An 86,869-nucleotide genomic window follows, 5' to 3' on the forward strand; every position below is an offset into this window, starting at 1 on the left:
TAACTCATTTATGTCACCATATACTTCTGGAAAATCTGTGCTAAAAATTTTAAGCAATTCAATTCCTCGCATATAATACTCAACATAAATATTTACTAATTCTATGTAATGTTTATCTTGTTCACTAATCTCTCCCATTACAGCCTTTACTTTACGCTTAATATTTTCAACCTTGACAGATTCACATTTACTCAAATCAATATCAGCATCTTTAATTGCCATATTCAATTTTACATCCAAACAGGAATTTCTTATAAGCCTGGTCATCTCAATTTTAAAATCATCAGCAACCTTAATCTTTATCGAAAAACCATCGTTAATATAGGAATATAGTTCTGAATCCGTTTTCTTCGTTTCAATTACCACATCACTTTTTATTTTTGCATGTTCTATAATTCTTTTATCCCGGTATGAAGGTATGACCAGATGCCATTCTTTAATATTTTTAACACCTAAACTTTTCAATTTTACAGCATACTCTTGATTTACAAATTTGCCAATATCTTTAGTTAATTTATCTCTCAGTTTTTCGTACCAAAGTTGATCTGAATATTCACCTTCTGGGTAGTAACACTGATATACTAAATCGTTGGTAAAACCTTCAATACCCGCGTCACCATTTGTTGTAGCTGGTACCTTTTGATATCCATCCTCTTGATATCGTATCCGATAACAATCATCACATAACTTTTCCCATGATTCGCCATCCATATTATCCCCGAAGAAACTTAAATTCATTTAAATCCTCCTGCCAACATGCTAATATTTAAGGACTTTTCAATATAAGGCTTATCTGAAATCAATTTGAGCCCAATTACTCTTTCCTTATCTTCTTCGATGAAATATACTTTAGCTAAACCAAAAATCTCGTCAATCCATAAAACATATATTTCATCATTGAGGCAATATTTTACTCTTTGTTTTTTATTCATAATATCACCTTTTCTAAATTATGTATATTATACCATAATCATCCTAAAATAACATCTGTTTTCTTCTATCTATACAGAACATTATACACCAAACATGTGTTCCTGCAAATGTAATTTTTACTACTTCAAATTCAAATTTTTTCAATAACTCACATAGAAAAAGCACAAAAGAAAAACTTTTACATCTCAAGTAACCTTTATTCATTTTAAACTATAGATCAATATAACTGCCTCCCTCAGCCGATTGGCGTAAATACACCTTGTCTCTATCTACACTGAATCTATCATTATTAGCTTATAAATAATTACACTCCTAGAATATAAGAAAGATGCTAATTTTATAAGTAAGATGCAAACTTCACCGAGCTAAAGTTGGTACGGAATTTTACCAACTTCCCCCAAAAACCTGCGATATTTTACGATACCCTAAAACGCAAGAAAACCGCCGAAAACACTAGTTTTTCGGCGGTTTAGCACTATTTAAAATTATGAAATTACTGTCCCATCTGTTTTGCAACTTCTTCTGCAAAGTTCTCGGTTTTTTTCTCGATTCCTTCGCCAGTTTCAAAACGTACGAAGCTCTTGATTGCAACAGGAGCGCCTACTTCTTTTGCTACTGAATCAATATATTTCTGAACTGTTAAATCACCATCTTTAACATAAACCTGATCTACAAGACAGATTTCTTTTAATTCTTTGTTTAAACGGCCTTCAATCATCTTCTCAATGATGTTTTCAGGTTTACCGGTGTTCTCGTTCATAGCCTGAGCTTTTAAGATTTCTCTCTCATGCTCGATGTAATCAGCGGGAATCTCAGTTCTCTGAACATATTTAGGAGCGATAGCTGCAATCTGCATTGCTACATTCTTAGCTGCCTCTCTTGTTACTTCATTGTATACAGAAGTCTCTAATTCAACTAATACACCGATTCTTCCGCCGCCATGGATATAAGACTCAACAAAACCGTTCTCAGCAACAACCTTCTGGAATCTTCTGATATTCATGTTCTCGCCGATAATAGCGATCTGGCTGGATAACTCTTCTTTTACTGTCTTAGAAGAATCAAGTGCCCACTTCTCAGCTAAAAAGCTCTCTGTATCTGTGCTGTCAGATGTAATAACCTGATTAACAACAGCTGTTACAAAGTTTCTGAATGTTTCATTCTTAGCTACGAAGTCTGTCTCACTGTTAACTTCAACGATTGCTGCAACTTTTCCGCCTTCTGCTACTGCTGTTTCGCAAACACCTTCAGCTGCAATTCTGCCGGCTTTTTTCTCTGCTGCTGCAAGTCCTTTTTCTCTTAAGAACTCAACTGCTTTATCCATATCTCCATCGGTTGCGGCAAGAGCTTTCTTACAATCCATCATGCCTGCTCCGGTCATATCTCTTAAATCTTTAACCATTGCTGCTGTAATAGCCATTATTGTATTCCTCCGTTATAATTTATCTTTATGCTTCTACGAACTCTTCAGAACTTTCTTCTGCTGCTTCAACTTCAGCTGCTTCGGAATTGTCTGTCATCTGAACACCCTGGTTAGCTTCGATAACTGCATCTGCCATTTTAGCAACGATTAATTTAACTGCTCTGATCGCATCATCATTTCCGGGAATTACATAATCAAGTTCTTCAGGATCACAGTTGGTATCAGCAATACCGATTAAAGGAATACCTAAAGCGTGAGCTTCCTGTACGCAGATTCTTTCTTTCTTAGGATCTACAACAAAGATAGCATCGGGGATATTCTTCATATTCTTAATGCCGCCAAGGTTCTTCTCTAATTTCTCCCACTCTTTCTTTAACTCGATAACTTCTTTCTTGGGAAGAACTTCGAAAGTACCATCCTGGGACATAGTCTCAATCTGTTTTAATCTTGCAATTCTGCTCTGGATAGTCTTGTAGTTTGTTAACATACCACCTAACCATCTCTCATTTACATAATGCATTCCGCAACGCTCTGCTTCGGACTTAACGGAATCCTGAGCCTGTTTCTTAGTTCCTACAAAAAGAACTTTTCCGCCATCTGCAACGATATCTTTGATTGCATAATAAGCCTCATCTACTTTACCTACGGATTTCTGCAGGTCGATGATGTAGATTCCGTTTCTTTCTGTGTAGATGTACTCAGCCATCTTAGGGTTCCATCTTCTTGTCTGGTGTCCGAAATGCACACCTGCTTCTAATAACTGTTTCATTGATATAACGCTCATAATTTACCTCCAATTGGTTGTCTACTTCCGTATGTATCATTTTTCTGACAGACCTAACAGGCACCGGGCCAGAAATCAACATACGTGCAATTTAGCATATGAATTATAACACACTCCACTAAGAATGGCAAGCATAATTTGCTAATTTTCATTTTTCTCTCATATTATTGCCATTTCGTATCAAAATTTCTTCTTAAATATCTTATTTCATTTCTGCTTTCTTTTTTTATTCTTCTTCTGACTATTCCTTCGGTTCGGTTTCTATTCTTCTTTCGGCTATTCCTTCGGTTCGGTTTCTACTCTTCTTTCGGCTATTCCTTCGGTTCGGTTTCTATTCTTCTTTCGGCTATTCCTTCGGTTCGGTTTCTATTCTTCTTTCGGCTATTCCTTCGGTTCGATTTCTATTCTTCTTTCGGCTATTCCTTCGATTCTTTTTTCGGTTCATCATTTATATCTTCTTTCAATTCTTCTGACTGACTTCTTTTCTTATTACCCAGTCTTTTGCTTTTTTTAAGAAAGATAAAAATCGCTCCACCGACGATAACTCCCCAGAAAAGCAGATAAGGAAGATTAATTACAAACCATATAAAGAATTCAACAAATCCATCACGGATATTAACCAGCGTATTCTTAAAACCTGTTGTCATCCTGTCCCAATCACTTTTGGGTTCCGGCGGTGTAATGCGTATTACTTCATCGATGCTAAGTGTTATGGTTGCATACTCAACCAGATTATCATAGGTTCGTATAATAGAGGCATTCTGCTCCAATTGATAACGCACCGTACCAAGTCTTTCTTCCAGTGCTATGATATCTTCAATCTTATCTGCCTTTTCAAGGAGTGCCAGCAGTCTTTCCTGTTGAATTTCAAGTGCCTTTACTTCGCTTTCGGTATCAACATATTCCAAAGTTACATCTTCCGAGGAATCATTACGGCTTACCTGATTCATGTTTTCCCCAGCCATACTGATAAAGTCATCCGCCTTTTCCACGGGAATTCGCATGACATATTCCGCATATCTGGAACTGCTCTTATCCATTACATTTCCATGTATTCTGGAATTCTCAATATATCCTCCGGCCTTTTTCAGTTCTTCCGTCACCAGCTTGACAGAATCTTCAAACGCAAGGGTTTCATATTCAATCGATATTTTTCTTATGAGCTTTCTTGCAGAATCATTTAATTCACTTTCCCCTTCTGCTTTTGCCTCTTCCGGATTAACAGCTGTCGTTTCTACCCTTGGCTGTTCTCCCTTAACTCCTGCATTTCCCCCACTCTTATCCCCAGCCGGTGCTTCAAGACTATTGGTATCATAGGAATACCCTGTATCACTTTTTGATGCACAACCTGCAAACAGTACCAATACAGCCATAAACATAACTATTATTAACCGGTTTTTTTTCATAAATACTCCTTTTCCAAATATCATTCCTCGCCATGATATTTCAGAAATCGTTGAAAAACAACTTTCAACTACCGTTTAAGAGTTCCTCCTCCTGATTCTTTCTGTCTGCTCATGTTTGTAATATTATTATAAAAAATTAACTATATATTTACAATAATCAACCGGAACTTTAAGGAAAAAGTAAGAAAATATTATCTGGCAGGACGGAATTATTCTATTTCATAAAAAATCACATAAAAAAGAGAGAACAGACAGCTTTTTTACTGCCCTTCTCTCTTAGTTTATTCCGTCCTGATCAATCACCCACGCCCAATAAGTTATAATAATACCCGGTTAGAAGTATTTTTTGTTACCCCACAAATTACTCTTCTTTAAATCCAGGTATTCATTATAAGCACGCTCTAATATCTGTTTCTCATTAGAGAATTTCAACATGTGATACGCCTCATGGAATTTATAATATCCGGAATCCATAAAATATTCTTCTCTTTGCGGTTTGCTGTAATAGCTATCAGACATCATTAAATACCAATGAACATCCTTTATTACTGTATTCTGTGGTGTACTGAATGTATATTGGCTTTTGCCAATATATTTGATTATAGAAGCATCCGTCCCTGTTTCTTCTTTCACTTCACGTATGGCTGTCTCCTTATACTCTTCTCCTTCCTCCACAGTTCCTTTCGGCAGAACCCAACCTTCGTATTTGTTTTTATAGTTCTTATACAGTAGTAAAATCTTTCCTCTGAAAATAACTACACCGCCACAGCTCGTTGCTTCAATCATCGCAATTCCTCCTGTATTATGGTGTGTCAAATATCTGTTTCAAGTATACATCATATTATATAATTGTTCAACAAATATTTATGCAATACTAACAAACATATATAATATTATTATGATATAAACGTGAATCAGCAGGACTCTACTGTAATTATTTCCTATTTGGATTTAAAATACGCTTCAAAAATTTTTTCTGCTATAGGAACAGCATAATCACTTCCGGTTCCTACGCTCTCGACAATGATACTTACTGCAATTTCAGGCTTTTCTGCAGGCGCAAACCCAACGAACCAGGCATGTGCCGGCTTTCCTTCCATATATTCGGCAGAACCGGTTTTGCCAGCCACAGAGTATCTGGAATTTTTAAGGGCTGCAGCTGTTCCGCTTTCTACAGTTGCATTCATAAAAGTGGTAAGTATTTCGGCTTCTTCCGGAGTCATTGCTGTCTTATACATTTCAGGCAGATATTTCTTTACGGTTTCACCACTCTGACTTTCAATGCTGTCTACGACATAAGGCTTCATCATAACGCCCCCATTGGCTATGGCAGATACGATGAGGGCATTGTGAAGAGGCGTGATCTGGGTTTGTCCCTGTCCGATAACAGTCTGAGGAATCTGATCTTTTGCCGTTTTACCGTTCAATACAAAGCTGCTTTTATTATAAACCATGTCAACAGGTATACTCTGATTGAACAAAAAGCTGTCACACAGCTTTCGAAATGCTGTCATATTCAAGGTGGTTCCTATATTGGCAAAGGACGAGTTGCAGGATTTGGCCAGAGAGGTTTTAAGGTCCACATGTCCATGGGCATTGTTGTGATAACAGTTGATGGTTACACTGTTAAATACATCTTTACCGGTACAGTTATATTCATAATTTTCATAATCAGGATTTTCTCTGACATATTCAAGTGCCGTCAGTATTTTAAAGGTAGAACCGGGAGGATAAAGACCTTGTGCCGCACGGTTAACCAGCGAAGAATCCTTATCACCGTCTTTTGAATCCTCCTTGGTAAGCTCCTCCCAGGTATCATTAATGGTATTGGGATCATAATCCGGCTTTGATACCATGGCAATTATTTTACCGGAGGAAGGTTCCATGACCACCACCGCTCCCCGGTTATTGCCAAGGGCATTATATGCTGCTTCCTGTATTCTTGTATCCAGGGTAGTCACAATGCTGTCACCGATATTTTTGCTGCCGGATAGCTCCTTTACAATCTTACTGATGGTATTGGTATGAGAAGTCAGCATGTGAAAATTTTCCGAAGACTCAAGGCCCGTTCTGCCTTTCGAAAATCTTCCCACAACATGGGCGTAGATATTCTTAAAGGGATAATCCCTTGTCTCTACCCCCTCGGAATCTACTAAAGTATGGGCCAGAACCTTGCCGTCCGATGAGAGTATATCTCCTCTGATAATCTGTTCTGCCAACAGATCCTGCCTCTTATTATAAGGATTATTGATAACTTCACTGCTGTCTCTTATCATAAAATTGGCATAATACCCGATAACCAGAAGAAAAAGTCCTGCAAATACATAGGTTATAAAAATGATTTCCCTGTTCTTATTCTCTTTACTCTTTCCTTTTCCCGTAGTATTATCTGCAGCTTCAATGCTTTCATCAGATTTAAGAATATTTTTTTTGTTTTTATTACCCCTTATAAGAAGCCTGTGCTTTTCAGATAACGGACTCTTTTTTGGAGTTTTGTTTTCCTGAGATTTCTTTTTCTTTTTTACCTTTTCTTCTTTTTCCATCTTCATTCCTATCCTGACTCAGTACATAAAGTCCCTGTGTCACACTGAACATAATTACACAACTTAGTACGGAACTGCCTCCGTAGCTAACAAAAGGAAGGGTCACTCCCGTGGAAGGAATCAGTTTCGTAACACCTCCCAGTGAAAGGAATACCTGAAACGCATACATGACACCAAATCCCAGTGCAATAAGTTTATAGAACTGATTTTCAAATTTCATAGCTATGTTAATAGTCAGTATAAAATAATTCAAGCAGATCAGTACCAGGCACAGTGCAAAGAAACCACCCATTTCTTCTGAAATGGCAGAGAAAATAAAGTCACTGTCCGCTACCGGAATACTGGTAGGGAGACCCTTCGTCAAACCCATTCCAAACCAGCCCCCCGTACCTATGGCAAACAGGGATTGTGACACCTGATATCCCTCTCTGTCAATAAGTGCCCAGGGATCCTTCCAGGCCATGACCCTCACCCTGACATGGGAGAAGAACTTATAGGCAAGGACTGCTGCCAGACTTCCTGCCACTAAACCTGCTCCAAGATACAGGGGCTTAGCTGTTGCTGCATACAGCATCATCAGATAGGTGAGGAAGAAGATCAAGGCACCGCCCAAATCTTTTTCTGCTACCAGAATCAACACATGAAGTGCCGCCAGTCCCGTTACAACTACTATATACCGAAAATCCTTCCTCTTTGACAATAGAGAGGCAAAACAGAACACAAACAGAATCTTTACAAATTCTGAAGGCTGGAAGCTTACACCCTTAATTCTTATCCAGTTGGTAGCCCCGTAATTCTCGGTTCCCCAGAATAGTACCACTAATAGAAGGAGGATTCCCAAGGCTCCATAAATCCAGCCCAGACGTTTCAGATAATCTATCTTATCAATCAGAAGCGGGATTACAAGGCATAGCAGCAAAGCACCCGAGGCAATAATCAACTGCTTAAAAGCCTTATCATATTCTGTCTTCGCCGATAATCTGGTTATCATAATATAACCTGTAATCAGCATAAACACCATATTATATAAAAGTGGTTTAGACAGATTTACATATACCCATTGATAGAAGCCAAAAACCATAATCAGAGTAAGGACCTCCAAAGCATAGATTATGATTATCCAGTTGCTCTTTTGGTTTATATAAATGATAGAATAGCTGACAAAATGAAAAAGGAACAGTAAAAATTTCATATTAGTATAAATACTTCCCTGCCTGGCTTTATCGGAAATACCCAGTACTCTGTAGGACAGGAAGGTATACATGGCAACTAATACGATTATCATATATTTGGATATTTCCGAAAGCAGATTGACCATCCTCAAATCACCGTCCTTTCCTTCTTCTTATTTTATGGATATCTTCCTATATTTGGTGTTACACAATAAGGAATTGTTATTTTAGTCAATCCCTCTCTTAAAATGTCCTCTGGTATAATCAGACCCCTTCTCGGTTCTGTGTATCCCCTTTAGATAAGCATCTATATATTGCTCCAGCAAGTCCTCTGCTTCTTTTTCTGATTCCTCTGTAAAATCAAGCCGTACAGCAGAAGGCTTAAGAGTCTTTACTTCCTCTTCGCAGGATAAAAGCGATAAAGGTTTGCTGTTATAGATTACATTATAACAATCCCTGCAATGTCTTGCTATGGGAAAACCATTTCCCAAACGGTCCGTAAGAACAGCCTTCCCCGCATCTCTTAGGGAACATGCTTCACTGCTGCTATTGTCCTTAAGCTTATCCCGGCCTGCCTCTGTAAGGTACAGGCATTGTGCTGAAATCATTACCGGCAGCTTAGAATATACCGTGATATAGTGATAAATATCGGATATTTCTCTGAGCTCCTGGTAATTCAGCTCATAAGGAGCAGTAATAGCTTCAACTCCCAGGGATGCATAATATTCTCCTGCACTACGGTTCATGGCATAAAGACAATAATCACCTATTATTCGTTTCTCAGTCTCTAATTTGCATTTTACCAGTTCATATTCTTCCAGATTCCTTATAAGAAATCCATTTATAGTATTGTCTTCCAATATGGATTTATTCTGTAACAGTAACTCATAGGTTATGCTTCTTAGCACAAAAGGAAGCGCAATAACAGCTTTCTTACCTTTTTGCACTATTTCCCTTGTCAGGTTCAGCAGATCAGGAAGAGGTGTTATGTCACTTTCAAGCATAATTTCTGTTACTTCCTTGGATTTAAGTGCCGCCCTTAATTGCTCCTCTGTCTGAACCAGTACAGATACATACAAGGGTTCCTCTGCCCGTTTCCCGTAATAAGCAGTATATCCATACTCCTTAACTTCATTTCTACGGTAACTTTCCTTTATATTTCTTAGCAGCTCTTCGACTCCAAGCCGCCTTAATTCATTGAGTTTTCCCACGGGTATAAATAGATTTCCCCTTAACTCTACTTTCAGGTCTTCCAGATAAAAGTTGGTATCACCTAATTTATCCAACTGTTTTACCAGCTTGTCCTCTGTTATGGGCTGACTCTGTGCCTCCTGAGGAGTATCTCCATAGACCTGTATCTCATTGTCATAGCAGTTTAAAGAAAGCTTCATGGGACTGCCCACTTGTGCTGTAAACACGCCTCTTACCGGCAGTTTTGTCTGTTTTTCAAGATACTCTTCTCTGATACTTCCAAGGAGAAGATTATTCCTGGTTCGATACACCGGGTATCCCTTCTGGAGTTTTATTCCCCTTTTATAATTAGAGGTAATTTTACCTCCTTTGTTTTCACCGGTTTTTACAGTAAATTCATACAATGCTTCATTCTTATTACGTACTTCCAGTATATCCTGTGCATTGATGTCTTCCTGCAACTCTATAACCATTTGCGAATCTGTTACTTTAATAAGCTTTCCCACCGGCAAACCACTGTGATTCGGGCGGTTGGTGGTAAGCATGGAGATTCCGCCATGCATTTCATAATAACCTTTCGAAAAACCTCCCCTGTTATAAATATCTGACAGATTCCGAATATCACCTGCCAATTCTGCAGTATGGCTTTTCTCATAGCTTTCATAACCTTGAGCTCCCAGGTCATAGTATAAGTCCCTGTACTTGCGGTAGATGGAAGTAACAATGGCTGTATATTCAGGACCTTTCATCCTTCCTTCAATTTTAAAGGAATCGATACCTGCTTGTATCATTTTCGGCAGCAAAGCCAAAGTTTCAATATCCTTTGGACTTAGATAATAGCCGTTTCCTCTATCCTGTCCATCAATTTTTAACTGATAGGGCATTCTGCAGGGCTGTGCACATCTTCCACGGTTACCGCTCCTGCCTCCAATCATACTGCTTAAGAGGCATTTACCGGAATAACAGTAGCATAGAGCTCCATGCACAAAGGATTCCACCTCCAAACCAGTAGAATCTTTTATGGACCTTATCTCCTGCAGATTCAATTCCCGGGCATTTACTACTCTGGTCACTCCTGTTGCTTTTAATATCATAGCCCCCTCTCCCATAGTCAGGGACATTTGAGTACTGGCATGAAGCGGCAGCTCCGGAAAGTGCTCATGGAGAAAATGAAGCACTCCAGAATCCTGAACAATAACCGCATCTATTCCGTGTTCGTAATATGTTTTTATATAATCAAACAGCTCTTTTTCAAGCTCCTTGTTCTTTAGCAAGGTATTCACTGTAAGGTAAATGTTCTTACCATAAAGGTGTACCAGGTCTATTGCCTCCTTCATGGTATCCGTTGTAAAATTGTCTGCATAAGCTCTGGCTCCAAATCTGGTTCCTCCCACATAAACAGCATCACAGCCTGCATTCACCGCTGCCTTCAGGCTGTCCATGGAACCCGCCGGTGCCAATATTTCTACTCTGTTCATAATTTCCTTTCCAAATATCCTTCTCTATTCCCGGGATATCGTAAATCTATCAGCTTCTAACCTGAATAAAACAGGCTGATGCATTGATGGAGCCTTGTCCTCCATTTAGCAGCAGCCTCATAGTTATCCTTTGGTATTTCTGTTTTTATTACCTAATTCTGTTTCCAGTCTTATTATCTTCTTCTGATTCTCATTGAGTTCATCTTTAAGAGACGCTATCAATTTTTCTGCTTCAGCAAGTTTTGTATTCAGAGACACCAGTTCATGTTTTAATTCAAAGATTTCTTTGGCTTTCTCTTCATTTTCCTGCTCGATTTCTTTTGCCTGTTCTCTGACCTTAAAATAATCATCTGCTATATTGATTTCCATAAGGATACTTTTCATCTCAGAGTCCAGTAATTTATAAAAATCCTGCTTTTTGAAATCACTATTTTTGTTATTAATATAAGATGCCACTTTTTGAAGATACTCTTCACTCTCATATCCGCGCAAAGTATACTTTTTGTTGTTTATTATGACTTCGATATTGTTCATCTTATTCATGGAGCAGCCTCTTTTGTCTGAACCTTTCGGGAACAGCATACCTTCCTTGTATTTCCTACTATTTGTTCCATTATAATATAACAAATGGTGTAAGGCAAGTACTTCTTGAGGGAATGCAGGGGTAAGAAATGGCTGGGTGGTGGTCTATGGCGGCGGACGATGAGTTTGGCTTACCTTTATGCATTTCTTGTTCAGGGTCCCAAATTCCACTAAAATGGCAGCAACTGTTCCTGGCAGGCAGAATTATACCAAACTCGCTGTACCGTTATCTCAGCGTAAGGTTTTGAGCTCAAACAGTGGTATAATTATGCCTAGTCACAGTTGCTGCCATTTAAGTGTCATTAGGAACCCTTCAATAGAAAATGCCTAAAGGTAAGCCAAACTCATCTGGTTATTAGCAATATATATACATATTGATTTATATTGATTCATTAATTCTTGATAGCTTTAAGTCTGCCTAATCATATACTTATCGATGTTTAAGCCAATATTCATATGATATTTTTATTTAAATATGATATATTTTTCTAGATATGATACATTTTCCAAATATGATACATTCTTCTATATATGATACTAAAATACTTTATCAAATTTTTAATGATTTACAATTATACTTAAGATTAAAACATCAAAGGCATATTTCCATACGAGCACAGGCAAATTGCACAAAGCAGAAAGAACGAATGCGCCTATGGAAAGGCATTAGAAGTCCTTTTATCTGGAGATTTTGTGCTATAATATAAAGTAGATTGTTTGAGCGAAGCGAGTTATCTACTTTATATTATGTCAAGCACAAAATCTCCAGATAAATTAGGACTTCTTATGCCTTGGAATCGAAGCATGAGTTCTTTCTGCTTTGCGCAATTTGCCGTCCCCTTGCGAAACACCCTCCCCTTTTTATTCCTGCCCCTTTTCAGGCAGTCCAAAATGCCGATAAGCCTCCCCCGAAACCATACGGCCTCTGGGAGTCCTAAGAATCAACCCATTTTGTACAAGGTAAGGTTCATATACTTCTTCAATGGTCCCCGGATCCTCCCCCAGAGTTGCCGCAACCGTTTCTATTCCTACCGGACCGCCGTTGAATTTCTCGATCATTGACAGTATGATTGCCCTATCCATGTTGTCCAGACCAAGTTTGTCTACTTCCAGTAAGTCCAGTGCAAAATCTGCCACTTCTTTGGTTATATGTCCGTCGTATTTCACCTGGGCGAAGTCACGTACCCGCTTTAAGAGTCTGTTGGCCAGTCTTGGGGTACCTCTTGAACGACGGGCCAGTTCGTAGGCTCCTTCATCGTCTATATCTACTTTTAAGACTTTTGCGGAGCGGCAGATAATTTCTTTTAGTTCATCGTTTGTATAGAATTCCAGACGGCTTACTACTCCGAACCGGTCTCTTAAAGGAGGGGTCAGCATTCCGGCTCTGGTGGTAGCTCCTACCAGGGTGAATTTGGGCAGCTCAAGGCGTATTGATTTGGCTGCTGCACCTTTTCCTATTACGATATCGATTGCATAATCCTCCATAGCCGGGTACATCAGCTCTTCTACCTGGCGGTTCAGCCGGTGGATTTCGTCTACAAATAAGACATCGCCTTCTTTTAGATTACTTAAGATTGCTGCCATTTCACCGGGTTTTTCAATAGCCGGACCTGAGGTTACCTTCATATCTACTGACATTTCATTGGCGATAATACCCGCAAGGGTTGTCTTACCGAGTCCTGGAGGTCCATAGAATAGTACATGGTCTAATGATTCACCTCTTTGCCTGGCTGCTTCTATATATACCTTAAGGTTTGCTTTTGCTTTTCCTTGTCCGATATAATCTGTCAGCATCTGAGGTCTCAGGGAATTTTCAATTTTCTTATCTTCATCGGTTAAATCAGTTGTTATAATACGTTTTTCCATTGATATCCCGCCTTAAAAACTTATATTCTTTAAGGACAGCTTAAGCACATCCTCCACTGTCAGGTTCTCTGTTATTTCTACACTTCCCACCGTTTTCGCCGCTTCTGCCGGTGAATATCCAAGTGCTACCAGTGCCTCTATTGCTTCTTTTCTTACTTCGTGAAGTTTATTCTTATCATTGGTAAGTGAATTTCCTTCTCCCAGGTTGTTTAATAACCTTTCTTCAAAGGCCTCGCTTAATTTCAGCTTATCTTTTAACTCCAGTATCAGTTTTCCCGCTGTTTTTGTTCCGATTCCGGGGGCTTTGGCAATGGTCTTGACATCATCTGAGAGTACGGCAAATCTCAGGTCATCGGGTGTAATGGAGGAAAGTATTCCAAGTGCACCTTTGGGTCCTATTCCATTTACTGTTATCAATAATTTAAATATTTTTAAGTCTTCCTGGGTAAGGAATCCGAATAAGCCCACATAATCTTCCCTTACGTGTAAATATGTATATACAGTAACCATACTGCCTAAGCGAGGCAGGTTACTCAAACTGGATATGGGCATCTTAACGTCGTAACCCAATCCACCGGCTTCCACTACAATTCCTTCCTCTGAAACCATTGCAAGCTCACCTTTTATATATGCTATCATACCTATTCTTCCTGCCTTAATCTTAGTTGAATTAAGTTTTTTGATTTTATTTATTGCTCCTGATTCCTTGTTCTTACTATTTGTGCTATTTATCAGATTGACTGATACAGGCACGTTGTATCTGTATCAGCCTTTTTTTCTGTTATATTTTTTCATTTAGATATCCCGGTTCTCTCGAACTGCATCTATTTCTATTCTCCAATATCATATACAGAACGTATCTTCAGTTCTTTTGTACTTCCTGAAAGTACTTCGACCCATACTTCCTCTCCGTTGACATCAAAATAATTATCAGAAAGTTTTAAATCACCTTCTGCATTGGATATTTCAACACTTTTTGCATAGGTTTTTGCATTTACTATCAGACTATTTCCCTGCACCCGGGCTGTAAGACAGGGATTTTCGAATTCAAAGTGCTTTGGTGCCGTAAAGAGACAACTGCCTCTGGAGATAACCTTCTCTTCCATTACAAATTCAAAAGTCAGGTAACTGCTCAGCTCATCATATTTACTAAAATCAAGTTTATCAAGCCATATGCTGGTCAGGGCAGGTACTGTAACTGTTTCCTCTCCCTTTTGCAGGATTTCCGCTTTTGGATTTCTGAGTGCCCAGCTTACCTTTCCTGTAATGTCTGACATGGTTTCGTTGGCTATATTTAATTTAGCTGATTTTTCAATGTCATGAGGTTCCTCAATACAGTGAGGCCTCTGGGTCATCTCCCCTTCTTCTTCACAGGAGATCATTACAGGAGCAAAAAAACGTTTCTCGTAATAATGCAGTGCTTTCCAGCGTCCGTAATAGTCGATACTTGACCAGGAAGCTACAGGCCAGATGTCATTAAGCTGCCACACGATAGCTCCCATACATCTTCCCCTGTGCCTTCTCCAATGTTCTACTCCATAACGGATGGCATCCGCCTGCAGCAACTGGGATGTATAGATTAAATGGTCGAAATCCTTGGGATAGAGGTAATTATCGGAGATATAATTTAATATCTTACCATTGGCAGCCGTATTTCTCTGATGCATCTCCATAACCCTGGAAAAGATATTCCTGTCCTTTTTCTCTGTAAAGCTTTCAATGGTCTGTATACAGGGAAAAGACTGAAAACCGAATTCTGAGGCATAACGGAAATGAAATTTCCTATATTCTGAAAAGGGTTTATTTCCATGCCATACATCCCAGTAATGGGTATCTCCTTTATCCGGATTCCAGGAGTCTATGAAATTACCGCCTGAGGAAGGCGAGGAGGGCCAGTAAAAGGTTACCGGATCATATTCCTTTACTATCTTTGGAATGATATACTCAAAAATCTTAATATAATCCAGTACCTGCTTGGGAGAAGGCTTCCATACCTTGTCCTGCACCTGGGTCTCCATTTCATTATTTCCGCACCAGACTGCAAGACTTGCATGATGTCTGATACGGATAACATTATCTATGGTCTCTTGTGTTATGTTCTCTTCGAATTCATCATTTAACTCATAGCTGGCACAGGCATACATAAAATCCACCCATACCATTAATCCCAGCTCATCACAGAGATCAAAGAAATAATCATCCGGGTAGTATCCGCCGCCCCAGATACGAATGGTATTGTGATTAGCTTCGATGCAATCCTTTAAGAGCCTTTCGGTTCTTGACGGAGTAACCCTTCCAAGAATATTATCCTCCGGAATATAGTCCGCACCCATGGCAAATACAGCTACACCATTAACCACATGGCAGAAACTCTCCCCCCATTGATCCTTTTCATTTTTAACAGTTAAGGTGCGAAGACCGATTCTTTTCTCCCAGATATCAAGTATTTCACCTTTATCATTACTAATCTCGCCCCTTATGGTATATAAAGGCTGCTTGCCGTAACCATTTGGCCACCATAAGCTTGGATTATTAATCTCAATGGTGCCGTCTTCTTTCTGGGGATAGATTTCTCCCTCCATACTAACTGCCTGAAAGGTTACCTTCTGAGCCAGCTCTTTGCCAAACAGTTCAAGACTCCAGTCTATATCAAGAATCACCTTATCCTTTGCATGCTGCTGTTTTACATAAACTTCATCAAAACGGCATTCCTTAATGGACAGGATTTTAACATCCCTGAAAATACCTGCATCAGGAAGTCTTGGACCCCAATCCCAGCCGAACATACAGTGGGCTTTTCTGATATGTGGAAACCCCTCCATACAATCACCGCTGCCGCCGGTGTAACACTTTTCCTGTTCCTCTTTGATATATCTGGTGGGAGAGAATAATTCAATCCTTAACCGATTCGTCCCCTCTTTAGCCAGTTCTTTCATATCAAATTCCCAGATACGGTGCATATTATAACATTTTCCCAGAAAGCTTTCATTAAGATATATTTCACCCAGGGTGTCTATTCCGTCAAAGCGAAGCAGCAAGCCATCACTCTCAAGAATTTCTTTCTCCAGGTTAAATTCAGTCTCATAAGTAAAATCCTTCTCCATAAGTTTAAGGGCATCCAACTCATTATCCCTATAAAAAGGATCCGGCATCTTACCTAAGGAAAGAAGGGTCCCATAAACAGAACCGGGAACTTTAGCAGACATATACTCACTGCCTATCCCATATACATTTTCTCCGTTTATCTTCATCTTCCATGTTCCATTTAAACTAACTGTCTTCATCAGTGCCTCCTGCAATTACATTAAGGTAGAAAATAAATTTAAGAATCTCTGATTAAGTTTTAGTAACCAGGGACGATGTTTCCATTCCTCATAGGTAAATTCATGACTGATTCCCATGGTAGCAATCAGGTCTTCCTTTATGTTGTCTATTATATCTCTGTTGCACATCCATAAACCACATTCATAATGCAGAAAGAAGCTGCGGTAATCCATATTTATGGTACCCACGATACCACAGTCCTCGTTAATGATAGTCTTGGCATGTATAAATCCGGGTGTATACTCATAGATTTTTACTCCACCCTCTAAAAGCTGCCCATAGTTATAATTTGTAAGTTTCTTAACATTCTTTTTATCCGGTATATTCGGTGTAATGATACGTACATCCACACCGCTTTTTGCTGCTTCTATCAGTGCCTGCTTCATATCATCCTCTATTACCAGATAAGGAGTGGTTATATAAACATACTTCTTTGCATAGTGAATAATTTGCTTATAGATACTTTCGATAGGATTGTTGGGTCTGTTGGCAGGTCCGTCAGAAATAACGTGACAATAAACATCATTCTCGGGGAACACCTTTGTAGGGCGATACGGATTATAATCCATCCACTCACCGCTTTTTGAGATTTCCCACATCTGCAGGAAGGTAACAGTAAGGCCCCAAACTGCCTCCCCCTCCACTCTGACAGCATTGTCCTTCCATTTGCCGAAACGCTCTATGAGATTAACATACTCATCTGCCAGATTCATACCCCCGGTATACCCGATATTACCATCAATTACAAGGATCTTTTGATGGCTTCTGTAATTCATATACAGCTTATCGGTATATTTATGAATAGGATTAAATACTGCTGTCTCAATTCCTTCCGCCTCCAGATTTCTACGGAAATTTGGTGAGGTACGGAGGGTTGCGCCAAAGTCATCATACATAAATTTTATCTCTACACCCTGACTCTTTTTCTTAAGCAGCAGAGTATGCATTCTTTCCCAAAGTACCCCTTCCCCTACTATAAAGAAATTAATAAAGATAAACTGGCTGGCTTCTTCGATGTCTTTAAAAATAGCCTCAAAGGTATCCTCTCCCATTGGATAATAGGAAACACTGTTATTCTTAAACAGCGGGAAATTCTGAGATTCCATATATTTTGACATTCTGCTTTTTGTAGGGTATTTCAGGGCATAACTTTTTGCATTTTCCTCATTATAATGCAGGAAGGTATTACCGTGCTGAATACATGCCATGATTTTCTTTTCAATTTTCTGAGTTGATCCTGACTTTCCCCATAAGGCATACATTATATGCCCTGTAACGGGAAGCAGTAAAATAATACATATCCAGGATATCTTATAGGAGGAGTTACGGTTGTCATTAACCAACCCCACTATGATAAAGATACTGGCTACTTCTATAAAAATATAAATGTAAACAGAGCCGCTTACCCAATACCCCAGCATTACTATCAATACCATCTGGATCAATACCAGAATTCCCACCAGGGAAACTCTTAGGATTCCGCTTAAATAGCTCTTTGTTGAACCTATAATGTTGTCATTTGCACTCATGTCTTTCCACCTGTTGTTAACTCCTTCCAGACTTCCGGCAGTCTCTGCTGCTGCAACTTCTCTGGTGTCTGAAGCAAGTTGTTCTCCTTTTCTAATACGGGCAATTACCTTTATATCGGGGAAGGCACGTAAAAGTCGTCTTTGTATCGGATTTCCCGAGCCGATCATCGACTGAATTCTTGAGAGATAATCTTTCGCCTGAACTTCAATATCCTGTCTAAGAGATTTAAAATCAAAATCTTCCAGATAATGATTTCTCTCCAAAAGCTTTTCCTTGTTCTCGTCCATAAATTGTCTGATTTTATCAGCCATTTCGGAGATTCGGTATCCCGAGAGCCTTTTCTTAAGCTCTTCTTTTGTCTCGTAAATTCTGGTTCTTTCAATATAGTCAGTAAATTCTTCTTTTATATGGAGCAATTCTGCAAAAATGCGATCCAGCTTGAGGGTCTGAACTATTGTGATCCACATATCTATTATGAACAATAATAGTGCAATGGATACAACATAAATACCTGTAACACGGGGAATTGCCTCATAAACACGGACAACTCTCGGCTGCAGTACTCCGATTTCTAAAAGAGACATAAATCCCCAGGCAGTTCCTGCAAGCAGGCATACTCTGCCTTTTATATTAAATAATTTATCACTGTAATCCCACCATCTTGCATGAAAAAGAACCTCCATAATCCAGGAAGTAAAATACTCCAGCATACTGGCTAATATCATTCCGCCAAAGAAAATTATTAAGTATTGTGTTCTTATCTGCCAGAAGAATATGTATATGATAGTTGCGCCTACTCCGTAAATTGGAATAACCGGACCATTAACAAATCCACGATTCACAAAAGACTTCTTTCTCACAGATACCAGCGTACTTTCATAAATCCAGCCGATAAAAGAATATGCGAAAAAATTATACAAAATATGCAGTAAATCAACTCCGAATATTTTTAGATCAAACATGGCATCCACCCTTGTACCAAAATGTAATTAAGACCATTGTAACATAACTGGCAAAGAAAACCTAGATAAATTTTGCCCTGAGCCCTGTCATTACCTGTTCTGATATTCTTTCCGGCAGCAGTTTTTGTCGAACTGCCAAAAGATTCCCTGCTTGTAAACCTGACAGGTTATGATACAATATTCTTATTAAAACCAGTATATTTTATTTTAGAATCGAGGTTTATATGCATATACAACACAGTACAATCCAAGCAGCATATACCTATCCGCTGCATGAACCTTATACCTTAGAAGATATCATATTCTTCGACATTGAAACCACAGGGTTTTCACCAAAAACCTCCTATGTTTATCTTATTGGCAGTATTTATTATAAGAAGGGGTCATGGCATTTAATACAGTGGCTTAACGAAGAACCTAACAAGGAATCTCAGCTGATAGCTGAATTTGAGGCGTTTATAAAATCCTTTAAACGGATAATACACTACAATGGCAGCGGCTTTGATATACCCTTTCTGCAGAAAAAGGCAGAATTGTATGGTCTTGCAGATCCATTTTCCCACCTGGAAAGTGTTGACCTGTATAAGCTGATACAACCGCTTAAGAAGTTTCTTTCTCTGGAAAGCTTGAAATTAAAATCCATTGAGGAATATTTAAAGCTCAAAAGGAAAGATACCTACTCCGGTGAAGAATTAATCCCCATCTATTCCAGTTATGTGGGAAGGCTAATTTATGAAAATATGAAAATAAAATCCGGGCAGCTGTCTGCTTCTGCAAATTCAGTCAGTAACCAGGATACTCCCGACTCACAAAGTCTAAGGGATATTCTGCTCCTGCACAATGGAGAGGATGTCATAAATCTGCTTCCTATATCAGATATGCTGTATTACTGCGATACCTTTAAAGCTGATTTTCTGTCAGCAGTTTATACTCCCCTTGCTTATCATCTCTTTATAACAGATACTTTAACAGTTATAGAATTCAAGATGCCCATTACTTATCCTCTTTCTATAACAATAAACTGCTCTGTAAAAGAAAAGGGTTCCCTGAAAAAGGGATTGGAATACCTTGAAGCAATGGAGCTAACAGCAGAGTTCAGCAAAGACACCCTGCGACTTCATCTGCCCATCTATAATGGCACATTAAAATACCACTTATCACCGGCATCGGATTATTTCTACCTTCCATTAGAGGATACAGCAATTCATAAAAGCGTTGCCCAGTATGTAGATAAGGAGTACCGCCAGAAAGCCAAACCTGCTAATTGTTACATTAAGAAACAAAGCCGTTTTATACCAGTGGGCGAAGACCATACCGGGACCTGCTTTAAAAAAAATTATTCTGACAGAATATCTTACATAGAAGCAGAAGACTTAGAGAAGCAATCCCTTGAAGAAGTAATTACTACAGCAAAAGGCCTGATAAATTATATGAAAGACTTTTTTCGAATATAATGTCAAAGCACACATAACTCTCCTGAACTTCGGTTATACTATTTTTGTTCATTAAATCAAACGACGAAATGAACCGTTCAAATATGAATGTAAATAAAGTCTCAGAAGGAGTTTATCTATGGCAAACACGAAAAATAGCGGTTCAAAAAACAGTACTAAAAATAAGGCTGCAAGTATGAATCAAACCAGTACTGTAAGCGAAGTAAACACCAATACGGATTCATCCATGAAGGACACCCACACATTAGACAGGACATCTGTAGTAAATTCAGATGAATCCGAAAGAAGAGACGGTCCGGGAGGAAACTAATCGGACAAAAATAAAAATGAGACCTTTCAGGTTTGCCTGAAGGTCTTATTTTTATTATTTCTTATTGTTTTGATAATTGTCTCCTGAAAGTCCAAACACCGCACGTGCACTCTCGGCCTGCGGATCGTGTTTAATGTGTTTGGAATGAAAGGTTCCGTCTTCTTTTTTATTATTTTTAGTACTTTTCATTTTATTCTCTGCCATATTATGACCTCCTGCTTAATTGTTTTATGTTACAATAAATAGTATAACAGGATCATTATATACTCATTCACAATTATATCAGTTATTTTATCAGAGATAAAAGGAGTTAACCCCTGATTGCTTAAAATCTTCATTGAAGATTTTAATCCACGCTTTAACTTTTGATTTATTATTTAATAATTCAAATTTAATCGTATGTAAGACGCCATTATTAAGATAGCTGATACTAAGATGATCAGCGTATTTTAAATTGTTTCTGATACTCCTGACATGACTTAAAATCTTTATTTCAGTTATTTTATCAAAGGTTAATTTATATTCAACACCACTTCCACTAAAACGAAAACCATCATTCTCAAAACGTATGTAGCAAGCCATATTATTCGGAAGGGAAAGCCCCGAATAATGGAGTGCACTAATAAGAGTTTCTTTGTGCAAACTTAGAATTTCCCGTTCAACATTACTTCTTGGTTTTTTTATAATCAAAACCAGTGCTATAACAGTGAAAAGGATTGCAACAGGCAGACTTTCTACTATATTCCCGCGATTCCCCAGCACTCCCAATATAGATATTAATATCAGAAAACCCCCGATTATTTTCTGCGTCAATTCAGCTTCTCCTTTGTTCATTTGTATTCTTATATCAGTATACTCTACCTGCCTGTCAGCAGCAAGGGTTTATTAGCAATCCCTGACAGGCAGCATTGGTGTAAAATCTGTGTAATCGCAAAAAAAAGGCTCCTGGAAAATCCCAGGGCCTTGATTTTTCACTACTGTTCTACAGGAATGATTTCTTTCTTGTTATAAGAACCACAAGCTTTACATACTCTGTGAGGCATCATTAATTCGCCGCACTTGCTGCACTTAACTAAATTAGGTGCAGACATTTTCCAGTTTGCTCTACGGCTGTCTCTTCTTGCTTTGGAAGATTTATTCTTCGGACAGATAGCTCCCATGATTACACCTCCTTAAAATTATTGAATATATCGCGGATTACTGACATTCTGGGATCCAAATCCTGTTTCTCACAAGTACAAGTCCCTCTGTTCAGATCGGAACCGCATACCTTGCAAAAGCCTTTACAATTCTCGTCACACAGAACCTTCATGGGAAAGTCTATTAGAATTTCGTCATAGACCAGTAAATCTACATCCAGATTATATTCACTAATATAATTTGTTTCGTCCAATTCCTTAATCCGTTCCTCTGAATCCTTCATAAAATCCAATTCCTTGGAAAATGTCAGATTGAAGGGTGTTTCTACGTCTTTAAGGCATCTACTGCACGGAATTAAAAGAGAAATCTTTATGCTGCCTTCCAGCTCAACTTTCCGGTCTCCTAAATGGGTTATGGTTAAGTCCACCGGTTCCTTCTCAGTCAAAGGATAGTTAATACCTTCTATACAGAATTCCTCTGTTTCGATGGGAGCTTGTATAGAAACGATATTGCCCTTGACAGACATAATCTCAGACAAATTAATTAACATAGCAATCTCCTATCTTCGAAAATTCGCACTGTTACCATTATAATCAGTGATATAGCTTTTGTCAACGGATATTTTTATTTTTTCGAATATATTTATGGAATATTATGTCGTTTCGGGTTATGTTTATGCTAAAAGTTCAACAGTCTCTCTTGCAATTGCAAGTTCTTCATTTGTAGGAATGATATATACCTTAACCTTAGATTCAGGAGTTGAAAGTTCAATTTCTTTTCCTCTTGTATTGTTGTTCTCTTCGTTAAGGGTTACTCCTAAATAGCCAAGATAGCTGATTGTTCCTTTTCTTACTGCCTTGTCATTCTCACCAAGTCCCGCTGTAAATACGATTGCATCAACACCATTCATTGCGGCTACATAAGAACCGATTGTTTTAGCAACATGATAATTGAAAACATCTACTGCAAGAATTGCTTTCTCATTACCTAAAGCTGTAGCATCCTCTAAGTCTCTGAAATCGCTGGAGATTCCGGAAAGTCCAAGTACACCGGACTTCTTATTTAACACTTCCATTACCTGCTCAAGTGTCATATTTTCTTTATTCATCAGGTATTCGATGATTGCGGGATCAATACTTCCGCTTCTTGTACCCATAATAAGACCTTCAAGAGGAGTAAGTCCCATGCTGGTATCTACGGATTTACCGTTTAATACAGCTGTAACACTGGATCCGTTACCAAGGTGGCAAACGATTACTTTGGAATTATTCGGATCAAGTCCTAATAACTGAACTGCTCTTTTTGCTACAAAGCTGTGACTGGTTCCGTGGAAACCGTATCTTCTGATTTTGTAGTTTGAATAATATTCATAAGGAAGACCATACAGATACGCTTTCTGAGGCATAGTCTGGTGGAAGGCAGTATCAAATACAGCTACCATAGGAACGCCTGGTATCAGGTTCTGGCAGGCACGAATACCAATAAGATTTGCAGGGTTATGGAGAGGTGCCAGGTCGTTGCACTCTTCTATTCCTGCAATAACTTCTTCTGTAATAACAGTTGAGGATGCAAATTTCTCACCGCCATGAACCACACGGTGTCCGACTGCTCCGATTTCATCAAGAGATTTGATAACACCATACTCACTGTTTGTAAGTGCATCCAGTACATATTTAATAGCAGCTTCATGATCCTTCATGTCAGCGTCCATTTTTATTTTCTCACCGCCGGCAGGTGTGTGAACCAGTCTTCCATCAATTCCGATTCTTTCACAAATACCTACTGCCAGTGCTTTTTCTGTTACAGAGTCAATTAACTGATATTTAAGGGATGAGCTTCCGCAGTTTACAACTAATATTTTCATACTTGTTCTCCTTCTTGTAGTTTCCTATGTTTTATAAGTAGAATTTCGTTTTCCCTGTAAGTACTAAGCCCTAGAACATATGGTACTTCTTATGCTTGGACAGGTATAAAAACTAATTCAGCTGTATTTCCGATTCTTAGTTAGCAGCTGCCTGAACAGCGGTAATAGCAATTACACCTACGATATCTTCAGCACTGCAGCCTCTGGATAAATCGTTGACAGGTTTTGCAATACCCTGTGTAATAGGACCATAAGCTTCTGCTTTTGCAAGTCTTTGTGTAAGCTTGTAGCCGATATTACCTGCATCCAGGTCAGGGAAAATCAAAACATTAGCTTTTCCTGCAATGTCACTTCCGGGTGCTTTCTGTGCTCCAACACTTGGAACTATTGCAGCATCCAGCTGATACTCACCATCAATCTTAATATCAGGATATGCTTCCTTCGCAAGCTTAGTTGCTTCTACTACCTTATCAACATCTGCATGTTTCGCACTGCCTTTTGTTGAATGGGAAAGCATGGCAACAACTGGTTCCTCACCAACCAGAAGCTGAAAGCTTTTTGCGGAGCTTCCTGCAATTGCAGACAGTTCTTCAGCATTGGGATTTTGATTTAATCCAGAATCGGAGAAGATAAACGTACCATTTGCACCATATTCACAATTAGGTACAACCATTACAAAGAATGCAGAAACTAATTTCGTTCCGGGTGCTGTTTTTAATATTTGAAGGGAAGGTCTTAAAACATTAGCGGTTGCGTTAATAGCACCTGCTACCATACCGTCAGCATCTCCTGCCTTAACCATGGTAACGCCGAAAGTAAGATAGTCTGATGTAAGACTTTCCTTTGCGGCTTCCGGTGTCATTCCTTTACTCTTTCTTAGCTCTACAAGAAGATCAATATAACCTGCCAGTTTTTCTGTTGTATGAGGATCTATGATTGCAGCTTTCGACAAATCAAGGCCTTCTGCACCTTTCTTTATCTCCTCTTCATTACCTACCAGAATAATATTAGCAATTTCTTCTTCCAGAATCTTTGCGGCAGCTTCCAGAGTTCTTCTGTCGCTAGTCTCAGGCAAAACTATGGTCTTTTTATTCTGTTTTGCCCTCTCTTTAATAGTTTCAATGAATCCCATTACAAAATTCTCCTTTCGTAATACAAAAACATATGTTTGATACTCTTGTCCAAATAGATATACACCTGCCAGGTATATTATTCCATGGGAATTGAGCATATAATACCTCAGCATACATTATAGTCTAAAACTTTTTTAGTTACAAGTAACAAATTCAATCATTTTTATCGTTTATTTTGAAGTAGTTTTGTAGTATTTATAGTATGCATCCCATTATTCCCAGTTTTCAAAGGTATTATAATAACCATTAAAGTTAATTTTCAGTTCATTATACATCTCTAAAGAATTTCTCGAATTTTGTTCTACATTTTTTATTATTTCATCATAATTAGACACAAGGCAATCTACCGTCTCCCGGCATACTTTACCGCCATCTGCTTCTGTCTTGATTATGCGTATTATTGTTTCTTTGTCATAGGCTTTCTTATAGCTTCTTACACCGTAAAGAGCACTTACAATATCTGCAACTCCAAGAATCCGTTGTGGAAGTGTCAGCTGTTCTCCCTTAAGCTTTCGGAAGTAGCCTGAGCCGTCCAGCTTTTCATGATGTCTTGCTGCTATCTCAACAATTTCTTCCTTAATATAACCGTTTAGTATCTCATAGGTATCCTTTACGTGTCTTCTCATAACGGCCATTTCTTCTCCTGTCAGCCTTCCGGGAGACTCCAGAATATTAAGGGGTGTGGAAATTTTTCCTATATCGTGCAGCAGAGCACCATAATGCAGGTTAATCTGATCCTCTTTCGGTAAACCCATGAGCCTGCCAATCTCGTCTGCAAGGCTGACGGTTGTTATTGTATGCATTACTGTATGTTCACTTCGGAAATCAATGGAATAAGCCAGCATATTGAGGTACTTGTCCTTTTCCCCTGCTGTCATTTTGATGCCTTCCAGAATCCTGTTCAATTCCCCCGTATATGACCTGTCCTTCGTATGTTCTATTACATTATATGTACTGTTTGCTTTTATGAATAATTGAATTGCTTTTTTAGAATATTTTATTTCAGACTTTTCATTAAGAAGCCTGATAATATCCTTCTCATCATAATATGAGAGTATAACATCCACTCTGTCTGCCAGTTTCAGATAATTACCCAGCTCTTTGAGCGGTGTCAGATTTTGTTTAATATTAAAATAATCTGTATGATGATAAAGTACTATTTCAGCAAAATCACTTAAAGGCGACAGATATTTTAAGAACAGATAACCATAAATGGAATGTTCAAAATTCTTATTAGCCTCTAACTGAATCATATCCTTTATATCATCTTCACGAAAGGCTCCGATGTCATGAAGCAGCCCCACAAGTGTATATATCCTAAGTTCATCCTCGCTATACTTATTTTCGCAGGATAACATTTTGTAAAAAATATATCCGACTCTTTCTCCATGATTCATCAATCTGTTGTCCATCAGATTCAGAGTCTTGCGCAATATATTTATCATCTCTTTATTTCCAATAACATCCATACAGTCAGCCCTTTTCCCTTATACGACACATCACGATATAATATACTATATTACTACATTTTCTTAGGTAATAGTAACACAGTCACAGCGGACTGGCAAGGGCACATAAAATATTTCCATGCAAAAAAAGATACTGTTAGGCCTAATGGACTAACAGTATCTTTGTTGCAAAATTAAATTGTAGGAGTGAAATTTGCAGCAATTAGAATCTTCTAAGCTCTTTTACTGATTCTGGAAGTTTAGCCTGGTAGCCGAAAAATACGCAAGCAGAATTAGCTGACTTTTTGGCATTACCAATAGCTATTTTTGAAACTGCGTTTAATACTTTCTTCTCAACCTGGATCTTCATAATAAACCTCCTTATTAATCTTAAAAGCGATTCCTGATTACAAAATTATTATAGTAAATATTTCATATTAATACAATATACCTTGTCTATTCTACATGTTTTATGTCTATTCTACATTTTATAAGTATTAATTGATACTAACATTCTATTCTGATGACTTTTTTTCTATTATAAATATTAATTTACCGGCAAAAGCAGCTATCATTTCAAAGAACAAACTTAAAGCAATAACAAAACTTAAAGCTATCTGATCTGTCATGTATAAAAAAAGTGTTATTGTCAGAAGTAAAACAATAATAAAACCTGCTTTGCTCTTGTAATATATTTTCTCCGAATCATCTATAGGTCTTGAGGCGGTTTCCACCGGAATTAAAAAGAGCAGGATGGCACTGGACAAGGACGCCAGATACACGCTGGATAAATAGAAATTCTCATTACACAGCTTTATCAGCAGAAGCATGGATAACACAGTCAAACAGGACACAATATAACATTTAAGCTTCGTGGAGGCATGATAACCACCTGAATACTCCCTTAATGGTATAAAGACAGCAAGAAATAAGAGAAGCCCGGGAAGTTCCCCAATGAGAACTCCCATAACTATGTATGTAAGTAAATGCAGAACTTTAAGCATAGCTGTTTCTATACCAAAAAGGTACAGTTCAGACTCCTGCTCTTTTATGATACCCTTCTTTATCAGCCGGTCAACCAGACTGACAGCTGCCTTATCCAACACCAGAATCTCCCCTCCGATTCATAAAAACCTGTTTACTTTTATCTTTTATTATAAATTGGCCGTATGTAAAATCAAGTAGCTGTGTCTAATCGACATGTTTTTTGTCTATTCTACTTGTCCTAAAAGCTATACCCTCTTCCCCTTCTTAGATAACACTATACTGCAGGAATACATACCTTCTTCTTTCTGTATATTAAAGTCTCCCTTATACTTCTCTACTACTTTAACAACATTAGGAATTCCTATCCCCGCATGTTCTGCCCTTCGGTAATGCTCTATGATGCTGATATGTGAGTTATTATCCGGATTCTCTATCATTGGATTCTTTATGGTTATTGCAACCAGATTATTAAAGGAGCCAACTTTTAAATTGATGATTCTTCCACTGCTTAACCTGGCGCAGGCTTCAATGGCATTATCAAGCAGATTGGCAAATATGGTCGTAAGATCCATATTATCAATAAAACTCAGATCGATCTCATCTATTTTACATTGGAACTCTATTTTGTTATTTTCCGCCAGCTTTATCTTATCATTAAGGATGATATTCAGCATACGGTTGGTAGTATACTCGTTGAGGCGGAAAGCATCCAGGCGGTTATTTATTGTTATGGCATATTCCCTGGCTGCTCCTGTTTCCTGGTGCATATACAGTTCTTCTATAGAGCGTATATGTCTTTTGACATCATGAATGATACTTAAGGACTCCCTGTATTGCAGTTCCAGTGCATCATAATACTGATACTGCATCTTGGACTGCTGACCGAAGAGTTTGTTCTCATAAATCAAACGGTTATTTTCCGATTCATGTTCCAGGATGTTAAGAAAATAAATATTAATAACCACTATCCCTACACAGGTAATCATTACGCATATGATAGCCGATTGACTTTTAATATCTTTCATTAGTATGGAAAGACTATAGATATTCAGCACACTAAAAAAAGCATAAATAAATGTGAACAGATACTGACGTCTGCTAAGATGGCTGATATCCTTCTTCTTTGCATATCGCAGTAAGACCATGTGGCTGATAAAGATTACAATCAATTGACTGATGGTCATATCATAGAAATTTTTAAGTCTGTCTGATTCAATTACTATATCCGACATATTATAAATACTGTGAAGTATCAGAATACCAATGGATTCACAAGCACTCATGCCTATTAGCAGTATTACTGTAAACAAAAGTGTATGCATTACTTTTCCCTTATACATTCTGACTGCCAGGATAACGGTTAATCCGAATACTGTTATCAGGTTAAGCCATGCGTTGAGAAAGGCATTCACTCCTGCCAGCAAGAGAACAAATAACGTTTCTATCATTATATAAACCCATCTTGCCCTATTCTTCTCAAACAATGTTCCCATAAAGTCCATTATGATATGTACTGAAACGAAACTGGACAAAAATAACCCCACTATATAAATTACCTCATTCATACTAATCCCTATCCGATTACCTATTATAGGTTCCTTTCCATTTGTTTTTGAAGGAAATCCCTCATAACCCGTTTAAATTCAGAGGATCTTTTCTGAGCAACCGGGATAACATCAAAATTTGTCATTATTATTTCGTCTTTAAAATAATCCTGCATGTGATTAATGTTAACCACAAAGCTCTGATGAGGCATCACAAAATCATATTGGCGAAATTTCTCCTCTAAAGAAGATATGGTTTCATTGACTATATAATTACCTTTTGAGGTAACAACCTTTATCTTACGGTCATTCCTTTCAAAATAAAAGATATCCTCCACTGCAAACCGCATGGTACTCTTGCCGGTGTTAATTTCCACCATCTCTTTCTTTCTGGCATAACTTGGCTTGTTTTGTGTAAGCTTCTCAAGCACCTCATTCATCTGCTTATAAATCATTTCCTTGCTGACAGGCTTGTCCAGATATTCAAAGGCATGAACGGATAAAGCTTCTTTCGTAAGACCTATATGGCTGGTTATAAAGATGATTTCCACCTGCTTATCCTTTTTTCGGATACTCTTCGCTGTTTCCATTCCATCAATTCCACCCATATAAATATCCAGAAACACAATGTCAAATTCTTCCCAGGAAGTCAGAAGTTCTTCACCCCTTCGGAATAAAAAGGTTTTAAGCGATAACTCTCTCTCATTACCGTATTGCTTAATGACATTGTCAAGCATAGCAAGCTCGTCTGTTTGATCATCACATAGCGCAATTTTAATCATATTACCCCCCAGTTTACTGTATTCCATCCTTATTATACCAATTACTTCTCAGTTGTGCATCATTTTTTGAAAATTTTGTTAAATTCTGGTTAAACATAAGGCTATATATAAACGAACCTTATAGCTCTTTACATAAAGTCTTTTTTCATCTATAGTAGATATATAAAAGTTGAAAGTATGAGGTCTGCATGAAAGTTGTTGGTTTAATTACCGAATATAATCCCTTCCATAACGGGCATTTTTATCATATAAAAGAAGCCAGGAAAGAAACCGGCGCCGATTACTGTGTCGTGGTCATGAGCGGTAATTATGTACAAAGAGGTGCTCCGGCTTTTCTGGATAAATACACCCGGACACAGATGGCCCTGGCCTGCGGAGCAGATCTGGTACTGGAACTGCCTGTATCCTTTGCCAGCAGCAGTGCAGAATATTTTTCCATGGGGGCTGTATCCCTGCTGAACGGCATAGGAGTTGTAGATTCCTTGTGTTTTGGCAGTGAGTGCGGAAGTATCAGTCTTTTGGAGGAAGCATCTAAAATTCTTGAGACAGAACCTCCATTGTTTAAAACCAAGCTTAACGAAGCCTTAAAAGAAGGCAGGACTTTTCCACAAGCCAGAATGGAAGCACTTCTACCCTTTATGCCTGATAAGGATGCCTCTTTCCTGGTCTCACCAAATAATATATTAGGAATGGAATACATTAAGGCGATTCATACCCTGCAAAGTCCCATTATTCCTTTTACAATTAAACGGGTTTCCGCCGGTTATCACAAGGAAGCTCTAAATGAAGGCAAGGATTCCGTTATCAGCAGTGCTACTGCTATCAGAAAAGCGTTAAAAGAAGGTATTGGACTGTCTGCATTAATGCAGCATGTCCCTTCAGAAGCCTACCCATTTTTAAAAGACTCCTATGAAAAAACCTGGCCAGTTACAGAAGACGATTTTTCCCTTCTGCTCCAATACAAATTAATGACAGAAAACAACAAATCCTTAACGAAGTATCTGGATGTGACCCCTGATCTGGCTAACCGTATTGCCGGTCTGAACAGGCCCGGTATGACTTTCCTGGAAGCTGCCAAGGAGATGAAATCCAGACAGTGGACAATGACCAGAATCAACCGCTCCCTGCTGCATATAGTGCTTAATATCACCGAGGACTCCATGAAACTGTACAAAGCAGAAGGTTACGCCCAATACGCCAGAATTCTTGGTATCAGAAAAAGTTCTTCTCCGCTCCTGCGCGCCATGGCTAAGAAGAGTAAGCTACCGCTTATTACAAAGGTAGGAGGAACTGCAGATAAGCTGGAAGAGACTGCACAGAAAATGCTGAAGGAAGATTTATTTGCCGCAGCATTGTATAATGAAGTAATCTATAATAAATTTGGTATTTTACCAAAGAGTGAATACAAGCAGGGAATCATATTGCAGGAGTAACCTCCTGCAATATGATTCCCTGTATCTGATTAATCCACTAATTTTTCCATTTCATCCAGTAATTCTTCAAATAAATTAAGTGCCTGTATAACCGGCTCTCTGCTGCTCATATCAACACCAGCCTTCTTTAACAGCTCGATTGGATAATCGGAACTTCCTCCCTGAAGGAACTTGCCGATATAGTCCTCAACTGCTTTGTCGCCTTCCTTTAATATCTTTCTGGAAAGAGCTATAGCTGCAGAATAACCTGTTGCATACTGATACACATAAAAAGCGGTATAAAAATGCGGTATTCTTGCCCATTCATAAGCAATTTCGTCATCTACCACGATATCTTTGCCATAATACAGACTTACCAGCTCTTTGTACTGGGCACTTAAATTCTCGGCAGTTAACGCTTCCCCTTTAAAAGCTTTCTCATGCACCAGCATCTCAAACTCCGCAAACATAGTCTGTCGGTACAGCGTTGTACGGAACTGCTCCAGGAAATGATTGATAAGGTATGCCTTCTGTTTCTTATCTTCTGTTTTTGACAGCAGGTATTCCATCAGAAGAGCTTCATTACAGGTAGAGGCAACCTCTGCCACAAAGATCTTATATCCGGCATAAGTTATAGGCTGCGCATTATCAGAGAAGTAGCTGTGAAGCGCATGCCCCATTTCATGAGCTAAGGTAAATACATTGTCAAGGCTTCCGTTATAATTCAGCAGAACATAGGGGTGAGTTCCATAAGCTCCCCAGGAATAAGCGCCGCTTCTTTTGCCTTCGTTCTCATAGATATCGATCCATCTGTCATTAAACCCTTCCAGCAGGACTTTTCTGTAACGCTCGCCTAAAGGTTCAAGACCTTTAACAACAAGCTCTTTTGCTTCCTCAAAGCTGTATTTGGTGTCCACATCTTTAATGATAGGTGTATATAAGTCATACATATGCAATTCCTCAACACCCATTAGCTTCTTCCTTAAAGCTACATAACGGTGCATAAGCGGCATTTTTTCATGTACGGATTCTATCAGATTCTTATACACTTCCGCAGGTATATTGCTTCCATACAGCTTCATAGCCATAGCAGACGGGAATTTTCTGGCTTTTGCAAAGAAAGCATCTTTCTTAACATTAGCACTGTATATTGCTGCAAGGGTATTCTTATTCTTCATATAGGTAGCATAGAGATTTTTAAAAGCATCTCTTCTTACTCTGGGGTCAGCACTCTCCAGAAAAGCAATAAATCTGCCATGGGTAATTTCCACCTGATTTCCTTCCTCATCTTCAATTGATGGGAACTTAATATCAGCATTATTAAACATCGAGAATATGGTCTGAGGTGAAGAAGCCATGTCCCCAGCTTCTGCCAGGAGTTCCTCCATCTCGCCGCTAAGTGTATGAGGTTTATTACGAATTATTTCATTTAATGCAAATCTGTACTGAGATAAATCCGGTGTATTCTTTAGAAAGTTCTCAAGAATCTCCTCAGGTATTGATAAGATTTCTGCATTGGCAAAGGAGGTTGCAGAATCAAAGGCTACAGCCAGATTCCCTGCCTGGTCAGCGAATCCCTGGTATAGAGCATTTCCTGTATCTTCATGGTATTTCTGATTGGCATATACGTAAACCCTCTCCAGGTGATAGGATATCTCATCCTGGAGCTTCAAAAACTCATACAGCTGTTTCCCGGACTGTGACAGTTTTCCCTGATAGCCTTTTATTTTTTCTACTTCTTCTTTTGTTACGTTATATTCCTTTTTCCATAACTCATCTGTTTCAAAAAGATCTTCAATTGCCCATTTATCCCCTTGTTCAATTTCACTTCGTTTCTTGAGTTTAGTCTGTGCCATATTAATAACCATACCTTTCTTTTCCCTGCAAGCTTTGAGCCGCAATCATATATTTTGTGAAACTCACTTTATTTCACTCTAACCATTTAGCGCCTTGTGCGCACCAATCACATTAAAAAATTGCTTTCTGGTTTTTACACTGGCTCCCATTACCGTCCCATCTAACCAAACCACAATCACTTTTAATTCCTATTTTCACTTCTTACTGCATCTGATTGCAGATGCGGTAATTTCAAAAACAATGAGTAAATATATTCTTTAATCAATTACATGAATCTTATTGCTTATCCATGAAAGGATTATGCTTATAAGTACCATGCTTATAAGTATTATGCTTATAAGTTTTATGCTTATAAGTTTTATGCTCATAAGTTTTCCGCCCTCTATTATAACATAGAATCCACGGTAAATAATACCTTTTTTACAGATGAAATTTAATTCATGGCATATACCTACTGCATGTCAAATAGATTATATTAACACTTGAAGGAAAGGCTAGATCTTAAATCTAACATAATCTAAATGAGCTCAAAAAAAAATTATATTAAAAGAAATTTACCGAAAGCCGGAATATTAGTATTTCTTGCTTTCCTCCTTATATTTCCCACTTCCTCCTATCTAGGGGCAAAAAAAGGACTTATGCTCTGGTTCAACACACTGCTTCCAACATTGCTGCCATTTATGATATTATCCAATCTGATTGTCCGAATGAGAATTACTGTGCCCTTAAGCCGTATCTTATATCCTGTATTTCATCGAATCTTTAAGGTTACAAAAAACGGATGTTATCCGGTTCTGATCGGTTTTTTATCCGGAATACCAGTTGGTGCCAAAACCACCGCAGATATGCTTGAGAGAGGTGAACTCAGCGAAAACGAAGGCCAATACCTTTTGGGTTTATGCAACAATGCAAGTCCGATGTTTATAATGAGTTATATTTCCCTGTCACAGCTTAATAAACCGGGAATCCGCTTTATCCTATTGCTGATTCTCTATTCCTCAGCACTGATTGCTACCATGCTATGGCAGCATCTTCCCTTTCTGCACAGGTCCGTATCCGCCTTAAGTATGGATACCGCTGACGTGCCAAAGAGCAGTAATCACTTCGATATGAAAAAACTGGACAATAGTATAATGGATGCCTTTGATATTATAACCCGGGTTGGAGGTTATGTTATTCTCTTTTCCATTGCAGCTCAGATAATTACTGATACCCTTACAGGCAGCAGCCCCTTTAAACTGATTCTATTAGGATTTCTTGAAATCACTACCGGTATAAATAAAATAAGTACTGCCCCACTTTCTATGGACCTAAAGATAGCCCTGATTACAATGATAACTGCTTTTGGCGGTTTGTCCGGTCTGGCACAAACCAACAGTGTTATCAGTAATACAAGGCTATCCATTCGTACATATTTTATTCAAAAGGTGCTGCATATGTTCATCGCTTTATTTATGGTAATCCTTTATGTACAAATCTCGTAAATATGCAGACTACTGACAACAGCTATGATTAAATTATTAGTCAATACCTTTTAGAAAGGTGTTTTCATCAAATTCATAGTCATCATCATAATCATCTTGTTCTGCATTTTCTCTGGTCTGTGCTGCCTCTTGCCTATAGGCTGTCTCCTGAGGGGAAGGCTCACTGACCAGTTCTCTTTTGTTACTGGCAAGAATATCAAGATTTCCTCTTAAAGCATTTAAAAGATTCTCATATTTTGTTTTACTGCTCTCATAAGCATTCTGTATAGCTGCTTCAGCATCTGTAAGCATATCTGCAGTATATGCAAGTGCTCCCTGTCGTATCTGAAGTGCATCTTCATTGGCTTCATTTATTATACGGCTGCCTTCCTCCGATGCATTCTTTACAAGGGAATCTGCCTGATAATAAGCCTGCTGCATTATTTCACTTTCATCCAGCAGTGAATTGGCTCTTTCACCGGCCTCTGCAAGAATAGCAGCTGCCTTTTCTTCTGCATCAGCGATTATAGCATCTCTGTTTGCAATGATTTTCTGATATCGCTTAATTTCATCCGGTGTCCTTAAGCGTAATTCATCTAATAGATCATATAGCTCATCTTTTGGAACTATTACTTTTGTGGATGAAAGCGGCTGCATTCTGCAGCTTTCCACAAATTCATAGATATCTTCAATTAATTGCTCTATTCTGCTGGCACCCATACTAAATTCTCCTTAACTCTTGATATTTATCATTAATTGCCAAAGCAATGGGAGCTGGAACAAACTTCTCGATATTACCGCCGTATCTGGCAATTTCCTTAACCGTACTGGAACTCAGATAGGCATATTCTACACTGGTAGTCAGAAATACCGTATCTACTTTGGGGTTCAATATATGGTTTGTCTGTGCCAGCTGCAGTTCATACTCAAAATCCGTTACTGCTCTTAGACCTCTGAATATTACTTCAGCTTTTTTCTCATTGGCATAATCTACTAACAGTCCCATATATCCTTCAATCTGAACATTGCTGATATCCTTTGTTGTTATTTTAAGGAATTCAATACGTTCCTCAGTTGTAAATAAAGGGGTTTTACTGCTATTTGTTAATACACCGATTATTAAGAGATCCACTAATTTTGATGCGCGTCTAATGATGTCTATGTGTCCAAAGGTAACCGGATCAAAACTTCCCGGATAGATCCCAATTCTCATAATATCCTCTTTTCTTAACAGTACTGCCTGATTTTCTTTTGAATGCCCTACTTTCAGGGTTATTTCATCTCTATAAAAACATGTTTATTCGTCTTATATATTTTCTCTTTTGTTATTTGAAAAGGAGTATCTTCAATATAATCAAAGCTTGTCTCCTTAGAAGCTTCTACGATAATCAGAGTATCACAATAAATAATACCCGAATTCATAAGAGCAGTGAGCACCTGTTTCTCCAGCATATGATCATAAGGCGGATCCATGAAAATTATATCAAATACTTTCCCCTGCACTTCCAACGCTCTGATTGCAGAAACAGCATCCATTAATAGCTGCTGCCCTTTATCCGATAGTTTTGTCGCAATAAGATTACGTTTGATGCAGTCCATAGCATTTTTATTATTTTCAACAAAAACAGCGGATGCTGCGCCCCTGCTTAAAGCTTCGATGCCAATGGCTCCGCTGCCGCTGAATAAATCCAGAAAATCGCAGTCAGCCAACCTGTTGTTCACCATATTAAACAGAGTCTCCTTTATCCGGTCTGTTGTAGGTCTTGTCTCAAGACCTTCAATGGTCTGTAGCATTATTCTCTTGGCTTTGCCTGCTATAACTCTCATATAAATTACTCCTGTAAACATGAATAACGGCGAAATATCGCTGTAATTCATTAAAATATCTAATATTATTGTATATTATTATCTTCTTTTGTCAACCCAATTTTACCCCCTAGTACAAGTTTCCTAGTGAGTATTGATGCTTTTATTATTCTACCTTAAATTCCTGAAATAATCAATAAAAGAAAGAAGGGTTGTAGTTATAATATAACCCTTTGTTATATTATAACTACTGACCCTTCCTTCAATCTTCTATATTACTGCTGGCCAGACATTCTCTTTTCCTGTTCGGCAATCATCTTTTTAACCATCATACCACCAACGCTACCGTTCTGGTAAGAAGTTAAATCTCCGTTGTAACCCTGTTTTAAAGGTACACCGATTTCGTTTGCCACTTCATACTTAAATCTGTCTAAAGCTTCTTTTGCCTGAGGCACTTCTGCTCTGTTTCTTGACATAATAAACTCCTCCATTTTCTCTTATCTGTTCTGCCCTTTGGGGCATCAGATAATTCTTTGTTGTTGTTTGTTACACTAATATTATGTTCCGAAACAATAGAAATACTCAGGTAATTTTTGCTATATTATGATGCGGTAATTTGTTTTATATAAAATATAATTTTAAATATTAATTGATGGCTAAGGGTGAGTTTTTGGCGATGGACGGCTTATTGTACAAAAGAGAAAGAACTCATGCTTCAATTCCAAGGCATAAGAAGTCCTAATTCTCTGAAGTTTTTGTGCTGGTCATAATCTAAAACAGATAACTCGCTTCGCTCAGACAATCTGTTTTAGATTATAGCACAAAACCTTCAGAGAAAAGGACTTCTAATGCCTTTCCATAGGCGCATTCGTTCTTTCTCTTTTGTACAATTAGCCTGAAATCATTTTTAAAATCACACCTTTGCTGACGCTGCATGCCGTATCTGACTGCAGATGTGGCACTGCTGTAAGCAGGGTAAGAATTGTATTTCAATAATTCACACTAACACCATGAATACTGCAAATATTCTTGCAGTACTGCATAGATAAAAAGTTATAGAAAGTCTTTTTTCTCACACTTAACTGTCCTTGAGTCTTGAGCAATTAACCAAGAGTGGAAATTGCTTTCTAATTTCCACTCAACCATTGCATATTATAAGTTTTCTTGTTTAGATCTTTAATCAGATACTTTAACCAAGAAGGATTCATAAAGCTTATCATCTCTTTCCGGCCATTCCATGACCAGTTCGCCTAGATTCTTTACAATCTCAGGGTTCATTTCAGGGAATTTTTCCTTCTCAAGTTCTCCAACATAGATATATTCGATGTTATACTTGTCGATAATCTGCTTTGCCTCATTAATATCTACCGTTGTATATAGGGTTTTTATATCGGCGATTCTCTCTTCCAGGATGGAAGTATCACCTCTCCATAACCATTCGTGGACATACCAGCCTAAAACCGTCGGAAGACCTGTTGCCATGGATATACGTTCATTATCGGAATAGCTGTCACCATTTGCTTCCAGAACCACAGGTGTTCCCGTAACATTTTCATTGAGCCATTTAACAGCCTCGTAGTCGTCCGGCATTGATTCTTCCATAAAGGCAATGGCATCAAGGCCTTTATACTTTTCCTTGTCAAAAACATTGCCATACCAGGCTTTTATGGATACCTCACTATACCATAGGGTACATAGGAACAAGACCAGGGTTACAATTGTAAACTTCTTCTGCCAGGTAAAGATAGGTCTATGCAGAAATTTCGAAAAGATAAAACCGGAACAGGTTCCGAACAGGATAAATGCCTGGTAGGTTAACTTAAACATGGTATTGGCTCTTTTATAATCTCCTGTATAAATATCTCTTACATAGATCAATTCCGGAATCAGAACCAGGCCAATTGCACATAGTCCAAGTGTAATACCAAATAAATCAGAAATCGTAAGGTTCTTTAGAAAGGCTTTTATTCCGGTATAGTGTTCTTTCTGATTACCGGTATAGCTCTCAATAAGCTGCTGCTTTTCCTTTCTGTCATCAGGTACTAAGGTACCATTTGTTTTACAGATTTCCTCCAGTAACAGCTTCTGTCTCCTGTTGTTTGCCATTATTAGTTCGATTAACAAGCCGATTATCAGAGCTGCCGGCAAGCCCCAGAGTATAAGCAGCTGATAAAAGGGGGTATGGGTCTCAGCCAGGCTGATTTCCGTGGAAATCTGGTCGAAATTCAACGTAAAGGGTAAGGCTGTTATTTTAGATAATATTATGATAGCTGCTCCCTGAAGGGCTGTTATCCAAAGTGCTTTTAGTTTAAAGTTATGATAATCCAGATTATAGAATAAGATAACAGCTCCTGCTACTACAAAGTAAATAGGATAGTCCCAGAAATTTGTAGTATGAAATATACCAATAAAGAAACCGATCAAAAGGGTATGAGGGTTAATCACCTCTTTTAAGATTGCCAGGTAGTTCTCTTTGCTGTTTCTGTTGTTATTTCCTGCCTTATCTTCCTGTTTCAAGCTCCTTCTTTTAAGCAGCCAGGCAAATAAAACAGCCGTTACTGTTAATACAAACATTATGTTCAATACATGAGCATGGAGATCTCCAAGTATAAAAGAGTAACTTGGATACTCATGAATGGTCTTATCGTTGGTATCAGGGTTATAACCAATGTATCTGGTGGAGTTCGGAAACCAATAGTCTTTAAAGTCTCCCGTTATTCCAAAAAAAGAACGAATTCCAGGAACAACCCAATAGAATAGTACAAAATGCATATTTCCGGCAAGTGATACACCTGCTCCGGATAGTATACCTGCCAGACGTGCCCTGTTCCTGCCCTTTATCTGCTTGTCCTTAAAATAATGCAGGGTCATATTATATGCAATGGAGAATGGAAGCATAAAACCAAAAGCCGCCAGGGTCATTAGCATAAGATTATAACCTTCATTTGCTCTTACAAAAGATAACTTTGTAAGGAAAGTTGCCAGAAACTGTCCAACATAATAGTAATTAATAGTACCGCCGGCAAACCACATATCACTGGGCGGCATATAATCTGATCTCATCATGGAGGCCATAAAACCGTAGTCCATAAATTTTTCTGTTCCATGAGCTTCCGGTTTAAAACCTCTTATATAGGTCCAGATCAAAAAGAATATTAAAAACAGTAATTCCTCTGAAAGGATGGACTTAACTGTATCCGGCTCAAAGGTAACTTTCCTGTTTTTAGTTCTGACTATTATTACTGCATTAACTGCCAGCAGAATAATAAGTACTATAACACAGGATGCAGAAGTAAATTTCAGTATCCTTAGTGATGACAGCAACCACACAAGATAACCTGTTAAGGCAATTCCTATTGTTTTTGAAAATAAATAGCCATTATCGTGAAATCCTTGAAATACTTTTCCTGACATCGGCAGAAAAACCATACCGATCAGGAAGAGTACAGCCCACCATTTAAAAAAAGAGGTAAAATCTTCGCCTAACAACATGTGTCCCGCTAAAAATGTAATGAACATCAAGGCTATTATAAGTACTGTATAAAGGATATTTCCTATCCCTTTCTTTCTATCCTCCATCTATCGTCTGCTCCTCTAAGAATATTCGTATATCTGAATTATCATTTTATTAATGTGTTTAACTGGTATCTGGTGTCTTTTTTGATGCACAATGTGTAGTAACAGCAATAGAATCTTTAGTGAATATACTTGTTTATGGATGAAAAATCTTTTACTGCCTGTTTGCCGATTCGAAAGATTTTTTTCATATTTATAGAATTTACACCGCCCTGTCTTGGCCGGAAGGTGATAGGTACATATTTGACCTTTTTATGTTTTTTCGCATAGATAACTGAAATGATAACATTGGACAGATTATAGTTTTCCGGGATAAGCTTTATATTTTCCTGTAAGGTTTTACTCTCCATCAAACGAAAAGGTGTGTTGGCATCTTTTATATTTACACGGAATACCAACTGTAGCACTAATTTCAAAGTCTTGGTTACAAAGACCCTGGAGAAGCCATCCTGCCTGCCTTTACGGTAACCGATAATCATGTCATGATTTTTTCTGTCTTCCCAGAACTGCCAGAATTCTTCCGGCAGTGTCTGTCCGTCTGAGTCTGTTTGAAAGATATAGTCAGCACCTTCCTTAATAGCATAATTATACCCATAAAGAATGGTTGCCCCATGTCCTCCGTTTGGTTTTGTTAGTGGCAGGAAAGCCTCTCTTTCTTTTGAGGCTTCCTTCATCATCTCATAGGTTCTGTCTTTGCTGCCGTCATCGATAATAACCAGTCTGCTGCCGTCTCCTGCTCGTTGAACTACCTGATACCATTCATCAATTACATTAACGATATTCGCTTCCTCATTATATGCCGGTATGACTATAAACAGCTTATCCACGGAAACCTCCTCCAAAGGCATTTAATACGCGCCTTACCACTCCATCCATATTATAATAACGATATTCTGCCAGTCTTCCAAGAAATACTACCTTTTCTTCTTTCTTCATCTCTGCCTGATAAAGCCTGAACTGTTCCTGATACTCTTTCGTAGGGAAAGGATAATAGGGCTCACCTTCACTGGTTGGGAATTCTTTTAAGATAGTGGTCTTTTTATGTTCCTGTCCTGTAAGTTTCTTAAATTCAGTTATCCTGGTAAAATCATAGTCATTGGGATAGTTTACTACCGGTGCTTCCTGGTATTCTTCCCTGGAATAGGTTTCAAACTGGAAATCAATGCTTCTGTATGCCATTTTGCCATGTTTATAATCGTAGAAGTAATCCGTAGGTCCGGTGTAAATCAACTTATCATACTCCAGGTCTTTGATAATTTCCTTATAATCTGTATTAAGCATCACTTTGATTTTCTTATTACTGATCATATTCTGGCACATCTTTGCATATCCGTATTTCGGCATCCCCTGATAAGTATCATTGAAATATCTGGTATCACGGTTTGCACGTATGGGAATTCTGGATATAACAGAAGTATCTAATTCTGCCGGGTCAACTCCCCATTGCTTTCTTGTATAATTTTCAAAGATTTTTTTATAAAGATCTTCTCCGACTTTACTGAGCGCCACATCTTTACTGGTAGATACCTCGTCCATGGAAACTGCTTGTTTTTTTAAGAACTCCTCCACATCAAAGCAGCTAAGGTTTAAGTTGTATATCTTATTGATGGTCTCAACTGTTATAGGCATCGGAACCAAATTACCGTCTACATAAGTCAGTACTCTGTGCCAAAAATGATGCCAGGGAGTAAACCGGCTTAAGTATTCGAAAACTTCCTTATCATTTGTATGAAAAATATGCGGTCCGTAGTTATGGATTAATATTCCCTCTTCATCATAGGAATCATACACATTTCCACCAATGTGATTCCTTTTTTCAATAACCAGTACCTCTTCGTCCAGTACTTCGGCTATACGCTCTGCCGCTGTCAATCCAGCCAGCCCTGCACCTACTACAACATACTTATATTTCATACGCTACTCCTTTTATTTTCTCTTATTCTATATTAGTGACATCTGCCAGTGTGATGGTCTCTACCTGCTCTTTTGCAGGTTTTGTACTGGATATCAGGCGGTTTGCCTGATTAACCAGAATTTTCTCAAAGATATTACGTATTCCTCTGGCATTGCCAAATTCTTTCGTATTTAATTTATCTAAAGTGCTTAGATATTTTTTTACGTATGTTACTGCCTCTTCTTCCATGCTTAATCCAGCATTCTTAGCCATTAACGTAAGAATTGCTGTCAATTCATCAGTGGTATAGTCAGGAAAGTCGATAAACCTGTTAAATCTTGATATTAGTCCGGTATTTGATTTAAGGAAGGTTCTCATCTCCTCTGTATAGCCGGCTACAATAACCACCAGATTATCCCTGTTATCCTCCATCAGCTTCACCAATGCATCCACTGCTTCTTTTCCAAAATCCCCGGTAAGTTCATTTCCTGCAAGAGAGTAGGCTTCATCGATAAAAAGTACTCCTCCCAAGGCTTCCTCTACCACTTCCTTAACCTTAAGGGCAGTTTGTCCCACATATCCTGCTACAAGACCGCTTCTGTCAGTCTCAACCAGATTTCCTTTGCTTAGGATACCTAACTCTTTATAAATTTCAGCCATAAGTCTGGCTATGGTGGTCTTACCGGTTCCAGGATTTCCTGTATAGACCATATGATAGGAGAGGTTCATTGCAGGCATTCCATACTCTTCCCTGATACTCTTCATTTTTATGAGATTAATAAGGGAGTTAATTTCCTTTTTAACATTGGACAGGCCAATCAATGCTTCTAATTCTGTTAACAGCTCCGATAACCTGCAATCTTGTGCTTCTTCTGCTTCTGTCTCAGTCTGGGCTAACGGATTGTCTATTAATACCGCTTGCCGGGTATTATCCTTTCGCTTTAAGAAATCTCCTGGGTCTGTACCATGATTTATCTGTTGTATATTTCTTAGTGTATCTCTCTTTCTTTGGTAATCCTCTTCTCCTGCTGCCCGGTTAAAGGTCTTTAGATATAATGGTGTGGCGTTGAATTCTTCACTGTTGATCTTACGAAATACTTCCCGCTCACTCATTCGGTAAATATCATTTCCATTGCTGTAAAATACACTTATCCTTTTGTAATATGCCATTAAAAAAGAGGCAGTATCCCTGTTTCTGGCATGACTTAAATCTGTTAGTGAGAGAAGGATGTTAAACAAGGAATCTGTAAACTGTGCTGCCAGACTATCTTTCTTCTCAATATCATAAAGATTGCATAGCTGAAGCAGGATGGGTGGTGATTTCATAACCCTTTGTGCAGCATCTGTCAATTTCTCTTCTTTATTTCCTTCTGTCTCAAAGCCTAACATATCCTTTTTCGTTACTCTAAGGATATAGCTCGTCTCCTCTTTCGTAAGCAGGTTACAGGTATTGCATAATGAAACGGCCACGGCCTGAATATATAGGTCAAGTACCTCTTCAATGCTCTTATGGATGACGCTTTCCGGCGTCTCCCAATAGCCTTCCCTTAAAAGCAAAGAACAAAGAAGGTTCAGGTTATTGTAATTTTCATTACCAATCCCGTATAAGGTTTCCGTTGAATAACTGCTGCGCATATATGTCTCTCCCTTAGCTGTATCGCCAGTAGTAACTGTCAGGGTGTGTTTGAAACTCATTGCACCGATACTAAAATTAAACTTATATAGAAATATTATACAATATCACTATCAAAATAAAAAGAGGCAAAATTATAAGGTTCCGCCTTTAAATGTCTCCAGCTTTACCTTTAGTTCAAGAGCATCTGTAAGTATGGTTTCCAGTTCTTCTTTTGTCAGCTGTTTTGCAGCTTCATTGGCTTCCATTAACACTTTGGCATCCTGATAGATATCGCCTAATTTAAATTCCATCTCACCGCTTTGCCTGATACCAAACATATCACCAGGGCCACGAAGTTTAAGATCCTCACCGGCTATATAGAAGCCGTCATTGGATTGGTTTAATATCTCAAGCCTTTTTCTGATATCCTTTCCCGCTCTGCCACATACCAGGATACAATAAGATTGGGCATTACCGCGTCCTACTCTTCCTCTTAACTGATGAAGCTGGGCCAAACCGAAACGTTCTGCATTCTCAACCATCATAACCGTAGCATTGGGAACATTTACTCCTACCTCTACTACAGTAGTTGATACCAGCACCTGTATCTCGCCTTTTGTAAAACGCTCCATTATATCATTTTTCTCCTGGGGTTTCATTTTCCCATGAAGATAATCTATATTTGCAAAAGCAATGGCTTCTCTTAGCTTCTCCGTATACTCAATAACATTTTCGGCCTCAATTGCCTCACTTTCCTCCACCATAGGACAGATTACATAAGCCTGATGACCTTCCTTTATCTGATTGCCTATAAGACGGTAAGCAGTACTTCTGTACCCTGTATCAACCACACAATTTTTAATAGGGTTTCTGCCTGCCGGCAGCTCGTCCACCAAGGAAATGTCCAGGTCTCCATAAAGAATAATCGCAAGGGTTCTTGGAATAGGCGTTGCACTCATAACCAGTACGTGAGGATGGTTTCCTTTATCCGATAATGTTTCTCTTTGCCTCACACCAAATCGGTGCTGTTCATCGGTTACCACCAGTGCCAAATTCCTGTATTCCGCCTTTTCCTGTATCAAAGCATGGGTTCCTATTATTATCTGGGCTTCACCGCTTTTGATACTCTCATAAACACCCCTCTTCGTGGCTGCAGTCATGGAGCCGGTTAAGAGAACTGTATTGACCCCATAGTTCCTAAAGGACTCACAGATACTTTCAAAATGCTGTTTCGCAAGAACTTCTGTTGGGACCATAAGGCAGCCCTGGTAACCGTTCAGTGCAGTTAACAGAAGGGACAGAGCCGCAAGAATAGTCTTACCGGAGCCTACATCTCCCTGCACCAGGCGATTCATGGAATGCTTGGATTCCAGATCTTTCTGTATCTCTCCCCACACTCTGTTCTGAGCATTTGTAAGCTTATAGGGGAGCTTATTAAGATAATCTGTAACTCCCTCCCGTTCCGTTAAAACATAATTATTATCCCATCCTGTCTTACTTTCCTTTACATGGGCTAAAGCCAAAGTAAATTGAAAGAATTCGTCAAAAATAAGCCTTCTTCTGGCTTCACCAAGAAGCTCCCTGTCTTTGGGAAAATGCACTTCCATTAATGCATTCTTACCATTCATCAGTTTATATTCTTTTATAATCCTTTTCGGCAGATACTCTCCGGTATCCTCTACGGCAGAAAGAGCATACTTAATAGATTTCGTCAGGAGATTATTGGTGATTCCATCTGTTAAGGGATACACAGGCTGTAAAATATTCATTTTCGTCCGGTACTCATCTCTTGTATAGATCTCAGGCTGCTCAATAACAAGAACACCATTTTTTCTTATGACCTTTCCTCTGAATATGTAATGGTAGCCGGATCTGAGGCGGTTCTTAAGAAAGGGCATATTAAACCAGCTGATGTTGATGGTACCGCTGGCATCCTTTACCCTCACGCCAATTATTTTCAAGTTTCTCACCTGCTTCACCAGCGGTGTAGTGATTACAGACGCCTCAATGGCAGCTTTCTCCCCTTCTTCCAGGGATTCAATAGGTTTTGGCGGCTCGTAAGCATCATAATCTCTGGGATAATGCCTTATGAGATCGGCCACAGTAAAAACAGCTAATTTTGCCAGACCCTGTTCTGTCTTTTCACCAATCCCTTTCACAGAGGAAACAGAATCATTAAGTTTAAGATTATTCATAAAACTCCCATCTGTGTGCTAAAGCACACATTTAAATCAGGATGTGAATTATGCTTTTCAAGAATTCACTTACTCCCGTCCGTGTGCTTTAGCACACATTTAAATCAGGATGTGAATTATGCTTTTCAAGAATTCACTTACTCCCGTCCGTGTGCTTTAGCACACATTTAAATCAGGATGTGAATTATGCTTTTCAAGAATTCACTTACTCCCGTCCGTGTGCTTTAGCACACATTTAAATCAGGATGTGAATTATGCTTTTCAAGAATTCACTTACTCCCGTCTTCTTTCGATTTTATATCTATCTCAAATACTTCCTTTGCATTAGACTTATAATCTTTTCTAAGCCAGAAATACAAAACCCAATTAAGCGTTAATAAAGGCAGGGTGATTCCTATTGCTATTCCAATTTTAATCAGTTCCTTATCATTCTTATTGAGTACAATCAAGAAAAAATTCACATAAGGCCCAAGCAATATAAGGCTCTGTAATATAAAAATAAACAATTTTGGTTTAAACCTTTTTTCTATATCTTTTAAAGCTCTCTCTTTCGTTGGTTTTTCCCTCATATACTATTACATAACCCTTTTCATGCTCTATCATCATCATCATTATTATAGGTTAATATAAACAGACGTAATCATGGAATTATAACCAAAAAAATCGAGCATTAAAAGCCTTGTTTCCATCCAATTTCAGGCGAATTGTTCAATACAAAAAGAAACGAATGTGCCTATGGAAAGGCATTAGAAGTCCTTTTCTCTGGATATTTTATGCTATATTATAAAACAGATTGTCTGAGTACACATAGTGTACTCATGCGTAGCGAGTTATCTGTTTTGTAATATGTCAAGCATAAAATATCCAGAGAATTAGGACTTCTTATGCCTTGGAATCGAAACATGAGTTCTTTTTGTATTGTACAATTTGCCGTCCCCTTTGTAAAAAACTATCCATCTTATGCTCACATCATAATGTGTAAAAAAGGTTCCTGCAGCCAGTAAGTCTAAGCCTGACAGGCTGGCCTTACAAAAGCTTCAAGAACCTTATTATAATATATTATGAACCAGAGGATGAAGCTTACATCTCTTATTCTACTGACAGTACATAGTAATAAATAGGCTGACCACCAAAATGAACTTCTACATCAGCTTGCGGGAAGGCTTCTCGTATACGCTCTGCTAAAGCTTCAGCAGTCTCCTCCGTTATTTCTTCACCATAATAGAGGCTAATCAATTCAGAATCATCATCTGTCAGGCCGCTTACCAGTCCAAAGGTAGTTTCTTCAATATCAGTGCCCACGGCAAGAATCGTCTTCTCATCAAGACCCATGATATTCCCCTGCTTGATTTCTTTTCCGTCCAGATTCGTATCCCTTACCGCATAAGTTACCTGTCCACTCTTTACTTTCTGCATTTCTGCAGTCATACGGGTTTCATTTTCCTCTGCTGTCTTATCATGGACATAATTTATTATTGCTGTAATACCCTGAGGCACTGTTTTTGTAGGAATAACAATAATATTCTTATCCTGAGTAAGCTCTTTTGCCTGCTGTGCTGCCAGGATAATGTTGCTGTTATTGGGAAGGATAAAGATATTCTTAGCATTAACAGCTTCAATTGCATTTAGCATATCTTCAGTACTGGGATTCATTGTCTGTCCGCCGGCTATAATATAGTCAACTCCCAGACCTTTAAAGATTTCATTGATTCCTTCTCCGATGGAAACTGAGATAAAACCAACTTCCTTGGCAGGCTGTTCCTTCACCTGTTCTTTTACTTTCTTTTCCTCAGCCTGCTTCTTAGCAAGATTTTCGGCATCTTTTATCAGTCTTTCATGGTGTTCTTCCCTCATGTTATCGATCTTCATTCGGGAAAGTGACCCAAAGGTTAACGCTTTCTGAATGGCAAGTCCAGGATCATTGGTATGTACATGAACCTTGACAATCTCATCATCTGATACAACTACCAGGGAATCACCAATAGACTCAAGATATGATTTAAATTCCAAGTCGGTTTTCTCATTATATTCTTTTTCAAGCATTATAATAAATTCAGTACAGTAACCGAATTTAATATTGGCAGTATCAATATTTTCTCTGTTAACAGGTGTTTCTGAGCCGCTGGCAGCATTTCCATGCTCACTGCCTGGAGCCTGGTCAAAATCTATCTCCTTACCAAGAAGCGCATCATATGCACCCTTTATTATTTCAAGGAGTCCCTGGCCGCCGGAGTCTACTACTCCTGCTTCTTTTAATACAGGCAGCAGATCAGGTGTATGTGCAAGTACTTCTTCCATATGTTTTATGATCTCACTGCAAAAATATTCAATATCATCAGTTTCTGCCGCAAGAGCTGCAGCTTTCTCAGCACCGCCTCTGGCTACTGTAAGAATAGTTCCTTCCTTAGGCTTCATAACTGCCTTATATGCAGTCTCAACCGCTTTAGAAGCAGCTGTTGCCAGCGTCTGTGTGTTAAGCTCCTGGTAATCTTTGATTTCCTTGCAAAAACCTCTGCATAACTGAGACAGGATAACGCCTGAATTACCTCTGGCACCTCTTAGGGATCCGCTTGAAATAGCTTTGGACAGACCTTCCATTGTAGGGTTCTCCATTTGGCTTACATCACGTGCCGCAGACATAATGGTCAATGTCATGTTGGTACCAGTATCACCATCCGGTACAGGAAATACATTCAGTTCGTTGATATATTCTTTCTTTGCTTCAATGCTTTTTGCTCCCGATAAAAACATCTTCCGGAGCATATTGGCATCTATATTATTAATAACCACAAATTTATTCCTCCTTAACAGTAATTCTCCGCTAGTCTATGACTCTTACGCCTTCGACAAAAATATTTATTTTAATAACTTCCATACCGGTAAATTCTTCTACCTTGTATTTAACATTACTGATTAAGTTCTCAGCTACAGCCGAAATACTTACTCCATAAGATACAATGATATGCAAATCAATAATTATTTTATTATCTTCCAGCAAAATGTTTACACCATGCTTCAAACTTTCCCGCATCAGAAGTTTTACAAGTCCATCCTTCATGTTGACAGATGCCATGCCTACTACACCAAAACACTCAACTGCTGATGAACCCGCATACTTAGCAAGCACATCGTTATCTATTGATACTTCACCGATTTTTGTATTCATATGTCCCTTCATTGGAATCCTCCATTCTATTAATTTTAACCATGGCAAATACTCACAAAGCAAAAGCCAATGGTAAGCTATCTATTCACTCTTCCATTCCTTTCTATTATAACCTTTTTTTAAGTAAAATGGAATACTAATTTTATTCATAAGGCTCTATGTACGCTATTTTTTATATAATGCTCTTTTGCACCAAAAGCCCTCCGAAAGCTCAATCAAAATTCACTTTGTTATTATTAGTTATATTATGCCATAATTTTTTCTAATTATAATATAAAGAAAAAATTATATGCATATATTGGCTAATATAAGCTATAAATTACTATTCACAGTACTTTTCCGTACTTCTTATTTGTTAAATGAGGTTAGCCTATGAAGAGAATGATTGGTTTTATCCTTTTCTGGATAGCTGTAGGTATGACTATTATGTTGTTTATCACAAATGGTGTCATAGCCGTATGCATTATTATCCTGCTTCTTATACTTGGATACAATTTATTTGCCTGTTAAAGAAACGTCAGGTATTAATAAATTCATCTGATATAGACAGAAAATAAGCCTGCTGTTACCAGCAGGCTTATTTTCTTATGCATTTGATACAAAGTGATAAAAATCGGGACCAACGGTTGTCCGGAGGTCCTAATTAATAAGTACTATGCACGTTCCACTTTACCAGATCTCAGACATGAAGTACACACATAAGTTTTCTTTGCTGCACCGTTAACCAGAATCTTAACAGACTTAACATTAGCCTTCCACATCTTATTTGATCTTCTATGAGAATGACTCACAGCATTTCCAAAGTGAGCACTTTTTTCACAAATTGCACATTTAGCCATTAAAAGCACCTCCCTAGGTATATTCTAAGTCTTCAGGCAACGCCTGATGGACCTGCAAACAAAAACTATTTTAACAGATGAAAAGCTATAATGCAAGCAGAATTTTTACTCATTTAAATTTGATTGCTTTTTTAATGCTTCATTTACCTTATCTGTTACATCTTCCACGGGTTTTTCTTTTTTGAACTTATTGAGAACATCCGGTACTAAATCAAGAATTTTGGTTACGCTGTCCTGATTCTTGACATTGACAAGTCTTGTGGAACCGTTTTGGATTACCAATACCGCACTGGGAGTAATCTTACCACCCATACCACCGCCGGCATTGCTTTTGCCGGAATCTTTTGAAAAAGCACCTGCACCTACTCCGAAGCTAACATCTACCAGAGGCAGGATAATCGTGCCGTCGTCAAATTTTACCGCATCACCTACTACGGTCTTCGTTGTTATGAAACTATCCATTCCTTTAAATAGAGATTCAACTGTGTTATTAAAATTGTTATCTGCCATTAAAATTCCTCCTTCAATGTTTGAAAGTTTTTGATCAGTGTTTTGATATTACGATTACGTATAACCTTTATGCCTATTATCAGCAGAATCAAAGACTGTATTCTTCCTCTGCAGTAAAAGTCTCCTTTTATTACTTCATTTTCAAAGTCCGGAATAATCTTTACGGAGTTACCGTATATTCCCATAAATGCAGCTGCTACTCCAAGTATCTGTCCGGTGGAACTTGGGTCTCCTGTACCAAATTCTATATTGGCTATGACCTTTCTGGGTTTGATATGCCTTAATATTCCCTTTAAATTGTTGTATCCATATTTTAATCCAAGCTTATTATTCTCATCCTGGAAGAAAACTTTCACCAGACTGTATTTATCATATAATTGTTTGAATTTATCAGTTATATTATCCGTTTTAAGTTTTATACCGGTAAAAAAGTCTTTGATTTTGATAAATATACTTTTTAACTTATGGAAGAACCTTTTGAAAGCGTTGAAAATCCCTTTTTCTTTCATTTGCTCCCGGGAGTCTTCGATACCGTTTTGCTTTTCTTTTAGTACTGTTTCATTTTGCTCTATACCTATTTGCTGTATATCTATTTTCTTAATATCTTTTTGTCTTGTATCTGTTTGTTTTATATCTAATTGTTTTATCTCTTTATTCTCTATATCTTTTAGCTTTTTTTCATTTTCCTGTATTTCAATTTCAAATATTTTATCTGAATCAGTCTTCAGCCCCTGTTCTTCCTCAGCTGCTGCCTGGTCCATCGGATTATTCTTACTTAACTGGATTGTTTCTGAACTAAGGTTAGTATCTTCCTCCTCAACCGATCCGGTAACCGCCTCGGCTTCAGCGCGGGATATTCTTGTCAATTCGGCTCTGGTAGCTTTATCCGATATATTCCTTGACGCATTATCAGCCATCAAGGATGGCTCGGGCTTCTTTAAGCTGTTGTCATCATTCACTTTTTCATCCTGGGAATGAACTTCTTCTTTTATAGTACGAGTTCTCCTTTTAAAGGAAAAACGCACCTTCTTATCTTTCTCCGGTATGTCTTCTTTCTTACGATTGCTGTCATATATTATTCTTCCAAAAATCCTTAATCTCATTCGCAAATTGATTTCTGCTTCTTCAGTATTTACCAAACTGTCCGTTAATGCAAAGTCTTTTGTATTATATTCAGCTGAAAACGAGATTATCCTTAACAGCCAGGAAACTCTTGCTGCGGCTTTCAGCTGATCATGGTACTCTGCTTTTAATTTATATCGGATAGGTACAAGCAAAACAATCAGGATCAGAGCAATCAGTAAGCCTAAAAGGGAGGCAAGAATTATACCTATTATTTTTAACACCAGTAAAACAATGTGGAGCATATATTCTCGGTTCCTCCTATAATAAAGCTGTTATTGGAAATATTCCCTTACCTTAAAATCTCCGGTATTACGGTATATTTCTTCAATCATGTCCGTTACCAATTCCTTTGCCTCGCTTGCTGAACCGGCCAGGCCGATAACCACACATTCTTTCTTTTGGTAGTAAGGAAAGCTTAGTTCATTGGCATTTATGATATCCAACAGATTATCTCTGTTGGAGGCATGGGTTATCAGATAAACAGCAAAGGTAATCTTGCCGTTTTCCAACGACCTCATAACCTTTTCCTTTCGTGAATGGATACTATCACCAAGATAAAGCTTGTCCGCCCATTTAATCATATATATAACCATGCCTTTCTACTTATGATTCCTGGTTTTTTCTGGAATAATCCCTCTAACGTGTACATTATACCACAGTTATATTGGAAAAATACAGTTTAATTCTCAAAAAATGACTGTATAATACGTATACAGGCTGTTTTCTCAGCCTTATCCTGGCACTGATCCAGGCTGTTTTCGATAAATTCCTTAATCTCTGCCTGATTCTTAAAAAACACCGGAAGTTTAGAAAGAGTATTTGCCATAACAGCCCTAACAACTGAACGTTCACTTCCCGCAAATAAATCACCAAGCTCTTTTAAGACCTCTTCCTGGGTTTTGCTTATAAGCGCATCATCCACTTTATCCTTGCTCTCTGCTTTATTAAGGTCTATAAACAGACTGCTGGAGAGCAGCTTCTCAGACAGCAGTAAACAGGAAAATACTCTGCCCAACATCATACTTTCCAGAAGTTCTCCGTACCTGCTGTTAATTTCCGGAAGATAAGCCTCTAACTGACTTACCTCATCTATTAATATTTCTTGTTTCCCTTCCGTATAAGAGAGCTTCTCCTCCAGTTCTTCGCTCAATGCTGTTAATTTCTCTTCCAGGAACTTGGTATTAATCCCATCTATAATATACCTTAATTTATCTCTGTCCTGGGGCAGAATGAGGTATTTCATCTCACCTTTTAAATTCTCAAGCTTATATCCGCCTTCCATATAAATATAGGGTGAGGACAATAACATAACATACAGATTATTGATACACTCCTGAAGACCAAAGTAATAATCTACTCTTTTGTTGATATATTCTGCTGATTCTTCCAGTAATTTCGTCAGTTCCTCATAACGTTCTTTCGTAATATCCTTGTAATTCTCATCAATAAATTCTTTTCTCAAATTCATGAGATAAGGATATTCCTTCATTTCCTCTGTATTGTACAGCATGGAACAGGTTCTTATCATATACAGAAAGCTCTCCAGAGAACTTATATCACCATCTTTATAAACCGAAATACTGTTCTTTAAAAGTTCAAAGTATTTTTGCCTGGTCATTCTGATAGGAAGCTGCCCAAGGACTTCTTTGATTTTACTATTAACTATAACATTATCCTGGGTATCAAATATATAAGAAATGGCTTTACTTGAGAAATCTTCATCTGAAATATCATCAGTTATCTCCTTAAAGCGGTATTCGATTCGGTTCAGTACATATTCAAATACCTGAAAGATGTCAGTATAAGCAGTCAGCACCTGCATCTTCTTAATGCAGCTGTTTCTGAGGCTGTTCAGCTTCTCAATTCCTTCCTCGGTCTTAAGACCAGCTTCACCTTTTAAGTAATATTCCTTTAACAGATTGTTAAACTCTTTTAACAATCCTTCTTCTTCCCATCCCTCCGGATAACTTTCAGCGTAATATTCATAAAATGTATAGTAATGTATGGTGAATTTCACTTCTGCATACTGATTGTAAATATTAATAAGTTGATTTGTAAATACAGGCAGATTTCTGTCAAGCTCTTTTCCTCTCTCAATATCTTTGCATACTGCCCTTAAATGCTTATTCATTCTCGCTATTTCCTCCTGGTTCTTTCATAAAGCTTTTTGCCTTTCTACATTATACCAATTATTCCGTAATTAAACCAGTCCTCTGCAAATAAATTAGAGGAAAGGGGCTTTAACTGCTTAAGCCCCCGGATGGTTTATTGATTATTTCGTCTGTTCTCCATAAGCCATTTCAAAACATTCTGGATGTTTTCATCCCAGTATTTCCATTGGTGATCTCCAGGTCCTTCTTCATACCTTAAATCATATCCCAATTTCGTAAGATGAGCTTTCATTTTCACATTATGGTCATAAAGAAAATCCTCCGTCCCACACCACATGTAGAGCTTTGGCAGGGGTTTACCGGATTCCTTTAGTCTGACTGCTTCAGCAAACAGGTCATTGGTGCTGTTTTCAATCTGGTCTATGGGACCAAAGATTCCCTGCCAGAAATGCTTTTCTTCTTCTGTTTCTAATTTATTGCATAGCTGCACAACGTCCAATCCACCGGATAAGGAGGCAGCATAACCAAAGCTCTCAGAAGCAGACAAACCAAGCTTTAAGGCTCCGTAGCCGCCCATTGACAATCCTGCCGCATAATTATCTTCTCTTTTCTCCGACAGATTATTAAAAAACGAACGGCAAATTTCAGGTAATTCTTTTGATATGTATGTCTGGTACCTGTTTCCCCAGGCCATATTCGTATACCAGCCCAGATGAGTGGTGGGCATTACAACTGCAATCCCCAATTCACTAACATAACGTTCAATGGAAGTCCTTCTCTGCCATATTGTATGATCATCACTCATACCATGAAGAAGATACAAGGTAGGTATTTTCCCCCCGCTCTTTCTTCCTTCCATCCCAATCTGCCCCTTTGTCTGCTGAGGCAGGATTACATCCATCTGCATACACATCCCTAAAACATCCGAAAAGAAATCAACATGTAATAACGCCATATTTCCTCCTAAATATAAATTTATGATTATAAAAACAGACAGATAATTAGTCATTAACTTCTATCTGTCTGTGCGAATCGTATTTATGGTATTTAGTTGCTATCGCCATCCGGCTTTTTAACATGTTCATGTGTAAACAGATGATCCATACAGTATTCGTAATTGCCATCACACTTGGAGCAGAAACGGAACTCAAGATTCTCATCATCTAATTCTGTTCTTCCACAGACAGCGCATTTATGCCTGGTGATTTTCTTTCTTCCATTAAAGTCGACTACATTGTTGCCCTGCTGTCCGCTTCTCACCTGACTCTTAAAATTACGTTTTCTCTTGACTTCTCCCGGAGAAAACCTTCTGTAATTCCTGCTTGTCATAAAGAAGAAGATAAAATTACCCAGTGCTAGCAGAATAGCAAGACACATAAAATAATTACCGGCCGAAAAATACTGTATCAGACTTATTGCAATAAATACTGCATCAAGATATGCAATGTATTTTATTTTTATTGGTATTATAAAAAACAATAATATCTGAACATCGGGAAACAACACTGCAAAAGCCAGGAACATAGCGTAATTGATGTACTGCATTCCAAGAAACTCACTGTTACCGGTCACAAGGAATATAACAACAACCGCCAAAACATTCAATAACATTCCACTTAAATAGTACAGATTAAATCGGAATGCTCCCCAGGCTCTTTCCAGGGTTGAACCAATCCAGTAGTAAAAATAAATACCAATAACAGCATACAGAAGATTATTAAACTGCGGCTGTATCAGGAAAGTAACAATACGCCATACTTCTCCGTGAAGTATCTTCTCAATATCCAACATCAGATACTGCATATAAAAATAAGGGTTGATCTGATTAATAACAAATCCGGTACCATATAATATGGATATATACAGCATCAGATTATGAATAGCATATCTCCCATATTTACGCTCCAGTTTATTCAGCAAATTCATCCATTCACATCCTTTGATTTTTATCTAGAATAAATCCTTCTTACGAAATACCATTGCTATAATAAAAGTTACCAACAAGGTAAATACAATAATCAGAATAAATCCAAAACCCGAATTCTCACCGGGTATTCCGCCTACATTCATACCAAAAAAGCTGGCGATCATCGTAGGAATTGACATAACAATTGTTACAGTTGCAAGGAATTTCATTACAATATTCAGATTATTTGATATGACAGAAGCAAAAGCATCCATGGTTCCGCTTAAGATTCCGCTGTATATGTTCGCCATCTCAATAGCCTGTTTATTCTCAATAATAACATCTTCTAACAGTTCCGTATCCTCAGGATACTGTTTGATCGTGTCAATCTTTAACATCTTCTCAAGAACAACCTCATTGGATCTCAGGGAAGTTGTGAAATATACAAGACTCTTTTCCAATTCGAGAAGATCTATCAATTCACTGTTCTTAGTGGAAATATGCAGCTTATGTTCAATTTGTTCACTTTTTCTATCTATGATTCTTAAGTACTGTAAGAATACGGAAGCATTCTTGTACAAAATCTGCAGAATAAATCTTGTTTTCTTAAAGGTGTAGAAATCCCTTACCCTGCCATCCATAAAACCTTTTAATACTTTTGTCTCTTCCAGGCAGACGGTAACTATTAAATCTTTCGCAACAATAATAGCAAGAGGTATGGTTACATACCTGTCCTTATTATTTCTTTCTTCCATTGTGGGGATGTCTACAAGGATTAGTGTATAATCATCCTCCACTTCAATTCTTGAACGTTCCTCTTCATCCAGAGGGGCTCTCAAATGATCGATGTCAATATGACAGGTTTCTGATATTTCAAGTAATTCTGTTGCTGATGGGTCTGTCATAACCACCCAGCAGCCTGGTTCGGTAGCGTCAAGATAGCGTGTGCCGTCTTCAAATGTCTTCAAAATTTCAATCATGATACACTCCTTCTACTGCACGGCAAAGCAGAAGAAGTTTAAGAACTGCTAAACTGCCCCGTACAGTGCGTTATTTGGTTTTAATCGTCGATACTCACAACTGGGTCCCGCTTCCATACGGTGTTTACGTCCTTTCTTATTGTTTCGATACCAAAAGCATCTTTGTATAGTTGTTATCTGGTGTCCACTACATTATATGTTTTCTCATATTTAATGTCAAATAAAAAACTTGAAAAGAAAGATGAAAATTCTTAAAATTTCATGAACCACAGTGCGGAGGAAGTCGAACGACAATTGCTACAGGAGTCAGTAGTGCCTTACATAAGTTTTGATAAAATTAATGCACTGTTATTTATCAAAACTTATACAAAGCAGTACTGGTAATATGATTGGTAATTTTTCAGAAAATTATCAAAATTTTTTCCTCAAAGTAAAAAAGGGCTGCTGCATCTTAAACAATATTGCAATAAGAAGCATCCTGACTTTCCTCCATACACCGGCTGAAAGACACCTTACCTATTTTGTGTGCTATAATCGTACAAAATTGTTAACACACAAGATCGGCAACATGTCTTTCAAGCAGTGAATTACAGGAAAGTCACGAACTTCTTACCGCCATACATTTATTTTGCAACGGCCCTATAATAGTTAAACGTCATGACTGGGTATCTTAAGAGTGCTTCCCGGCTGCAGCATTATCTGATTCAGATTATTATTTCTTGTTATATCCTGCAAATCGACACCGAATTTATCCATTATTATCTGTAAGGAATCTCCGTCTTCAACAACATACTCAAATACGGTATCATCACTGAATCCTTCAATTACAGGTATACAAATTTCATCTCCCACCTGGAGATTATATATATCAACAAAAGGATTCAGTCTTAAGATAAGAGGCAGCGGAACATTATATTCTCTAGTGATACTATAAAGGGTATCCCCTTGACCAATTACATAATTCATGCAACTGTATTCTCTGAAATTCATAATCCTTCCTTCCACACCAATCTCAGTAATCATTATTACTTAAGGAGTGGTTTCTTAACGTTTCGTTTCCTTATATTATATTAAAAAACTATGGGAGTTGTTACGGTAAATCCACACTTGTTTTGTTATTATTTAGTATTCATTACCATTATTAGTAATTAGGATAAATTCGGGTGTTGAACTTCACATTTTTGTGTCGTATAATATAGCTTATCGGAATTACGCTATATGAGGTTGTAATCATTTTTCATTCCTCTCATATATTATAGTGTTACAATTCTTGTAAGGAGGTAAACCGTTTGAGCGATTACAAAAAACCATACACTTTAGGAATCGATATAGGCTCCACTACCGTAAAAGTGGCGGTATTAAATACAGAAAATAAGATCCTGTTTTCTGAGTATGCAAGGCATTACGCAAATATTCAGGACGTTTTGGCTAAGCTGCTAAGGAATGCAACTGAACAGCTTGGCGACATGAAAGTAGCACCAGTGATAACCGGTTCCGGTGGTCTCACCATATCGAAACATCTTGGAATTCCATTTGTTCAAGAGGTTGTTGCCGTATCTACTTCCCTGCAGGATTTCGCTCCCCAAACAGATGTTGCAATAGAACTCGGCGGTGAAGACGCCAAAATTATATATTTTACAGGTGGTATCGAGCAGCGAATGAATGGTATCTGCGCAGGCGGTACCGGCTCTTTTATTGACCAGATGGCTACCCTATTGAACACGGATGCTTCCGGACTCAATGAGTACGCGAAAGAATATAAATCTATTTATCCAATTGCCGCAAGATGCGGAGTTTTTGCAAAGTCTGATATTCAGCCCTTAATTAACGACGGAGCAACCAAGCCGGATTTATCCGCTTCTATCTTTCAGGCAGTTGTTAACCAGACAATCAGTGGTCTTGCCTGCGGAAAACCCATCAGAGGTAATGTTGCCTTCCTGGGTGGCCCTCTCCACTTCTTAACAGAACTAAAGAATGCTTTTATCCGAACCCTGGATCTTTCAGAGGAAAACATAATAGCACCTGAGCACTCCCATCTTTTTGCGGCAACCGGCGCAGCCATGAACAGCAAATACGAAACAATTGAGGCCTTAAGCAATCTTATCGGGAAATTATCTAAGGGTATTACCATGGATTTTGAAGTAAACCGTATGGCCCCTCTCTTTGTAGATGAAGCTGCCTATGATGAATTCAAAGAACGTCATTCCAGACAAGCCGTTAAGAAAGGCGACTTAAGTACTTACCAGGGTAATTGCTTTTTAGGAATTGATGCCGGCTCTACTACCACAAAGGTTGCATTAGTCGGAGACGACGGCTCTCTTCTTTATTCCTTTTACAGCAACAACAACGGAAGTCCCTTAAAAACTGCGATAAAGTCCATAAAGGAGATTTATTCCCTTCTGCCGGAAGGTGCCAATATTATACGTTCCTGTTCAACGGGTTATGGTGAAGCCCTCATTAAGTCAGCACTTATGCTGGATGAAGGAGAAGTAGAAACCGTTGCCCACTATCACGCTGCTGCTTTCTTTGACCCTAAGGTTGACTGTATCATGGACATCGGCGGTCAGGATATGAAATGTATTAAGATAAAGAATAACACTGTTGACAGTATCATGCTAAACGAAGCTTGTTCCTCCGGTTGTGGTTCCTTTATTGAAACCTTTGCCAAATCCTTAAATTATGAAGTAGCTGATTTTGCAAAAGTAGCCCTTTTTGCCAAGAATCCGGTTGATTTAGGTTCCAGATGTACGGTATTTATGAATTCCAAGGTAAAGCAGGCACAGAAGGAAGGCGCGCAGGTAGCTGATATTTCCTCCGGTCTTGCCTATTCCGTAATTAAGAATGCTATTTTTAAGGTTATTAAAATTACTGATCCTAAGGATTTAGGAGAGCATGTAGTAGTCCAGGGCGGTACTTTCTATAATGAAGCAGTTCTAAGAAGCTTCGAGCTTTTAACCGGCTGTGAACCGGTAAGACCTGATATCTCCGGAATTATGGGGGCCTTTGGTGCAGCTCTTATTGCAAGAGAACATTATGAAGGGCAGGAGACAACACTCCTCACCCTGGACCAGATCAATGATTTAAAAATAGAATCCTCCATGACCCGATGCCGTGCCTGTACCAACAACTGCCAGCTGACCATCAACCGTTTTACCGGAGGAAGACAGTTTATCAGTGGTAACCGCTGCGAGAAGGGACTTGGTAAGGTTAAGAATAAAGATAACATCCCGAATTTATTTGAATATAAGTTAAAGACCCTTTTCTCCTACGAACCCCTTCCCCTTGAGAAAGCTCCAAGAGGTGTTGTAGGTATACCAAGAGTCTTAAATATGTATGAAAATTATCCCTTCTGGTATACATTATTTACCGAGTTAGGTTACCGTGTAATCCTCTCTCCCGAATCTACCAGAAAGATTTATGAAATGGGTATTGAATCCATCCCCAGCGAATCAGAATGCTATCCCGCCAAACTGGCTCACGGTCACATTATGTGGCTCATCAAACAGGGTGTGGATTTTATCTTCTATCCAAGTGTTCCTTATGAACGCTGTGAGGTGCCAGGTGCCAATAATCATTATAACTGCCCCATTGTTGCCTCCTACAGTGAAAACATCAAGAACAATGTAGAAGAATTGAAGGCTGGAAATATCCGCTACGAGAATCCTTTCATGTCCTTTGAGAATGAAGAAATCTTAAAGAAGCGTCTGCTTAAGGTTATGAAAGAAATCGCAGGTGCAACGGATAAGGAAATAAAGGCTGCAGTTACCAAAGCCTGGGCTGAGCTTGAGGCCAAAAGGGAAGATATTAAGAGAAAAGGCGAAGAGACAATCGCTTATCTCGTTGAAAACGGTAAAAAAGGTATTGTCCTGGCCGGACGCCCTTACCACATTGATCCGGAAATCAATCATGGTATTCCTGAGTTAATTAATTCCTATGGTGTAGCAGTATTAACAGAGGATTCTATTTCCCACTTAGGTAAAGTTGACAGACCTCTGGTTGCAGTAGATCAGTGGATGTACCATTCAAGGCTTTATGCTGCTGCCTCCTATGCGAAAACCATGCCGAATCTGGAGCTTATACAGCTGAATTCCTTTGGCTGTGGCCTGGATGCTGTTACTACAGATATGGTTAATGATATTCTAACCAAATCCGGCAAGGTTTATACCGTTTTAAAGATTGATGAAGTAAATAATTTAGGTGCTGCCAGAATCAGAGTCCGCTCTCTTCTCTCTGCTGTAAATGACAGGGACAGAAAGAAGACCTCCTGTGAGGTTCCTATTGTCTCCGATGCCTTTAACAGAGTTGTATTTACAGAAGAAATGCGTAAGGATTATACCCTGCTCTGCCCTCAGATGTCACCTATCCATTTTGACATCTTACAGAGTGCCCTAAAGGCAGGTGGTTACAATGTAGAGATACTTCCCAATGATAACCGTACTGCCGTTGATGTGGGATTAAAATATGTTAATAACGATGCCTGCTATCCTTCCCTGATGGTGGTAGGGCAGATAATGGATGCACTCCTCTCCGGTAAGTATGATGTGAACAAAGTAGGCGTCATGATTACCCAGACCGGCGGCGGCTGCCGGGCAACCAATTATATCAACTTTATCAGAAGAGCTCTAGAAAAAGCAGGTATGTCTCAAATTCCGGTAATCTCTTTAAGTGTATCCGGACTTGAGAAAAATCCCGGTATGAAGTATACTCCCAAACTGCTTATGAGTGCGGTGCAGGCTTTGGTTTACGGAGATGTATTCCTTAGAGTCTTATACCGCACAAGGCCTTACGAAGCGGTACCCGGTTCTGCTAACGCACTGCATGAGAAATGGAACGAAAGATGTAAGATATCAGTTGCCAATGGAAAATGGGGAGAATTTAAAAAGAACATTCGTGGTATCATCGAAGATTTCGATAATCTGCCTCTGAACGATATCCGTAAACCAAGAGTTGGTATCGTTGGAGAAATCCTCGTTAAGTTCTTACCTGCTGCCAATAACTATCTGGTGGATTTACTGGAAGCAGAAGGAGCAGAAGCTGTGGTTCCGGATTTAATCGATTTCTTTATGTACTCCTTCCACAATTCCAGCTTTAAGGCAGAATACCTGGGCTTTAAGAAATCCTCCGCTACCATAAGCAATATTCTTATTCAGGCGGTTGAACTCTGCCGTAAGGAAGCTAAGATATGCCTCGAAAAGAGCAAGCGCTTTACACCTCCGGTTCCTATCAAAACACTGGCAGATTATGCTTCTCCCATTGTTTCTGTTGGTAATCAGACCGGTGAAGGCTGGTTCTTAACAGGTGAAATGGTAGAACTGATTCACTCCGGCGTAAACAACATTGTATGTACACAACCCTTTGCCTGCCTGCCCAATCACATTGTTGGAAAAGGTGTAATCAAAGAGTTGAGACAAAGATATCCGGAATCCAACATTGTTGCCGTTGATTATGATCCCGGAGCCAGTGAAGTAAATCAGCTTAACCGAATTAAATTAATGCTCTCAACAGCAGTTAAAAACCTGGAGAAAACTACGGTTCATCAGGCGGAAGTTCAGAGTAATCACAAACAGATCCCAGTATCTGCAAAGACCAGTCTTGATACAGGAATGTAATTTAAGACGTTGTTAAATAAATAAAAACTGCCGGTATAATATCAGTAGAACATTTACTGATTCTTATACCGGCAACTTTTATTTTAAAGAGGTAAAAACGATAATAAACCTTCTTTTCATAGTCATATAATTATTACAATTTAAATCTATCTCTTAGTCTCTCCTTTCAGTATCTCCTCTCAGTTTTACTCCAGGCTTTACATTTTCTATCTTGGCTTTTGATCTCTATATTTTTATTTAGAATGTATTTGTTAGTATATGTTTCAGTTTAAAACTCTTTGAAATTTATCTTTATGCAAATAAAAGACTTCCTACCCAAATTATACTACTCTTCCTTTTATGGCTGAATAATTTCCCTTTAGATAGTTTATCAAATTCATGCAGCTAATATTTTTAAGTGCCATAATAGAAGTCCCTGAATAAAAAGCACTGTGCGGCGTAATGATTATATTCTCCCTGTATAACAGCGGATTATACTCAAGTACAGGTGGTTCATCCTTTAGTACATCAAGGCCTGCACCACTTATATACCCTATATCCAAAGCCTTCGTCAGAGCTTCCTCATCAACGGTCTCTCCTCTTCCTAAATTCAAGAAGATAGGCTGCTGTTTCAGCTCCTTGAAATAATTCAGATTAAAATAGTTTTTATTTTCAATAGCAGGCGCCATATGATTACTTATTATATGAGCATGTTCTTTTATATAAGTTTCCTCTGCCAGAAGAACCCCATGTGCTTTCGCGGTTTCTGCTGTTATATATGGATCCTTTACCAAGACCTTAACGCCAAAGGCCAAGGCTCTCTGAGCCACTGCTTTGCCTATTTTCCCAAATCCGTAAATGGCCAGAACACTGTCCGCAAGTCTTAATCCTCCCGGAACAGTTCCATAATTCCATATCTTTCTCTCCTCGATATCCCTTTCATAATGTTTTAGATTTCTAATAAGCGCCAAAAGCAGTGCCATGGTATGGTCTGCTACCTCCTGGGTACAGTAGTCTGCTGCCGTACAAACAGCAATTCCACGCCTTTTAGCTTCAACAATATCAATATTATTATAGCCGGAGGCCATTATACAAATAACTTTAAGCTTAACAGCTTTTCTGAGAACTTCAGCGTCAACAGGCAGAAATGCTGTTAAGAGTGCCTCTGCTTTCTCAATCTTTTCAAGAAATTCCTTCTTATTGGCATAAGGATAGAGCTCCACATTACAATCCGGCAGGTTCTCCCGTATCATATTTATATCTGACTGCTCCAACAGGCTCAGCTCTTCTTTGCTGTCACAAATGAGTATATTCATTTCCATCCTCCTGACTGTATCTATGGTTGATTTCTTTCTTGTAATCTGCATCAATGCAAGTTAGCAGATGTTTTTCTTAATAACCTGCTAAGATTTTCTCCGTGGCTCTTATTACTTCATCCATTTCCGCTTTGGTCCCTACCGTAATTCTAAGAAAGTCTTTTATTCTTTCACTATTGAAATATCTGGTAAGAATACCTTCTTCCTTCAACTTTACATAATAATCCGAAGCATGGATTTTATCATGCTTTACAAACAGAAAATTTGTATGGGTTTTCATCACATAGAAGCCTCTTGCCCGAAGGCTTTCTGCTGTTTCTTCTCTTATACGAATGGTCTCTTCTATACAGTTCTTATAATATCCGGTGTCAAGAATTGCCGCTGTTCCCGCTGCTAATGTCAGAGCATTTAGATTATAAGGGTTAAAGGTAAATTTAATCTTGTTCATATCTTCAATAATTTCCTTTGAGGCTACTGCAAAACCAAGTCTTAATCCGGCAAGATTCCTGGATTTTGAGAAGGTCTGAATAACAATAAGATTATGAAAATCTTTTATGAGCTCTATACAGGATTCATTTCCATAATCCACATAAGCTTCATCAACAATCACAAGACGTTCTTTCTTAGCAGAAATTATCTCTCTTAAATCGCTTCTTGAAAGCCGGTATCCCGTTGGCGCGTTGGGATTTGCAATAATTATATGTCTGTCCGTGTTGATATAATCCTTGATATCTATGGTAAAATCCTCTCTTAAGGGTATCTCAAGGGCATCAAGACCAAAGGTCTTAGAATAAGTGTGGTAGAAATAATAAGTGATATCCGGAAAACAGATTTTACTGGATTTACCGAAAAAGCTTAAAAAACAGAAGCTAAGTACTTCATCGGAGCCATTACTCACAAATACCTGATCAGCTTCCACACCATATACCCCTGCAATAGCCTCTCTTAACTTTGTGCAATAAGGGTCTGAGTATAAGCCCATGCCAAGGATTTCTTCTGAATTTACTGCTTCTAATACCTTTGGTGATGGCGGCATTGACGTTTCATTGGCATTTAACTTTATATATTTACGGTCAGCAGGCTGCTCTCCGGGAACATATGCTTCCATCTCTTTGTATCTGCCGTCAAAAAAATTACTCATAACAATTCCTCCTTTAAATTCTGCTTAAAGGAAAGGTCATACAGTGAGGTCCTCCTCCTGCCTTCAGAATTTCAGTAATATCAAGCTCAATTACCGTCATACCTTTGGCAGCCAATGCCTCATTCACCTTACCATTCTGCTTTAATGAGAATACCTTTTTATCCCCCAGACTTTGCAGATTGCATCCATGGGTAAAGATGGACTCCTCTGAGACTTCAATAATATTTATTGACAGCTCTTTAAGCTTATTTATAAACTCCTCCGGCAGCACCGAAGTACAGGCAACCGCAAAATTCTCATCAACAAGGTTAAAACACATATCCAAATGCAGATACTTCTCTTTTAAAGGCACAGTAAGGATACGGTATCCATATTCCCTGAGCTTTTCACTGATTTCTGAAGCACCTTTCCTATCCGTTCTGGCAGCCATCCCCAAGGCAAGCAGATCTTCTCTCAGAAATGCAAAATCTCCTCCTTCAAAGTATCCCTCCTTCACCTCGGCAATTAATGGTACTCCCAATTCCTCCATTTTCTGTTTATAACTTTCACGCTCCTGATAACGAATAGGTTCCTTGAATCTCCCAAGGATATATCCTTCTCTGACACAACCACCGAAATCTCTTGAAAACACCGCATTAGGTCTGCTTTCCTCGGCTTTTAGCAATTCAACCTCAATTCCATTTTCTCTATAGGCTTTGATAAACTGTTGATGTTCTTCCTCCATCAGATCTCTATCAAGCCGGCTCTTCTCCCACTTCTTTGCAATCTCATTAATTGGTGCAGGTTTTAAATAGGTGGGTCTTGATAAAAGAACCTTTTTCAGTAACCCTGTTCCGTTCTTAACAAACATAACTGCCTCCTTTTTTTACGGGAACTGATTCCCTGCCTCTGTATGATTTCTTTTTTTGGATTTTCTGCCTGCTAAAAAGCAATGCCATCACATCAGATAATACTTAATAGTCTCCAGTATCAGTTGAGGCAGAACTCGAAAGGAATAGGGCATGAATACTCTTTCCGTCCACTTATGAGCATCCTTTCCGTAACACCCAAAATTAACACAGGGGATATTCAGCTCCCTTATGGCTTCTACCGGAAGTGGATACAATTGTTCGAACTGGGGGAAATTGTGAATGAGATGTTCAACCGATTCCTGAGAATCATCTGATTTTAAATAACTGCTGTCTGAGAGACTTGGAAAAAATTTCAGCAGTTTATAATCCTCCTTATATTCTGCTCCAATTCTTTTTGCAATTTCTCCAATTTCCTGAACCAGCCTTTCTTCTGCTCCCTCTTCTTTCAGAAGATTATGCGGGCAGTAAGGCGCTGCAAAAAATAGGACCATAGCTGGATTTTTCTTTTTGGCAATCGTCATTAGCTCCCTGGTAAGGCGAAGAGGGATATCCCGTTTATCCGTCCCCTCCAAAAGTTCTGAATCAGTAATTATTCTCAGATATTCCTCCAGGTCTCCCGGGAATTCCATTCGTGCCAGTTCGTAAAGTTCCTGATACTCCAATACCTCCCAGTCATAAGCTATCTCTTTATACGCCATTCCGGATAGCATACAATACTTCTTATATTCCAGGTTATATTTGCTGACTAATTCCGCAAGTACCCTTCCGGCAGCACCTTTTAGTTTTTTGATGATTTCTTCCACTGTACTGTTATGAACAAAATAATTAAAGTACACAAAAGCACCATCTGCTGTTTGAACATTATACCAGGTCTTAAGATCTTTTATTTTTAAAACAGAAGGCGGTAAGGTATATTCACCGTCATATCCGTCGCAATACTCTGTATTCAGATTTATTTCATTTACCAGCATGGAGGCTGCCATGGAAGCGTCAAACCCTTCGAAGCATTGCCCTACATGTGTTTCCTTGCCCTGTATATAGAAACAGGGAAGAAGTTTACCGACTGTACCGGTATAGATATATCTTCTTCTGTCTCCCGGAAACAAAGGACAGATAAAATCATTGTTGACAGCCAGTTTATATTCAAAGCCTTCCTTTTCCTTCAAATCCTTTAACACCTTAAGGGCTTCGATAATACCTGTATGGAGATTCTCCTCCACAGGATTCAGAGATAATAAAATATTCCCTTTTAACTTTTCAGGATGCTCACTTAGTTTCTTTAAGAGTACAAGAAATACCGCATCACCGCTTTTCATGTCACAGGCTCCCCTGCCAAACATATAATCTCCCGAGTGCAGATCCTTCAATACTTCTTCTGGCAGCTCCATTTCTGTAAGCTTCTCTGCCAGTTTCACGGTATCAAAGGCATAATCTTTAAGCCCCTTGTAATCCTCTATGCCAACTGTATCTATATGCCCATGCAGAAGTACCGTATCCTTAGATTCTGTTTTCTCACCTTTAATGTAAGCAAAGACATTCAATCGGTCATAATAATCCTTCTCTAATTCCTGTAGTATGATATAATCCGGATGTTTCTGAAAATATGGGATTTCGCTCAGATAATCTTTGATATACAGTGCAATTTCTCTTTCACCAACAGTAGTATTGATGCTTGGTATAGCTACCAGCTTTTTTGTTAACTCCCTGATTTCATCGAACATGAATTCCCTCCCTGATTTTTTCTCTAACAGCCACTCAGAAATAGTCTACTCCACAGAACAAGTTTTGGTGAACAAAAAAAGGATGCTTATATATTAAGCATCCTCGCTATTTTATAAATCTATATAAGATGGCTTCTTCCCGGCCTTCCATAAACGAAATACTATCTGAAATAGGATTTATCCTTTTACAAAGATTAAGCCCTTCCTCCAACCTATATATGGTGTTTATATAATTTCTGATATAGGTATTATATAATTACGAACCGGTCACCGCCACTGTTCATCTTATGAAAATCCTTCTGTGTCCTTGTAATTTTTACAAGACTTAATTATTGACATAGTAAAAATTACTTAGCATAATAGAACACATAAGAATTATTATATAATATGGTTTTTTGGTCATTACCGCCTCCAGATAGATAAACCCCAAGCACAGGTAATTATCAAACATTCCCCAGAAAGGTCATATGATATGATACAATTATCTGAATTACTTCACCTTAATATATTTGATAGATTTAACCTTATTGCAGGGGAAGAAGGGCTGACTAAGACAATATCCAATGTAGTTATATTGGAATATGAAAGTATCGAAAATAATTATAATGATTTTAACAAAGGGGACTTTGTACTAACCTCTCTGTTTTTTGCGAAAGACCATATAGATTATATTTATGATGCTTTTCAACATCTGATGGAACGTGATGTATCCGGAATTGGTGTAAAGACTGTCTATTTTAAGGAATTGCCTCCTGCCTGTATCCGTCTTGCAGAAGAGAGAAATATACCAGTCTTTCTATTTTCCGATGTGTACATGGAGGATATTGTTATTAATGTATACGACTACATAAAGTCAAAGCAAAGGTATTATTATCATGAAGAAAAAATACAAAAGCTTCTCAACACCTCTTTAACTCCCCCTGAGGTCCTCTCCCATGCCAAGGAGCTGAGCACTGATCTCGGAGCAAATACTGCCACTTTATATTTGCTTCGGAAAGAACCGGAAGGAGAGAATCAAATATTTCGTACCTTTAATCAACTTCAGTATCAAAGAGGGAAGAACCCCACCCTGCCGCCTTACTTCTTAGCAAAATACAAAAAAGGGTTTCTGCTCATTTACTATTATGACAAAGCACCTATCTATTCTCAGGCTGAGAAAGCCTTGTCCTATTTGCTTAACTCCCTGTACATTGACAGGGAGCAATATTATACCGGTATCTGTGACACTTATCATCCCTTGGATCAGTTAGACCTGAGTATTCGAAAAAGCATCTACTCTGCTCTTACCGCCCGTTTCACAGGGGTGCCAGAGATGTTAAGCTCAGCCTTGGGATTGTATCATTTCCTGCTGCCTCTGACAGAGAATAAATCTGCCATGGAATACTATCATACACTAATGGATAAGCTAAACCGCCATGATACCGAAAACCATTCAGATCTTACAGGAACCTTAAGGACCTTAAACAAATGTAACTGGGATATAAAAGCTGCTTCCATGGAAATGTTCCAGCATCAGAATACTATCCGCTATCGCCTTTCAAAGGCTAAAACCTTACTTAACACCCCATCAGATATCTTATTTACACAACTGATCAACACTCTTTTATTTTTGGAAGAATGGCAGTTTGTTATTTAACGATCCGAAGAAACTTCTTTTTACCTATTTTTAAAACATCCTGGCAAGCCAGAACTCTATCAAGTTCCTGGGTGGTAAGTAGCTCACCATTTATAGAAATGCCTCCCTGCGACAACAGTCTTCTGAATTCACTGCCGCTCTGTACATATTTTCCCTGCACAAGTAAGGGAATGACACCTGCAAGGGTATCTTTATCAAGCTCTATGGTCAGTTCAGGGATCTGATCCGGTATGCCTTTTTTATGAAAAGCTTCCAGATAATAGGTTTCGGCCTCTGCCGCCTTGTCTCTGTGATAGAGGGTTGTTATTACCCTTGCAAGCTCGTATTTGATATCTCTTGGATTAGCTCCTTTCTCCAACTCTTCCTGCAGCGCTGCTATCCTGTCCGGATGTTCATCTGTAACAAGTTCAAAGTATCTGATAATCAAATCATCCGGCACTTCCATTACTTTCTTAAACATAACTCTGGCATCTTCATGAATACCGATGTAGTTGCCGAGGCTCTTACTCATCTTCTCCACCCCGTCAAGTCCTTCCAGAATAGGAAGAAAGACAGCAGCCTGAGGTTCCTTGCCCCTCCACTTTAAAAGGCTTCGTCCCATAAGAATGTTGAAGGTCTGATCAGTTCCTCCTATTTCAATATCCGCATTCAGAGCAACAGAATCATATGCCTGCATGAGGGGATAGAAAAATTCATGAAGCCCGATTGGAATATTGTTCTTATATCTTTCTGTAAAGTCATCCCGTTCCAATATCCTTGCAACTGTTACAGAGGAGGCCAGACGTATGACTTCTTCAAAATTAAGTTCTTTCAGCCAGCTGCTGTTAAATACCACTTCAGTCTTTTCTCGGTCCATGATTTCAAATATCTGATCCGTATAGGTTCTGGCATTCTCTTTAACTTCTTCTTCACTTAGTGCCGCTCTGCCTTTGGATTTGCCGGTAGGGTCCCCGATTCTTCCGGTAAAATCACCAATGACGATTACAGCCTTATGCCCCATATCCTGCATCTGCCTGATCTTACGCAGTACTACACTATGTCCCAGGTGAATGTCCGGAGCACTGGGGTCAAGTCCAAGTTTTATTGTAAGTCCCTTATTCTGCTCTACTGCTCTCTTTAGCTTATTCCTTAAATCCTCCTCTCCTACGATTTCTTTAGCCCCTTTGGCTATGATTTTCATCTGCTCTTCAACGGATATCATTTTTTCTGTCCTTTCTCATTTAATATTTATGAGATAAGCACTGTTTATAAAAAAACTTTCCCAGAACGTAAAAAAAGCCCACATCCTTCTAAAAAGGACGAGAGCATATATCCCGTGTTACCACCTTTAATTTATAAACAATTCACATTGCTTACCTCTTCGAGTACTCCATTCATGATGGGTTATACTCTAGCACGATAACGTGTGCAGGTTACGTCGCAGCCTACTTTAATTGTTCGGTGCGCAGCTCAAAGATGTATTCATATTCAGATTGCCATGCACCTCTCATCAACCGGTTGCTTTCTGTATGGATTACTGATTATTACTTCTTCTTATCACAGCTTTTTGTTTGTATGAAATTAAGGCTATTATAGGGAGCATTTTTTGATTTGTCAAGTACAAAATTTATAAAATATTTAATTTTTCCTATTGACCGAATCGGTTTATAGAACTATAATAGCATTAACCGAATCGGTTTACGGAACTATAACAATATTAACTGAATCGGTGGAACGCTACTAATAATTTTACTATATTACAGATATAACGAGGTTAACGATGGAGAATTTCACGAATCTGCCAGAGGAAAAGCAGCAGAAAATCCTAGAGGCGGCTTTAAAAGTATTTGGCGCACACACTTATAAAAAAGCATCTGTAAGCGATATTGCCGCTGAAGCTGGTATTTCAAAGGCAATGGTTTTTCACTACTTTGGGACAAAAAAAGATATGTATCTTTACCTGGTTCGATTTTGCAGTGATCTTCTGATAAACGAAATCAAATCTAATTTTGATGAGAGCGTTACAGATTTTTTTGACCGTATAATTTTAGCTTCTGATGTTAAGATTGCGGTAATGAAGCAATATGCAGCCATACCAGCCTTTTTAACAAATATCTATTTTGAAGAAGACCCTGCAGTCAGAAATGATATAAAACTAATTTTGGCAGAAGGCGAGATTTACCGGAACCATATAGCATTTGAGAATATGGATATTTCGAAATTCAAAGAAGATGTTGACGTTAAGCTAGTTATGAAAATGCTTATCTGGATGGCTGAGGGTTTTGCAAAAGAGTTCTCAACGAATAATTATGCAGATTTAGAAGCCCGCTGCCAGGAGTATTACAGATGCATGGATATACTGAAAGCAAATTTATATAAGTAGAATTACGTTGGTTACCTGTTCTGATTATAACATTTCAGTAATTCTATCATTTTATACCTTAATAGGCAATTATCGCTTTCTGCCATTAATTTTTCAGTAAGCCCATCAGGCTTCTTATATTAGATTTCTTCCGTTATAACGGGGAAAGAGGAGGTAATTATGAATGTTATAGAAATTAATAATTTAACAAAAAGCTATGGCAATTCCAGAGGGATCAGGGATGTATCCTTCCAGGTTACGGAAGGCGAGATATTCGGCTTTATCGGACCAAACGGAGCCGGCAAATCAACTACCATCAGAACCCTTTTAGGTCTTATCTATCCTGATTCTGGAACCGCAGCTATTTTCGGAAAGAACTGCACTGCGAATCCTGAAGTAAGAAAAGAACTGGGTTATCTTCCTTCTGAAGTATTCTATTATGATAATATGAAAGTCATTGATTTGCTTGAATATTCAGCCAGTTTTTATAAAAAAGACTGCAGCAAAAGAATCCAGGAGCTTGCTAAGATCATGGATTTGGATCTTAAGAAGAAAATAGAGGATCTTTCCTTTGGGAATAAGAAAAAAGTCGGAATCGTACAGGGTCTTCTCCACGAACCAAAGCTGATTATCCTGGATGAACCAACCAGCGGCCTTGACCCTCTGATGCAGCAGAAATTCTTTGAGCTGATGGAAGAAGAAAATAAAAAGGGAGCTACCATCTTCTTTTCTTCCCATATTTTAAGTGAAGTTCAGAGATTGTGCAGTCGTGTAGCTTTTATTAAAGACGGTAAGCTTATTAAACTCGAGAAGATGAGCAGTCTTTCAGAAAACAGCTATAAGAGAGTTCACCTGGAGGCCAGAACAACAATGGATTTAGGTGGCTTCAAAGTGCCCGGTATCAATGATCTCAAGGTGAAAGAAAATACTGCAGACTTTATATTTAAGGGTAATCTGAATGATATTTTAAGGAAAATAGCAGAACTGGACCTTAGGAACATATCCATTACCGAACCGGATCTGGAAGAAATCTTTCTGCATTATTATGCAAAGGAGGATTAAAAATATGAATATTATAGGTTTTGAGTTAAAAAGCCAGCGAAAGAGTACAATTATCTGGATTCTTTCACTGATTGCCCTGGCTGCTCTTTACTTGTCCATGTTTCCACTAATCGCACAGGACGGCGAGGAATACAAAAACCTGCTTGCAAATTATTCACCTACCATACGTGAGATGCTGGGAATCCAGATTGATTATCTGACCTCCCTATTTGGTTATTATTCCATGATCTTTTCCTTTGTTTTATTAGGTGGTGCTATTCAAGCTATGAATCTGGGGCTTTCTCTGCTTACAAAGGAATCAAGAGAAAGAACTGCTGATTTTCTCTTTGTGAAACCAATATCCAGAACCACTGTCATAACTGCTAAGCTAACTGCCGCCTTTCTGCTGCTGATAATAACAAATACGGTATTTTTTGGTAGTTCTTTCCTCCTGGCTACTTTAGTAAAACAAGAAGATTTTGAATTCGGAACATTTCTTTTGATAAATTTAACACTACTGTCCGTTCAGATAATTTTCTTTTCCCTGGGACTTGTTATTTCTGTTTTCTTTCGAAAACTCAAAACAGTATTACCACTGTCTTTAGGTATCGTTTTTGGCTTATACCTGGCAGGTTCCTTACTTACAACCGGTGAACATGGAAATATCGTGCGTTATTTTACCCCCTTTAAGTACTTTGATATTGTATACATTATCCAGAACAGAAGTTATGAATTGTCCTATTTCTTAACGGGGTTAGCTGTAACAGTAATATCCATTACTGTCAGTTATATTTTATTTGTAAGAAAGGATATCCATGCTGTCAGCTGATGGAATGGTGAAAGGAGCAGATATGAATATATTTAAACACGAAATGAAATCCAATCGTAAATCACTGCTTATCTGGAGTATATCCATGGCATTATTGGTAATAAGCGGCATGGGTAAGTATACGGCTTACACAGCCGGCGGTGATAGCAGTGATATTTTTGATAAGATGCCCCATACTATGAAAGCTTTGTTTGGTTTTTCTTCCTTTGATGTAAAGACCCTGAGCGGATTCTATGCCTTTCTTTTTACCTATATTGCAATAACTCTGGCTATTCATGCCGTTTTACTCGGAAACAGTATCATTGCAAAAGAAGAAAGAGACAAAACAACTGAGTTTTTAATGGCTAAACCGGTGTCAAGAAAAGCTATCCTTACGGCAAAGCTTCTAAGCGCAGCAATTAATCTTCTTGTCTTAAATGCAGTAACTTTGATTTCTTCTCTGCTTATTGTTGCTTCCTTTGACGGCGGAAGTGAGATTACACCAGTTATAGTCTGGCTGTTAATCAGTATGCTGATACTCCAGGTCCTATTCTTAGCCTTTGGTGCTCTTTTAGCATCAATAAAAAAGAAAACAAAGGCAACCGGTTCCATTGCCTCCGGTATGGTAATAGCCGCATATTTTGTTGCTAAGATTACAGATTTGACAGACAGCTTAAACTTTCTTAATATCCTTTCTCCCTTTAAATATTTCAGCTATCCGGAAATAATTAATGGGAATGGGTTAAACATTATTATTGTTGTCCTGACGCTGCTTCTTTCAGTTTTTATCATTTGGGGTACTTATAAGTTTTATGCAAAGAGAGATCTGGCGGTTTAATTGTATTTTATATCTGCATAAACCTTCCTCAATAAACCTTATTTTATCTTAGCAGCATATAACTATTTCACAACATTCTGATTAAAATGTCTACGCTGGACTCTACTACCCTTCCCCATCCTTCATGAGGGGAGGGGTTTTCTTTCTTTTTTGTCTCAATAGTCTTATGAGTACTCTTACAAAAGCGCTTAAGTACATGGTGGTGCTTTCAATGGCAGACCTGATAGTTGAAGACAACCTTTTCTATGAGCAGAGAAAAATGCAATAACATAAGAAGGCTCTTCAATGGCATTACTGACATTGGAGAGCCTTTGTAAATATATTTCGTTTGCTATATGTACTTTATGTAGTATCGTTTTCATAGAGCTAGCATATCTATTATTTCAGCCTGATTCCTTTATGTAGCTTATCTTTAATTAAACATCTTCAATCTGCCAGTCAATTGCAGCAAGCCCATTCGCCTTTAAGAAGTCGTTGGTCTTACTAAAATGCTTACAACCAAAGAAACCTCTGTAAGCGGAAAGTGGACTTGGATGGGGTGCTTCTAATATTAGATGTTTTGGATTAGTCAGCATGGATTTCTTTAGTCCAGCCGGTCTTCCCCAAAGAAGGAATACAATAGGCCTGTTTTCTGCGTTTACAGCATGAATTACAGCATCGGTAAATTCCTCCCAGCCTCTGCCCTGATGTGAGTTGGCCTGATGTGCCCTTACAGTCAGAACAGTATTCAGCATTAGCACACCCTGACTTGCCCACTTTACCAAATATCCGTTATTAGGAACGTTTAGTCCCATATCATCCTGGAGTTCCTTATAGATGTTAAGGAGTGAAGGCGGTATATCAACTTCCGGCTTAACGGAAAAACACAGTCCGTGGGCCTGATTGACATTATGGTAGGGATCCTGTCCCAGTATAACCACCTTTACTTCACTTAAAGGAGTAAGATGAAATGCATTGAAAATATCCTCTGACTTGGGAAATATTTCGTAACATCCATATTCTTCTTTCACAAAGCGGTATAGATTAGAATAATAAGGTTTCTGAAATTCTCCGCCAATAGCCTTAAGCCAGTCATTTGTAATTCCACTCATATCTTTAGTCCCTTCTGACACTTATATCGTTTTCTGCCAGATAATCTTTTAAATCTCTGATTTCCAGCTCTTTATAATGAAACAGTGATGCTGCTAATACAGCATCTGCTTTTCCCTTTGTTAATGCTTCCAGAAAATGTTCTTTCTTTCCTGCTCCTCCGGATGCTATAACCGGAATAGATACATTATCAGAGATAATTCTGGTAAGCTCTAAATCATAACCATCTTTGGTTCCGTCACAATCCATACTGGTTAACAGAATCTCTCCTGCTCCAAGCTTATCCGCCTGCATAGCCCACTCAACCGCATCAATGCCCATATCTACTCTGCCACCGTTTTTATAGATATTCCAGCCTGAGCCATCCGGCCTTTTTTTTGCATCCATTGCAACTACCACACACTGACGCCCGAACTTCTCCGCAGCTTCTGAAATAAGATTGGGGTTTAGGATGGCTGCTGTGTTTACTGCTATTTTATCAGCGCCTTCTCTTAGAATTGCTTTAAAATCTTCTATACTTCTGATTCCACCACCTACAGTAAAAGGAATAAAGACAGTCTCAGCCACTCTTCTTACCATATCAAGCTTTATATCCCTTGCATCCGAAGAAGCTGTTATATCCAAAAACACCAGCTCGTCAGCACCTGCTTTATCATATGCCTTCCCAATTTCCACCGGGTCACCAGCATCTCTTAAATTTACAAAATTAATACCTTTTACAACTCGTCCGTTATGTACATCCAGACACGGGATTATTCGTTTAGTATACATTCTGGCCTCCTATATTCCTGCAAAATTTTTCAGTATTTTAAGTCCGACTTCACCGCTTTTTTCAGGATGGAATTGGCAGGCAAAGATATTGCCCTTTTCCACTGCTGCATGAATATGAACGCCGTATTCAGTAGCTGCAGCCACTTCCGCTTCTACTTCTGCCTTCAGATAAAAAGAGTGCACAAAATATACATAGGATTGCTGTTCGATGCCCTTAAACAATCTTGTTTTAGTATTTACCTCAAGAGAATTCCATCCCATATGAGGAATCTTAAGGCCAGGTGTGTCCGGTATCAGTACTACCTTCCCCTTTAAAATACCTAAGCCTTCAACACCCGGTGCTTCTTCACTGGACTCAAACATCAGCTGAAGTCCCAGACAGATACCAAGGAAAGGTTTACCACTGGCTGCTGCCTCTTTGATAACATCCACCAGATGAAAATAATGAAGTTTTTTCATAGCATCGCCAAAAGCTCCTACACCAGGTAAGATAACTTTGTCCGCTGCCAATATTACCTCTTTGTCCCTTGTTACTACTGTTTCTTCTCCCAGGTATTGCAGAGCCTTTTCCACACTCTTTAAATTGCCTGCATCATAATCAATGATAGCTATCATGTCTTTGTCCTTTCCGTGAATGTTCTTCTGATCAGCTCTTTTATTAATTAACTAATATAGTCATGATTCTATAATAGCATATTCATAAATACAAGTCCAAAAGAAATTTTATGCATTCTAAGGTATAGGCTCACTTCATCTTCTTTAGAACAGACAGGGTTTTAAGAAAGTTTTCGTATTCCTCTATTCCAACAGTCTGCTCCAATTCTGCCTGGGCCTCTTTCCACAATGGCAATGCAGCTGCCAGTACAGCTTTCCCTTCCGTACTTACTGTAATCCTTTTTTTTCTGGAGTCCTTTTCTTCTGTTTCAACTTTAACCAATCCATTCCTGCGAAGCAGCTCTATATTCCGGGTAACTGTTGTCTGATCCATCATGGCATGTTCTGCTAGTTCGTTTACCGATATCCCTTCTTCTTTATCTGATATGTCATTTAATAAGGAATATTGAGCAGATTTAATTCCTGCCGGCTGTAAGGCTTTATCATAATATTGTGTTATCACTCTGGTGGTCATTCGGAGGTTTCGGCATGCACACTCATGCAATTTAAAATTATTGTCAGTTATTTTATTCATTTCTTTGCTCCTACTAATTAATGAAAACACTACGGTAATATTAATAGTAATGTATTATTGGGTCATTAATAATGGTAATGTATTATATTGGGCATGTATTATCTGGCATATATTATTTGACATGTATTATTTGGCATATATTATTTGGCATATATTATTTGACATGTATTATTTGGCATATATTATTTGGCATATATTATTTAGCATATATTATTTGGCATATATTATTTGGCATATATTATTTAGCATGTATTATTTGGCATGTATTATTTGGCATATATTATTGAGTATATACTAATGGTCATTAATTATAGACATTCTTATCTTAAAATAGATATCAGTCCATGTCAACACCATTATCAATTGTCAGTCTCCGCTTCCTACAGATATACTCAGCCATTTCTCTTACTTTTTCATATTCACTATTGCAGGCTTTTATAATCAGCTCCCTGTAACCTTCCTTATACTGATTATTCATGAAGTTCAAGACATTTACCTGCCATTTCCATAGTTCCTCAGCAGTCAGGTAGAAGAATTTAGGTTGAATCCTATTCCTGTAAAAGTCTTCCTTCATATTCATAATACCTTCTGCAGTAAGTGACGAGGCTAATTCAGCCAAACCGTTGAAGCTTTTCCCTCCCTTCCATTTCTTGTGGTTCATCGGGCAGACGTCCTGACATATATCACATCCATAAATACATTCTCCAAACTGCTCTGCCAGGGGTTCAGTGTGAAGATTCCTCCCACCAAAGGTCGTAAGAAATGATATACATTTCAGTGGGTTCATGGTATACCCCTCTGTTAATGATTTTGTAGGGCAGGCATTTACGCAGCGGTTACATCCAGAGGGACAGGGTTTAATATCTGTTACATGACACAGTTCCATTTCTCTGTCCGTAATCCAAGCTTCAAGATGAACCCAGGAACCAGACTCTGAGTAAAAGAAATTGTTTCTTCTTATGACACCAAGCCCGGCCTCCAAAGCAGCCCATCTCATACCTACTATACCGAATTTATGATTTGCTGCTATTTTCAACCCAAGTGACTCCATAAACCTTTCGAATTCATTACGATTTTTATTTTCGTCTGAATTCTCATCTATTCTTATGTCATAAAGATAGGACTTACCGATATGACCTTCTAATTCCTCCGGCACGTTATATTTTGAATAAGGTATAGTGATAACAATAATGGATTTTGCCCAAGGATAATCAGATTGAAATTTAAGTAGTCTTTTCTGCCCCTCATAAAAGGGCTCAGATTCTTTTACTTTATCCAACCGTTCCTTAAACTTCTCATTATAACCCTTCATTCGGTCCGTTGAGATGATACCGCATTTTTCAAAACCTAAGTTTAATGCTTTCTGCTCTATTAACTGTTCTATACTATACATATTAACACCTTTCCTTTTTGTTAGTTTCTCAGTCTACAATCTTTGTCCTTTATATTTTCCTATTATCTTTGCCTGGTATTTTCGTCTATTATTACCACCTTTTTTATGGCCTTTTGTCTTTGTCTGGTATCTTCATCTTTTATCTCTGCCGTTTTCTCCTCCTTGTATCATGGTCTTTTTTGTCTTTGTCTGGTATCTTCGTCTGATATCTTCGTCTTTTATCTCTGTCATTTATCTCTGCCTTTTATCTCTATATTTTTTTCTCCTCCTTGTATCATGGCCTTTTGTCTTTGTTTGGTATCTTCGTCTTTTATCTCTGTCATTTATCTCTGCCTTTTATCTCTGTATTTTTTATCTACTCCTTGTATCACGGCCTTTTTCTTCTTTGGTATTCTACTTACTTATGTCGCTTCTACTATTCTGATTTTACTTGAATTCCTGTTTTATTGGGATTGATTCATCAACTTCCTCTCCTTATCAATTAGTTTCATTTTTCATGTATATACATATATATTTGAAAATTAATCTGATTCGCACTTTTTGTGATTCAGTCAGTTCTCTTTAGTATTTATTCATATATATTTAGCTCAAAGAGAATTAATTAAATAAGTATAATAATGTTGCTCATCAATTAATAATTTATATTTATTTTTACATGTATATACATATTTATTCTTATATTATCAATCCCATCTTAATATGTCAAGTTTATTAAAAGCTTTCTTATATAAGAATAAAAATATTGATATAATGATAAGATCTAATCTATAATATATATCATCCACATGTATCTTTTTTTTGTAATTACACATGTAAATAAATAATCCAATATAAATTAAAACACAGAGGAAATTCAATTTTACATTTAAATTATCGGGGGAAGATTAATGTACAGGTCTATGATGCAGGTTTTTGTTAAGAGAAGTAATCAGGCTCTTGAGTTTTATAAAAATGTATTTGATGCTGAGTTAATATGTAGCTATTATAATTCAGACGGAACATTAATGCACTCTGAGCTGGATGTTTTTGGCCAAATAATAGCAGTGAGCGAATTAAATGAAGTAAATACTGTTTCAGGCAATACTATGATGTTCTGCTTGCACTTTGGGGAGAGAAAGGAAGCTATTGTTCAAAAAATTTATGCTTCAATCAAAGTTGGAGCAAAGATTCTTTATCCGTTGAGCAAATGTGATTATAGTCCGCTTATGGCAGATATAATTGATAAATTTGGAGTTCGCTGGTGCATATTTGTATAAGGCTCAATATCTGAAGTGTAATAATTATTAACAAATGCCATGTGCTACATTTAAGCAGCTCATGGCATTTACTAATAAATAAAGAATACATTTTATTAAAAAGAATACATTCTATTAATATGTTATTTTTTATCACTTGCTAAATTAATTACTTCCAGACTATACTTTGTATGATCAGAAATAGCATTTAATGATTTTGCTTGTTTTTCTGTCATCCCATAATTCTCCTTTAGTTCCTTTAGGATCAGCTTCTTAATAGAACCCAGGTTCTTTTCTATACCAAGCTCAGTTGCGTGCTCAATATGCGTATCATATCTGTTAAGTCCTTTCAGCAAGGAATCCAATGCTTCCGGTTTTTTCTGAAGTTCCGTATAATTGTAATAGGAATTTAATTGCTTATATACATACATAGTCGTTATGATTTTATCATATGTTGCGGCATCTTTCTCTTTGACATTAAGGCCATAGATACTATTATATGCTTCCATATATCTGCCTCTGGAGTAGCTGATACTGGCATTCTTTATTCCCAGATTATAAGAGTAAGTATTCGTTCCTATTATTACAACCCCTGCAATGAGTATAAAGAAAGTCATTATAAACACAATACCGAGAGGATTTAGTTTAATATTATCCTCCGGATCAGGCGGATTTAGTTCGGCTTTGGCTTTCTTCTTCTCTGCTTTTATAGCTGCTTTATCAGTGGCAGCCTTTTTCTTCTCAACTTTTTTTGCATCTGCCGCTTTTTTCTTATCAGCTTTAGCAGCTGCCTTTTTAGCTTTTGCTTCTTTTGCTTTTTCTTGCTTTGCTTTCTCTTCTGGAGATAAGGGTTCCGGTTCCGGCTTCTTAGCCTGAGCTTTGGCAGCTTTGGCCTTCTCAGCCTTTTCCTTCGCTGCTTTCTTTTTGGCAGCTTCCTTTTCTTTTGCTTTAGCCTTCTTCTTATCCTCTTTTGATAGTTTTGAGTCTTCTTTTATAGCTGATTTGTCTTTTTTGTCTGCTTTTCCAAAAAGCCTTTGAAAGAAACCAGGTTTCTTCTCAGTCTCAGCAGTCTCTGTAACAGGAAGTTCTTCATCCTCCAAACGATCCATGGCACTTAATGCATCAGAAAATACATCTCCCATATTATCAAGACTTTTTTCTTTGGTTTCTGATTTTAGCTCTTGTGCTGTAAGAATCTTATCTGCTTCAAAGCTATCGACTGTCTCATTTTCCGGCTCCGGCTCGAAAGTATCCATACCAGCCATATCCAAACCGCTAGTTTCCAGGTCAAAATCATCTAATGAAAAGATAGGTTCTTCCTCTTGGGCTGGCTTTTTAGGAGGCTCCTTGGAAGAGGCATAATCACTATTACCGCCTTTTTGCATCTCATCCTGGGCAGATATCATGTCCAATAAAGCCAGAAGATCATCGTCCGCATCTTCCATCTCAGAATTGTCATCTAATCGGCTGAAGATATCATCATTATTTAATTCATCTTTTTTTGAATCCCCATTATTGTTAAATATATCTTTCTCATCCTTCATGTATAATTAGGCCTTTCTCATGCTACAATATTCTCTGATTAATCAGGCTGTACCTTGCGTAAAGGTTCTCATAACATTAATATCGGCAAGAAACTTAAATTTCTAAACCCCGACTATTTGCTCACTAAACCATCAATTACTTCAATTAGTGTCCCAATCTCCGGTTTGGTAATCTGTGCATCTGCTCCCACTGAACTGCCTTTTACTCTCATTTCGGCATTGATCAGGGATGAAAATATGATGACAGGCAAATGTTTTAAATCTTTATCTGATTTTATCAGTTTAGTAAGATGATGCCCGTCCATTTGGGGCATTTCTATATCTGTAATGATACATCTGGCCTTGTCATTTAATATTCCATCATTTTTGAAATTTTGGATTGCCTCCCAGGCTTCTGCACCATTTTCCTTCATTAAAATATTTGAATAGCCAGCCTTAGCAAGGAACTCACTAATTAACTTGCCTAGTAAAGGTGAATCTTCCACCACCATAATGGGTATGTCATTTCTTTCACGTTTATCAAGGTGAGTAATATCAGACATCTTTAAGCCTGTTTCAGGGTTAATATCTGTTATGATTCTTTCAAAATCCAGAATAACAATCAGCTTATTATTCCATTTTAAAATACCGGTTGCAGAAGCATTTATAGTCTGATCCGGTTTATTGATATCCTCCCAGGAAACACGGTGAATACCGACAACACCGTGAACATGAAAAGCTATGTTTAATTTATTGAAATTAGTAATAATATTCATATGCCCTTCTATATTATTCATCTCAGGGGCATGAAGAGCTTTAGACAGATCAATCAGAGTAATGATATCTTCTCTTGGCATAAAGATACCTTCCAGATAGGGGTGGGCATTGGGGATTGGTGTGGGTTTTTGGTATGGTAATATTTCTCTAACCTTTGCCACATTTATTCCATAAAAGTTATCACCGATTTTAAACTCTAGTATTTCCAACTCGTTAGTTCCGCTTTCCAACAAAACTCCAGTTTCCATTATTATTCCTCCCTTAAGCTCTTTCCCTTACGTTGTAATTTACTTTCTCCGATATGGATAATCATATTATAGTATAAATTTCTACAAAATTCAAACTTATTATACAAATAGTGTTAATTACCTATATAGTGGGAACACTGTTACTTATATTCATTTTTTATATATTGAAACCCAAGAAGAGCCTGTACACAGAAAACTATACTGTCTACAGGCTCTATTTTCTCCTAATTATTAACATTTCAACCAATACTCTAAACTTATTAACAGTTACTCAACTAATTTTCCATTATAGTAAACCTTTAATACCTGATTTGTGATTGCATCATAGGTTGACCAATCCGTCTTGGCAAAGCGTATTTCAATAGATAGATTTCCAGTACCTGCAGCCAATTCTTCACTCTTACTGATACTTATGGTCAATACCTTATTACTTATATTACCCGTCACGTAACCATTCAAGGATTTATAGAAAGGTGAAACAGATAATTTTAGTGCAGCATGATCACACCAAAAATTTTGCTCCTTGTCACTCATGCCTGTTCCAGTAAAAGTTATTGATACTTTAGAAACATCAATGGTACCTTGTGTAGCGGATACCGTATATTTCTGGCTTATATAATTTCCATTATTAGCTGTGCTTACCTCAACTACGGGAATTCCCACTACCGGTTCCCCTGTTGGTGTAACCGTCGGGGTTACTGTCGGCGTAACAGTCGGCGTACTTGTTGGGGTAACTGTCGGAGTAACTGTTGGAGTGACTGTTGGGGTGACTGTTGGGGTAGATGTCGGGGTAGCTGTTACCCCTGTATCCCAATCCTTAATTATAGAATAAAATGCAGGTTTTGCCTTATATGTCGCATCAAACAATAAAGGATAACCGCCAAGCCAGCTGGTTGCATCAGTAATTCCCCAGAAAATTACTGCTGTTATATTTAATCCTTCTTTCTTAAGATTAACCACTTTATCAATCAACAGTTTATAACGGGCTGCCTGATTTGTCAGAGCCGTACTACTTCCGTCCGGTTGTTTGATGTCCAGTTCAGTAAGTTGTAATTCAATTCCTAAGGTATTATATTTCCTTGCAGCGGTTTCAAACATACTAAGACTTGGATAATCCATAGTCCAGTGAGATTGCATTCCCATACCGTCAACCAGATTTTTTTCTCTCAAGTCTTTTAAGATATCAAATATAAAGCTGCTCTTCTTAGATTCATATTCGTTATAATCATTGTAAAATAGTTTGCAGCCTGCGGGAGCATATTTCCTTGCATATTCAAAAGCTTTTACGATAAAATCTGATCCAACTGTTTGCATCCAGGGAGAATTACCTGAAGTTGTATTATTGGAACCAGGATTTCTCATACCCGTAGCAGTATTAGGATCTACTGCCTCATTTACAACATCCCAGGCATAAAATTTCACTGTAGGATAGGTTGCTTTAATCAGGTTCATAAGATTCTTAATATAGTTCTCAAGTCTTGACAGCATAACTTCCTTAGAAGCCCATGATGCATCCGTTGCTGTTGAATAATTCTCCTTAAAGAACCAATCCGGAGTCTGAGCATGCCATACCAGGGTATGTCCTCTTACCGGTATGTTATTATCTCTCGCAAATTCAAGCAACGTTCTTGCCGCTCTCAGATTTACCTGTGGATTTACCTGATCACCGGGATTATCATTCATATAAGCTATTGTAGCATTGTAATCCAATACAGCATCTGGTTTTAATTCATTTCCTATGGTTAAAAGATTATAATGTTTCTTAACCAGCTCTTTTGCTGGAGCCGGGGCTATTTCGTTTGCTGTTGCAGCTGCACCAATACCAAAATATGGTGCAAATACATCTTTAAGACTAGCTATATTTTTCTCAATCTCAGGCAGGACTGCTGGTGTTGCTTTAAAATCGTCCACATAGAAATCCATTAAATCCTGAGCCCCCGCAGATGTCTTATATTCAGACTCTACATAAATAAACACATTGGTTGCATCCGTCGGTATTGTATATTCACCCTCCAGATAGGTCCAGCTTCCTTTATTTACAGTGGCAGATTTTATAGTTTTGTATTGATCACTGACACCATCATTATATTGCAGTTGAAGGTTAAATTTGTATGTACTTGCATAAGCATTTCCTACATATTTTAACCAAATTCCAAATACATAGGTTTCACCAAGTGTAAGATCATTTGTTTTGTCACATGTTGCTCCGTGCCAGGTATTTGTCCGATTTGATACTTTAAGGCTGCTCTCCCCTGAATAAGCCTCTTCTGAACTTAAAGCTACCACTTCAGCATCTGAGCCTCTTGGACCCCAACCGTCTAAGCTGTCTTCAAAATCATCATAAATCAGATTACCATAAGCATTTGCCTTTTCACTTGGTGCATAAAAACTCACTCCAGTTATCAGCAATGCCAACACTGTCATTATTGCTGTTAATTTCTTTCTGTTCATGCATCCACCTCCAATAATTATATATACCTCTCTTCTTATTACTACTATATAGACAAACAAGCAACGGTTGGGGTTTATCTATATGTGTAGTAATTACATTATACTTTAATTTACATTTATTGGAAAGTAGTATTTTTATCCGGTAAAGTAACAGATGATCTTATGTATTTTAGATATTTTAGACAGCTTAAGTCAATCGCAAGATATTATCCGATTAGTGTTTTAACCCAATCATGAAGACGGCCGGAAGGATTGATATCTATATATCGCTTAAATAAATTCCTACTTTCTTTCTCTAAGATACCTTTATATACAACAGGAGGTTTAAAGGAATATTCCGTATGATAATCAGCCCATGTTTTTTCCATCCACACCACTCCGCCGTCCGTAGGAGATTCTATGGAATAATATATTTCACCAACAAATGAATGCATTATTGCACCTAAACACATCATGCAGGGTTCCAGGTTGGTAAATAGCTGCATCTCTCTTCGGACTTTATATGAATATTTTAAACTATCCATTACTAATAAAGCCTGTAATTCTGCATGTACTAAATATCTTCCAGATGCATTCTCAGTAGTGTAAGCCTGCGCTATGATATCATTACCAGAGTAAATTATTGAAGCAATAGGTAGTTCTCCTTGTTTCATACCTTCTTCAGCCAAATCAATAACTAATTTCATTTTTTCTTCAATAGTCATTATCCCCATTATAATAATCCCCTCGCTTTTGTGATCTTTTCTAATATATTACACTTAATGACCTTAAATAAACAAGTGTAAAAAGCCTTCTGCTAAAGAAGATTATAACTTTGGTAGATAATAACAAGAAATTTTGATCCAGCTAAAATAATCTCTACTAGACAACAAAAAAGTTGTATTAAAACAAATTTATTGTTTTAATACAACTTTTTAATATAAATTGTATCTTCAAAACTACACACTTTTTGATTCCATCTAATCTTAGGTCAAGCCCTCGACCTATTAGTATTAGTCAGCTGCATGCATTACTGCACTTCCACCTCTAACCTATCCACCTGATCGTCTTTCAGGGGTCTTACTGCATTCGCATGGGATATCTTATCTTAAGGGGGGCTTCACGCTTAGATGCCTTCAGCGTTTATCCCGTCCCGACTTGGCTACTCGGCCATGCACTTGGCAGTGCAACCGATACACCAGAGGTCAGTCCAACCCGGTCCTCTCGTACTAAGGTCAGCTCCTCTCAAATATCCTACGCCCGCGCCGGATAGGGACCGAACTGTCTCACGACGTTCTGAACCCAGCTCGCGTACCGCTTTAATGGGCGAACAGCCCAACCCTTGGGACCTAATACAGCCCCAGGATGCGATGAGCCGACATCGAGGTGCCAAACCACTCCGTCGATGTGAACTCTTGGGAGTGATAAGCCTGTTATCCCCAGGGTAGCTTTTATCCGTTGAGCGATGGCAATCCCACTTTATACCACCGGATCACTAAGTCCTACTTTCGTACCTGCTCCACCCGTCGGTGTCGCAGTCAAGCCCTCTTATGCCTTTGCACTCTTCGGATGGTTTCCGTCCATCCTGAGAGGACCTTTGAGCGCCTCCGATACCCTTTCGGAGGCGACCGCCCCAGTCAAACTCCCCACCTGACATTGTCCACTGCCCGGATCACGGGCACATGTTAGAAACCCAGTACTGCAAGGGTGGTATCCCAACAACGGCTCTGCGGCAACCGGAGTCACCGCTTCTTAGCCTCCCACCTATCCTGTGCATGCAATACCGAATCCCAGTATCAAGCTAGAGTAAAGCTCCATGGGGTCTTTCCGTCCTGGCGCAGGTAACCAGCATCTTCACTGGTATTTCAATTTCACCGGGTGCATTGTCGAGACAGTGCCCAAATCATTACGCCTTTCGTGCGGGTCGGAACTTACCCGACAAGGAATTTCGCTACCTTAGGACCGTTATAGTTACGGCCGCCGTTTACTGGGGCTTAAGTTCAACGCTTCGGGTTACCCCTAACATCTCCCCTTAACCTTCCAGCACCGGGCAGGCGTCAGCCCATATACTTCACCTTACGGTTTTGCATAGACCTGTGTTTTTGCTAAACAGTTGCTTGGGCCAATTCTCTGCGGCCTGTATTTCTACAGGCACCCCTTCTCCCGAAGTTACGGGGTCATTTTGCCGAGTTCCTTAACAATGCTTCTCCCGTCGGCCTTAGGATTCTCTCCTCATCCACCTGTGTCGGTTTACGGTACGGGCTTATAAAAAACAATAGCGGCTTTTCTTGGCAGTGCCTCCATCAGCTTCCCTACTTATATTTCGGTCCACATCACGTCTTCCCATTGTGGAACGGATTTTCCTGCTCCACTGGTACCTCGCTTGTACCGGGTATTCCTCACCCGGCTCTGACTTTGTCTCTGCGTCCCCACAGTTCTGTTTTTATAAGGTACAGGAATCTCAACCTGTTGTCCATCGACTACGTCTTTCGACCTCGCCTTAGGTCCCGACTTACCCAGAGCAGATCAGCTTTACTCTGGAAACCTTAGATATTCGGCCTGAAAGATTCTCACTTTCATCTCGCTACTCATTCCGGCATTCTCTCTTCTTATCCCTCCACG

General features: G+C 38.4%; 73 protein-coding genes, 1 rRNA gene and 1 other annotated feature (2 of these 75 cut by a window edge). Of the genes, 12 read left to right on the top strand and 62 right to left on the bottom strand.

The window, feature by feature from the left end; all coding sequences use genetic code 11:
* From BR73_RS0118930 to cls, 14 genes are all read right to left on the bottom strand, one after another.
* Positions 1 to 738 carry the 5' portion of a hypothetical protein gene (locus BR73_RS0118930; protein ID WP_033166816.1) on the bottom strand. The gene continues 207 nt to the left of window position 1, outside the view, so 738 of the gene's 945 nt are visible here — the first part of the coding sequence; the start codon lies at positions 736 to 738; the stop codon falls past the left edge of the window.
* Positions 735 to 932, bottom strand: coding sequence for a hypothetical protein (locus BR73_RS0118935; RefSeq protein WP_033166817.1), 198 nt, complete (start codon positions 930 to 932; stop codon positions 735 to 737). The genes BR73_RS0118930 and BR73_RS0118935 overlap by 4 nt, the downstream gene beginning before the upstream one ends.
* A gap of 494 nt (positions 933 to 1,426) precedes the next feature.
* A complete protein-coding gene (tsf, locus tag BR73_RS0118940; RefSeq protein WP_347463474.1) occupies positions 1,427 to 2,356 on the bottom strand; it encodes a translation elongation factor Ts in 930 nt (309 codons plus the stop codon).
* A 25-nt stretch (positions 2,357 to 2,381) separates the two neighbouring features.
* Entirely contained in the window at positions 2,382 to 3,140 is a 759-nt protein-coding gene (rpsB, locus tag BR73_RS0118945) for a 30S ribosomal protein S2 (protein WP_033166819.1), read from the bottom strand.
* Positions 3,141 to 3,556: 416 nt separating this feature from the next.
* The gene (locus tag BR73_RS0118950; RefSeq protein WP_051685323.1) at positions 3,557 to 4,546 is read right to left on the bottom strand and encodes a DUF4349 domain-containing protein; all 990 of its coding nucleotides are present in this window, start codon (positions 4,544 to 4,546) and stop codon (positions 3,557 to 3,559) included.
* A 333-nt stretch (positions 4,547 to 4,879) separates the two neighbouring features.
* The gene (locus BR73_RS0118955; RefSeq protein WP_033166820.1) at positions 4,880 to 5,332 is read right to left on the bottom strand and encodes an NUDIX hydrolase; all 453 of its coding nucleotides are present in this window, start codon (positions 5,330 to 5,332) and stop codon (positions 4,880 to 4,882) included.
* A gap of 155 nt (positions 5,333 to 5,487) precedes the next feature.
* A complete protein-coding gene (locus BR73_RS0118960) occupies positions 5,488 to 7,095 on the bottom strand; it encodes a penicillin-binding transpeptidase domain-containing protein (protein WP_242860704.1) in 1,608 nt (535 codons plus the stop codon).
* Positions 7,013 to 8,407: an FtsW/RodA/SpoVE family cell cycle protein gene (locus tag BR73_RS0118965; protein WP_033166821.1), complete on the bottom strand. Its 1,395-nt coding sequence runs from the start codon at positions 8,405 to 8,407 to the stop codon at positions 7,013 to 7,015. The genes BR73_RS0118960 and BR73_RS0118965 overlap by 83 nt, the downstream gene beginning before the upstream one ends.
* 81 nt (positions 8,408 to 8,488) lie before the next feature.
* A complete protein-coding gene (locus BR73_RS0118970) occupies positions 8,489 to 10,930 on the bottom strand; it encodes a U32 family peptidase (RefSeq protein ID WP_033166822.1) in 2,442 nt (813 codons plus the stop codon).
* A gap of 123 nt (positions 10,931 to 11,053) precedes the next feature.
* A complete protein-coding gene (zapA, locus tag BR73_RS0118975) occupies positions 11,054 to 11,473 on the bottom strand; it encodes a cell division protein ZapA (RefSeq protein WP_033166823.1) in 420 nt (139 codons plus the stop codon).
* Between the two features lie 900 nt (positions 11,474 to 12,373).
* Positions 12,374 to 13,378, bottom strand: a complete 1,005-nt coding sequence (gene ruvB, locus BR73_RS0118980) for a Holliday junction branch migration DNA helicase RuvB (RefSeq protein ID WP_033166824.1) — start codon at positions 13,376 to 13,378, stop codon at positions 12,374 to 12,376.
* A gap of 12 nt (positions 13,379 to 13,390) precedes the next feature.
* Positions 13,391 to 14,017, bottom strand: a complete 627-nt coding sequence (gene ruvA / locus BR73_RS0118985) for a Holliday junction branch migration protein RuvA (RefSeq protein WP_033167637.1) — start codon at positions 14,015 to 14,017, stop codon at positions 13,391 to 13,393.
* 191 nt (positions 14,018 to 14,208) lie between these two features.
* A complete protein-coding gene (locus tag BR73_RS0118990) occupies positions 14,209 to 16,662 on the bottom strand; it encodes a sugar-binding domain-containing protein (RefSeq protein WP_033166825.1) in 2,454 nt (817 codons plus the stop codon).
* A gap of 15 nt (positions 16,663 to 16,677) precedes the next feature.
* Positions 16,678 to 19,194 carry a cardiolipin synthase gene (cls, locus tag BR73_RS27640; protein ID WP_051685324.1) on the bottom strand — a complete coding sequence of 839 codons (2,517 nt, stop codon included), beginning with the start codon at positions 19,192 to 19,194 and terminating at the stop codon, positions 16,678 to 16,680.
* 224 nt (positions 19,195 to 19,418) lie between these two features.
* On the opposite strand from cls, the gene BR73_RS0119000 reads away from it, so the two are divergent.
* Complete coding sequence (locus BR73_RS0119000; protein ID WP_033166826.1) at positions 19,419 to 20,648, top strand: ribonuclease H-like domain-containing protein; 1,230 nt, start codon at positions 19,419 to 19,421, stop codon at positions 20,646 to 20,648.
* A gap of 118 nt (positions 20,649 to 20,766) precedes the next feature.
* Positions 20,767 to 20,958, top strand: a complete 192-nt coding sequence (locus BR73_RS0119005; RefSeq protein WP_033166827.1) for a hypothetical protein — start codon at positions 20,767 to 20,769, stop codon at positions 20,956 to 20,958.
* A gap of 54 nt (positions 20,959 to 21,012) precedes the next feature.
* Here the strand turns inward: BR73_RS0119005 and BR73_RS29170 are convergent, their stop codons facing one another.
* From BR73_RS29170 to BR73_RS0119050, 11 genes are all read right to left on the bottom strand, one after another.
* The gene (locus BR73_RS29170; RefSeq protein WP_197032681.1) at positions 21,013 to 21,162 is read right to left on the bottom strand and encodes a CPC_1213 family protein; all 150 of its coding nucleotides are present in this window, start codon (positions 21,160 to 21,162) and stop codon (positions 21,013 to 21,015) included.
* 90 nt (positions 21,163 to 21,252) lie between these two features.
* On the bottom strand, positions 21,253 to 21,792 hold the full coding sequence (locus tag BR73_RS0119010) for a hypothetical protein (protein WP_033166828.1): 540 nt from the start codon (positions 21,790 to 21,792) through the stop codon (positions 21,253 to 21,255).
* 140 nt (positions 21,793 to 21,932) lie between these two features.
* Complete coding sequence (gene rpmF, locus BR73_RS0119015; protein ID WP_033166829.1) at positions 21,933 to 22,118, bottom strand: 50S ribosomal protein L32; 186 nt, start codon at positions 22,116 to 22,118, stop codon at positions 21,933 to 21,935.
* A 2-nt stretch (positions 22,119 to 22,120) separates the two neighbouring features.
* Positions 22,121 to 22,648, bottom strand: a complete 528-nt coding sequence (locus BR73_RS0119020; protein WP_033166830.1) for a DUF177 domain-containing protein — start codon at positions 22,646 to 22,648, stop codon at positions 22,121 to 22,123.
* Positions 22,649 to 22,771: 123 nt separating this feature from the next.
* Positions 22,772 to 23,962 (bottom strand): acetate kinase, encoded by a 1,191-nt coding sequence (locus BR73_RS0119025; RefSeq protein WP_033166831.1) that lies wholly within the window; start codon positions 23,960 to 23,962, stop codon positions 22,772 to 22,774.
* Positions 23,963 to 24,098: 136 nt separating this feature from the next.
* A complete protein-coding gene (pta, locus tag BR73_RS0119030) occupies positions 24,099 to 25,094 on the bottom strand; it encodes a phosphate acetyltransferase (RefSeq protein ID WP_033167639.1) in 996 nt (331 codons plus the stop codon).
* Between the two features lie 213 nt (positions 25,095 to 25,307).
* On the bottom strand, positions 25,308 to 26,564 hold the full coding sequence (locus BR73_RS0119035) for an HD domain-containing phosphohydrolase (RefSeq protein WP_051685325.1): 1,257 nt from the start codon (positions 26,562 to 26,564) through the stop codon (positions 25,308 to 25,310).
* A gap of 202 nt (positions 26,565 to 26,766) precedes the next feature.
* On the bottom strand, positions 26,767 to 26,913 hold the full coding sequence (locus tag BR73_RS28415; RefSeq protein ID WP_081848714.1) for a cyclic lactone autoinducer peptide: 147 nt from the start codon (positions 26,911 to 26,913) through the stop codon (positions 26,767 to 26,769).
* Positions 26,914 to 27,058: 145 nt separating this feature from the next.
* Positions 27,059 to 27,649, bottom strand: a complete 591-nt coding sequence (locus tag BR73_RS0119040) for an accessory gene regulator B family protein (protein WP_197032682.1) — start codon at positions 27,647 to 27,649, stop codon at positions 27,059 to 27,061.
* A gap of 126 nt (positions 27,650 to 27,775) precedes the next feature.
* Positions 27,776 to 29,095, bottom strand: a complete 1,320-nt coding sequence (locus BR73_RS0119045; RefSeq protein ID WP_033166833.1) for a sensor histidine kinase — start codon at positions 29,093 to 29,095, stop codon at positions 27,776 to 27,778.
* 23 nt (positions 29,096 to 29,118) lie between these two features.
* Positions 29,119 to 29,856, bottom strand: a complete 738-nt coding sequence (locus tag BR73_RS0119050; protein WP_033166834.1) for a LytTR family DNA-binding domain-containing protein — start codon at positions 29,854 to 29,856, stop codon at positions 29,119 to 29,121.
* Between the two features lie 188 nt (positions 29,857 to 30,044).
* Between BR73_RS0119050 and BR73_RS0119055 the strand changes: the two genes are divergently transcribed.
* Positions 30,045 to 31,289, top strand: a complete 1,245-nt coding sequence (locus BR73_RS0119055) for a nucleotidyltransferase (protein WP_033166835.1) — start codon at positions 30,045 to 30,047, stop codon at positions 31,287 to 31,289.
* A gap of 29 nt (positions 31,290 to 31,318) precedes the next feature.
* Here BR73_RS0119055 and pepF read toward each other — a convergent pair whose 3' ends face one another.
* Positions 31,319 to 33,136 carry an oligoendopeptidase F gene (gene pepF / locus BR73_RS0119060; protein ID WP_242860705.1) on the bottom strand — a complete coding sequence of 606 codons (1,818 nt, stop codon included), beginning with the start codon at positions 33,134 to 33,136 and terminating at the stop codon, positions 31,319 to 31,321.
* A 627-nt stretch (positions 33,137 to 33,763) separates the two neighbouring features.
* Between pepF and BR73_RS0119065 the strand changes: the two genes are divergently transcribed.
* The gene (locus tag BR73_RS0119065) at positions 33,764 to 34,609 is read left to right on the top strand and encodes a hypothetical protein (RefSeq protein ID WP_156034769.1); all 846 of its coding nucleotides are present in this window, start codon (positions 33,764 to 33,766) and stop codon (positions 34,607 to 34,609) included.
* 36 nt (positions 34,610 to 34,645) lie between these two features.
* On the opposite strand, the gene BR73_RS0119070 is transcribed toward BR73_RS0119065, so the two are convergent.
* The 12 genes from BR73_RS0119070 to BR73_RS0119125 all read right to left on the bottom strand — a co-directional run bounded on the left by BR73_RS0119070 (position 34,646) and on the right by BR73_RS0119125 (position 48,852).
* The gene (locus tag BR73_RS0119070) at positions 34,646 to 35,308 is read right to left on the bottom strand and encodes an ATPase (protein ID WP_033166837.1); all 663 of its coding nucleotides are present in this window, start codon (positions 35,306 to 35,308) and stop codon (positions 34,646 to 34,648) included.
* Between the two features lies 1 nt (position 35,309).
* Positions 35,310 to 35,801 carry a pantetheine-phosphate adenylyltransferase gene (coaD, locus tag BR73_RS0119075; RefSeq protein ID WP_033166838.1) on the bottom strand — a complete coding sequence of 164 codons (492 nt, stop codon included), beginning with the start codon at positions 35,799 to 35,801 and terminating at the stop codon, positions 35,310 to 35,312.
* Positions 35,802 to 35,860: 59 nt separating this feature from the next.
* On the bottom strand, positions 35,861 to 36,415 hold the full coding sequence (gene rsmD, locus BR73_RS0119080) for a 16S rRNA (guanine(966)-N(2))-methyltransferase RsmD (RefSeq protein ID WP_033166839.1): 555 nt from the start codon (positions 36,413 to 36,415) through the stop codon (positions 35,861 to 35,863).
* A gap of 254 nt (positions 36,416 to 36,669) precedes the next feature.
* Positions 36,670 to 36,873 (bottom strand): alpha/beta-type small acid-soluble spore protein, encoded by a 204-nt coding sequence (locus BR73_RS0119085; protein ID WP_347463475.1) that lies wholly within the window; start codon positions 36,871 to 36,873, stop codon positions 36,670 to 36,672.
* A gap of 697 nt (positions 36,874 to 37,570) precedes the next feature.
* Positions 37,571 to 39,973, bottom strand: coding sequence for a DUF2298 domain-containing protein (locus BR73_RS0119090; protein ID WP_051685326.1), 2,403 nt, complete (start codon positions 39,971 to 39,973; stop codon positions 37,571 to 37,573).
* 116 nt (positions 39,974 to 40,089) lie between these two features.
* Positions 40,090 to 40,797, bottom strand: coding sequence for a glycosyltransferase family 2 protein (locus BR73_RS0119095; RefSeq protein WP_242860706.1), 708 nt, complete (start codon positions 40,795 to 40,797; stop codon positions 40,090 to 40,092).
* Entirely contained in the window at positions 40,790 to 41,884 is a 1,095-nt protein-coding gene (gene glf / locus BR73_RS0119100) for a UDP-galactopyranose mutase (RefSeq protein WP_033166842.1), read from the bottom strand. Before glf ends, BR73_RS0119095 begins: the two co-directional genes overlap by 8 nt.
* A 22-nt stretch (positions 41,885 to 41,906) precedes the next feature.
* Complete coding sequence (locus BR73_RS27645; RefSeq protein WP_051685327.1) at positions 41,907 to 43,499, bottom strand: AAA family ATPase; 1,593 nt, start codon at positions 43,497 to 43,499, stop codon at positions 41,907 to 41,909.
* Positions 43,500 to 43,631: 132 nt separating this feature from the next.
* Entirely contained in the window at positions 43,632 to 45,674 is a 2,043-nt protein-coding gene (gene recG, locus BR73_RS0119110) for an ATP-dependent DNA helicase RecG (protein ID WP_033166843.1), read from the bottom strand.
* Between the two features lie 269 nt (positions 45,675 to 45,943).
* Positions 45,944 to 46,243: a hypothetical protein gene (locus BR73_RS0119115; RefSeq protein ID WP_033166844.1), complete on the bottom strand. Its 300-nt coding sequence runs from the start codon at positions 46,241 to 46,243 to the stop codon at positions 45,944 to 45,946.
* A gap of 520 nt (positions 46,244 to 46,763) precedes the next feature.
* Positions 46,764 to 48,464, bottom strand: a complete 1,701-nt coding sequence (locus tag BR73_RS0119120; protein ID WP_033166845.1) for a DAK2 domain-containing protein — start codon at positions 48,462 to 48,464, stop codon at positions 46,764 to 46,766.
* A 31-nt stretch (positions 48,465 to 48,495) separates the two neighbouring features.
* Positions 48,496 to 48,852: an Asp23/Gls24 family envelope stress response protein gene (locus tag BR73_RS0119125; protein ID WP_033166846.1), complete on the bottom strand. Its 357-nt coding sequence runs from the start codon at positions 48,850 to 48,852 to the stop codon at positions 48,496 to 48,498.
* A 360-nt stretch (positions 48,853 to 49,212) separates the two neighbouring features.
* On the opposite strand from BR73_RS0119125, the gene BR73_RS29175 reads away from it, so the two are divergent.
* Complete coding sequence (locus tag BR73_RS29175) at positions 49,213 to 49,350, top strand: hypothetical protein (RefSeq protein ID WP_197032683.1); 138 nt, start codon at positions 49,213 to 49,215, stop codon at positions 49,348 to 49,350.
* A gap of 143 nt (positions 49,351 to 49,493) precedes the next feature.
* Here BR73_RS29175 and rpmB read toward each other — a convergent pair whose 3' ends face one another.
* From rpmB to BR73_RS0119175, 9 genes are all read right to left on the bottom strand, one after another.
* Complete coding sequence (rpmB, locus tag BR73_RS0119130) at positions 49,494 to 49,679, bottom strand: 50S ribosomal protein L28 (RefSeq protein WP_033166847.1); 186 nt, start codon at positions 49,677 to 49,679, stop codon at positions 49,494 to 49,496.
* Positions 49,680 to 49,784: 105 nt separating this feature from the next.
* The gene (locus BR73_RS0119135; protein ID WP_033166848.1) at positions 49,785 to 50,189 is read right to left on the bottom strand and encodes a GerW family sporulation protein; all 405 of its coding nucleotides are present in this window, start codon (positions 50,187 to 50,189) and stop codon (positions 49,785 to 49,787) included.
* The gene (locus BR73_RS0119140; protein ID WP_033166849.1) at positions 50,189 to 51,556 is read right to left on the bottom strand and encodes a DUF2953 domain-containing protein; all 1,368 of its coding nucleotides are present in this window, start codon (positions 51,554 to 51,556) and stop codon (positions 50,189 to 50,191) included. The genes BR73_RS0119135 and BR73_RS0119140 overlap by 1 nt, the downstream gene beginning before the upstream one ends.
* Positions 51,557 to 51,586: 30 nt before the next feature.
* Positions 51,587 to 51,895, bottom strand: coding sequence for a hypothetical protein (locus tag BR73_RS0119145; protein WP_033166850.1), 309 nt, complete (start codon positions 51,893 to 51,895; stop codon positions 51,587 to 51,589).
* Between the two features lie 98 nt (positions 51,896 to 51,993).
* A complete protein-coding gene (locus BR73_RS0119150; RefSeq protein WP_033166851.1) occupies positions 51,994 to 53,445 on the bottom strand; it encodes a hypothetical protein in 1,452 nt (483 codons plus the stop codon).
* Between the two features lie 134 nt (positions 53,446 to 53,579).
* A complete protein-coding gene (locus tag BR73_RS0119155) occupies positions 53,580 to 54,380 on the bottom strand; it encodes an alpha/beta hydrolase family protein (protein WP_033166852.1) in 801 nt (266 codons plus the stop codon).
* Between the two features lie 92 nt (positions 54,381 to 54,472).
* The gene (locus BR73_RS0119160; protein WP_033166853.1) at positions 54,473 to 55,351 is read right to left on the bottom strand and encodes a rhomboid family intramembrane serine protease; all 879 of its coding nucleotides are present in this window, start codon (positions 55,349 to 55,351) and stop codon (positions 54,473 to 54,475) included.
* 24 nt (positions 55,352 to 55,375) lie between these two features.
* A complete protein-coding gene (locus BR73_RS0119165) occupies positions 55,376 to 56,311 on the bottom strand; it encodes a magnesium transporter CorA family protein (RefSeq protein WP_033166854.1) in 936 nt (311 codons plus the stop codon).
* 648 nt (positions 56,312 to 56,959) lie between these two features.
* Positions 56,960 to 57,301, bottom strand: a complete 342-nt coding sequence (locus tag BR73_RS0119175; protein WP_033166856.1) for a LysM peptidoglycan-binding domain-containing protein — start codon at positions 57,299 to 57,301, stop codon at positions 56,960 to 56,962.
* A gap of 299 nt (positions 57,302 to 57,600) precedes the next feature.
* Between BR73_RS0119175 and BR73_RS0119180 the strand changes: the two genes are divergently transcribed.
* Positions 57,601 to 61,920, top strand: coding sequence for a 2-hydroxyacyl-CoA dehydratase (locus BR73_RS0119180; RefSeq protein ID WP_081848719.1), 4,320 nt, complete (start codon positions 57,601 to 57,603; stop codon positions 61,918 to 61,920).
* Between the two features lie 320 nt (positions 61,921 to 62,240).
* Here BR73_RS0119180 and BR73_RS0119185 read toward each other — a convergent pair whose 3' ends face one another.
* From BR73_RS0119185 to BR73_RS0119200, 4 genes are all read right to left on the bottom strand, one after another.
* Positions 62,241 to 63,215 carry an NAD(P)-dependent oxidoreductase gene (locus BR73_RS0119185; protein ID WP_033166857.1) on the bottom strand — a complete coding sequence of 325 codons (975 nt, stop codon included), beginning with the start codon at positions 63,213 to 63,215 and terminating at the stop codon, positions 62,241 to 62,243.
* A 76-nt stretch (positions 63,216 to 63,291) separates the two neighbouring features.
* Entirely contained in the window at positions 63,292 to 64,356 is a 1,065-nt protein-coding gene (gene hisC, locus BR73_RS0119190; protein ID WP_033166858.1) for a histidinol-phosphate transaminase, read from the bottom strand.
* Positions 64,357 to 64,369: 13 nt separating this feature from the next.
* A complete protein-coding gene (locus BR73_RS0119195; RefSeq protein WP_033166859.1) occupies positions 64,370 to 65,206 on the bottom strand; it encodes an arginine deiminase family protein in 837 nt (278 codons plus the stop codon).
* Between the two features lie 87 nt (positions 65,207 to 65,293).
* Entirely contained in the window at positions 65,294 to 66,928 is a 1,635-nt protein-coding gene (locus BR73_RS0119200; protein ID WP_033166860.1) for a M20/M25/M40 family metallo-hydrolase, read from the bottom strand.
* Positions 66,929 to 67,400: 472 nt separating this feature from the next.
* Here BR73_RS0119200 and BR73_RS0119205 point away from each other — a divergent pair, with 472 nt between their 5' ends.
* The gene (locus BR73_RS0119205) at positions 67,401 to 68,564 is read left to right on the top strand and encodes a PucR family transcriptional regulator (protein ID WP_033166861.1); all 1,164 of its coding nucleotides are present in this window, start codon (positions 67,401 to 67,403) and stop codon (positions 68,562 to 68,564) included.
* Here BR73_RS0119205 and tyrS read toward each other — a convergent pair.
* Positions 68,557 to 69,765: a tyrosine--tRNA ligase gene (gene tyrS, locus BR73_RS0119210; protein ID WP_033166862.1), complete on the bottom strand. Its 1,209-nt coding sequence runs from the start codon at positions 69,763 to 69,765 to the stop codon at positions 68,557 to 68,559. The two genes, BR73_RS0119205 and tyrS, sit on opposite strands and share 8 nt — an antisense overlap.
* Before the next feature lie 90 nt (positions 69,766 to 69,855).
* Positions 69,856 to 70,113, bottom strand: a binding site (T-box leader).
* Positions 70,114 to 70,323: 210 nt separating this feature from the next.
* Here tyrS and BR73_RS0119215 point away from each other — a divergent pair.
* From BR73_RS0119215 to BR73_RS0119230, 4 genes are all read left to right on the top strand, one after another.
* Positions 70,324 to 70,926 (top strand): TetR/AcrR family transcriptional regulator, encoded by a 603-nt coding sequence (locus BR73_RS0119215; protein WP_033166863.1) that lies wholly within the window; start codon positions 70,324 to 70,326, stop codon positions 70,924 to 70,926.
* A gap of 159 nt (positions 70,927 to 71,085) precedes the next feature.
* Positions 71,086 to 71,967, top strand: coding sequence for an ABC transporter ATP-binding protein (locus tag BR73_RS0119220; RefSeq protein WP_033166864.1), 882 nt, complete (start codon positions 71,086 to 71,088; stop codon positions 71,965 to 71,967).
* A 4-nt stretch (positions 71,968 to 71,971) separates the two neighbouring features.
* Complete coding sequence (locus BR73_RS0119225) at positions 71,972 to 72,775, top strand: ABC transporter permease subunit (protein ID WP_033166865.1); 804 nt, start codon at positions 71,972 to 71,974, stop codon at positions 72,773 to 72,775.
* A 22-nt stretch (positions 72,776 to 72,797) separates the two neighbouring features.
* Positions 72,798 to 73,592 (top strand): ABC transporter permease subunit, encoded by a 795-nt coding sequence (locus BR73_RS0119230; protein ID WP_033167645.1) that lies wholly within the window; start codon positions 72,798 to 72,800, stop codon positions 73,590 to 73,592.
* 416 nt (positions 73,593 to 74,008) lie between these two features.
* Here the strand turns inward: BR73_RS0119230 and ung are convergent, their stop codons facing one another.
* From ung to BR73_RS0119255, 5 genes are all read right to left on the bottom strand, one after another.
* Positions 74,009 to 74,683 (bottom strand): uracil-DNA glycosylase, encoded by a 675-nt coding sequence (gene ung, locus BR73_RS0119235; protein WP_033166866.1) that lies wholly within the window; start codon positions 74,681 to 74,683, stop codon positions 74,009 to 74,011.
* 4 nt (positions 74,684 to 74,687) lie between these two features.
* Positions 74,688 to 75,452 (bottom strand): imidazole glycerol phosphate synthase subunit HisF, encoded by a 765-nt coding sequence (gene hisF / locus BR73_RS0119240; protein ID WP_033166867.1) that lies wholly within the window; start codon positions 75,450 to 75,452, stop codon positions 74,688 to 74,690.
* 9 nt (positions 75,453 to 75,461) lie between these two features.
* Positions 75,462 to 76,067 carry an imidazole glycerol phosphate synthase subunit HisH gene (gene hisH / locus BR73_RS0119245; RefSeq protein ID WP_033166868.1) on the bottom strand — a complete coding sequence of 202 codons (606 nt, stop codon included), beginning with the start codon at positions 76,065 to 76,067 and terminating at the stop codon, positions 75,462 to 75,464.
* A gap of 130 nt (positions 76,068 to 76,197) precedes the next feature.
* Positions 76,198 to 76,641, bottom strand: coding sequence for a MarR family winged helix-turn-helix transcriptional regulator (locus BR73_RS0119250; RefSeq protein WP_033166869.1), 444 nt, complete (start codon positions 76,639 to 76,641; stop codon positions 76,198 to 76,200).
* Positions 76,642 to 76,978: 337 nt separating this feature from the next.
* The gene (locus BR73_RS0119255) at positions 76,979 to 78,034 is read right to left on the bottom strand and encodes an epoxyqueuosine reductase (protein ID WP_033166870.1); all 1,056 of its coding nucleotides are present in this window, start codon (positions 78,032 to 78,034) and stop codon (positions 76,979 to 76,981) included.
* Positions 78,035 to 78,921: 887 nt separating this feature from the next.
* Here BR73_RS0119255 and BR73_RS0119260 point away from each other — a divergent pair.
* Positions 78,922 to 79,290 carry a VOC family protein gene (locus tag BR73_RS0119260; RefSeq protein WP_033166871.1) on the top strand — a complete coding sequence of 123 codons (369 nt, stop codon included), beginning with the start codon at positions 78,922 to 78,924 and terminating at the stop codon, positions 79,288 to 79,290.
* Positions 79,291 to 79,412: 122 nt separating this feature from the next.
* Here the strand turns inward: BR73_RS0119260 and BR73_RS27650 are convergent, their stop codons facing one another.
* The 5 genes from BR73_RS27650 to BR73_RS0119285 all read right to left on the bottom strand — a co-directional run.
* Entirely contained in the window at positions 79,413 to 80,813 is a 1,401-nt protein-coding gene (locus BR73_RS27650; protein WP_051685328.1) for a hypothetical protein, read from the bottom strand.
* A gap of 113 nt (positions 80,814 to 80,926) precedes the next feature.
* Positions 80,927 to 81,817 carry a chemotaxis protein gene (locus BR73_RS0119270; protein WP_033166872.1) on the bottom strand — a complete coding sequence of 297 codons (891 nt, stop codon included), beginning with the start codon at positions 81,815 to 81,817 and terminating at the stop codon, positions 80,927 to 80,929.
* A 267-nt stretch (positions 81,818 to 82,084) separates the two neighbouring features.
* Complete coding sequence (locus BR73_RS0119275) at positions 82,085 to 84,268, bottom strand: endo-1,4-beta-xylanase (RefSeq protein WP_051685329.1); 2,184 nt, start codon at positions 84,266 to 84,268, stop codon at positions 82,085 to 82,087.
* 206 nt (positions 84,269 to 84,474) lie between these two features.
* On the bottom strand, positions 84,475 to 84,981 hold the full coding sequence (locus BR73_RS0119280; protein WP_051685330.1) for a deaminase: 507 nt from the start codon (positions 84,979 to 84,981) through the stop codon (positions 84,475 to 84,477).
* A 253-nt stretch (positions 84,982 to 85,234) separates the two neighbouring features.
* Positions 85,235 to 86,869 (bottom strand): 23S ribosomal RNA (locus tag BR73_RS0119285); it runs 1,275 nt beyond the window's last position.

The sequence above is a fragment of the Clostridium sp. KNHs205 genome (assembly GCF_000702945.1).
Classification (GTDB): Bacteria; Bacillota; Clostridia; order Lachnospirales; family Lachnospiraceae; genus Anaerocolumna.

Coding starts and splice junctions, on each gene's coding strand:
- BR73_RS0118935 (WP_033166817.1), bottom strand. CDS start 932: ATGAATAAAAAACAAAGAGTAAAATATTGCCTCAATGATGAAATATAT.
- rpsB (WP_033166819.1), bottom strand. CDS start 3,140: ATGAGCGTTATATCAATGAAACAGTTATTAGAAGCAGGTGTGCATTTC.
- BR73_RS0118950 (WP_051685323.1), bottom strand. CDS start 4,546: ATGAAAAAAAACCGGTTAATAATAGTTATGTTTATGGCTGTATTGGTA.
- BR73_RS0118955 (WP_033166820.1), bottom strand. CDS start 5,332: ATGATTGAAGCAACGAGCTGTGGCGGTGTAGTTATTTTCAGAGGAAAG.
- BR73_RS0118960 (WP_242860704.1), bottom strand. CDS start 7,095: ATGAAGATGGAAAAAGAAGAAAAGGTAAAAAAGAAAAAGAAATCTCAG.
- BR73_RS0118965 (WP_033166821.1), bottom strand. CDS start 8,407: ATGGTCAATCTGCTTTCGGAAATATCCAAATATATGATAATCGTATTA.
- BR73_RS0118970 (WP_033166822.1), bottom strand. CDS start 10,930: ATGAACAGAGTAGAAATATTGGCACCGGCGGGTTCCATGGACAGCCTG.
- zapA (WP_033166823.1), bottom strand. CDS start 11,473: ATGAATAAGATGAACAATATCGAAGTCATAATAAACAACAAAAAGTAT.
- ruvB (WP_033166824.1), bottom strand. CDS start 13,378: ATGGAAAAACGTATTATAACAACTGATTTAACCGATGAAGATAAGAAA.
- ruvA (WP_033167637.1), bottom strand. CDS start 14,017: ATGATAGCATATATAAAAGGTGAGCTTGCAATGGTTTCAGAGGAAGGA.
- BR73_RS0118990 (WP_033166825.1), bottom strand. CDS start 16,662: ATGAAGACAGTTAGTTTAAATGGAACATGGAAGATGAAGATAAACGGA.
- cls (WP_051685324.1), bottom strand. CDS start 19,194: ATGTTTGATCTAAAAATATTCGGAGTTGATTTACTGCATATTTTGTAT.
- BR73_RS0119000 (WP_033166826.1), top strand. CDS start 19,419: ATGCATATACAACACAGTACAATCCAAGCAGCATATACCTATCCGCTG.
- BR73_RS0119005 (WP_033166827.1), top strand. CDS start 20,767: ATGGCAAACACGAAAAATAGCGGTTCAAAAAACAGTACTAAAAATAAG.
- BR73_RS29170 (WP_197032681.1), bottom strand. CDS start 21,162: ATGGCAGAGAATAAAATGAAAAGTACTAAAAATAATAAAAAAGAAGAC.
- BR73_RS0119010 (WP_033166828.1), bottom strand. CDS start 21,792: ATGAACAAAGGAGAAGCTGAATTGACGCAGAAAATAATCGGGGGTTTT.
- rpmF (WP_033166829.1), bottom strand. CDS start 22,118: ATGGGAGCTATCTGTCCGAAGAATAAATCTTCCAAAGCAAGAAGAGAC.
- BR73_RS0119020 (WP_033166830.1), bottom strand. CDS start 22,648: ATGTTAATTAATTTGTCTGAGATTATGTCTGTCAAGGGCAATATCGTT.
- BR73_RS0119025 (WP_033166831.1), bottom strand. CDS start 23,962: ATGAAAATATTAGTTGTAAACTGCGGAAGCTCATCCCTTAAATATCAG.
- pta (WP_033167639.1), bottom strand. CDS start 25,094: ATGGGATTCATTGAAACTATTAAAGAGAGGGCAAAACAGAATAAAAAG.
- BR73_RS0119035 (WP_051685325.1), bottom strand. CDS start 26,564: ATGGATGTTATTGGAAATAAAGAGATGATAAATATATTGCGCAAGACT.
- BR73_RS28415 (WP_081848714.1), bottom strand. CDS start 26,913: ATGAAGATCCAGGTTGAGAAGAAAGTATTAAACGCAGTTTCAAAAATA.
- BR73_RS0119045 (WP_033166833.1), bottom strand. CDS start 29,095: ATGAATGAGGTAATTTATATAGTGGGGTTATTTTTGTCCAGTTTCGTT.
- BR73_RS0119050 (WP_033166834.1), bottom strand. CDS start 29,856: ATGATTAAAATTGCGCTATGTGATGATCAAACAGACGAGCTTGCTATG.
- BR73_RS0119055 (WP_033166835.1), top strand. CDS start 30,045: ATGAAAGTTGTTGGTTTAATTACCGAATATAATCCCTTCCATAACGGG.
- pepF (WP_242860705.1), bottom strand. CDS start 33,136: ATGGTTATTAATATGGCACAGACTAAACTCAAGAAACGAAGTGAAATT.
- BR73_RS0119065 (WP_156034769.1), top strand. CDS start 33,764: ATGCTCTGGTTCAACACACTGCTTCCAACATTGCTGCCATTTATGATA.
- BR73_RS0119070 (WP_033166837.1), bottom strand. CDS start 35,308: ATGGGTGCCAGCAGAATAGAGCAATTAATTGAAGATATCTATGAATTT.
- coaD (WP_033166838.1), bottom strand. CDS start 35,801: ATGAGAATTGGGATCTATCCGGGAAGTTTTGATCCGGTTACCTTTGGA.
- rsmD (WP_033166839.1), bottom strand. CDS start 36,415: ATGAGAGTTATAGCAGGCAAAGCCAAGAGAATAATGCTACAGACCATT.
- BR73_RS0119090 (WP_051685326.1), bottom strand. CDS start 39,973: ATGGAGGATAGAAAGAAAGGGATAGGAAATATCCTTTATACAGTACTT.
- glf (WP_033166842.1), bottom strand. CDS start 41,884: ATGAAATATAAGTATGTTGTAGTAGGTGCAGGGCTGGCTGGATTGACA.
- BR73_RS27645 (WP_051685327.1), bottom strand. CDS start 43,499: ATGCGCAGCAGTTATTCAACGGAAACCTTATACGGGATTGGTAATGAA.
- recG (WP_033166843.1), bottom strand. CDS start 45,674: ATGAATAATCTTAAACTTAATGATTCTGTTTCCTCTGTGAAAGGGATT.
- BR73_RS0119115 (WP_033166844.1), bottom strand. CDS start 46,243: ATGAGGGAAAAACCAACGAAAGAGAGAGCTTTAAAAGATATAGAAAAA.
- BR73_RS0119125 (WP_033166846.1), bottom strand. CDS start 48,852: ATGAAGGGACATATGAATACAAAAATCGGTGAAGTATCAATAGATAAC.
- BR73_RS29175 (WP_197032683.1), top strand. CDS start 49,213: ATGAAGAGAATGATTGGTTTTATCCTTTTCTGGATAGCTGTAGGTATG.
- rpmB (WP_033166847.1), bottom strand. CDS start 49,679: ATGGCTAAATGTGCAATTTGTGAAAAAAGTGCTCACTTTGGAAATGCT.
- BR73_RS0119135 (WP_033166848.1), bottom strand. CDS start 50,189: ATGGCAGATAACAATTTTAATAACACAGTTGAATCTCTATTTAAAGGA.
- BR73_RS0119140 (WP_033166849.1), bottom strand. CDS start 51,556: ATGCTCCACATTGTTTTACTGGTGTTAAAAATAATAGGTATAATTCTT.
- BR73_RS0119145 (WP_033166850.1), bottom strand. CDS start 51,895: ATGATTAAATGGGCGGACAAGCTTTATCTTGGTGATAGTATCCATTCA.
- BR73_RS0119150 (WP_033166851.1), bottom strand. CDS start 53,445: ATGAATAAGCATTTAAGGGCAGTATGCAAAGATATTGAGAGAGGAAAA.
- BR73_RS0119155 (WP_033166852.1), bottom strand. CDS start 54,380: ATGGCGTTATTACATGTTGATTTCTTTTCGGATGTTTTAGGGATGTGT.
- BR73_RS0119160 (WP_033166853.1), bottom strand. CDS start 55,351: ATGAATTTGCTGAATAAACTGGAGCGTAAATATGGGAGATATGCTATT.
- BR73_RS0119165 (WP_033166854.1), bottom strand. CDS start 56,311: ATGATTGAAATTTTGAAGACATTTGAAGACGGCACACGCTATCTTGAC.
- BR73_RS0119175 (WP_033166856.1), bottom strand. CDS start 57,301: ATGAATTTCAGAGAATACAGTTGCATGAATTATGTAATTGGTCAAGGG.
- BR73_RS0119185 (WP_033166857.1), bottom strand. CDS start 63,215: ATGAATATACTCATTTGTGACAGCAAAGAAGAGCTGAGCCTGTTGGAG.
- hisC (WP_033166858.1), bottom strand. CDS start 64,356: ATGAGTAATTTTTTTGACGGCAGATACAAAGAGATGGAAGCATATGTT.
- BR73_RS0119195 (WP_033166859.1), bottom strand. CDS start 65,206: ATGTTTGTTAAGAACGGAACAGGGTTACTGAAAAAGGTTCTTTTATCA.
- BR73_RS0119200 (WP_033166860.1), bottom strand. CDS start 66,928: ATGTTCGATGAAATCAGGGAGTTAACAAAAAAGCTGGTAGCTATACCA.
- BR73_RS0119205 (WP_033166861.1), top strand. CDS start 67,401: ATGATACAATTATCTGAATTACTTCACCTTAATATATTTGATAGATTT.
- tyrS (WP_033166862.1), bottom strand. CDS start 69,765: ATGATATCCGTTGAAGAGCAGATGAAAATCATAGCCAAAGGGGCTAAA.
- BR73_RS0119215 (WP_033166863.1), top strand. CDS start 70,324: ATGGAGAATTTCACGAATCTGCCAGAGGAAAAGCAGCAGAAAATCCTA.
- BR73_RS0119220 (WP_033166864.1), top strand. CDS start 71,086: ATGAATGTTATAGAAATTAATAATTTAACAAAAAGCTATGGCAATTCC.
- BR73_RS0119225 (WP_033166865.1), top strand. CDS start 71,972: ATGAATATTATAGGTTTTGAGTTAAAAAGCCAGCGAAAGAGTACAATT.
- BR73_RS0119230 (WP_033167645.1), top strand. CDS start 72,798: ATGAATATATTTAAACACGAAATGAAATCCAATCGTAAATCACTGCTT.
- ung (WP_033166866.1), bottom strand. CDS start 74,683: ATGAGTGGAATTACAAATGACTGGCTTAAGGCTATTGGCGGAGAATTT.
- hisF (WP_033166867.1), bottom strand. CDS start 75,452: ATGTATACTAAACGAATAATCCCGTGTCTGGATGTACATAACGGACGA.
- hisH (WP_033166868.1), bottom strand. CDS start 76,067: ATGATAGCTATCATTGATTATGATGCAGGCAATTTAAAGAGTGTGGAA.
- BR73_RS0119250 (WP_033166869.1), bottom strand. CDS start 76,641: ATGAATAAAATAACTGACAATAATTTTAAATTGCATGAGTGTGCATGC.
- BR73_RS0119255 (WP_033166870.1), bottom strand. CDS start 78,034: ATGTATAGTATAGAACAGTTAATAGAGCAGAAAGCATTAAACTTAGGT.
- BR73_RS0119260 (WP_033166871.1), top strand. CDS start 78,922: ATGTACAGGTCTATGATGCAGGTTTTTGTTAAGAGAAGTAATCAGGCT.
- BR73_RS27650 (WP_051685328.1), bottom strand. CDS start 80,813: ATGAAGGATGAGAAAGATATATTTAACAATAATGGGGATTCAAAAAAA.
- BR73_RS0119270 (WP_033166872.1), bottom strand. CDS start 81,817: ATGGAAACTGGAGTTTTGTTGGAAAGCGGAACTAACGAGTTGGAAATA.
- BR73_RS0119275 (WP_051685329.1), bottom strand. CDS start 84,268: ATGAACAGAAAGAAATTAACAGCAATAATGACAGTGTTGGCATTGCTG.
- BR73_RS0119280 (WP_051685330.1), bottom strand. CDS start 84,981: ATGGGGATAATGACTATTGAAGAAAAAATGAAATTAGTTATTGATTTG.